General features: G+C 64.8%; 91 protein-coding genes and 1 pseudogene (1 of these 92 running past the window's edge). 66 read left to right on the top strand and 26 right to left on the bottom strand.

Going from position 1 to position 115343, the window contains the following annotated elements; all coding sequences use genetic code 11:
• Window positions 1-1412: the 3' portion of an NAD-dependent succinate-semialdehyde dehydrogenase gene (locus tag JQ635_RS16160; protein WP_211410829.1), read on the top strand. 22 nt of this gene lie to the left of the window's left edge; 1412 of the gene's 1434 nt are visible here — the last part of the coding sequence; the start codon falls outside the window, past its left edge; its stop codon occupies window positions 1410-1412.
• 225 nt (window positions 1413-1637) lie between these two features.
• On the opposite strand, the gene JQ635_RS16155 is transcribed toward JQ635_RS16160, so the two are convergent.
• The 6 genes from JQ635_RS16155 to JQ635_RS16130 are packed head-to-tail and all read right to left on the bottom strand — an operon-like array spanning window position 1638 to window position 7237.
• Complete coding sequence (locus JQ635_RS16155) at window positions 1638-2474, bottom strand: ABC transporter substrate-binding protein (RefSeq protein WP_211410828.1); 837 nt, start codon at window positions 2472-2474, stop codon at window positions 1638-1640.
• 13 nt (window positions 2475-2487) lie between these two features.
• Window positions 2488-3027, bottom strand: a complete 540-nt coding sequence (locus JQ635_RS16150) for a MaoC family dehydratase (RefSeq protein ID WP_211410827.1) — start codon at window positions 3025-3027, stop codon at window positions 2488-2490.
• A gap of 9 nt (window positions 3028-3036) precedes the next feature.
• Complete coding sequence (locus tag JQ635_RS16145; protein WP_211410826.1) at window positions 3037-4620, bottom strand: acyl CoA:acetate/3-ketoacid CoA transferase; 1584 nt, start codon at window positions 4618-4620, stop codon at window positions 3037-3039.
• Window positions 4621-4624: 4 nt separating this feature from the next.
• Window positions 4625-5767, bottom strand: a complete 1143-nt coding sequence (locus JQ635_RS16140; protein ID WP_211410825.1) for an acyl-CoA dehydrogenase family protein — start codon at window positions 5765-5767, stop codon at window positions 4625-4627.
• A gap of 12 nt (window positions 5768-5779) precedes the next feature.
• Complete coding sequence (locus tag JQ635_RS16135; protein WP_211410824.1) at window positions 5780-6148, bottom strand: tautomerase family protein; 369 nt, start codon at window positions 6146-6148, stop codon at window positions 5780-5782.
• A gap of 3 nt (window positions 6149-6151) precedes the next feature.
• Entirely contained in the window at window positions 6152-7237 is a 1086-nt protein-coding gene (locus tag JQ635_RS16130) for a LacI family DNA-binding transcriptional regulator (RefSeq protein WP_211410823.1), read from the bottom strand.
• Window positions 7238-7421: 184 nt separating this feature from the next.
• Between JQ635_RS16130 and dapA the strand changes: the two genes are divergently transcribed.
• The 11 genes from dapA to JQ635_RS16075 are packed head-to-tail and all read left to right on the top strand — an operon-like array spanning window position 7422 to window position 16265.
• A complete protein-coding gene (dapA, locus tag JQ635_RS16125) occupies window positions 7422-8330 on the top strand; it encodes a 4-hydroxy-tetrahydrodipicolinate synthase (RefSeq protein ID WP_211410968.1) in 909 nt (302 codons plus the stop codon).
• 14 nt (window positions 8331-8344) lie between these two features.
• Entirely contained in the window at window positions 8345-9535 is a 1191-nt protein-coding gene (locus JQ635_RS16120) for a CaiB/BaiF CoA transferase family protein (protein ID WP_211410822.1), read from the top strand.
• The gene (locus JQ635_RS16115) at window positions 9532-10695 is read left to right on the top strand and encodes an acyl-CoA dehydrogenase family protein (protein WP_211410821.1); all 1164 of its coding nucleotides are present in this window, start codon (window positions 9532-9534) and stop codon (window positions 10693-10695) included. The genes JQ635_RS16120 and JQ635_RS16115 overlap by 4 nt, the downstream gene beginning before the upstream one ends.
• Before the next feature lie 11 nt (window positions 10696-10706).
• A complete protein-coding gene (locus tag JQ635_RS16110; protein WP_211410820.1) occupies window positions 10707-11114 on the top strand; it encodes a MaoC/PaaZ C-terminal domain-containing protein in 408 nt (135 codons plus the stop codon).
• Between the two features lie 3 nt (window positions 11115-11117).
• Window positions 11118-11549, top strand: a complete 432-nt coding sequence (locus JQ635_RS16105) for a MaoC family dehydratase (protein ID WP_211410819.1) — start codon at window positions 11118-11120, stop codon at window positions 11547-11549.
• Complete coding sequence (locus tag JQ635_RS16100; protein WP_211410818.1) at window positions 11546-12496, top strand: dihydrodipicolinate synthase family protein; 951 nt, start codon at window positions 11546-11548, stop codon at window positions 12494-12496. Before JQ635_RS16105 ends, JQ635_RS16100 begins: the two co-directional genes overlap by 4 nt.
• Before the next feature lie 16 nt (window positions 12497-12512).
• Entirely contained in the window at window positions 12513-12815 is a 303-nt protein-coding gene (locus JQ635_RS16095; RefSeq protein WP_246583572.1) for a DUF4286 family protein, read from the top strand.
• Between the two features lie 14 nt (window positions 12816-12829).
• Window positions 12830-13774, top strand: a complete 945-nt coding sequence (locus JQ635_RS16090) for an ABC transporter substrate-binding protein (protein WP_246583571.1) — start codon at window positions 12830-12832, stop codon at window positions 13772-13774.
• A gap of 17 nt (window positions 13775-13791) precedes the next feature.
• Window positions 13792-14523 (top strand): amino acid ABC transporter permease, encoded by a 732-nt coding sequence (locus JQ635_RS16085; protein WP_027526588.1) that lies wholly within the window; start codon window positions 13792-13794, stop codon window positions 14521-14523.
• Window positions 14520-15320: an amino acid ABC transporter ATP-binding protein gene (locus tag JQ635_RS16080; protein ID WP_283826889.1), complete on the top strand. Its 801-nt coding sequence runs from the start codon at window positions 14520-14522 to the stop codon at window positions 15318-15320. The genes JQ635_RS16085 and JQ635_RS16080 overlap by 4 nt, the downstream gene beginning before the upstream one ends.
• A 15-nt stretch (window positions 15321-15335) precedes the next feature.
• Window positions 15336-16265 carry a dihydrodipicolinate synthase family protein gene (locus JQ635_RS16075; protein ID WP_246583570.1) on the top strand — a complete coding sequence of 310 codons (930 nt, stop codon included), beginning with the start codon at window positions 15336-15338 and terminating at the stop codon, window positions 16263-16265.
• Here the strand turns inward: JQ635_RS16075 and JQ635_RS16070 are convergent.
• Genes JQ635_RS16070 through JQ635_RS16045 form a run of 6 tightly spaced genes read right to left on the bottom strand, consistent with a single transcriptional unit; the run spans window position 16262 to window position 21799 of the window.
• Window positions 16262-17566: an LLM class flavin-dependent oxidoreductase gene (locus tag JQ635_RS16070; RefSeq protein WP_211410815.1), complete on the bottom strand. Its 1305-nt coding sequence runs from the start codon at window positions 17564-17566 to the stop codon at window positions 16262-16264. The genes JQ635_RS16075 and JQ635_RS16070 overlap by 4 nt on opposite strands.
• Before the next feature lie 4 nt (window positions 17567-17570).
• On the bottom strand, window positions 17571-18329 hold the full coding sequence (locus tag JQ635_RS16065; protein ID WP_211410814.1) for an ABC transporter permease: 759 nt from the start codon (window positions 18327-18329) through the stop codon (window positions 17571-17573).
• A complete protein-coding gene (locus tag JQ635_RS16060) occupies window positions 18326-19141 on the bottom strand; it encodes an ABC transporter permease (protein WP_211410813.1) in 816 nt (271 codons plus the stop codon). Before JQ635_RS16060 ends, JQ635_RS16065 begins: the two co-directional genes overlap by 4 nt.
• Window positions 19138-20154: an ABC transporter substrate-binding protein gene (locus JQ635_RS16055; protein WP_211410812.1), complete on the bottom strand. Its 1017-nt coding sequence runs from the start codon at window positions 20152-20154 to the stop codon at window positions 19138-19140. The genes JQ635_RS16060 and JQ635_RS16055 overlap by 4 nt, the downstream gene beginning before the upstream one ends.
• Window positions 20155-20177: 23 nt before the next feature.
• Window positions 20178-20939, bottom strand: a complete 762-nt coding sequence (locus JQ635_RS16050; protein ID WP_211410811.1) for a class II aldolase/adducin family protein — start codon at window positions 20937-20939, stop codon at window positions 20178-20180.
• A complete protein-coding gene (locus JQ635_RS16045; RefSeq protein ID WP_211410810.1) occupies window positions 20936-21799 on the bottom strand; it encodes an ABC transporter ATP-binding protein in 864 nt (287 codons plus the stop codon). Before JQ635_RS16045 ends, JQ635_RS16050 begins: the two co-directional genes overlap by 4 nt.
• A gap of 227 nt (window positions 21800-22026) precedes the next feature.
• Between JQ635_RS16045 and JQ635_RS16040 the strand changes: the two genes are divergently transcribed.
• The 13 genes from JQ635_RS16040 (at window position 22027) to JQ635_RS15980 (ending at window position 37765) form a co-directional block, all read left to right on the top strand.
• Window positions 22027-22740: a GntR family transcriptional regulator gene (locus tag JQ635_RS16040; protein WP_246583568.1), complete on the top strand. Its 714-nt coding sequence runs from the start codon at window positions 22027-22029 to the stop codon at window positions 22738-22740.
• Between the two features lie 67 nt (window positions 22741-22807).
• Complete coding sequence (locus JQ635_RS16035; RefSeq protein ID WP_211410808.1) at window positions 22808-23587, top strand: SDR family oxidoreductase; 780 nt, start codon at window positions 22808-22810, stop codon at window positions 23585-23587.
• Between the two features lie 7 nt (window positions 23588-23594).
• Window positions 23595-24740: a pyridoxal phosphate-dependent aminotransferase gene (locus tag JQ635_RS16030; RefSeq protein WP_211410807.1), complete on the top strand. Its 1146-nt coding sequence runs from the start codon at window positions 23595-23597 to the stop codon at window positions 24738-24740.
• A gap of 11 nt (window positions 24741-24751) precedes the next feature.
• Window positions 24752-25633, top strand: a complete 882-nt coding sequence (locus JQ635_RS16025; RefSeq protein ID WP_211410806.1) for an alpha/beta fold hydrolase — start codon at window positions 24752-24754, stop codon at window positions 25631-25633.
• Window positions 25634-25636: 3 nt separating this feature from the next.
• Entirely contained in the window at window positions 25637-26890 is a 1254-nt protein-coding gene (locus tag JQ635_RS16020) for a Zn-dependent hydrolase (RefSeq protein WP_211410805.1), read from the top strand.
• 8 nt (window positions 26891-26898) lie between these two features.
• Window positions 26899-27429, top strand: a complete 531-nt coding sequence (locus JQ635_RS16015) for a flavin reductase (RefSeq protein ID WP_211410804.1) — start codon at window positions 26899-26901, stop codon at window positions 27427-27429.
• A 46-nt stretch (window positions 27430-27475) separates the two neighbouring features.
• On the top strand, window positions 27476-29026 hold the full coding sequence (locus tag JQ635_RS16010; protein ID WP_246583567.1) for a PLP-dependent aminotransferase family protein: 1551 nt from the start codon (window positions 27476-27478) through the stop codon (window positions 29024-29026).
• A gap of 426 nt (window positions 29027-29452) precedes the next feature.
• Window positions 29453-31462: a hydantoinase/oxoprolinase family protein gene (locus tag JQ635_RS16005; protein WP_211410803.1), complete on the top strand. Its 2010-nt coding sequence runs from the start codon at window positions 29453-29455 to the stop codon at window positions 31460-31462.
• The gene (locus tag JQ635_RS16000; protein WP_211410802.1) at window positions 31459-33039 is read left to right on the top strand and encodes a hydantoinase B/oxoprolinase family protein; all 1581 of its coding nucleotides are present in this window, start codon (window positions 31459-31461) and stop codon (window positions 33037-33039) included. The genes JQ635_RS16005 and JQ635_RS16000 overlap by 4 nt, the downstream gene beginning before the upstream one ends.
• 11 nt (window positions 33040-33050) lie before the next feature.
• On the top strand, window positions 33051-34346 hold the full coding sequence (locus JQ635_RS15995; RefSeq protein ID WP_211410801.1) for an aspartate aminotransferase family protein: 1296 nt from the start codon (window positions 33051-33053) through the stop codon (window positions 34344-34346).
• Complete coding sequence (locus JQ635_RS15990) at window positions 34343-36040, top strand: long-chain-fatty-acid--CoA ligase (RefSeq protein ID WP_211410800.1); 1698 nt, start codon at window positions 34343-34345, stop codon at window positions 36038-36040. Before JQ635_RS15995 ends, JQ635_RS15990 begins: the two co-directional genes overlap by 4 nt.
• Window positions 36041-36167: 127 nt before the next feature.
• Entirely contained in the window at window positions 36168-37100 is a 933-nt protein-coding gene (locus JQ635_RS15985; RefSeq protein WP_211410799.1) for an N-carbamoyl-D-amino-acid hydrolase, read from the top strand.
• Window positions 37101-37105: 5 nt separating this feature from the next.
• Complete coding sequence (locus JQ635_RS15980; protein WP_211410798.1) at window positions 37106-37765, top strand: flavin reductase family protein; 660 nt, start codon at window positions 37106-37108, stop codon at window positions 37763-37765.
• On the opposite strand, the gene JQ635_RS15975 is transcribed toward JQ635_RS15980, so the two are convergent.
• Window positions 37762-38424 (bottom strand): aspartate/glutamate racemase family protein, encoded by a 663-nt coding sequence (locus tag JQ635_RS15975; protein ID WP_211410797.1) that lies wholly within the window; start codon window positions 38422-38424, stop codon window positions 37762-37764. The two genes, JQ635_RS15980 and JQ635_RS15975, sit on opposite strands and share 4 nt — an antisense overlap.
• 56 nt (window positions 38425-38480) lie before the next feature.
• Here JQ635_RS15975 and hydA point away from each other — a divergent pair, with 56 nt between their 5' ends.
• The 13 genes from hydA to JQ635_RS15910 all read left to right on the top strand — a co-directional run bounded on the left by hydA (window position 38481) and on the right by JQ635_RS15910 (window position 54066).
• Complete coding sequence (gene hydA, locus JQ635_RS15970; protein WP_211410796.1) at window positions 38481-39950, top strand: dihydropyrimidinase; 1470 nt, start codon at window positions 38481-38483, stop codon at window positions 39948-39950.
• A 16-nt stretch (window positions 39951-39966) separates the two neighbouring features.
• Window positions 39967-40941, top strand: coding sequence for an NAD-dependent epimerase/dehydratase family protein (locus tag JQ635_RS15965; protein ID WP_211410795.1), 975 nt, complete (start codon window positions 39967-39969; stop codon window positions 40939-40941).
• Window position 40942: 1 nt separating this feature from the next.
• Entirely contained in the window at window positions 40943-41692 is a 750-nt protein-coding gene (locus JQ635_RS15960; protein WP_211410794.1) for an SDR family oxidoreductase, read from the top strand.
• Window positions 41689-43125, top strand: a complete 1437-nt coding sequence (locus JQ635_RS15955; RefSeq protein ID WP_211410793.1) for an NAD(P)-binding domain-containing protein — start codon at window positions 41689-41691, stop codon at window positions 43123-43125. The genes JQ635_RS15960 and JQ635_RS15955 overlap by 4 nt, the downstream gene beginning before the upstream one ends.
• Window positions 43126-43244: 119 nt before the next feature.
• A complete protein-coding gene (locus tag JQ635_RS15950; protein ID WP_211410792.1) occupies window positions 43245-44864 on the top strand; it encodes an ABC transporter substrate-binding protein in 1620 nt (539 codons plus the stop codon).
• A gap of 28 nt (window positions 44865-44892) precedes the next feature.
• On the top strand, window positions 44893-45927 hold the full coding sequence (locus JQ635_RS15945) for an ABC transporter permease (protein ID WP_211410791.1): 1035 nt from the start codon (window positions 44893-44895) through the stop codon (window positions 45925-45927).
• Window positions 45924-46772, top strand: coding sequence for an ABC transporter permease (locus tag JQ635_RS15940; protein ID WP_211410790.1), 849 nt, complete (start codon window positions 45924-45926; stop codon window positions 46770-46772). Before JQ635_RS15945 ends, JQ635_RS15940 begins: the two co-directional genes overlap by 4 nt.
• The gene (gene nikE / locus JQ635_RS15935; protein WP_211410789.1) at window positions 46769-48439 is read left to right on the top strand and encodes a nickel ABC transporter ATP-binding protein NikE; all 1671 of its coding nucleotides are present in this window, start codon (window positions 46769-46771) and stop codon (window positions 48437-48439) included. Before JQ635_RS15940 ends, nikE begins: the two co-directional genes overlap by 4 nt.
• 155 nt (window positions 48440-48594) lie before the next feature.
• Window positions 48595-50199: an ABC transporter substrate-binding protein gene (locus JQ635_RS15930; protein ID WP_211410788.1), complete on the top strand. Its 1605-nt coding sequence runs from the start codon at window positions 48595-48597 to the stop codon at window positions 50197-50199.
• Between the two features lie 17 nt (window positions 50200-50216).
• Entirely contained in the window at window positions 50217-51158 is a 942-nt protein-coding gene (locus tag JQ635_RS15925; RefSeq protein ID WP_211400951.1) for an ABC transporter permease, read from the top strand.
• A complete protein-coding gene (locus JQ635_RS15920; RefSeq protein ID WP_211410787.1) occupies window positions 51155-52078 on the top strand; it encodes an ABC transporter permease in 924 nt (307 codons plus the stop codon). Before JQ635_RS15925 ends, JQ635_RS15920 begins: the two co-directional genes overlap by 4 nt.
• A gap of 18 nt (window positions 52079-52096) precedes the next feature.
• Window positions 52097-53086, top strand: coding sequence for an ABC transporter ATP-binding protein (locus JQ635_RS15915; RefSeq protein ID WP_026312732.1), 990 nt, complete (start codon window positions 52097-52099; stop codon window positions 53084-53086).
• Entirely contained in the window at window positions 53083-54066 is a 984-nt protein-coding gene (locus JQ635_RS15910; protein ID WP_211410786.1) for an ABC transporter ATP-binding protein, read from the top strand. Before JQ635_RS15915 ends, JQ635_RS15910 begins: the two co-directional genes overlap by 4 nt.
• A gap of 9 nt (window positions 54067-54075) precedes the next feature.
• Here JQ635_RS15910 and JQ635_RS15905 read toward each other — a convergent pair whose 3' ends face one another.
• Window positions 54076-55422: an aspartate aminotransferase family protein gene (locus JQ635_RS15905; RefSeq protein WP_211410785.1), complete on the bottom strand. Its 1347-nt coding sequence runs from the start codon at window positions 55420-55422 to the stop codon at window positions 54076-54078.
• A gap of 18 nt (window positions 55423-55440) precedes the next feature.
• Entirely contained in the window at window positions 55441-56355 is a 915-nt protein-coding gene (locus JQ635_RS15900; protein WP_349631865.1) for a GntR family transcriptional regulator, read from the bottom strand.
• A gap of 100 nt (window positions 56356-56455) precedes the next feature.
• Here JQ635_RS15900 and JQ635_RS15895 point away from each other — a divergent pair, with 100 nt between their 5' ends.
• The 8 genes and pseudogenes from JQ635_RS15895 (at window position 56456) to JQ635_RS15860 (ending at window position 65714) form a co-directional block, all read left to right on the top strand.
• On the top strand, window positions 56456-57613 hold the full coding sequence (locus tag JQ635_RS15895) for a C45 family autoproteolytic acyltransferase/hydolase (RefSeq protein WP_211410783.1): 1158 nt from the start codon (window positions 56456-56458) through the stop codon (window positions 57611-57613).
• Window positions 57613-59178 carry an ABC transporter substrate-binding protein gene (locus JQ635_RS15890; RefSeq protein ID WP_246583566.1) on the top strand — a complete coding sequence of 522 codons (1566 nt, stop codon included), beginning with the start codon at window positions 57613-57615 and terminating at the stop codon, window positions 59176-59178. The genes JQ635_RS15895 and JQ635_RS15890 overlap by 1 nt, the downstream gene beginning before the upstream one ends.
• A gap of 9 nt (window positions 59179-59187) precedes the next feature.
• Window positions 59188-60132 (top strand): ABC transporter permease, encoded by a 945-nt coding sequence (locus JQ635_RS15885; protein WP_211410782.1) that lies wholly within the window; start codon window positions 59188-59190, stop codon window positions 60130-60132.
• Window positions 60129-60941 carry an ABC transporter permease gene (locus JQ635_RS15880; RefSeq protein WP_211410781.1) on the top strand — a complete coding sequence of 271 codons (813 nt, stop codon included), beginning with the start codon at window positions 60129-60131 and terminating at the stop codon, window positions 60939-60941. The genes JQ635_RS15885 and JQ635_RS15880 overlap by 4 nt, the downstream gene beginning before the upstream one ends.
• Window positions 60938-62549, top strand: a pseudogene (locus JQ635_RS15875) (ABC transporter ATP-binding protein). The gene JQ635_RS15880 and the pseudogene JQ635_RS15875 overlap by 4 nt, the downstream one beginning before the upstream one ends.
• A 14-nt stretch (window positions 62550-62563) precedes the next feature.
• Window positions 62564-64105 (top strand): ABC transporter substrate-binding protein, encoded by a 1542-nt coding sequence (locus JQ635_RS15870; RefSeq protein ID WP_211410780.1) that lies wholly within the window; start codon window positions 62564-62566, stop codon window positions 64103-64105.
• Entirely contained in the window at window positions 64102-64947 is an 846-nt protein-coding gene (locus tag JQ635_RS15865; RefSeq protein WP_211410779.1) for a polysaccharide deacetylase family protein, read from the top strand. The genes JQ635_RS15870 and JQ635_RS15865 overlap by 4 nt, the downstream gene beginning before the upstream one ends.
• On the top strand, window positions 64944-65714 hold the full coding sequence (locus JQ635_RS15860) for a polysaccharide deacetylase family protein (protein WP_211410778.1): 771 nt from the start codon (window positions 64944-64946) through the stop codon (window positions 65712-65714). The genes JQ635_RS15865 and JQ635_RS15860 overlap by 4 nt, the downstream gene beginning before the upstream one ends.
• Before the next feature lie 2 nt (window positions 65715-65716).
• Here the strand turns inward: JQ635_RS15860 and JQ635_RS15855 are convergent, their stop codons facing one another.
• The 3 genes from JQ635_RS15855 to JQ635_RS15845 form a co-directional block, all read right to left on the bottom strand.
• Window positions 65717-66664 carry an acetamidase/formamidase family protein gene (locus tag JQ635_RS15855; RefSeq protein WP_211410777.1) on the bottom strand — a complete coding sequence of 316 codons (948 nt, stop codon included), beginning with the start codon at window positions 66662-66664 and terminating at the stop codon, window positions 65717-65719.
• 4 nt (window positions 66665-66668) lie between these two features.
• Window positions 66669-68087: a cytosine permease gene (locus JQ635_RS15850; RefSeq protein WP_211410776.1), complete on the bottom strand. Its 1419-nt coding sequence runs from the start codon at window positions 68085-68087 to the stop codon at window positions 66669-66671.
• 267 nt (window positions 68088-68354) lie between these two features.
• The gene (locus tag JQ635_RS15845; RefSeq protein ID WP_211410775.1) at window positions 68355-68849 is read right to left on the bottom strand and encodes a MarR family winged helix-turn-helix transcriptional regulator; all 495 of its coding nucleotides are present in this window, start codon (window positions 68847-68849) and stop codon (window positions 68355-68357) included.
• A 184-nt stretch (window positions 68850-69033) separates the two neighbouring features.
• Between JQ635_RS15845 and JQ635_RS15840 the strand changes: the two genes are divergently transcribed.
• From JQ635_RS15840 to JQ635_RS15795, 10 genes are all read left to right on the top strand, one after another.
• Entirely contained in the window at window positions 69034-70311 is a 1278-nt protein-coding gene (locus JQ635_RS15840) for an amidohydrolase/deacetylase family metallohydrolase (RefSeq protein WP_211410774.1), read from the top strand.
• 9 nt (window positions 70312-70320) lie between these two features.
• On the top strand, window positions 70321-72714 hold the full coding sequence (locus JQ635_RS15835) for a xanthine dehydrogenase family protein molybdopterin-binding subunit (RefSeq protein WP_211410773.1): 2394 nt from the start codon (window positions 70321-70323) through the stop codon (window positions 72712-72714).
• A complete protein-coding gene (locus tag JQ635_RS15830; protein ID WP_211410772.1) occupies window positions 72711-73547 on the top strand; it encodes an FAD binding domain-containing protein in 837 nt (278 codons plus the stop codon). Before JQ635_RS15835 ends, JQ635_RS15830 begins: the two co-directional genes overlap by 4 nt.
• A complete protein-coding gene (locus JQ635_RS15825; RefSeq protein ID WP_211410771.1) occupies window positions 73544-74731 on the top strand; it encodes a xanthine dehydrogenase family Fe-S subunit in 1188 nt (395 codons plus the stop codon). Before JQ635_RS15830 ends, JQ635_RS15825 begins: the two co-directional genes overlap by 4 nt.
• A gap of 78 nt (window positions 74732-74809) precedes the next feature.
• On the top strand, window positions 74810-75964 hold the full coding sequence (locus JQ635_RS15820; protein ID WP_211410770.1) for an ABC transporter substrate-binding protein: 1155 nt from the start codon (window positions 74810-74812) through the stop codon (window positions 75962-75964).
• Window positions 75965-76024: 60 nt separating this feature from the next.
• A complete protein-coding gene (locus JQ635_RS15815) occupies window positions 76025-76897 on the top strand; it encodes a branched-chain amino acid ABC transporter permease (RefSeq protein ID WP_211410769.1) in 873 nt (290 codons plus the stop codon).
• On the top strand, window positions 76894-77940 hold the full coding sequence (locus tag JQ635_RS15810) for a branched-chain amino acid ABC transporter permease (protein WP_211410768.1): 1047 nt from the start codon (window positions 76894-76896) through the stop codon (window positions 77938-77940). The genes JQ635_RS15815 and JQ635_RS15810 overlap by 4 nt, the downstream gene beginning before the upstream one ends.
• Window positions 77940-78722, top strand: coding sequence for an ABC transporter ATP-binding protein (locus JQ635_RS15805; RefSeq protein WP_211410767.1), 783 nt, complete (start codon window positions 77940-77942; stop codon window positions 78720-78722). Before JQ635_RS15810 ends, JQ635_RS15805 begins: the two co-directional genes overlap by 1 nt.
• Window positions 78715-79419 carry an ABC transporter ATP-binding protein gene (locus JQ635_RS15800; protein WP_211410766.1) on the top strand — a complete coding sequence of 235 codons (705 nt, stop codon included), beginning with the start codon at window positions 78715-78717 and terminating at the stop codon, window positions 79417-79419. Before JQ635_RS15805 ends, JQ635_RS15800 begins: the two co-directional genes overlap by 8 nt.
• Complete coding sequence (locus JQ635_RS15795; RefSeq protein ID WP_433996566.1) at window positions 79412-79744, top strand: Rieske (2Fe-2S) protein; 333 nt, start codon at window positions 79412-79414, stop codon at window positions 79742-79744. Before JQ635_RS15800 ends, JQ635_RS15795 begins: the two co-directional genes overlap by 8 nt.
• Before the next feature lie 103 nt (window positions 79745-79847).
• Here the strand turns inward: JQ635_RS15795 and JQ635_RS15790 are convergent, their stop codons facing one another.
• From JQ635_RS15790 to JQ635_RS15780, 3 genes are all read right to left on the bottom strand, one after another.
• Window positions 79848-80708, bottom strand: a complete 861-nt coding sequence (locus JQ635_RS15790) for an alpha/beta hydrolase (RefSeq protein WP_211410764.1) — start codon at window positions 80706-80708, stop codon at window positions 79848-79850.
• Between the two features lie 123 nt (window positions 80709-80831).
• Window positions 80832-82367, bottom strand: a complete 1536-nt coding sequence (locus JQ635_RS15785; RefSeq protein ID WP_211410763.1) for a glucosamine inositolphosphorylceramide transferase family protein — start codon at window positions 82365-82367, stop codon at window positions 80832-80834.
• Between the two features lie 29 nt (window positions 82368-82396).
• Complete coding sequence (locus tag JQ635_RS15780; protein WP_211410762.1) at window positions 82397-83587, bottom strand: glycosyltransferase family 4 protein; 1191 nt, start codon at window positions 83585-83587, stop codon at window positions 82397-82399.
• Window positions 83588-83866: 279 nt separating this feature from the next.
• Here JQ635_RS15780 and JQ635_RS15775 point away from each other — a divergent pair, with 279 nt between their 5' ends.
• Window positions 83867-85963, top strand: coding sequence for a GumC family protein (locus tag JQ635_RS15775; protein WP_211410761.1), 2097 nt, complete (start codon window positions 83867-83869; stop codon window positions 85961-85963).
• A gap of 7 nt (window positions 85964-85970) precedes the next feature.
• Here the strand turns inward: JQ635_RS15775 and JQ635_RS15770 are convergent, their stop codons facing one another.
• Entirely contained in the window at window positions 85971-87317 is a 1347-nt protein-coding gene (locus JQ635_RS15770) for a lipopolysaccharide biosynthesis protein (RefSeq protein ID WP_211410760.1), read from the bottom strand.
• 435 nt (window positions 87318-87752) lie between these two features.
• On the opposite strand from JQ635_RS15770, the gene JQ635_RS15765 reads away from it, so the two are divergent.
• Window positions 87753-88976, top strand: coding sequence for an FAD-dependent oxidoreductase (locus JQ635_RS15765; RefSeq protein ID WP_211410963.1), 1224 nt, complete (start codon window positions 87753-87755; stop codon window positions 88974-88976).
• Between the two features lie 20 nt (window positions 88977-88996).
• Here the strand turns inward: JQ635_RS15765 and JQ635_RS15760 are convergent, their stop codons facing one another.
• Window positions 88997-90133, bottom strand: coding sequence for a GNAT family N-acetyltransferase (locus tag JQ635_RS15760; RefSeq protein ID WP_211410759.1), 1137 nt, complete (start codon window positions 90131-90133; stop codon window positions 88997-88999).
• Between the two features lie 229 nt (window positions 90134-90362).
• Between JQ635_RS15760 and JQ635_RS15755 the strand changes: the two genes are divergently transcribed.
• Together JQ635_RS15755 and JQ635_RS15750 are read left to right on the top strand one after the other, a co-directional pair.
• Window positions 90363-91649 carry an O-antigen ligase family protein gene (locus tag JQ635_RS15755; protein WP_211410758.1) on the top strand — a complete coding sequence of 429 codons (1287 nt, stop codon included), beginning with the start codon at window positions 90363-90365 and terminating at the stop codon, window positions 91647-91649.
• 18 nt (window positions 91650-91667) lie between these two features.
• Window positions 91668-92693, top strand: coding sequence for a glycoside hydrolase family 5 protein (locus tag JQ635_RS15750; protein ID WP_211410757.1), 1026 nt, complete (start codon window positions 91668-91670; stop codon window positions 92691-92693).
• A 44-nt stretch (window positions 92694-92737) separates the two neighbouring features.
• Here the strand turns inward: JQ635_RS15750 and JQ635_RS15745 are convergent, their stop codons facing one another.
• Window positions 92738-93358 (bottom strand): hypothetical protein, encoded by a 621-nt coding sequence (locus JQ635_RS15745; RefSeq protein WP_211410756.1) that lies wholly within the window; start codon window positions 93356-93358, stop codon window positions 92738-92740.
• A 156-nt stretch (window positions 93359-93514) separates the two neighbouring features.
• Window positions 93515-94036: a ParB N-terminal domain-containing protein gene (locus JQ635_RS15740; protein WP_211410755.1), complete on the bottom strand. Its 522-nt coding sequence runs from the start codon at window positions 94034-94036 to the stop codon at window positions 93515-93517.
• Between the two features lie 895 nt (window positions 94037-94931).
• Here JQ635_RS15740 and JQ635_RS15735 point away from each other — a divergent pair.
• From JQ635_RS15735 to JQ635_RS15725, 3 genes are read left to right on the top strand one after another with little or no spacing between them, the layout of a single operon-like run.
• Window positions 94932-110894, top strand: coding sequence for an Ig-like domain-containing protein (locus JQ635_RS15735; RefSeq protein ID WP_211410754.1), 15963 nt, complete (start codon window positions 94932-94934; stop codon window positions 110892-110894).
• 30 nt (window positions 110895-110924) lie between these two features.
• The gene (locus tag JQ635_RS15730; RefSeq protein WP_211410753.1) at window positions 110925-111200 is read left to right on the top strand and encodes a hypothetical protein; all 276 of its coding nucleotides are present in this window, start codon (window positions 110925-110927) and stop codon (window positions 111198-111200) included.
• A 50-nt stretch (window positions 111201-111250) separates the two neighbouring features.
• Window positions 111251-111469, top strand: coding sequence for a hypothetical protein (locus JQ635_RS15725; RefSeq protein ID WP_211410752.1), 219 nt, complete (start codon window positions 111251-111253; stop codon window positions 111467-111469).
• A gap of 26 nt (window positions 111470-111495) precedes the next feature.
• On the opposite strand, the gene JQ635_RS15720 is transcribed toward JQ635_RS15725, so the two are convergent.
• Complete coding sequence (locus JQ635_RS15720) at window positions 111496-111942, bottom strand: hypothetical protein (protein WP_211410751.1); 447 nt, start codon at window positions 111940-111942, stop codon at window positions 111496-111498.
• Between the two features lie 231 nt (window positions 111943-112173).
• On the opposite strand from JQ635_RS15720, the gene JQ635_RS15715 reads away from it, so the two are divergent.
• From JQ635_RS15715 to JQ635_RS15705, 3 genes are all read left to right on the top strand, one after another.
• Window positions 112174-112626, top strand: a complete 453-nt coding sequence (locus tag JQ635_RS15715; RefSeq protein WP_211410750.1) for a hypothetical protein — start codon at window positions 112174-112176, stop codon at window positions 112624-112626.
• A 59-nt stretch (window positions 112627-112685) separates the two neighbouring features.
• Entirely contained in the window at window positions 112686-113048 is a 363-nt protein-coding gene (locus tag JQ635_RS15710; RefSeq protein WP_211410749.1) for a hypothetical protein, read from the top strand.
• A gap of 331 nt (window positions 113049-113379) precedes the next feature.
• On the top strand, window positions 113380-115343 hold a 1964-nt coding region (locus JQ635_RS15705), incomplete at its 3' end, for a DUF7507 domain-containing protein (protein ID WP_211410748.1).

The following is a 115343-nucleotide window of genomic DNA, read 5'->3' as shown; positions in this document are numbered from 1 at the left end:
TCATCGCCGGCGAGTGGACCGACGGTACGTCCGGCAAGTCGGAGGACATCCTCAATCCCGCCACCGGTCAGCCGATCGGCAAAGCCCCGCACGCCTCGAAGGCGGATCTCGACCGCGCGCTGGAAGCCGCCAAGGCCGGGTTCGAAGTCTGGCGCAAGACGTCGCCGTACGACCGCTACAAGCTGATGCGCAAGGCTGCCGACATCATCCGCTCCCGCGCCGCCGAGATCGCGCCCGTGATGACCATGGAGCAGGGCAAGCCGGTGGTGGAAGCGCAGGGCGAGACCATGCTGGCCGGCGATCTCATCGACTGGTTCTCGGAGGAAGCCCGCCGCGCCTATGGCCGCATCGTGCCGCCGCGGATGGGCAACGTCTCCCAGCTCGTGACCAAGGAGCCGGTCGGCCCGGTCGCCGCGTTCACGCCGTGGAATTTCCCGATCAACCAGGCTGTGCGCAAGATCTCGGCCGCGCTCGCCGCCGGCTGCTCGATCATCGTCAAGGGTCCGGAAGAGACGCCGGCAAGCTGCATGGAGCTGGTGCGCGCCTATGCCGATGCCGGCATTCCCCCCGGCGTCGTCCAGCTGGTGTTCGGCGTGCCTGCCGAAGTGTCGGAATATCTCATTCCGCATCCGATCATCCGCAAGATTAGTTTTACGGGCTCGACCGCAGTCGGCAAGCATCTGGCCGCACTCGCCGGTCTGCACATGAAGCGCGTCACTATGGAGCTCGGCGGTCATGCGCCGGCGATCGTGTTCGCGGATGCCGACCTCGACAACGCCGCAAAAATTCTCTCGGCGAACAAGTTCCGCAATGCCGGCCAGGTCTGCGTCTCGCCGACGCGCTTCCTGGTGCATGAAAGTGTCTACCAGCCCTTCGTGGACAAGTTCGTTGCGGCGGCCAAGAGCCTCAAGGTTGGCAATGGCCTGGACAAGGAGACCCGCATGGGTCCGCTGGCGAACCCGCGCCGCGTCGACGCGATGGAAGGTCTGGTCTCCGACGCCGTGCAGCGCGGCGCCAAGGTGCAGGCCGGCGGCAAGCGCATCGGCAATGAAGGCTTCTTCTTCGAGCCGACCGTCATCACCGACGTGCCGCGCGATGCCCGCATCATGAACGAGGAGCCGTTCGGGCCGCTTGCTCCGATTACCTCGTTCCGCAGCTATGATGAGGTGGTGGCCGAGGCCAACCGTCTGCCTTACGGCCTGGCGGCCTATGCCTACACCACCTCGACCAAGACGATGCAGGCGATCGGTGCCGACGTCGAGAGCGGCATGGTCTCGATCAACCACCACGGCCTCGCGCTGCCCGAAGTGCCGTTCGGCGGCATCAAGGATTCCGGCTGTGGCTCGGAGGGTGGTCTCGAGGCGATCGAGGGGTACCTCAACACGAAGTTCGTGACCCAGGCGAGCGCGTAAGGTCCACTGCGTAGGGTGGGTTACGTTTGCGCGAACCTACTCTGCGGCACTCGTGCCCCGGACGCAGCGCAGCGCTCTTAGCGGTGCGCTGCAGAGCCGGGGCCCATCTCACCTCAAGTCCCTTGGTTGCCATCTGGGTCCCGGCTCTGCGCAGCAACGCCAACGCGTTGCTGCGCGTCCGGGACACGAGAGTGCGTGCTTCTCGAAACTAAGCGCGCACCACTCTCAATTCGTCGGTCCATCACCCCTGATCGCAAACGTCGTGGCCTTCAGCTTGGTCATGCCGAACTTGTCGAACAGCTTGTCATAGGTGCCATCAGTGCGGATCGCGGTGAGGGCATCGGCGACGGCCTGGGCGAGCAGCTTGTCGCGGAATGCGAACGTGATATCGGTGCCGGCGATGTCGCGGACCCAGATTTTTGCGATGCCCTTCTGCTCCAGCGAGTTGGCGGTCTCGTTGATGTTCAGCGCCGCCTCGAGCTGGCCGGCGCGCAGCGCCGCCGAGGTGGCGGTGACGGTGGTGAAGGTGCGCAGCTCGATCGGCTTGAGGCCCTTGGCCTCCATCGCGGTGCTGAACTCGCGCGCCTTGCGCTCGGTGTAGGTCGCCGATTCCACGCCCACCACGCGGCCGGCGAGATCCTCGAATTTTTCGAGCTTCAGGCTGGAGGAGGGGTCGGTGTAGATGCTGATCGCCTGCTGCGCGTAGGGCACGAGGTAGAGCATCTTCGAGCGCTCCTCGGTCCAGAACAGGCCGGTGTTGATGGCATCGAAGCGGCCGGAGCGCAGCGCCGGGATCATCGGCGGGAAGTCCATGCGCAGGAACACCGGCTCGACGCAGATCCGCTTGGCGATCTCGCGGGCGAGCTCGACATTGAGGCCCTGCAGCTCGCCCTTATCGTCGACGAATTGCTGCGGCGGCAGCGTCGGATTGATCGACATCTGCCATTTCGGCGCCTCGATCAGGCTCGAGGCCGGTACTTTCGGCGTGCAGGTCTGGGCGCCGGCGGCCTGCGTCAGGCCGACCAGAAGGACGAGGGCGGAGATGGTTTTTGGAAATCGCATCTGAATACTCCGATCAAATCGTGGGTGGCAGAGGAGCCGTTCTCCGGTCCGCGTCTTCTTCATTGTCTCGGCATGTGGCCGCCGCAGCATCGGCTTGCCGTGTCAGGATCAGCGAGATGTGACGGGCGGCGGTCACCACCTCGTCGCGCTGGTTGAGGAGGTCGAGCGTTTCGACGACGATGCCGCGCGCGGGGTTCTTGGTCGGCCGCTTCTCGACGAAGCGGAAGCGGACGCGCAAGCTGTCACCGGCAACGATGGGGCCCTTGAATTTCACCTCGTCCCAGCCGAGCGAGGCGACAGAGGTCTCCTCGTACAGCTTCAGCTCCGACTTCAGCCCTTCCATCAGCGACAGGCCATACAGACCGTGGCCGATCACGGCGGGAAAGCCGCGCGAGCGCGCATAGGCGCCGTCGATATGGAGCGGGTGGTGATCGCGCGTGACATCGGCGAAGACTGCAATATCAGCCTCGGTCACGGTGTGCACCGCGGTCTCGAACTCCGCGCCGAGCGCGATGTCTTCGTAACGCAGATTGATCGGGGCGCTGACGTTCATGCTGATCCCTCAGGCAACCTTCCGTGGCCGCGCCGGCAGCGCCTTGAAGCTCTGCGCGATCCCCATCGGCCCGGAGCGGAAGATGCGCGGGTCCATATCCCTAAGCTGCGGGCTGATGCGTGGGCGAAAGCCCATATGGGCGAGGATGTCCTCCTCGAGGCGCACGCCAGGCGCGATCTCGGTCAGGGTCACGTGGCCGTTCTCGAGCTCGAACACGGCGCGCTCGGTGACGTAGCTGACATGCTGGCCGCGCTGGGCGGCGAGCGAGGCGCTGAAGCTGATCTGGCCGACTTGTGGGACGAACTTGCGGAAGGCGCCGTCGCGCCGGATCGCGAGGCGGCCGTTCTCGACGCCGATGTCGAACTTGCCGCCGGTCATGGTGCCGCTGAAGATCAGCCGCTTGGCGTTCTGGGTGATGTCGATGAAGCCGCCGGAGCCGTCGCGGCGCTCGCCGAAACGGGTGACGTTGACGTTACCGGCTTCATCAACTTCCGCGAAGGAGAGGAAGGCGCAGGAGAGGCCACCGCCATCGTAGAAGTCGAACTGATAGGCCTGGTCGAGAATGACGCGCGGATTGATGGCGGTGCCGAACTCGCGGGCGTGGCCCGGCACGCCGCCGACCACGCCGGACTCCACCGTCAGGGTGATCAGGTCGGAGATGCCTTCCTCGGCCGCGACATTGGGGATCATCGCGGAGATGCCGACGCCGAGATTGACGACGTCGCGCGGACGCAGCTCGAAGGCGGCGCGGCGAGCGATGACCCGGCGTTCGGTGAGCGGATCGGGCGTGATCATCGCCACCGGCACGCGCGTCTCGCCGCAGCGCGCGGGATCGTAGGCGGTGCCGTAGGTCTGCATCTGATCGGGCTCGAGCACGACATGGTCGATCAGGAAGCCCGGGATCTTCACCATCTGCGGATGGATCGAGCCGCGCTTGACGATGCGCTTGACCTGGCAGATCACCGTGCCGCCGGCATTGTGCACGGCCTGCGCGATCGAGAGATCCTCGCGCGTGGTGCCCTCGTGCTCCATGCTGATATAGCCGTCCTCGTCGGCCGAGGTGCCGCGAATGATGGCGACGTCGGGCGGGGCGGGGACGCGGTAGAGCAGGTACGATTGGCCATGCAGCTCGAGCAGGTCCACCAGCGGCGCGGTGGTGCGCTTGTTCATGCGGCCGCCGTCCTGGCGCGGGTCCATATAGGTGTTGAGGCCGACATGGGTGAGCACGCCGGGATGCTTCGCAGCCATGGCGCGGCAGAGCTGGCTCATCACGCCTTGAGGGAAATTATAGGCGTCGATCAGCTCGTCGCGGACGAGGCGCATGAACGGCACTTGCAGGCCGAAATTGCCGCCGATCACGCGCGCGATCAGGCCTTCATGGGCGAGATGGCAGAGGCCCTTCTCGGTGACGGCGCCGACGCCGGTGATGTTGATCAGCGTCAGATTGTGCGGGCCCTGGCCGCCGAGGAAGCGCTGCTCCAGCGCATCGAGGATGGCTTCGGCCGCGCCCGTGCCGCCATTGCCGCCGACGATCAGCGTGTCAGTGTCGCGTATCAGGCCTGCGGCTTCTTTCGCGGTGATGATGCTCAGCATGCCCTCACGCGGCCTCCTTCTCGACCTGGCGGGCGATGATCATCCGCTGGATCTGGTTGGTGCCCTCGTAGATCTGGGCGAGGCGGACGTCGCGGAAGATCCGCTCGATGCGGTACTCGCGCGAATAGCCGTTGCCGCCGTGGATCTGCAGCGCGTTGGAGACGTGCTTCATCGCCATGTCGGTGGTGAACAGCTTTGCCTGCGCCGCCTCCTTGGCGATCGGCTCGCCGGCATCGTGCAGGCGCGCGGCGTGGTGGATGAGGAGGCGCGCAGCGGCGATGTCGGTCGACATGTCCGCGAGCATGAACTGCACCGCCTGGAAGCCGATGATGGCCTGGCCGAACTGCTTGCGGTCCTTGGCATAGGCGGTCGCGTCCTCAAACGCGGCCTGCGCCATGCCGAGCGCCATCGAAGCCATCATCAGCCGGCTGAAGTTGAAATTGCTCATCGCCATCTTGAAGGCCTGGTTCTCCGGCCCCATCACGCTGTCCGCGGGCAGGCGCACGTCGGAGAAGGTGATCTGGCAGTCGTCGAGGCCGTGCATGCCGAGCAGTTCCTCGTTCTTGCCGCGGGCAATGCCGGGCAGGGCGCCGTCGACCAGCAGGCACGAGATGGAACGGTGGCCTGCCTCGCTGCCGGTGCGCGCGAACACCATGATGCGGTCGGCAACGCCGCCGAGCGTCACCCAGGCCTTGGTGCCGTTGAGCCGCCAGCCATTGCCCTCGCGCACCGCGTTGGTGCGGATGCTAGCTACGTCGGAGCCGTGGTCGGGCTCGGAGACGGCGGTGGCGGGAATGATGTCGCCGCTCAATATCTTCGGGATCAGCGCCTTGTGCGCGTCGGTGCCGTGATGGTCGAAGAACAGCACTGCTTCAACGGGGATCGCGAAAGCATTGGCGACCGCGCCGGAGCAACGCGCGAGCTCTTCCATCGCGATGCAGGCTGCGACCGCGTCGAGGCCGGCGCCGCCGGCGCCTTCGCGCAGGCAGATGCCGAACAGGCCGAGATCGGCCATGCCCTTGTAGAGCGCGCGGTCGAAACGGTCCTCGCGATCGATGGCGGCGGCGCGCGGCAGGATCTCGGCTTCCGCGAAGCGGCGGGCGGTGTCGCGGAGAGCTTTCTGGTCCTCGGTGTAAAAGCGATCCATCGTGTGCTCCCGTCAGTCGCTGGCGAGCTTGGAATCGTGGGAGACTTCGCTGCGGTCGCGATCGCAGAAATAGACCGCGACGTCGTCGCCGGGCACGCCATAGGCGCTGCATACGGCGCGGGTCAGCGCGATGGCGGCGGCGCGGCGCTCGGCCTCGCTGCGGCGGAAGGCGTGGACCTTGAGCAGGATGCGTTGGCCGGTGGCGGGAGCGCCGAACGTGCCGGCATGGGCGTAGTCATCGGGTGCAATGTTCAGGAAATAGAGCGTGACCGTGTCGGCGGTGACGCCGAACGCCGACATCAGGCCGTCGGTCACGGACCGGGCCAGTGCGGCCTTGCGCTGGTTTGGGACTTGCGGGGCGAGCACTTCGACATAGGGCATCGATCAGACCTTCGCGGATTTGGCCGCAGATGATTTGGATAAAGACGATTTGGACTTGCCGGATCTCGCAGGGGCGGGGGCATCGAACTGGCGACAGGAGTCGCGCTGGATCAGCTTGGCGCCGACGCGATATTCGCGAACGCCGTCATTGCCATTGCCCTTGGCGTCCATGCGATGCAGCAGCCGGTCGACGGCGAGATTGGCAAGATCGCGCGCGCCGTTGTCGACGATGCTGATGGCCGGACGATGCCATTCGAACCACGGCATGTCCTCGTAGCAGAGCAGCGAGAGATCGTCGGGAATGACGATGTTCCGTTCCGCCGTCACGCGCAGCACGCCGAGCGTTGCCTCGTGATTGGCGACGAAGATCGCGCTGGGCGGGCGGGGGAGATCGAGCAGCTTGCGGGCGCAGGTCGCGCCGGTCTCGGGCTCGAAATGGCCGGCATGAATCAATGTGTCGTCCCTGGCGATGCCGGCTTCTCGCAGTGCGCGGACATAGCCGGACAACCGTTCGCGACCGGACGTGGTGTCCTGGCGGCCAACGATCAGCCCGATGCGCTTGTGCCCGAGCTCGATCAAATGACGCGTGCCCAGATAAGCGCCTTGCGGATCGTCGGCCAGCACGGTCTCGAGATCGGTCGCGTCATCGCGTCGCACCAGGCAGACGATGGGCACGTCCTTCGAGAGCGCCTTGAGCTGCGGACCGTTCTTGCCGGTGGGCACCACGATCAGCCCGTCGATGCGGTGGTCGACCAGCGTGGTGAGGGTGTCGCTCTCCTGCTGCGGATCGTCGCCGCCGATGCACAGAAGCATTTGATAACCCAGCGCCTTCAGGCGCGCCTGCACCACTTCGGCCATCACCTGGAACGAGGCGTTGGTGAGATTGTGGACGAGAAGCGCCACGAGCCGCGACTGCCCGGTCTTGAGGCCCCTCGCGATCGGGTTCGGCCGATAGCCGAGCTCGCGCGCGATGCGCACCAGGCGCTGCTGCGTGCGCTCGCTGGTCAGGCCGGTTCCCGTCAGAGCTCGGGAAGCAGTGCTGACCGAAACGCGGGCCGCCTGTGCCACATCTTTGAGCGTGACGCTCATCAAACCTGCCGATAGACTGCAAACGATTGCAGAAACGCTATGAGCTTATTCCACGCGGATCAAGCTCAAAAAATGGATGGTGTTGCCCAATGCAGAGCCATTTATGCAAACGATTGCATAAGGCGTGCGGATATTCCGCAGGCGGCATCCGTCACCTGAATCCACCCGAGCACCCGGCAGTTCCCTGATGAAGACGTTTCGCGGCACCTACACCGTCATGATCACCCCGTTCACGGCAGCGGGCGAGGTCGATGTCGCGGCCTTGCGCGCCTTCGTCGACTGGCAGATCGCGCAGGGCATTCACGGGCTGATCCCGCTTGGCTCGACCGGCGAGTTCCTCTCCATGGACGACGACGAGAAGGCGCTGGTTGCCGAGGTCGTCATTCGCCAGGCCGCGGGCCGCGTCCCCGTGCTGATCGGCACCGGTGCGGAAGATACGCGCGAGGTGGTGCGCCTCAGTCGCCGTGCCGAAAAACTGGGCGCCGATGGCGTGATGATCATCCCGCCATTCTATTCGACCCCGACCGACGACGAGCTCGTGCATCATTACAAGACGGTGGCGGATGCGATCTCGCTGCCGATCATGGTCTACAACAATCCGGCAACCGCCAATGTCGATCTCAAGCCACAGCTGGTGGCGCGCATCGCCGAGATCGACAACTGCCTCTACATCAAGGAGTCGACGCTGGAGGTGACGCGCGTGCGCGACATCATCCGCCTCTGCGGCGACAAAATGACTGTGTTCGGCGGCATCCTCGGCTTCGAATCCTTCGTCGAGGGTGCCCAGGGCTGGGTAGCCGTGGCTTCCAACGTGGTCCCGGCGGAGATGGCCCGCATCTTCAGCCTCGTCGCCGACCACGGCGCGATCAAGGAGGCGCGCGAGCTCTATCTCAAACACCTGCCGGTGATCGAATTCGTCGGCGGCCAGGCCTATGTCGCCGGCACCAAGGCGCTGCTCAGTCATATGGGTTTTGCAGCCGGCCATCCGCGCCCACCGCGGCTGCCATTGCCGGCCGCGCAGGATGCGGCCGCGCGTGCCCTGGTCGAGACGTTCGATCTCGCTTGGCGCGGTGCGCCGGTTGCGGCTGCTTGAACTGAGGTGAACGGATGAACCTGCTCGACGGCGTCAAGATCCTCAGCTTCAACCACTATCTCGCTGGGCCCCTGGCGGCGCAGACGCTGGCCGATCTCGGCGCCGACGTCATCGCGGTCGAGCCGATCGAGGGGGCGTTTCAACGCAACTGGGCGGTCGCCAATCATTTCGTGGCAGGCGACAGCGTCAATCATCTGGCCACGGGGCGCAACAAGCGCAGCATCGCCGTCGATCTCAAGCATCCCGACGGCATTGCCGCGGTGAAGAAGCTGGTCGCGACCGCCGATGTCGTGATGGAGAACTTTCGGCCGGGCACCATGGCCAAGCTCGGCCTCGGCTACGACACGTTGAAGGCAATCAACCCGGGCCTGATCTATGCGGTCGCGACCGGCTTCGGATCGGACGGGCCGTACAAGGATCGTCCCGGCCAGGATCTTCTGCTCCAGGCGATGTCGGGCCTTGCAATGCGGACGGGACGCGCCGATGGCGAGCCGACGGCGGTCGGTGCTGTTATCGTCGATCAGCATGCCGCCTCGCTCTATGCCATGAGCATTCTCGCGGCGCTGTTCGCGCGGACCAAGACCGGGAAGGGCCAGCTCGTCGAGGTCAACCTCTATCAGGCCGCGCTCGATCTCCAGGTCGAGCCGCTGACCGCCTGGCTCAACGGCGCGCCGTCGCCGACGTCGCGCGGTCCAGCCGGCATCGCAGCGTGGTTCAGCCCCGGGCCTTACGGCGTTCACGCCACCGCGGATGGGCATATGGCGATCTCCATGTCCACGCCCAGGGCGCTCGCAGTCGCGCTCGGCAGCGAAGAGCTGAAGCAATTCGCCGACACCGACAGTTTCTCGAAGCGCGAGGAGATCACGCGGATCGTTGCTATCAGGTTGAAGCAGAAGCCGACGGCGGAATGGTTGCCCGCGCTGGAAGCCGCGAAGATCTGGCACGCGCCAGTGCAGGACTATAACGACCTTGTCTCCGATCCCCAGCTCAAGCATCTCGGCGTATTCAAGAGTGCCGAGAGTGCAGGCGCTGCGCCGATCTGGATGGTCGCGCATCCCGCGCGCTATGACGGCCGGACGCCCGAGGTGCGGCTGGTGCCGCAGCGGCTGGGGGCGCAGACGCGCGAGGTGCTCGGCGAGATCGGCTACGGTGCCGCTGAGATCGACGCCATGGTCGCCGGCAAGGCGGTGGGAGTGGCGCGATGATCGATTTTTCGGTCCCTGAGGAGACCCGCCTCCTGGTCGACACCGTCCGCCGCTTCGTCGAGACGGAAGTGCAGCCGCTCGAAGACGTCGTGGAGCAGACGGCCAGGGTGCCGGCCGACGCGCTCGCGGTCACCAAGGCCAAGGCGCAGAAGCTCGGCCTTTACGCCATGAACATGCCGGCCGATGTCGGCGGCGGCGGGCTCACCTGCGTCGAGCATTGCCTGGTCGAGGAGGAATTCGGCAAGACCTCGGACGCGTTGATCCGCCGCGTGTTCGGCCAGGTCTATCCGATGCTGATGGCCTGCAAGGGCGATCAGGTCGAGCGCTACCTGCTGCCGACGGTGAAGGGCGACAAGATCTGCGCCATGGCGATCACCGAGCCGGGCGCCGGCTCCGATGCTGCGTCGATCAGCACCACGGCGCATCTTGACGGTGATGCGTGGGTGCTCAACGGCACCAAGCATTTCATCAGCGACGGCGACATCGCCGACTACGTGATCCTGATGGCGCTGACCGACAAGGAGAAACGTGCCCGCGGCGGCATCACCCTGTTCCTGGTCGATCGGGCTACGGCCGGCTTCAAGGTCGCCCGCACCCAGCCGATGATGGGCCATCGCGGCTACGGCCATGCCGAGCTGAGTTTTGAAGATTGCCGCATTCCCAAGGCGGCCGTGCTCGGCGAGGTCGGCGGCGGCTTCAAGCTGATCATGCAGAGCGTGCTCCAGATCCGTCTCGCCCATATCGGCGCGCGCGCCGTGGGCATGGCGCAGCGCGCGCTGGAGATGATGCGCAAGCATGCCGGCGAGCGGCGCCAGTTCGGCCAGCTGATCGGCGACTTCCAGATGGTGCAGAAGCTGATCGCCGATTCCGCCACCGAGATCTTTGGCGTCAAGATGATGGTGATGAACGCCGCCTGGGACATCGATCAGGGCAAGGATGCGCGCGACAAGGTCTCGATGATCAAGGTCGCGGCCTCCGAGATGCAGGGCCGCGTCGTCGATCGCGCCATCCAGGTGTTCGGCGGCATGGGGTTCAGCAAGGACCTGCCGTTGGAGCGCATGTATCGCGACGCCCGCGTCACCCGCATCTATGACGGCACCTCCGAGATTCACCGCATGCTGGTCGCGCGCAGCACCATCAAGAACGGCCTGCAGCTCTAGGGAAACGCCTCATGTCCCACGCACCTCTCAAGCCCGGCGCCACCTTTGCCTTCCGCAAGACCATGACGGTCGCCGAGCAGGCGATGTTCACCGGCATCAGCGGCAATCTCGGCGGTCTCTATGTCGACGCCGTCCGCGCCAAAAAGGCGGGCGCCTCCAACATGGTTGCCTTCGAGCTCGCCGTCGGCGGTCTTGCCACCACCTGCCTTAGCCAGCTCGGTGGACCAACGCGGCGGATCGGCAGCATCGCGCTGAATTTTGCCGCGCCCGTGATCGTTGGCGAGTCCGTCGAGGCCAGGGCCGAGATCGTTTCGGTTACGGGGGAGGAGGCGACTTGCCGCGTTACCTGCACGCTGTCGCCCTCAGGCGCGACCGTGGTGGACGGCACCGCGACGCTGGTTCCCTTCGCGAAGGGCTGAGCCATGTACGAGCCAAAATCCTTCGACGATCTCAAGGTGAATGACAGGGTCAGCCTGAGCAAGACCATCACCGAGGCGGATGGGGCGCTCTACATCGCCGCGACTGGCGATTTTGGTCCCGTTCATGTCGACGAGGTCTATGCCGGCGCGACGCGCTTTGGCCGGAGACTCGCGCCGGGGATCATGGTCGCGGGTCTCTGCACCAGCATCCTCACCTCTGAGCTGGTCGGCACCATCGGCGTCTCGGTGGAGGACCGGTTCTGGTTCACCGGTCCCGTGTTCTACGGCGACACGCTCACCTTCGACGTCTGGATTGCCGAGCAGCACGACGAAACCCGCACCATCATCTGGGAGGCGAGCGCGCGCAACGAGGGCGGCCTCGAAGTGCTGAAGGTGCGCGCCAGCCTGAAATTTCCGCGGCGGAAACCGTCATGAGCAAGCCGATGAAGAAACCCGATTTGCGCGGCGTCACGGTCGCGACCGTGCTGCCCTTTAGGGACGACAGCTCGATTGACTGGGACGGCTATGCCCGCGTGCTCGAACATTGCGCGTGCCCGGACGGCATCGCGGCGGTGTTCGTGAATGGCCACGCCGGCGAGGGCGGGTCGCTCTCGGACGACGAGCGTCAGGCCGTGATCGAGCGGACGCGCCGGCAGATCGGCAGCAAGCCGCTATTGGCCGGCATCATCGCGCATTCCACCGCGGAAGCGATCCACCAGGCCCAGCTCGCGGAAGCCGCCGGCGCCGATTGCGCCGTGCTGTTTCCGCCCGCGCCGCTCGGCGGCGGCGCCTCGGCGACCTCGCGCGCGCCGGTGGCCTTCGTGCAGGCGGTCAGCTCCGCGATCAAAGTTCCGGTCTCGGTCTTCCAGTATCCGCTGACGTCCGGCTTCGGCTACTCGCCGGAGACGCTGGCGAAGATCGCAGCGCTCGACAGCGTCATCGCCATCAAGGAAGGCAGCGATACCATGCTGGCCTATGACGAGAACCGGCGGGCGGTGAAGCAGGCCGACGCTTCCGTCGCGATCCTACCGTCGAACTTCAACTGGTTCCTGCCGCAGCTCGCCGTCGGCGGCGACGGCATCCTCTCCGGCCTCGTCAGCCTCGCGCCGCATCTGTTCGCAGCGCTCTGGCAGGCTTCGCTTGCCGAGGACCTCAAGGCGATGCGCGCCGTCAACGAGCGGCTCTATCCGATCGTCCGCGCCATCTACGGGCCCGCGCCGATCATGGACATGCACACGCGCATGAAGGTCGGGCTGAAGGCGCTCGGCCTGATCCGCAACGCCGATCCGCGGCCGCCGCTGCTGCCGGTTCTGCCTGCGCTGTGCGATGCCATTGCAACGACGGTCGGCGCGGCGCGCGCGGCCGGCGACATCCGCACTTAGCATGAGGGGCGAGCCGATGGCGGACGAAGCCTTCATCCATATCGTGCGGGTCGACATCGATCCCGAGCATGAGGCCGCGTTCAACGCCTGGTACGAGCAGAAGCATTTCCCCGATTTGCTCGCCTGTCCCGGCTGGCTCTCGGCGAAGCGCTTCGTCTCGGTCGGCGACGGGCCGAAATACGCCGCGATGTACGAAGTCGCAGGGCGATGGGCATTCGAGACGCCCGAGTTTTTGAAGGTGAAGGGTTTTGGCCCGTTTGAATCCCTGGTGAAGAATTTTATGCGCATTCAACTCAGGCCGATGTCGGGACCGGCTTGAGTGGATCAAGGACGATGCTGCCTGCCATCTCGCGAAATCTGGCCGGCCGCATCCAAGAAACGTCAAAGGGGAATCCCGGACGAGGGACTGCATCGGTCATTGGCGTCTTACTGGAGGTATCCATGGTCTCGACACTGCTTCGCTTGAGTGCGGCCGCCGCGCTCGTTCTCGCATCTACGGCGGTGCATGCCGCCTGCACCCCCGCAATCACCGATGACAATCTGATTGCGCCCGGCAAGTTGCAGCTCTCCATCAACCCGACCAATCCGCCGCAGCAATTCGTCGACAAGGACGGTCAGTTGCAGGGCCTCAACGTGGAACTCGCCGCCGAGCTCGGCAAACGGTTGTGTCTTCCCGTCGAACTCGTCCGGATGGATTTTCCGGCCATGATTCCTGCCTTGGGCGCAGCGCGCATCGACGGCGTCAATACCGGCATGTTCTGGACCGAGGAACGCTCGAAGCTGATGTACATGGTGCCGTACGCCATTCAGGCGATCTCGGTCGTGGTTGCGCCCGATAGCGGCACAAAATTTGCTACCGAGAACGATCTGATCGGAAAGTCATCCGCGGTCGAGGTCAGCAGCTACCAGATGAACTGGCTCAAGAAACTCAGCGATGCGAGCGTGGCAAAGGGCGGCGCAGCCGTAGAGATGCGCACGTTCCCGACCGCGACGAACGTTGTGAGTGCGCTGCTTGCGGGGCAGGTGGATAACGCGCTGCTGGTCGACAGCGTGGCGCGCGATCTCGTCGGCCGTGGTCGCGTGAAGGAAGTTATGAGCGGGCTCGGCACGGCCAGGACGACGCTCGGTTTCCGCAACAAGACGGTCGCCGATACCGTCGTCAAGGCGCTCAACGCGATGCGGGCTGACGGCTTTTATCAGACGCTGTTCGACAAGTTCGGCCTGACCGCCATGCCGGCCGATCAGCCGCTTGCGATCGCCGGCCCCGGTCCGGCCTGAGATACGGAGACGAGCCGATGAGCCATTTCAGTCCGACGGCCGCCGTCAGCTACTTCTTCAACTACTTCCTGATGAAGGGAGTGCTCGTCACCATCGGCTTGACGGTGGCGGCGGTTGTCGGCGGATTGATTCTCGGCATGGGCATCGCGTTGTTGCGCATGTCGTCCAATCCGGTGCTCGCGGGCGCCGCGCGCTTCTATATCTGGTTCTTCCGGGGAACGCCGCTGCTGATCCAGCTCGTGGTGATCTACAGCGGCCTGCCGCAGCTCGGGATCAAGTTCAGCGTGATCACTTGCGCGCTCGTCGGCCTGATCCTCAACGAAGCCGCCTATCTCGCCGAGATCGTGCGCAGCGGCTTCATGGCGGTGTCGGCGGGGCAGCGCGAAGCGGCCTGGGCGCTCAGCCTGTCGCCCTGGGTGACGTTCCGCCGCGTGACCCTGCCGCAGGCGTTCCGGCTGATGATCCCGCCGCTCGGCAACTCCATCAATTCGCTCCTGAAGGCGACCTCGCTCGCCTCCGTGATCTCGGTCGAGGAGCTGATGCGCCGCAGTGACATGCTGATGCAGGAGCATTTCCAGATCCTTGAAGTCTATGCGGCTGCAACGGCGTATTACCTGATCCTCACATCGGTCTGGGATGCGGTGCAGCGCCGGCTCGAGAAGCATTTCGGTCGATCGAGTGTTGCGAAATCCAGGAAGGTTGCGACGAGGGCGCCGGTTGCGCAAGCGAGCGTGGAGGCCCGGGCATGAGCGAGATGTCGATGAATATTGCGAGTGGTGTCGAAGGCGCAACGGCGCAACCACAATTGGGCGAGATCCCCGCGGTTCGCATGGAGGCGGTCTACAAGCACTATGGCGACTTCACCGCACTGGATCAGATCGATCTCAAGGTCGCCAAGGGCGAGAAGATCGTGGTCTGCGGGCCCTCCGGCTCGGGCAAGTCGACGCTCATTCGCTGCATCAACCACATCGAGAAGCACGACGAGGGCCTGATCTACGTCAACGGCGTCGAGCTCGACCATCAGCGCAAGAACATCGATGCGGTCCGGCGGGACACCGGCATGGTGTTCCAGAGCTTCAATCTGTTTCCGCACATGACGGTGCTGGAGAACTGCACCCTGGCGCCGATGACCGCGAACGGCATGAGCGAGGCGGAGGCCAAGGACCTCGCGATGCATTTCCTGACAAAAGTCCGGATTCCGGATCAGGCCGAGAAATTCCCCGGGCAGCTCTCGGGCGGCCAGCAGCAGCGCGTCGCGATCGCGCGGGCGCTGTGCATGCGGCCGAAGATCATGCTGTTCGACGAGCCGACCTCGGCGCTCGACCCCGAGATGGTCAAGGAAGTGCTGGAGACCATGAAGAAGCTCGCGGAGGAGGGCATGACCATGCTGTGCGTGACCCACGAGATGGGCTTTGCCCGCGAGGTCGCCGACCGCATCGTGTTCATGAACGAGGGCAAGGTGGTCGAGCAGGCCGCGCCCGAAGAATTCTTCAAGAATCCGAAGTCCGAGCGGGCGCGGACGTTCCTCGATCAGATCATTCACTAGCCGATGTCGGCGGAGATGCGGACATTCAGCGACCGCCTGCGCGGCATCCACGCCGCCACGATCGTGCCAATGACGGCCGATTATGGGGTCGATGAGGCGCAGTTGGCGGCGCACCTCGCCTCGGTCGCGTCCACGCCGGGCATCAACGGACTATTGGTCAACGGTCACGCCGGCGAGAACTTTGTGCTGTCGCTGGCCGAGAAGCGGCGCGTGGTGGAACTGGCGCGCGAGCACGCTCCGAAGGGGTGCCTGATCGTCTCAGGGGTCAATCACGAATCGAGCCTGGAGGCCGCGCGCGAAGCGGCCACACTGGAGCAGGCGGGTGCGGACGGGCTCCTGGTGTTTCCGCCCAACAGCTGGGCGCTCGGCCATGCCGATGAGTGCGTGATCGAGCATCACCGCCACATCCGCGATGCCACCACCTCGCCGCTGATGCTTTACGCCGCGCCGGTCGGTGCAGGCGCCATGGCTTATGCACAGACGTTGCTGGAGCGGCTCGTTGCCGATCCGCGCTTCGTTGCGGTCAAGGAGGGAAGCTGGGAGGTCGCGACCTATGAGCAGAATCTGCGACTGATCCGCAAGCTGCGACCGGAGTTCGTCGTGCTTGGCTCGGGCGACGAGCATCTGCTGACGAGCTATCTCATCGGCGCCGCCGGTAGTCAGGTCAGCCTTGCCTGCGTCGTTCCGGAGCTGGTTGTAAGCCTCTGGACTGCGGCGGAAGCCGGCGATTGGGAGCGGGCGCGCGCCGCGCATGAGAAGCTCTATCCGCTCGCGGTTGCGATCTATCGCGATGCGCCGGGAGGGCGTGCGACGGTGCGGCTCAAGGCGTGCCTGAAATTGCTCGGCCGCCTGTCATGCGACGCGGCGCGACCGCCGCAGCCGCCGGCGACGCCGGCTGAGCTAAAGGCGCTCGAACAGGCTCTCCGGATCGCCGGCGCGCTCTAGGGTGCGAAGAACGGATTGGCCGGCCGCGCAAGGTCGAGATGATCGCGCAATGTCGTACCCTCATAATCCGCACGGAACAGCCCTCGCTCCTGCAGGATAGGCACGACGAGCTCGACAAAGTCCTCGAAGCCCTCATGGAAATAGGGCGGCATCACGTTGAAGCCGTCGGCGGCATGCTCCTCGAACCAGAGCTGAAGCGTATCGGCGATGCGTTCGGCCGAGCCGCACAGCACCCAATGGCCGCGGGCGGCGGCGGTGAGGTTGTAAAGATCGCGCAGCGTCATGTTCTCGCGGCGGCCCTTGGCGAGCATGACGCTGGCAAAACTGTGATAGCTGTCGGATGGCGCGATGTCCGGGATCGGCCCGTCGAGATCGTAGGCCGACATGTCCCGCCCGAACCGATCGGACAGGATGGCGAGTGCATTGCTGCCGCTGACAAAGCTCTGCAGCATGTTGAGCTTCTCGAATGCCTCCTTGTCGGTGCGGCCGACCACAGGCATCACGCCCGGCAGCACGGTGACGTCCTCTGGCCTACGGCCGAACGAAGGCAGCCGCGTCTTCAGCGAGGCGTAGCCGGCCTTGGCTTCGTCGATGTCCTGCACCACCGAGAACACGATGTCGGCGGTGCGCGCGGCGAGCGCCTGGCCGGCCTCGGAGCCGCCGGCCTGGAGCACGACGGGCTGGCCTTGTGGGCTGCGACCGATGTTGAGCGGACCCTTCACCTTGAAGAAGGTGCCGTCGTGGTCAATTGGGCGCAGCCTCGCCGGATCGATATAGAGGCCACTGGCCCGGTCGGCAACGATGGCATCATCCGCCCAGCCATCCCAGAGGCCCTTGACCACGTCGAGGAACTCGCCGGCCATCTCGTAGCGGCGGGCGTGGTCGGGGTGCGTCGTGCCGAAATTCGCCGCGGTCGCCGGATTGGCCGTCGTCACGGCGTTCCACGCCGCACGGCCTTTTGAGATGTGATCGAGCGAAGCGAATACGCGCGCGACCGAGAACGGATCGCTATAGGTGGTCGAGACGGTGGCGCCGAGACCGATATGGCTGGTCGAGGTCGCAAGCGCCGCCAGCATGGTCAGCGGCTCCAGCCGCAGCGTGTAGGACGGATGGGCCGCCGCGTCGGCATAGAGATTGTCACCCATGAAGATCAGGTCGAACTTGCCGCGCTCGGCGGTGCGGCCGATCTCCTGGATCGCCGCAAAGTCCTGAAAGCTGTCGACCGCGCCGGGATAGCGCCATCCCGCGACATGGCTGCCGGTGCCGAGGATGAACAATCCGAGATGCATCTGTCGTTTCATGGCGTCATCTCCAGAACAGGATCTTTCGCTCGAGGAAGCCGATCAGGCCGAAGAAGGCGAGGCTCGCGGCGGAGGCGACGAAGATCGCCGACCAGACCTGGACAAAGTCGATCTGGAGCACGGCCTGATAGATCACCCAGCCGAGCCCGCCATGGGCCCCTAACATTTCGGTGACGATCGCCACGATCACGCTACGCACCGTCGAGACGCGCATGCCCGCGAGCAGCAGCGGCAGGGCGGTCGGCAGCCGCAGGCGCCACAGCACGCCAAAGCGGCTGGCGCCAAAACTCTTCATGAGGTCGACGGCGCGGCGGTCGACACGGTCGAGCCCGGCCAGCATCGACAGCAGGATGGTGAAGCTCACCGCCATCGCCACCATCACGATCTTCGAGCTGATTCCGATGCCGAACCAGAGCAGGATCAGCGGGGAATAGCCGACCACGGGTACCGAATTGATTGCGGTTGCGAGTGGCAGGATCGCGCTGCGCAGCGCCGGTATCAATGCGATGGCGACGGCGAGGCCGACGCCGATCAGGCAGCCGAGGCCGTAGCCCGCCAGCGCTTCGAGCAGCGTGTAGCCAGCAGCGTCGATGAGTATTGCGCGCTTGGCCCAGAGGCCGACGAGGATGTCGCTGACGGCGGGGAGAACGTAGGCCGGCAGATGCAGTCCGCGCGCCACGCCCTCCCAGCACACGATGAGGAGGACGGCGCCGAGAATGCCGCGCTGGACGGCGAGCGAGGGGGAGGCGAGCGCGCGGCTCATTGCTCGGCGCTCCAGAACACCAGCCGCCGCTCCACCGCGGCGACCACCGCGTAGAAGCCGGTGCCGAGCAGGGCTGCAGCGAGGAGGGCGCCCCAGATCGCGACGACGTTCTCGGTGAACATGGCCTGGAGCAGCAGCACGCCGAGCCCGGTGGTGTCGCCGAACCATTCGCCGACGATCGCGCCGACAAGGCTCAGCGAGGCTGCGAGCCGCAGCGCCACGAAGATCTGCGGCAGCGCGGTCGGAAGCTGCAGGCGCAGCAGGAGCTGGCTGTTGGAGGCGCCGAAGCTGCGCATCAATGCGACCTGCTTGGGATCGACGGTCTCGAGGCCCAGCAGCGTGTTCACCGTCACCGGAAAGAAGGTCAGGTAGAACGCGATGATCGCCTTGGCGAGCAGGGTGTTGCCGAACCAGAGCACCACCAGCGCGCCGAAGGCGATGACCGGAATGGTCTGCGACACCACGAAGATTGGAAAGATCATCTCGCGGAGCGCGCGGACACGGAAGAACAGGATGCCCATGAGCACGCCGAACGCGCCGCCTGACGCAAAGCCGATCAGCGTCTCGGCCAGCGTGCGCAGGAAGCCGTCGACATAGGCGCGCGGCGTCGTCGCCATCGCCATCAGGATCGTGCTGAGGCGCGGCAGATAGTAGGGACGGATGCCGAACAGCAGCACCGCGCCTTCCCAGATCACCGCCGCAATGGCGAGGCCGAGCAGGAGCCGGATCAGCTTGCGCAGCGAATCCGGCATGGTGATCGACCGCGCAGCCGCACGGCCGTCACCGAGCGATGTCGCCGCGGGGCTGCTCACGGTAGCCGGTCCGCCGCCGGGATGCTCTGGATGAAGCTGGCGTCATAGGCCGCAGCAAGGTCGACCGGCTTGGAGATCACGCCGTACTTCAGGAAGAAGTCGTGGGCGGTCCTGACTGCATCGGCATCGATCCAGAACAGGCCGTTCTTGGCCGCCGCGCCCGCGGTCATCAGGCGCTTCACCTCGGTGAGCATGAACTCCTGCTGCGCGCGATCGAGCGTGGGCGCGACAGCCATCACGGTATCGACGGCGCCCTTCGGATCGGAGAAGGCGTCCTTCCAGCCCTTCAGCGAAGCGCGCAGGAAGGCCTTGACCAGCTCCGGCTTCTCCTTGGCGGTCGCTTCGGCCACGATCAGCGTGTCGCGCGGGAAGGTGATGCCGTAATCCTCGGCGACGAAGGTCTTCAGGCTGTCCTTCGGCATGCGGGACTGGATGGTGTAGAACTCGTTGTAATAGGTCGCCGTGATCACATCGACGTTGCCGTCGACGAACGGCGTCACCGACACCTGCTGCGGCTGGATCTTCAGCTCATCCGGCTTGATGCCTTCCTTGGCCAACATGCCGTTGAGTACGTGGTTGGCGCCGGTGAACCAGGTGGTGACGGTCTTGCCCTTGAAGTCCTGGATCGTCTTCACCGGTCCGTCCTTGCGGGTGACGAAGATGAAAGGCGTGATCTGGTGCGAGACGCCGATGCAGACGATCGGCAGTCCCTTGTCGCGGGCGGCGAACACGCTGTCGGTGCCGCCGGAGAGGCCGAATGTATCAGCGCCGGTCGCGACCAGGTTTTCGGTCAGCAGATTGGGGCCGCCGGGATTGATGGTGAGGTCGATGCCCTCGGCCTTGTAGTAGCCCTTGGCTGCTGCGACGTAGAAGCCTGCAAACTGCGCCTGCGGCAGCCATTTCAGGCGCAGGCTCGCCTTCTGCAATTCGGCCGCGGGCGCGGCCGTGACGAGCGAGCCGGTCGCCAATGCGATGGCGGAGAGGACGGAGAAGGCGTGACGACGGCTCAACATGGTCATACTCCAGACGGTGAAAATCAATTGCGGTAAGACGGATCGGTGCGATCGAGCTGGCGCATCAAGGCCGGCCATTCGCGTTCGCCGGGCACGAGGATGTCGCCCTGCAATTCCCAGAACTGGCGCGCGGCCTTCTCGCAGATCTCGTGCGGTGGCATCACCAGCGTGGCGCCGGCGGCGGCCGCCGCCTGCATCTGGAGCTGGATCCGCGCGGCGCGCTCGAAATAGTAGAGCAGCATGAAGGCTTCGCCCGGCGTCCGGCCGACGGTAAGGATGCCGTGATTGCGCATCAGCATCACCTTGTGCGGGCCGAGGTCGCGTACGAGGCGCGTCTGCTCATCGAGATCGATGGCGACGCCTTCGTAATCGTGGGAGGCCTGGCGCTCATAGAAGCGCATCGCGAACTGGCTCAGCGGCAGCAGGCCCTTCTCCTGCCCGGACACCGCGACGCTTGCGTCGGAATGGGTGTGCAGCACGCAGGCCGCATCATGGTTCGAGGTGTGGATCGCTGCATGGATGACGAAGGCCGCGACGTTGACGGCCTGCGGCGTGTCGTCGAGCTTGTTACCCGCAGTGTCGATCTTGACGAGGCTCGACGCGGTGATCTCGTCGAACAGCAGGCCATAGGGATTGATCAGGAACTGATCGTCGTGGCCGGGAACGCGCATGGAGATGTGATTGTAGATCAAATCGTCCATACCGAGCTTGGCAACCATCCGATAGCAGGCGGCGAGCTTGACGCGGGCGTCCCACTCGGCCGGATCGATCCCGTGCGCGTTCATTGCGACTGCCCCTGCGCGATGGAGGATTGGAACGATTTCATGCTTTCCTCCTCGATCGCATCGAGCAGCGTGCGCTTGAGGCGCACGAATTCGGGGGAGGTGACGATCTCGGGCTTACGCGGTCGCGGCAGGTCGACGACCTGTTCGAGCTTCACCGAGCCGGGGCGGGCGGTCATGACCAGCACGCGGTCGCCGAGGAAGATCGCCTCGTCGACGTCATGGGTGATGAAGAGAATGGTGCGGCGATATTTCTGCCAGACGTCGAGCAGCCAGCGCTGCATCATCGCCCGCGTCAGCGCATCGAGCGCGCCGAACGGCTCGTCCAGCAGCATCAGGTCGCGCTCGAAAAGGAAGGTGCGCATCAGGGCGACGCGCTGGCGCATGCCGCCGGACAATTGATTGGGATACTGCTTCTCGAAGCCGGCGAGGCCGAACTCGGGCAGCATCTTCAGCGCCTTGGCGCGCGCCTGATCGCGCGGCATGCCCTCGACCTCGAGGGCGAGGATGGCGTTGTCCACCACGTTGCGCCAGGGAAACAGCAAATCGCGCTGCGGCATGAAGGAGACGCGGCCGAGCAGGTCGGCGGCATGGCAGCTCTTGCCCTCGAAGCGCAGGATGCCGCCGGCGTCGGGTTCTTCCAGGCCGGCGACAATATTGAAGAGGGTGCTCTTGCCGCAGCCGCTGGGGCCGACGACGGTGACGAACTCGCCGGGCGCGATGCTCGCCTGAAGTCCTGATAGCGCCGCAACGGAGCCGAAGGTCTTGTTGATCGCGCGCAGCTCAAGCAGCGGCTCAGGCTTCGGGTGAGCCTGCTGGGCTTCGACGGTCGGTCCGGGATCGGGGAGGCGAGCGGCCTGCACCAGCATGTCCTTGTATAATGGCGGCGGCCATTCGCATACGGAAGCGGGCCGCGTTAAAATCTCTTAGCAACTCGTGTGCCAGTGCCATTTCCCGGCAAATCAGGCATAAGACTTGCGAGACCAGCGGCGAAAAGCTCGGAGAGAGGCGCATCTCCGGGCGAGAGCGGGTCATTTCGCTGGGATATGAGGGCCGATATGTATACTTATATTGGTATCGGAGAAACATGATGGCGGATATTGGTGCACATAGCGCAGGCAAGCGCGTCAAAAATGGGCACGAGACCCTCGCCGTCAGCCCCGGCATGACCCTCGCCGAGAGCCTGCGCCAGAAGCTGGAGGGCGCGATCGCGGCGGGCCATCTCGAGCCCGGCAGCCGGCTCGACGAGCAGGAGATCGCGCAGCGTTTCGGCGTCTCGCGCACGCCGGTGCGGGAGGCTTTCCGCCTGATGGCGGCGAACAACCTGGTCGAGCTCCGCGGCCGGCAGGGCGCCACTGTCCGCAGCATCAAGGCGCAGGCGCTGATCGAGATGTTTCAGGTCATGGCGGAGCTCGAAGGGCTCTGCGCGCGGCTGGCCGCAAGGCGCGTGTCCCAGGCCTGGGGTGCTGAAATTGGCGATATTCATCAGAGGCTTGTCGCCGCAGGTGAAACCGGCGATATCGATGTCTTCTACGACATCAACCAGGAATTCCACGAAGCGATCTACGAGGCCTCGCGCAATAGCTTCCTCGCCGATCAAACCCGCAAGCTGCGCAATCAGGTGGCGGCCTATCGCAGCCGGGTGACGCGGATGCCGAACCGGATCGCCGATACTGTCCGCGAGCACGAGGCGATCATGCAGGCGATCCTGGCGCATGATCCCGAGCGGGCGCACAGCGCCATGCGCGACCACGTCAACCTGCTCGGCGACAACCTCCTGGACTTCCTCGCCGCCTTCGAATGACCTTCCGGTCTCTTGGTATGCAAATTGCTAGACCTTGTATATCTAGCTTGCATCCTGGAGACCCGGAGTGGACCTGAAGCTGACGAACAAGACCGCCCTGATCACCGGCGCGTCGAAAGGAATTGGACTTGCGGTGGCCGAGCTCTTCGCCGCCGAGGGGTGTCATCTGCATCTCGCCGCCCGCAATGGCGAGGCGATGCTCGAAGCCAAGAAGCAGCTCGAAGCTCGCCATGGCGTGAAGATCACGATCCATGCGCTCGACCTGTCGAGCACAGCCGCGATGGAGAAGCTGGCGGTCGAAGTCGGCGACATCGACATCCTCATCAACAATGCCGGCGACATCCCGGCCGGTTCGCTCGAAATCCTCGACGACGCCGCCTGGCGCCGCGGCTTCGATCTCAAGGTGTTCGGCTACATCACGCTGTCGCGTCTTTATTATCCGCGCATGAGGGGCAAGGACGGCGTCATCATCAACATCATCGGCAATTCCGGCGAGAACTGGGATGCGAGCTACATCGCGGGCTCGACCGGCAACGCCGCGCTGATGTCCTTCACCAAGGCGCTCGGCGGCCGCAGCCTCGACCACGGCGTGCGCGTCGTCGCGGTCAATCCGGGGCCGGTGGCCACCGACCGCATGCTCAAGATCATGAAGCGCAAGGCGATCGACATGCTCGGCGACGAGAGCCGCTGGGAGGAGCTGTTCGACAAATATCCGGGCAAGCGCCCGGCGACGTCGGAAGAGGTCGCCGATCTCGTCGCCTTCCTGTCCTCGCCGCGGTCCGGCTACATCACGGGCACCGTGGTGACGATCGACGGTGGCATCGCCGCGCGCGGCTCGGTGATCTGAGGCATTGATGTCGGGACCTCAATCCGCGGCGCTGATCCGCAATCGTTATTTCGACGAGCTCTCGGCGACGCCGGGGCTCTACTGGCTTGGCCAGAACACCAACCATATCGAGAGCCATCCCGCCGTGCGCGAGGCGATGCTGCGCTCGATCGAGGCGGGCGAGTTCAATGCCTATGCCCCGCCGCTCGGCTTCGAGGCGCTGCGCGCGGCGATCGTCGCCGATCTCGGCACGCCCGGCGCAGAGGCGCTGGTGACCGAGGGCGGCGTCAACGCGCTGGCGATGATCTGCCGCGCGCGCTGCAAGCCCGGCACCACGCTGGTTACCACCGATCCGACCTGGAAATGGCCGTGCCTGTTCGCGCGCCAGCAGGGCGCCGAGGTGATCGAGATCCCGATCTACGATCCCGCCTGCAACTACCGCCTGACGCCCGAGGCGTTGAAGGCGAATGTCGATGAGCGCACCGCGATCATCTATCTCGTCGACCCCAACAATCCGCTCGGCATCCGCTACACCCGCGAGGAGATCGAAAGCTTTGCCGCGATCGCGCGCGATTGCGGCGCGTTGCTGGTGCACGACTGCACCTATCGCGATTTCGCCGATGGCCACACGCCGGCGCTTCATGTGGCCCCGAAAGGCTCGGTGGTCTCGACCAGCTTCTCGAAATGGCTCGGGCTCGCCGGCCTGCGCATCGGCGCGCTCGTCGCGGCACCCGATCTGTTCGAGGAGCTGGCGCAGACCTCCACCAGCGTGCTCGGCGCCAGCGTCATCGCGCAGCGCGCGGCGCAGGCGGGGCTGTCGGTCAAGGCCGAATGGATGAAGAAGGTCCGCAGCACCGATCGCGCGAACAAGGCGATGATCCAGCAGGCGGCGGCCGCAATCGACGGATTGGCACTGCCGATCATGCCCTCGCATGGCAACTTCCTGGTGCTGGAAACCATCGCGGCGGGCATCCGCCCGGAGGCGCTGGTCGAATGCTATCGCCGCCAGGGCATCATGATCCGCCAGGGCACCTATCACACCCAGCGCTTCGGCGACCGCTTCGTCAAGATCAGCACCTCCGTGCCGCAAGGCTGGGTCGAAAAACTCTGCACGCTGTTGCCGGAGATGGTGGCGCAGGCGCGCACGCTCAACGATCTGCCGCCGCAATTCTAGGGACGATGCCGATGACAATGATCACGACCAAGGACGGCGTGAAGCTGCATGTGGAAGAGGCCGGCGAGGGCACGCCGATCCTCTTCATCCATGAGTTCGGCGGCAATCACGCAAGCTGGGAGCCGCAGTTGCGCTATTTCAGCCGGCGCCACCGCTGCATCACCTATGCTGCGCGCGGCTATCCGCCGTCGGATGTGCCAGACAGCGTGGAGGCCTATTCGCAGGCGATCGCCGCGGACGATGCGGTCGCTGTGCTCGATGCGCTCGGAATCGAGAAGGCGCATATCGTCGGCCTCTCCATGGGCGGGTTCTGCACGGTACATTTCGGCCTGCGCACGCCGGAGCGCGCGCTGTCGCTCACCGTGGCCGGCGCAGGCTATGGCTGCGAGAAGGAGTTCGAGGAATATTTCCGCGGCGTCTCGCTCGAGGTCGCCGACAATTTCGAGAAGCAGGGCGCCAAGGAATTCTCAAAGGTCTATGCGCTCGGCGCGAGCCGGGTGCAATTCCAGAATAAGGATCCGCGCGGCTGGCGGGAATTCGCCGATCGCCTCGCCACCCATTCCGATCGCGGCGCTGCCAACACCATGCGCGGCGTGCAGGCGCGGCGGCCGTCGTTCTACGACCTCGAAGACGGTTTGAAAAAGATGATGGTGCCGACGCTGGTTATTGTCGGCGACGAGGACGACCACTGTCTCCAGCCCGGCATCTTCCTGAAGAAGACCATTCCCGCCTGCGGTCTCTCGGTCTTTCCCAAGACAGGCCACACGCTCAATCTCGAAGAGCCTGCGGCGTTCAATGCGCTGCTCGCCGAGTTCATCGCCCAGGTCGAGGCGGGATGCTGGCTGCCGCGCGATCCGCGCGCGCTGCCGGGCCAGATCATGCGCACGAAATAGTCGATGACGAGCCAGCCTCTGATCAACGCCGACCGGCTCTGGACCCGCTTGATGTCGCTCGCCGAGATCGGCGCGACGCCGGCCGGCGGGGTCAACCGTCAGGCGCTGAGCGACGGTGAGATCGCCGCCTGGCGTCGCGTCATCGACTGGGCGCGCGAAGCGGGATTGACGCCGTCGACGGACGCTGCGGGAAACCTGTTTCTGACACTGGCCGGCCGTGACCGCGCCGCGCCGCCGCTGCTGCTCGGCAGTCATCTCGACAGCCAGCCGACCGGCGGCAAGTTCGACGGCGCCGCCGGCGTGATGGCGGCGTTGGAGGCGGTCGTCTCACTGGTGGAGCAAGGCGACAAGCCCGCACGCGACCTCATCGTGGTCGCCTGGATGAACGAGGAGGGCTCGCGCTTCGCCCCGGGCATGATGGGCTCGGAGGCCTTTACCGGCGAGCGGAGCATGGATGCGATCCGCGCCGCGCGCGATGCAGACGGCATCAGTGTCGGCGAGGCGCTCGACCGCCTCCACCAAGCTTTCCCCGATATGCCGCACAGGCTGCTCGGCTTTGCGGTCGGAGCCTATCTCGAACTGCACATCGAGCAGGGACCGCTGCTGGAGGCGGCCGGCTGCGCGATCGGTGTCGTCACCGGGATCCAGGGCAAGAAGACTTTTCAGGTCGTCGTCGAGGGCGCCGAGGGCCATGCCGGTACGCTGGCGCAGTCGGAGCGACGGGATGCGCTCGCGGCTTTTGCCCGGATGGCGACGGCGCTCCATGCCGAGATCGGCGCCATCGATGCCGACATCAAGTTCACCATCGGCCGGGTCACCGTCGTGCCGAACGCGCCGTCGGTGGTGCCGTCGCGCGTCAGCTTCAGCATCGATCTGCGTCACCCTGACAATGCGGTGCTCGATGCCGCGGGCGCGCGCATCAAAACTCTTTGCCGCGAGCACGCTCCACCGTGCACGGTCACGGTGACGCCGCTCGTCGATGCGCCCTCGAACGCCTTCGATCCGCGCCTGCGCGCGAGCATCGCCGAGGCCGCGCGTGAGCAGGGGCATTCGGTCATGGCCATCCTCTCGGCGGCCGGTCATGATGCCCGTCATCTCGCAAAAATCTGTCCGGCCGCGATGATCTTCATCCCGTGCCGCGACGGGGCGAGCCATGTCGAGCACGAATGGGCCGAGCCCGATCATGTTGCCGCCGGCGCCGCCGTGCTGGCACAGGTGTTGCGCGAGCTCGCGTTCGCACCTGCCATCGAGGGGTGAGGACGTCGATGCAGGATGTGGCCCCTCGGGACTACCGCGACGCGATGGCCTGTCTTGGTGCCGCCGTCGGCATCGTTACGACCGACGGGAGCGCCGGCCGCGCCGGATTTACGGCCTCCGCGATCTGCAGCGTCACTGACGACCCGCCGACGCTTCTGGTCTGCATCAACCGCGGCTCCTCCGCCTATGCCAGCGTGACCGGCAACAAGGTGGTGTGCGTCAACGTGCTCTCGGCGCGGCACGAGCAACTGTCTCGCCTGTTCGGTGGCAAGGTGCCCGCCGAGGAACGCTTTGCCGCCGCGGATTGGTCGACACTCGCAACGGGCGCGCCGGTGCTGGCCGACTGTGCTGCCGCGTTCGACTGCCGGATTGCTGATGTCGTCAATGTCGGCACCCATGATGTGCTGTTCTGCCGCGTGGTCGCGCTGCAGAGATCCGGCTGCACCGACAGTCTGATTTATTTCGGCCGCGCCTATCACGCGGTCGGGATGACCGATACCGCCAAGGCTGGACCCGAATCCGCTTCTGGCCCATCCTGAGGGGATGCTGGCGGCCATCGCCGGCCGCTCCAGCAACCGCCTCCAAATGATGGACAAGAGCCGCCAACCACACCAGCGCGTCTCCCTTGCGGGAATGCATATCGACCGCACGTCGGCCGTGCCGCTGCATTTGCAGATCGCGGCTCACATCCGGGATTGCATTCTGCGCGGCGTCTTTTCGGCGGGAACGCAATTCCTGGGCTCGCGCGAGATCGCGCGGGAACTGGGCTGCTCGCGCACGGTGGTGCTGACCGCGTGGGATCTGCTTTACGCCGAGGGCTACCTTGAATCGACGCCACGCGGCAGCGTCATGGTGGCGTCCGTCGCAACGTCGCACGCGGAGCCGCCGCCGGTTGCGCCGCCCGGGGCTGCGCCCGCCCACACGTCGAAGCGCTGGCAATCACTGCTCGGCTTGGATTACGAGACCAATTGGCCGTCCGTGTTCGCACCCGGCGCGCCCGACATCTCGACGTTTCCCTTCAAGGAATGGTCGCGCCTGCTGCGTCAGACCTGGCAGAATCCGAGGGAGCAGGAGTGCCTCGATCTTCCACCCGAAGGCCATCCGCGGCTGCGCAGCGAGATCGCGAATTTCCTCGGCTCTGTGCGCGGGCTGGTCTGCTCGCCCGAGGAGGTTGTCGTCACGTCAGGCACATCGGGCGCGCTGGATTTCTGCAGCCGGATGATCCTCGATCCCGGCGATGAGGTCTGGGTCGAGGAGCCCGGATTCGTCGAGGCGCGCTGGGCGCTGACGGCGGCGGGCGCGAAGCTCGTTCCCATTCCCGTCGACGACAAGGGCCTCGTCGTCTCCGAAGGTATCCGGCGCGCGCCGGGCGCACGGCTGATCGTGGTCACGCCGTCGCATCAATACCCGCTCGGCGTCAGCATGCACCTGGAGCGGCGCCTCGAGCTGCTCGACTGGGCCAACAGAAACGACGTCTGGGTGATCGAGGACGATTACAATTCGGAGTTCAGGCACCAGGACAGCATGATCGCCTCCTTGCGGTCGCTCGATCGCGAGGGGCGGGTGATCTATTTCGGCACCTTCTCCAAGATCATGATGCCGAACCTTCGGCTCGGCTACATCGTTGCCAACAGGCATTTCATCGCAGGATTTTCCAAGGGCCGCGCGCGGATCGACGTCCACACCTCCGGCATCGGACAGCTCGCTTTGGCCGAGTTCATGCGGGAAGGGCACCTGCTGCGACATCTGCGCGCGATGCGGCGGGTCTATGCGAGCAGGCGAAAGGCGCTGATCGAGGCGATTGCAGCGCGGATGCCGAATGACCTGGTCGTCTCCGCGGCGGTGACGGGATTGCATCTGGTGGCGGAGTTCACCGAGGCGATGCGGGCGCGGATGAACGACCGCGAGGCGGCTGCAAGCCTGAAGCAGGCCGGCATCCATGTGCAGCCATTGTCGCAGAATTTTCTGGAGCAGCCGACCCGACAGGGCCTGGTGTTCGGCTATGGGCGGCTACGCATCGAGGATGCCTCGCCACTGCTTGCGAGAATCGCGGCCTGCATCGGCAGCAGCTCCCGCAACGCGCCATCCGAGGCGGCGATATCCTCTCGTACTGTTCGTACAATAAAGAGAGGCTGAGCCGACCGCCATGCATAGCTCATAGGCAGCCGGACATCCGGCGGTGCCGATCGATCGCCTGCAAATTAGACACGCGATTTGAAGCGGTCGGATTGCAGTGCAGCGGACATTGCGTTTTGCGCGGAGAAATCCGTGGTGCACTGCACTTTTCCCGCGTGGAGCGCTCCGCGCTCGCGTGCCCTCAGCGCGAGCAGCGCTGCACCAAAACGTGCAGCAGATGGCGCGGCGCGCGGCTGAGGACGCGCACTGGTCTAGCGGTTTGCGACAACTCTGGCCCTAGCCCGCGCCCATCGCTCTGTCGCACGCTCGCTCATGGTGGCATGACAGGGGATGCATGATGAGCGCTCTCGGTTTGGCATTCGACGTTGCGATGGACAGGAACGACCCGGCGTCCGGTTCGGGCGTCACCCGTAGCTGACTGTGCAGATGAGCTCCTCCGACAATCACTGGGAGGTCGGCACCGATATCGGTGGCACCTTCACCGACATCATCGCGATCCGGCGCGGCTCCGCCGAGGCGCGGATCGCGAAGGTACCCTCGCGCCCCGACGCTCCCGTCCAGGCGATGCTGGAGGCCATCGAGGCCGTGGGCCTGCGCAAGAGCGAGGTCAAGCGCTTCGTCCACGGCACCACGCGCGTGACCAATGCCATCGTCGAGAACAGGCTGCCGAAGGTGGCGCTGGTCGCGACCGAAGGCTTTGCCGATGTGCTGGAGATCGCGCGCTATCGCCGCAGGGATCTCTACCGTCTCGACATTCCCCCGAAATCGCCGCCCCTGGTGCCGCCCGAACGATGCTTTGGACTCGCCGAGCGGCTCGATCACGAGGGGCGGGTGCTGAAGGCGCTGGACGAAGCGGAGATCGAGCGTCTGGTGACCTGGCTGAAACAGACCGGCGTGCAGAGCGTCGCGGTTGCTCTTCTGCACGCCTATGCCAATCCGGTGCATGAAAAGATGCTGGGCGAGCGTCTGAGGGACGTCGTCGCCCATGTCTCGCTCTCGCACGAGGTCAATCCCGAGGCGCGCGAATATGAGCGGACCTCGGCCACGGTGTTCAACGCGGCGGCGATGCCGATCGCCGTGGAATATCTGAGCGAGCTGGAGCAGCGGCTGCCGATCGGCCCCGGCCTGCAGGTGTTTCATTCGGCCGGCGCCATGATCCCGATCTCGGCGGTGAAGCGGCGGCCACTGGTGATGGCGATGTCGGGTCCGGCGGCCGGCGTCTCCGCGTCCGTCAGCATCGCGCGCCAGCTCGGCGCCTCGCGCATGCTGACCTTCGACATGGGCGGCACCACGACGGATGTCTGCCTGATCGTCGACGGCCAGGCCGAGATGACCGACGGCCGCATGCTCGGCGACAAGCCGTTGCGCCAGCCGATGCTCGCGGTGCATTCGATCGGCGCGGGCGGCGGATCGATCGTGCGCAACGGTCCCGGCGGCCTGACGGTCGGCCCCGAGAGTGCCGGCTCCGAGCCGGGGCCGGCCTGTTACGGCCACGGCGGCACGGAGCCGACGATTACCGATGCCAATGCCGTGCTCGGTTATCTCAATCCCGAAACGAAACTTGGTGATCGTATCGGCATCGACATCGAATCCGCCAAGCGCGTCATTGCGCCGATCGCGCATGCCCTGGGTCTCAGTCTGACCGAGACGGCACTCGGCATCATCAAGGTCGCCAACGCGACCATGGCCCGTGCGTTGCGCCGGGTCACGGTCGAGCGCGGCATCGACGGACGCGACTGCACGCTGCTTGCCTTCGGCGGCGGCGGCCCGATGCATGCCGCGGGTCTCGCCGATCTCTACGGGATTGCGCAGGTGGTCGTCCCGAGCGCGTCGAGTGCGTTCTCGGCGCTGGGCTGCCTCACTGCCGATTTCAGCTTCCTCCAACAGCAGACTCTTCGCGCCGCGCTCGACGGCATCGATCTTGCGCGCGTGTCGGAGCGGGTCGGAACGTTGATTGACGATGCCTCCGCGCCGCTGATCGCCAATGGCGTTGCGAAGGCGGAGATCCAGGTCGAGCTGGTGGCCTTGATGCGCTACGCCGCGCAGAATGACGCCATCCCGGTGCCCTTTACGCTGCCGCTCGATGTCATACAGCTGAAGAAAGACTTCCTGACGCGCCACCATGAGCTGTTCGGTTATGCGACCGGCGAGCCCTGCGTCATCGAATCCGTGCGAGTGCAGGCGCGCCGTCCTTCCACGACTGTCGTGAGCCGGCCGGCGACAGCGGTAAGAGCGGTGTCCTCTGGCAAGCGGACCTGCTCGTTCGACGGCTTCCACGATATCGCGACAGCGATCATCGACCGCGCCTCGCTCACGGAGACTGTCAGCGGTCCGGCCATCATAGAAGACGCCTGGTCAACGGTGGTCGTGCCGCCGGGCTGGCAGGCCAAACCTGACACCGCCGGCAATCTCTTTCTGGTGCGGAGGGGCGGATGAAGCTCGATGCGTTCGTCGTCGAAGTCATCAGGCATGGGCTTTCCGCCGCGGCCGAGGAGATGAGCCTGGTGATGACGCGTTCGGCGCGCTCGCCGCTCTTGCGCGAGGCCGGCGACCTCTCGTCCGCGATCACCGATGGCCATGGCGGTCTGGTCGGGCAGGGCCGCGACATCCCGATCCATCTCGGCGCGATGGCCTATACGATCCCCGAACTGCTGAAGGTGATACCGCGCGACAGCTTGAATGACGGCGACGTGGTGATCTACAATGTCGGCGCGCTCGGCGGCAACCATCTCAACGACGTCAAGGTCGTGCGTCCCGTCTTCGTCAAGGGCGAGATCGTCGCCTTCGCGGTGAGCCTTGCGCACTGGCCCGACATCGGCGGCACCTGGCCCGGCAGCTATTTTGCCAAGGCGATCGACACCTTCCAGGAGGCGATGCGGATTCCGCCGGTGCTGATCGCAACCTCAGCCGGCGTGAACACGCCGATCGTGCAGCTGCTCAAGGCTAACGTCCGGGATCCAGAGTCCTGCGAGGGCGATCTTCTCGCCCAGATCGCGGCGACCAAGGCTGGCGAGAAGCGCATCGTCGAGCTCTGCCGCGAGCACGGCAAGGCGGTCTTCATGGCGACCCAGTCGCGCCTGCACGATCTCTCGGAAATCGAGATGCGGGAAGCGCTGCGCGCGCTGCCGGACGGCGTCTACGAGGGCGAGGACTATCTCGACGACGGTAGCGCGAACAACGCGCCCGCGCGCATCCACGTCAAGATCACCATTCGCGGCGACGAGGCGACCTTCGATCTCTCCGGAAGCTGCGACCGTGTCTCGAATTTCTGCAACACGACGCCGTTCATGGCGCGCTCGGCTGTAGCCTATGCCGCGCGCATCATGAGCGGACGCGACATGAACCAGAACGCGGGCGCGCTGCGGCCGCTGACCATCATCACGCGCCCGGGCTCGATCCTGGAGCCGGGCTGGACCGCCTCCGTTGCCGCCGGCAACCACGAGACCTCGATGCGTATCGTCGATGCGATTTTTCGCGCGATGCAGGGTACCATTCCCGAGCGGCTGTCGGCGGGCGGCGCGACCACTGCCGGCGTGCTGTTCTTCGCCGAGCCGCGGCCGAACGGTTCGTGGAAGATGCTCTACGAGGTCCATGGCGGCGGCGAGGGCGCGCGGCATGACCGGGCCGGCACCTCGGCCACCCGGGTGCATCTGTCCAACACCTCGAACACGCCGGTCGAGGTGATCGAGGCGAATTACGCGATCCGGCTCGAGCAGCAGGCCATTCGCCGAAATTCCGGCGGCGCGGGGGCGCATCGCGGCGGTGACGGCTCCGTCCGCACCTATCGCATCCTCGCGCCTTCGATGCACCTGACCACCTGCATCGAGCGTATGGTGATGGCGCCCTGGGGCATGCAGGGCGGCGAGTCCGGCAAGGCCTGCCGCATCTCGCTGGTCCGGCAAGGCGCGAGCGTCGCCATCGACGGCAAATCGAACCTGGTATTGCAGCAAGGCGATCTCGTCACGATCGAGATGTGCGGCGGCGGCGGCTACGGCGCCGCGGCGGCGAAGTGAGGGGACCCGCGATGAGCAGATTGTTGCGAACCGGTTTGAATGCGGGCGAGGCCGCGCCGATGGCCGTGGTCGGCGGCGAGGGCGTCTACTTCCACCTGTCCGATGGCCGCAAGCTGATCGACGGCAGCAACACCGGCGGCGGCCTCGGCCATCGCCACCCTGCGATGGTGGAGGCGATCCGCCGCGCGGCGGATACGCCCGTCGTCAACGAAGGCTGGACCTGGGTCGGCCGCGAGCAGGCCGCGGACGATCTGATGGCGACGGCCTTTAAGGGCGAGGAGAATTGGGTCGGCGCGGTGCGCTTCTGCATCAGCGGCAGCGAGGCCAACGACATGGCGCTGTCGCTGTGCCAGGCGCTGACGCAGCGTTCCGCGCTGGCGACGCGCGAGCGCGCCTATCACGGCATCACCGGTCTGTCGCGTAGCATGACGGTGCAGCCGCAATGGCACGGCGGCCTCGCGGTGCACGCGGGCGGCTCAAAACTGCCGGCGCCGATGGCGCCGGTGCGGATTCTGCCGGCGCCCGATGGCGCGATCTACGGCGGGCCGGCCAACAACAACCCGCCCAGCGAATATCTCGCGGATGCCCCGCGCCTGCTCTCGGACACAGCGGCAACGATCATCGACTACACCCAGGGCGGCATCTATTACGACGGCGCCTATCAGGACGAGGTGGCTCGCTATGCGCGGCAGGCGGGTTCGTACTGGATTGCAGACGAGGTCGTCACCGGCGCAGGCCGCGCGGGCCGCTGGTTCGCCTTCCAGGGCGCGCAAAGCCGCCCCGACATCGTGACCCTCGGCAAGTCGCTCGGCGGCGGCGCGGCGGCGGTGGCTGCGGTCGTGGTGTCGAAGGATATCGTCGAGCGGCTCAAGGGGTCGAGCTGGCAGAACTACGGCACGCTGCGCGGTCATCCCATCAGCATGGCTGCCGTCAGCGCCTATCTGAAGGTCGTCACCGACGAGAAGATTCTGGAGCACGTGCAAAATCTGGAGAAGCTGTTCACCCGCCGCTTGCTCTCGATCGCGCAAAAGCATCCGAGCGTGCAGCGCGTGGCCGGGCAGGGGCTGCACTGGACGGTGGAGCTCTACGGTCCGGATTGGCGCACCTGGCATGCCGACACGACCGAGGTGCCGATCGCCTCGCGCGTCGCGGAGCGCGCGCTGGAGGCCGGCGCGGTGATCGGCACCAGCGGTGAGCAGACCTCGCTGTTCCTGGCACCGCCGCTGATGATCTCCGAGCACGAGGCGACGCTGCTGCTCGATGCGCTCGACCATGGTCTCGACATCGCCGACAAGGAGCACGGGTGACCGCCGGCCACGCAGCACCTCGTCGCTCGCCGGCCTGGCCGGCGGATGAGCCCTGGCATCTCGCGATGCCGGAGGGGACGCTCTACGACGCGCTGGTGCGCGCGGCGAATGATCGTCCCTCGCATCCGGCGACGGTGTTTTATGGCGCGAGCCTGGGCTATGCCGAGCTGCGCGACCGGGTCGATGCCATGGCCGGCTTCCTGCAAGGCGTTTGCGGCGTGAAGCGCGGCGACCGCGTGATGATCGCGCTCCAGAACTCGCCGCAATATGTCATCGCCTATTACGCGGTGATGCGGGCGGACGCCGTGATCGTGCCGGTCAATCCCATGAACAAGATGGCGGAGATCGCGTATCTCGCCTCCGACAGCGGCGCCAGGGTCGCGATCATCGGCAGTGAGCTGAGCGATGTGTTTGCTCCGCTGGTGGGTGAGGCCATCACGCATGCTGTCGTTGCGCAGTACCACGACGAGGTTCCAGCCGCGACGCCCTACACGTTGCCGTCATGCGTGACCGAGGCGCCATCGGAGGTGCCGTCGTTGCCGGGCTGGCACTCCTGGTCGCTCGCGATCGCGGAGGGCGCGATCGCGGAGGGCTTGCAGCCGGGTGCGATGGCGGCCGGGCCGGGCGATCTCATGATCCTGCCCTATACATCGGGAACGACAGGAAAACCGAAGGCTTGCATGCACAGCCATCGCAGTGCGCTGTTCACGGCTGTATTGCAGGCGCGCTGGTACGGGCTCGATGGCAGCGACGTGATGACCGGCTTCATGCCACTGTTCCATGTCGCGGGCATGCAGGGTTCGATGAACGCGGCCATCGTCACCGGCGCCACGCTGCTGCTGATGGCGCGCTGGGACAAGGATCTGCTGCCGGACCTGTTCGAGACCCATGGCGCGACGTTCTGGAACGCCGCGCCGACCATGATCGTCGACGTGCTCGCAAGCGCCAGCTTCCGCGACAGCTGCTTTGCGAAACTGAAGGTGCTGACCGGCGGCGGCGCGGCGATGCCGACCGCGGTGGCTGAACGGCTGAAGGTAAGGTTCGGCCTCGATTTCGTCGAGGGCTACGGCATGACCGAGACCATGTCGCCGACCCATCTCAACCCGATGGCCGCGCCGAAGCGGCAATGCCTCGGCATCGCCGTGCAGGAGACCGATGCGCGGGTGGTTGATCCCGAAAGCCTGATCGAGCTCGGCGACAACGTCACCGGCGAGATCGTCGTGCACGGGCCGCAGGTGCTGCAGGGTTACTGGAACAGGCCGGAAGCGAATGCGGAAGCCTTCATCGACCTCGACGGCAAGCGGTTCCTGCGCACGGGCGATCTCGGCTATCGCGATGCCGAAGGCTATTTCTTCGCCGTCGACCGCCTGAAGCGGATGATCAATGTCAGCGGCTTCAAGGTGTGGCCGGCCGAGGTCGAGGCGGTGATGTACCAGAACCGCGCCATCAGGGAGTGCTGCATCGTCTCGGCACCGGACGACTATCGCGGCGAGACCGTCAAGGCGCTGGTCGTGCTCGATGACGCCGCCCGCGCGACGATTTCGGCGGACGACATCGTCGGCTGGGCACGCGGCGCGATGGCGAGCTACAAGGCGCCGCGCGCCGTGGTCTTCGTCGAGTCCCTGCCGCGCACCGCCAGCAACAAGATCAACTGGCGGCTCTTGCAGGACGCCGAATGGGGGCGGACGGCATGAAAACTGCTAGGCTGGAAAATCGGCGCGAGGCTGCGATATGCTGCGTGCGCCGACACGCCCCTGAAGCTGCGATCCCCAGCCTCGCCAAGACATTTGCCAAAAAACTCAAGAAATCAGGAATTCGCTGATGCGCATCGTCAATGTCGCCGCCGCCCAGATGGGCCCGATCCAGAAAGCCGACAGCCGCGAGGCCGTGGTCAAACGCATGATCGCGCTGATGGACGAGGCCAAGAGCAAGGGCGCCGACCTGATCGTCTATCCCGAGCTGGCACTGACGACGTTCTTCCCGCGCTGGTACGTGGAGGACCGCGCCGAGTTCGACATCTGGTTCGAGCGCGAGATGCCGAATGCCGCGACGAAACCGCTGTTCGAGCGCGCGGCGCAGCACCAGATGGCCATGAATTTCGGCTATGCGGAGCTGACGCCGGACGGTCATCATTTCAACACAGCGATCCTGACCGACAAGTCCGGCAAGATCGTCGGCAAATACCGCAAGGTCCATCTGCCCGGCCATGTCGACTACGACACCAAGCGCTCGCACCAGCACCTGGAGAAGCGTTATTTCGAGCCGGGCGATCTCGGCTTCAAGGTCTGGCGCGAGCTCGGCGGCATCATCGGCATGGCCATCTGCAACGATCGCCGCTGGCCCGAGACCTATCGCGTCATGGGCCTGCAGGGCGTCGAGATGGTGCTGATCGGCTACAACACGCCGTCGGTGAATGCGGAGAAGAGCGAGGAGGGCATCGAAAAGCGCCTGTTCCACAATCGCCTCTCGGTGCAGGCCGGCGCCTATCAGAACGCGACCTGGGTGGTCGCCGTCGGCAAGGCGGGCAATGAAGACGGCCACCCGCTGTTCGGCGGCAGCCTGATCGTCGATCCCAATGGCGAGATCGTCGCCGAGGCCAAGACCGAGGACGACGAGGTTCTGGTTCACGCCTGCGACCTCGACGCCACGACCTTCGGCAAGACCACGATCTTCGATTTTGCCCGGCATCGCCGCATCGAGCATTACGGCCTGATCACCAGCCAGACCGGCGCGGTGCCGCCGCCGGAGAAGTGACGCCGATGGCGGACAAGGGCATATCACTGCGTGAACTCGATCCGCGCGATCGCTACAAGCTGCTCTGCGGCGTGGTGGTGCCGCGGCCGATCGCGCTGGTGACGACGCTGGACGAGAACGGCGCGGTCAATGCCGCGCCCTTCAGCTTCTTCAACGTGTTCTCCGAGAGTCCCGCGCTGATCGTGCTCGGGCTCCAGCACAAGCCGGATCACTCGCCGAAGGACACGACCCGCAACATCCATCGCGACGGCGAGTTCGTGGTGCATATGGTGGACGAGGCGCTGTCGGTGGCGATGAACGACTGCGCGGTCGACTTTCCCTCCGGGGACAGCGAGGTCGCCGCGACCGGTCTTGCGACGCTTCCCTCGGTTGACGTTAAAGTGCCGCGCCTTGCTGCTGCGCCCTTCGCACTGGAATGCCGGCGCCACGTCGTGCTGAACTTCTCGCCGGATCGCGAGCTTCTGGTCGGCGAGGTCTTCCGGGTTCACGCCCGCGAGGGCCTCGTCGATGAAGCCAACATGTATGTCGACCTCGACGCGTACCGGCCGATCGGCCGCATGTTCGGTAATCTCTACACCACGCAGCGGGATAGGTTTGCTCTGACGCGCGAGAGCCATGCGCAGTGGCTCGCGCGCCAGGACACCAAAGAGCTGAAGGACGCCTAGTGAGCCGAGAACTGCACCGTACCCAGCGCCATGGTGACGGCCGCCTGTGTCGGGTCGATCACGGGAATGCGCAGCGCGTCTTCGAGCGAACGGCGGTGGCGCGCCATGCCGGCGCAGCCCATCACGATGGCGCGGGCACCGTCCTCGTCGCGCAACTCGCGGCCGATCTCGATCATTTTCGCCAGTGTGCCTTCGCCCGAGGCGGTTTCCGCAACGCTCATGTTCAGCGGCCTTTCGCCGGCGAGACGGTCAGTCAGTCCCATCTGTCTGAGATAGCGCATGTGACGCGGGATCGAGCGCTGGGCGATGGCGATGACGCCGAAGGTCTCGGCGCGCGACAGCGCCGTCAGCACGCCGCACTCGGCGATGCCGAACACCGGACGGTCAGTGCCTTCACGGCAGACCTGAAGCCCGGGATCGCTGTAGCAGGCGATCACGAAGGCGGCAAAACTGTTGTCGCTTTCGACCAGCTTTCGCAGCGGCATCGCAACGCTGTCGACATCCGCCTGACTTTCAATGCCGAAGGGACCTTCGGCCAGCGTCTGGCAGACCACCTCCGGCCCGCCCTCGAAAGCGAGCGGCTTCAGCGCATCCTCCAGCCCTTGCGTGACCTTTGGGTTGGAGTTCGGGTTGATGACGAGAATGCGCGGCCGGGACATGATGGTCTTCCTGCGAATTTACGAGTACGTGCCTTGAGCCTATCACGGAGTGCCTCATGACTGAACCCGCTTACGACCTGATCATCCGCGGCGGCCGCGTCGCCACCACCACCGACGTCTTCGAGGCCGACGTCGCCATCTCTGGCGAGACCATCGCAGCCATCGGCAAGGGCCTTCCGGCGGCCAAGCGCGAGATCGACGCGCGCGGCAAGTTGGTGCTGCCCGGCGGCGTCGACAGCCACGCCCATATCGAGCAGCTGTCGGCCGCCGGCATCATGAACGCCGACACTTTCGAGAGCGCGACCGTGTCGGCGGCCTTCGGCGGCACCACCACGGTGATCCCGTTCGCGGCCCAGCATGTCGGCATGAAGCTGCCGCAGGTCGTGGAGGACTATCACGCGCTGGCGAAGAACGGCGCGGTGATCGACTACGCCTTTCACATGATCATTGCGGATGCGACCAAGGAGACGGTCGAGGAGCACATCCCGGCGCTGGTGAAGCAGGGACACGCCTCGATCAAGATCTTCATGACCTACGACCGGCTCAAGGTCGACGATGAGCCGCTGCTCGACATCCTCCTTGCCGCCCGCCAGTCCGGCGCGATGCTGTGCGCCCATGCCGAGAACCACGGCATCATCGCCTGGATGGTGAAGCGCTTGCTCGCGCGCGGCTACACGCTGCCGAAGTACCACGCCGTCAGCCATGCCCGCGTGTCGGAGGCGGAGGCCTTCACACGACTGATCGGCATGGCGGCGCTGATCGACCAGCCGATCATGATCTTCCACGTCTCGACCGCGGAAGGCGCCAAGGTGATCCGCGACTCGCGCGGGCAGGGGCTGAAGGTGTTTGCGGAGACCTGTCCGCAATATCTGTTCCTCACCGCCAATGATCTCGACAAGCCCGGTGCCGAAGGTGCCAAGTGGATGTGCAGTCCGCCGCCGCGCACGCATTCGGATCAGGAGGCGCTGTGGCAGGCGCTGTCGCTCGGCGATCTCCAGACCATCTCCTCGGATCACGCGCCGTATCGCTACGACGAGACCGGCAAGCTGCGCGCCGGCCCCAACCCCAATTTCAAGCAGGTCGCCAACGGCCTGCCGGGGCTGGAGCTGCGGCTGCCGCTCTTGTTCGATGCGATGGTGTCGAAGGGGCGGCTGGGCCTGGAAAAATTCGTCGAGCTGACCGCGACGGCGCCGGCAAAAATCTACAATCTGCATCCGCGCAAGGGCTCGATTGCCGTCGGCGCCGATGCCGACATCGCGATCTGGGATCCCAACCGCGAGACCGTGATCGCCGACGAGATGATGCATGACCTCACCGGCTACACGCCGTTCGCGGGCCGCAAGCTGAAGGGCTGGCCGGTGACCACGCTTTCGCGCGGCCGGGTGATCGTCGAGGGCAACAAATGCCTCGCGTCCGCCGGCAGCGGAAAATTCCTGGCGCGCAGCGGCGGCGAGGCGGCAAAGCCCACGGGCCGGCTGGTCGCTGACATGGATCCGGAGCGGAATTTCGGGGCAAAACTGCTGTGACACTGGATCGCGCGCGATGAAGATCGTCGTCTTCGGCGGCACCGGGTTTGTCGGCCTCAATCTCGCCGAGGTGCTGCTCGCGCGCGGGAACGAGGTGACGTTGTATGATCGTGCGCCGCTGCCGCCGGCTGCGCAGCGATCTCTTGCTGACCACGGCCCACGGCTTAAGGCGGTGCAGGGCGATATCACTGACGTCGAAGCCATCGACGCCCTTATCGCAAAAGGCTGCGATGTGATCGTGCTCGGTGCCGCGGTCACCGCGGGCGCTGACCTCGAACGGGCATCGCCCGCGCGCGTTCTCGAGATCAACGTGATGGCGCAGATCCCGATCCTGCAGGCGGCGATCCGCCATGGGGTTCGCCGGGTCGTCAATCTGTCGTCGGGATCGGCCTACGGCGCTGCGGGCCAGCGGGTCTCGGTGTTGGACGAGGAAACGCCCTGCGATCCCGTCTCGTTCTACGCCATCAGCAAATTCACCTCGGAACGATCGGTGGCTCGGCACGCCGAGCTTTTTGGCGGTGATCTCCTGAGCGTGCGCTTAAGCGCCGTGTTCGGTCCTTGGGAGCGGCCCGGCTCGGTGCGCGATACGCCGAGCCTCCAGTTCCAGATTCTCGCCGCCTTCGCGCGCGGCGAACCGGCGCTCCTCCCTGCGCCAGGCATGAAGGACTGGACCTATGCGCCGGATGCCGCCGAAGCGGTGGCGTTGCTGATCGAGGCCGAACGGCCGCGCCACCGGCTCTACAATATCTCCAGCGGTGCGGCCTGGTCTGCGCTGCAATGGGGCGAGGCCTTTGCGGCCCTGCATCCTGGGCTGGAGTGTCGGCTCGCGTCTCCGGGAGAGACGACCGTCATCAAGCTCCACGGCGGGGATCGGGCGCCGATGTCGGTCGCGCGGATGGCCGACGAGTTCGGCTGGCGCGCCCGGTTTGGCTGCGCGGAGTCGGCCGCTGCGATGAGCGCCTGGTGGATGCAGCACAAGGAAGGGATCTGACATGCGGCTGCAGGGGCGAACGGCCATCATCACCGGAGCAGGCTCCGGCATCGGCCGCGCCAGTGCCAAGTTGTTTGCAGACGAGGGCGCGCGCCTCGCCTTGGTCGATCGCGATGCCGCGGGGCTTGAGGAAACGCTGAGCCTGGTCGGCGAGGCAACGACGCATGTCGGCGACGTCGGCGATGCCGGCTTCGCCGAAGTCGTCGTTGGCGATGTCGTGGCGCGGCACGGCCGGCTCGACATCCTGATGACGGCGGCAGGCTTTTCCTGCGGCGGCACGGTGCTGACGACGAGCCCGGAGGACTGGGACGCCGTGTTTCGCACCAATGTCGGCGGCACCTGGCTGTGGGCGCGGGCCGCCGTGCCTCACATGCAGCGGCAGAACAGCGGCTCGATCATCACGCTGGCCTCGCAGCTTGCGATGGCGGGCGGCAAGGGCAACAGCGCCTATATCGCCGCCAAGGGCGCGATCGTCAGCCTGACGCGGACCATGGCGGTCGATTTCGCCACCGACGGCATTCGCGTCAACGCGATTGCGCCGGGCGCGATCGACACGCCGATGCTTCGCCGCAGCTTTGCCCGTCACGCCAATTCGGACGAGGTGCGCGAAGCCTCCCGCAACCGCCATGCCATGAAGCGGTTCGGGGCGGCGGAGGAGATCGCGCAGACCGCGCTGCATCTCGCCAGCGATGCGTCGTCCTTCACGACAGGCACCGTGATGGTGGTCGACGGAGGCTGGCTCGCGGCATGAGTGATGCGCTCACCCAGCTCGAAGCCGACGTACGCGCCGACCTCGCGATGATCGCGCATCCCGGCGCGGCATGGCTCGAGCCGAAGACGGGGCCTGATGGCAAGCCAGCGCTGGACGTGCTCATCATCGGCGCCGGCCAGTCCGGCATCGCCATCGGCTTCGGCCTGATGCGCTCGCGCGTCAGCAACATCCTGCTGCTCGACAAGGCCGCGGAAGGGAAGGAGGGCCCGTGGCTCACCTATGCCCGGATGCCGACGCTGCGCAGCCCGAAGGACTACACCGGCCCGGACCTCGACATCCCCAGCCTGACCTACCAGTCCTGGCACGAAGCCCGCTTTGGCAAGGACAGCTGGCAACAGCTCGGCCTGATCGAACGCGGCCATTGGGCGGAGTATCTGCTGTGGCTGCGGCGCACGATCGGCTTGCCGGTGCGCAATGCCTGCGAGCTGCTGGAGATCGCGCCGGCATCTGACGGCCTGCTCGCCGCGCGCGTGAAACGGGCAGGCGAGGTCGAGACCCTCTACGCCCGCAAGATCGTGCTGGCGACCGGGCAGGAGGGCATGGGCGACTGGATGATCCCGGAGCAGCTGGCGCATCTGCCGGCGAGCTTGGTCGCAACCGTTGCCGACGACATCGATTTCGAAGGCCTTCGCGGCAAGCGCGTCGCCGTGATCGGCGCCGGGGCATCCGCCTTCGACAATGCAGCGACCGCGCTGGAAGCAGGCGCCGCCGAAGTGCATTTGCTGTGCCGCCGTGCGCAGATCCAGGTGATCCAGCCCTATCGCTGGCTGACTTTCCGCGGCTTCCTGCGCCATCTCAGCGACCTCGACGATGCCTGGCGCTGGCGCTTCATGCGCAAGATCCTCGAAATGCGCGAGGGATTTCCGCAGCCGACCTACGATCGCTGCGCGCGTCACGCCAATTTCACATTGCACGAGGGCGCGCCGGTCGAAGCCGCGCGCGAGACCGGTGATGGCATCGAATTGCAGACGCCACGCGGCACGATCACGGCGGATTTCGTCATCTGCGGCACCGGCATCGACATGGACTTTGCCGGCCGTGGCGAGCTCAGCCGATTTGCCGGCAACATCGCGACCTGGGCCGACCGTTACCGGCCGCCCGAGGACGAACGCAACGAACGGCTCGGCCGCTTTCCCTTTCTCGCCGACGACTACGCCTTCACCGAGCGTGTGCCGGGACAGACGCCGTGGATCTCCGACATCCATCTGTTCGCCATCGCTTCCACCATGAGTTTTGGCCCGTCGGGATCGTCGATCAATGCGATGACGACGGCCGTTCCGAAGCTGGTCCACGGCCTGACGCGCGGGCTGTTTCGGGCCGATCTTGCGCGCCATTGGGCCTCGCTCAGCGCCTATGATGTGCCGCAGGCCGTGGTCGCACGGCCGGCGCGAAACATGGGGGAGACGCTGTGATCATCCATGCGCCGCCGCGACGATGCGTCCCCAAAAACGCCCGATGAGACTGGCGCGCAACTTGCTTCTTTCTTAACCTGCCTTGCTGGCGTTCTCGTTCGAAATTCAGGGAAAAACCAATGCGTTTTGTGTCTTTCAGGCCGGCGACCTGCATGCTCGCTACCACTGCGCTGTTGCTCATCGCCACCGCGCCGTCGCAGGCACAAACCAGGGCGGAGACGTTGCGCTACGTCACCGGCTCGGCGGTCAACACGCTCGATCCCAACATCCCCGGCTCGACGCGTGAATCCTTCGCGCTGAGCATGAGCACCTATGACCGGCTGGTGGCGTTCGGCCGCAAGCAGCTCAACGGCAAATGGGTGTTCGATCTCGATACGATCACGGGCGAGCTCGCCGAATCCTACGACGTCAGCCCCGACGGCTTGAAGCTCACCTTCCGCCTGCGCAAGGACGCAAAATTCCAGGACGGCTCGCCCGTCACGGCCGAGGACGTGAAATGGTCGCTCGATCGCTGCGTCACAGCGCCGATCCTCGGCAAGGCACAGCTGCTGACGGGGTCGCTGACGTCGGCCGACCAGTTCAAGGTGATCGATCCCCTCACCATCGAGGTGACGCTGCCGAAGCCTGACAAGCTGGCGCTGCCGAACCTTGCCACCGTCTACCCGATGATCATCAACTCGAAAGTGGCAAAGGAGCACGCGACCGCTGACGATCCCTGGGCGACCGCATGGTTGAAGGAGCACACCGCCGGCAGCGGCGCCTATGTGGTGGAGACCTTCAAGCCCGGTGAGCAGGTGATGCTCAAGCGCGACGAGGCCTGGAATCGCGGCTCCGCCAACAAGCCTGCCTTCTTCAAGCGTGTGATCATTCAGTCGGTGCCGGAGCCGGCGACGCGCGCCAACCTCGTCGAGCGCGGCGATGCCGACCTCGTCGTCGATCTGCAGGCCAGCGACGTGCAGTCGCTGGAAGCCAAGGGCAAGCTGAAGGTGGTCTCGACGCCGCAATACAATGCGATCACCTATGTCTCGATGAACAACCAGATGCCGCCGTTCGACAACGTCAATGTCCGCCGCGCCATCGCTTACGCGCTGCCCTATGACGACATGTTCAAGGCCGCTTTGTTCGGCCGCGGTTCGCCGCTGTTCGGCGCAACCTGGGCGGATGGCAAGCCGGCGAACGGCATCTATCCGTTCCAGCAGCCGGTGAAGCTCGATCTCGACAAGGCGAGGGAATATCTCAAGGCCGCCGGCCTCCCCGAGGGTTTTTCGACCACCTTCAGCTTCAACGTCGGTCAGGCCGCGACCGCGGAGCCAATGGCGGCGCTGGTGAAGGAATCGCTCGGCAAGATCGGGATCAAGGTCGATATCCAGAAACTGCCGGACGCGCAGATGTCGACGCAGATCAACGAGAAGAAGCTGCCGTTCTTCACCGAGGGCGTCGTCGCCTGGCTGCCGTCGACCGATTATTTCTACCGCAATTTCTACACCGGCAATCAGCGCTGGAACTACTCTTCGATCAGCAACCCGGACCTTGCCGCGATCGCGCAGGAAGCCCGCTTCGAGCCGGACAAAGCCAAGTACGAGGACGCCGGCCGCAAGCTCAATGCGATGCACTTCGATCTGATGCCGCAAATCATGCTGTGGCAGCCGAACCAGGACGCGGTCATGGCGTCGTCGGTCGAGGGTTACACCTACGAGTTCCATCGTCAGGTCGACTATCGCGACGTCAGCCGCAAGTGACGTCGGCAAACGAGAGGGGCTCTGAAAGGTGACGACTGGTCTTGGCGCAACGATGATGCGGGCGGGCAGGCGGCTTTTGTCGTCGCTGCCGGCGCTGTTCGGTGTGCTGGTCTTCACCTTTCTCTTGATGCGCGTCCTGCCCGGCGACCCCGCGGTGTTCTTCGCCTCGGGGCCCAATGCGGGCAAGGAAGAGATCGAGCTGATCCGCAAGCAGATGGGGCTCAACAAGTCGGTACCGGAGCAGCTCGTCTACTATCTCTCCGACATCGGCCACGGCAATCTCGGCCGCTCCATGATGACCGGGCAGCCGGTGCTGAAGGATTTGCGCGAGCGGTTGCCGGCCTCGCTGGAGCTGACGTTCACGGCGCTGCTGATCGCGCTGATCGCGGCGGTGCCGCTCGGCGTGATGGCGGCGCTGCGGCCGGGGTCGGTCGTCGATCACGGCGTGCGGCTGTTCTGCGCGCTCGGCGTCTGCGTGCCGACCTTCGTCTCGGGTCTGCTGCTGATCTACGTCTTCTACTATCTGCTCGGGCTTGCGCCTGATCCCACCGGGCGGATCGACGTCTTCACCTCGCTGCCGCCGCAGCGCACCGGCTTCCTGTCGATCGACTTCCTGCTGGCGGGCGACTTCGAGGGCTGGTGGGCGGCTTGCAAGCAGCTGATCCTGCCGGCGGTGAGCATGGCCCTGTTCGTGATCGCGCCGCTGGCACGGATCACGCGTGCCTCGATGCTGGTGTCGCTCGGCAGCGATTTCGTGCGCACCGCGCGCTCGGTCGGATTGTCCTGGCGCAAGGTGGTCGTCACTTACGCATTGAGGAACGCGATCCTGCCCGTCATCACCATCGCCGGCATCGTGTTCTCGACCATGCTGGGCGCCAATGTGCTGGTGGAGAAGGTGTTCTCCTGGCCGGGCGTTGCCTCCTACGCGCTCGATGCGTTGCTGTCGTCCGACTACGCGCCGGTGCAGGGCTTCGTGCTGCTGATGGCGAGCTTGTTCGTGCTGGTCAATCTCGTGGTCGATATCTGCTACGGCATCGCCGATCCCAGGGTGTCGATCGAATGACCAGCGCAACCCTTCGCCACTCGGTCTGGATCCTGCGCGGCAATCCGCTGACGGCGGTCGCCGCGGCCGGCGTGACGCTGTTCGTCCTGCTCGCGATCTTCGGGCCCTGGATCGTTCCTTACGATCCCGTAGTCTCCAATGTTTCGGAGGCCCTGCAGCCGCCGAGCGCCGCGCATCTCGCCGGCACCGACCAGCTCGGGCGCGACGTGTTCAGCCGTCTCATCATCGCCGCGCGGCTGGATCTTGCGATCGCAGTCTCAGCGGTCGGCATCTCCTTCGTGATCGGGGCCGTCGTCGGCGCGTTCTGCGGCTATGCCGGCGGCAAGCTCGATCGCGCGGTCGGCCGCTTCGTCGACGTGATGATGGCCTTTCCGCTGTTCGTGCTGGCGATGGCGATGGTCGCGGCCCTCGGCAACCGGATCGAGAACATCGTGATCGCGACGGCGATCATCAATCTTCCGTTCTACATCCGCTTCGCGCGCGCCGAGGTGAACGTCCGGCGCAATGTCGGCTGGGTCGAGGCCGCGCGCGCTTGCGGCGAGAGCCATTTCTCGGTGGTGCTGCGTTTCCTGCTGCCGAACATCCTGCCGGCGATGGCGGTGCAGATATCGCTCAATCTCGGCTGGGCCATTCTCAATGCCGCGGGCCTGTCCTTCATCGGCCTCGGCGTCAAGCCGCCGACGCCGGAATGGGGCATCATGGTCGCGGAGGGCGCGCGCTTCATCTCCACGGGGCGGTGGTGGCTGGTGGCCTTTCCGGGCCTCGCGCTGATGATGGCCGTGTTGTGCTTCAACCTGCTCGGGGACGGGATGCGGGATATTCTCGATCCCCGCATGCGCACATGAGCGAGGAGCTGCTCAGGATCGAGGACCTGCACGTCGCGTTCTCGACGCGACGTGGCATGGTCGAGGCCGTGCGCGGCGTTTCGCTCAACGTTGGGGCCGGCGAGATGCTCGGCCTCGTCGGCGAGAGCGGTTCGGGCAAGTCGGTGACCGGCTTTGCGACGACGCGGCTGCTCGATGCGGCCGGGCGCGTCACCGGCGGAAAAATCCTGTTTCGCGGGCAGGACGTGACGAAGCTCAGGGGTGATGACCTCCGTCATCTCCAGGGCGCCGCGATGTCGATGATCTTCCAGAATCCGCGGGCGGCGCTCAATCCGATCCGCGCGATCGGCCTCCAGATCGCCGATGCGATCCTCACGCATAAGAAAATATCCAAGGACGCCGCGCGCGCCGAGGCGCTGGAATTGTTGCGGGCCGTCCAGATCCGCGATCCCGAAGCGCGGATGAATGCCTATCCGCACGAGCTCTCCGGCGGCATGTGCCAGCGCGTCATGATCGCGATCGCGATCTCCTGCAATCCCGCACTCCTGATCGCGGATGAGCCGACCACCGGCCTCGACGTCACCACCCAGAAGGTGGTGATGGATCTGCTCGCGGACATTGCCGCCGCGCGCGGCATGGCCACGATCCTGATCACGCACGACCTCGGCCTTGCGGCCCGCTATTGCCGCCGCATCGCGGTGATGGAGCGCGGCCGCATCGTCGAGGAGGCGAGCCCGAGGACGCTCTTCAGCACACCGCAGCACGCCTATACGAAGCGCCTCGTTGCGGCGTCGCCCACCGCGACGTCCCGGATCGAGGATCTCGTGACCGAGGAGGAGCGGGAGCGTTACTCCGCTGTCGTCAGCAAACCGAGGCTGGAGCCAGCACACGGGACGCCGCCGTTGCTGGAGGTGCGCAAGCTCGTAAAACGTTTCGACCAGGGCTCTGCGGCGGTTGCCGACTTCTCCATGACGATGGCCGGTGGCGAGAGCGTCGGTCTGGTCGGCGAATCCGGTTCCGGCAAGAGCACGACCTCGCGCATGATCTGCCGCCTGATCGATCCCAGCGAAGGCGACATCGTGTTCGATGGCCAGTCGATCGGCCACGTGGCATCGCGCGATTTTCATCGCTCGCCGCTGCGCAAAAACATCCAGATGGTCTTTCAGGACCCGAACGAGAGCCTCAACCCGCGCTTCACCGCCTTCGACTGCATCGCCCATCCCTTGATGCGGCTCGATGGCATGCGCGCCGGCGATGCGCTGCGCAAGCGGGTGGAAGAATGCGCCGACCGGGTCGGGTTGCCGCTCGACCTGTTGCCGCGTTTCCCGCATCAGCTCTCCGGCGGCCAGAAGGCCCGCGTCGGCATTGCCCGCGCCATCGCCTGCCGGCCGCGGCTCCTCGTGCTGGACGAGCCCACGGCCGCGCTCGACGTCTCCGTGCAGGCGGTTGTGCTGCAGCTGCTCGATCGCCTCAGGCGCGAAAACGACATCGCGCTGCTGTTCGTCAGCCACGATCTCAACGTGGTGCGCATGCTGTGCGACCGCACCATCGTGCTGCGCAATGGCGGCATCGTGGAGCAGGGGGACAGCCGGGCGCTGTTCGACAATCCGAAGACCGACTACACCCGCAAGCTGGTCGAGGCGATCCCGCATATCGAGACCGGCGAGGTGCTCGCGGCTGCTCTGTGAGGCGTTGCAAGTCAACGTGGGCCAGCCAAAAAGTCGAAGAGATCCCGCTGGCGAAGGCCCATTTACTGGCATACCATTTGCTTGCCAATGGGCTTCGGTTTCACCTGCCTTTGGCCAATGATTGGCCGACATCACGGCATTACTGGGAGGACTTCATGGATCGCAGGACGGTATTGAAGGGATTGGCTGGCGCGGGCGGTCTGGCATTGACGGGCGGCCTGTCGGCCCCGGCAATCGCCCAGGGCGCCGCGGCCCGCACCCTGCGCTTCGTGCCGCAGGCCAATCTCGCCAATTTCGATCCGATCTGGGGCACGCAATATGTCGTGCGTAATGCGGCCGCGATGGTCTGGGACACGCTCTACGGCATCGACTCCTCGTTCCAGCCGCAGCGGCAGATGGTCGAGTCCGAGGAAGTGACGGACGACGGCACGACCTGGACCTTCAAGCTGCGGTCGGGCCTCAAATTCCACGACGGCGCGCCGGTGCTGAGCAAGGACGTCGTCGCGAGCCTCACCCGCTGGGCGGCGCGCGATCCGATGGGCCTGATGATCAAGGCGCTCCAGCAGGAGCTGACGGCCGTCGACGACCGCACCTTCAAATGGGTCCTGAAGCAGCCCTACCCGAAAATGCTCTACGCGCTGGGCAAGAACAATTCGCCATGCGCCTTCATCATGCCCGAGCGCATCGCGCAGACCGACCCGTTCAAGCAGATTTCTGAATATGTCGGCTCCGGTCCGCTGAAGTTCGCCAAGAGCGAATGGGTCCCCGGCGCCAAGGCCGTGTTCGAGAAATTCACCGACTACGTGCCGCGTCAGGAGAAGCCGTCCTGGCTCGCCGGCGGCAAGCAGGTGATGGTCGATCGCGTCGAGTGGGTGATCATGCCGGATCCGGCAACTGCGGCGGCCGCGTTGCAGAACGGCGAGATCGACTGGTGGGAGAATCCGATCGCGGATCTCGTTCCGGTTCTGAAGAAGAACAAGAACATCAGCGTCGATATCGGCGATCCTCTCGGCAATATCGGCTCCTTCCGCATGAACTTCCTCTATCCGCCCTTCAACGACGTCAAGGCGCGGCGTGCGGTGCTGATGGCGCTGAGCCAGGAAGACTACATGCGCGCGATCGTCGGCGACGACAATTCGCTGTGGAAGCCGCTGCCCGGCTACTTCACGCCGGATACGCCGCTCTACACTGAAGTGGGTGGCGAGATTCTGAAGGGCAAGCGCGATCTGGACGCCGCCAAGAAGCTGCTCGCCGAGAGCGGCTATTCCGGCCAGCCGGTGACGTGTCTCGTCGCGCAGGACCAGCCGATCACCAAGGCAATGGGCGACGTGACCGCCGACCTCCTCAAGAAGCTCGGCATGAATGTCGACTTCGTCGCGACCGACTGGGGCACGGTCGGCTCCCGCCGCGCGCAGAAGACGCCTCCGGGACAGGGCGGCTGGAACATGTTCCACACCTGGCACGCAGGCGCGGATTGCGTCAATCCGGCTCCCTACACCGCCATTCGCGCCAACGGCGACAAGGCGTGGTTCGGCTGGCCGACCAGCGCTGGCACCGAGAAGGAGGTCACGTCGTGGTTCGAGGCCAAGAACCTCGACGAGGAGAAGGCCGCCATCGGCCGTCTCAATAAGGCGGCGATCGATGACGTCGTCTACGCTCCGACCGGCTTCTTCCTGAGCTACACCGCGTGGCGCAAGAACGTCTCCGGCGTGACCAAGGGACCGTTGCCCTTGTTCTGGGGCGTGTCGAAGTCCGCTTGATCGTGCGTTGAGGCCAGATGCTCTCCTACATCCTCCGTCGCATCGTCGCGACCTTGCCGGTGATGGCAATCGTCGCGCTGTTCGTGTTCAGCCTGCTTTACATCGCTCCGGGTGATCCGGCGGTGGTGATCGCGGGCGATCAGGCAAGCCCGGAGGATGTGGAGCGCATCCGCCAGAGCCTGGGGCTGGACCGGCCGTTCCTGGTCCAGTTCGGAAGCTGGGTCTGGCGCATCCTGCACGGCGATCTCGGCACCTCGATCTTCACCAACCTGCCGGTCTCGGCGATGATCGGGCAGCGTCTCGGACCGACGCTGTCGCTGATGATCGTCACGCTGCTGCTCACGATCGTGGTGGCGGTGCCGCTCGGCGTGGTGGCGGCGTGGAAGGCCGGCAGCCTGATCGACCGCGTCATCATGGGCTTTGCGGTGTTCGGCTTCTCGCTGCCCGTCTTCGTGGTCGGCTACATGCTCGCCTACATCTTCGCGCTCGAGCTCGAATGGCTGCCGGTGCAAGGCTACACGCCGCTGACCCAGGGTTTCTGGCCGTGGCTGGAAAACCTGATCCTGCCGGCGATCGCGCTCGGCTGCGTCTACATCGCTCTGGTCGCGCGCATCACGCGCGCCGCCATGCTCGAGGTCTTGCAGCAGGACTATATCCGCACCGCCAAGGCCAAGGGCCTGGGGCAGGGCGGCATCCTGTTCATTCATGCGCTGAAGAACGCTGCGGTTCCGATCGTCACCGTGATCGGAATCGGCATTGCGCTGCTGATCGGCGGCGCGGTCGTCACTGAAAGCGTGTTCGCGATTCCCGGCCTCGGCCGGCTCACGATCGATGCGATCCTGCGCCGCGACTATCCGGTCATCCAGGGCATCGTGCTGCTGTTCAGCTTCGTCTACGTCCTCGTCAACCTGATGATCGACGTCACCTATACGCTCGTTGACCCGAGGATCCGCTATTGACCGACACCACCGTCAACCCGCAATCGCTTCCGGCCGGCCTCGTTCTCGCGCCGCAACTGCCGGAGATCCTCCGGCCGGTCAAGATCCGGCGCGGCTTCATCGGAATGCTGCGCGGCCATCCGACGGTCGCGATCGGCGGCGCGCTGCTGCTGACCCTCGTGCTGATCGCGATCTTCGCGCCCTATCTCGGGACGATCGATCCGACCGCGCTTGCGCCCGCCAAGCGGACGCGCGCGCCGTCGACCGATTTCTGGTTCGGCACCGACGTGCTCGGCCGTGACATCTATTCGCGCGTGCTCTTTGGTGCCCGGGTCTCGCTCACGGTCGGCCTGTCGGTCGCGATCTTCGCATCCGCGGCGGGTCTTGCGATCGGTATGATCTCGGGTTTCATCCGCTGGGCCGACGGCATCCTGATGCGCTTCATGGACGGCCTGATGTCGATCCCGCCGATCCTGCTCGCCATCGCGCTGATGGCGTTGACGCGCGGCAGCGTCGGCAACGTCATCCTGGCGATCACCATCGCCGAGATCCCGCGCGTCTCGCGCCTCGTCCGCAGCGTCGTGCTGTCGCTGCGCGAGCAGCCCTATGTGGACGCGGCGGTGGCCTGCGGCACGCGCACGCCGATGATCATCCTGCGCCACATCCTGCCCAACACGGTTGCGCCGATGCTGGTACAGGCGACCTATATCTGCGCCAGCGCCATGATCACGGAGGCGATCCTGTCCTTCATCGGCGCGGGCACGCCGCCCACCATTCCGTCCTGGGGTAACATCATGGCCGAAGGCCGCGCGCTCTGGCAGGTCAAGCCCTATATCGTGTTCTTCCCGGCGGCCTTCCTGTCCGTCACCGTGCTTGCCGTGAATCTGCTCGGCGACGGCCTTCGCGATGCGCTCGATCCGCGCATGGCCAAGAGCCTGTGAAGTCAAGAGGCTGATCACATGGCGTTGCTCGAAGTCGAGAACCTCCAGACCCATTTCCGCACCCCCGGCGGCATCAACCGCGCGGTCGACGGCGTGTCCTTCCATGTCAACGAGGGCGAGACGCTCGCCATCGTCGGCGAGTCCGGCTGCGGCAAGTCGGTGACCTCGATGTCGCTGATGCGGCTGGTCCCGGAGCCGCCGGGCCGGATCGCAGGCAGCATCCGCTTTGCCGGCAAGGATCTCCTGAAGCTGTCCGACCGCGAGATGCGCGCGATCCGCGGCAACGACATCTCGATGATCTTCCAGGAGCCGATGACCAGCCTCAATCCGGTGCTGACCGTCGGCCGCCAGATCCGCGAGACCTTGATGATCCATCAGGGCCTCGACAAGCAGGCCGCCGAGGCGCACGCGATCGAGATGCTGACGCTGGTCGGCATTCCCGAGCCGAAGCGGCGCGTGCGCGAATATCCGCACCAGCTCTCCGGCGGCATGCGCCAGCGCGTGATGATCGCGGTGGCGCTGGCCTGCAATCCAAAACTGCTGATCGCGGACGAGCCGACCACGGCGCTCGACGTGACCATCCAGGCGCAGATCCTCAAGCTGATGCTGGATCTCAAGCGCCGGGTCGGCGCGGCCATCATCCTGATCACCCACGATCTCGGCGTCGTCGCCGAGATCGCCGAGCGCGTCATGGTGATGTATGCCGGCCGCAAGGTCGAGGAGGCGCCGGTCGCGGAGCTGTTCCGTTCGCCGCGTCATCCCTATACGCAGGGCCTGCTCGGCGCGGTGCCGAAGCTCGGCTCCTCGCTCGCGGGCACGGCGACGCGGCTCGCCGAGATTCCCGGGCAGGTGCCGGATCTCCGCAAGCCGATCACCGGCTGCGTCTTTGCCGGGCGCTGTGCGCTCGCGACCGATCTCTGCCGCCAATATGCGCCGGGGCTGGAAGAGAAGGGCCCCCGTCACATCGCCGCCTGTCATTACGCGGCCAAGGGAGCGATCGCGGCATGAGTCCTCCGCTGCTCCAGGTCAACGACCTCAAGAAGCATTTCCCGATCAACAAAGGCCTCTTCGGGCGACAAACCGAATTCGTCTATGCGGTCGACGGCGTGTCGTTCGAGATCGCGCGCGGCGAGACCTTGTCGCTGGTCGGCGAGTCCGGCTGCGGCAAATCGACGGTCGGCCGCGCCATCCTGCGGCTGTTCGAGATCACCTCGGGCCAGGTCATTCTCGACGGCCAGCGCATCGACGACGCCCATCCGAGCACGATGCGCCAGATGCGCCGCCGCGTGCAGGTCGTGTTCCAGGACCCGTTCTCGAGCCTCAACCCGCGCATGCGCGTGCGCGACATCCTGGCCGAGCCGATCCGCAATTTCGGCCTCGCCAAATCCAAGGAAGATCTCGAGGTTCGCGTCACGGAGCTGATGGACACCGTGCGCCTGCCGCGCGAGGCCTTGAACCGCCGGCCGCACGAATTCTCCGGCGGCCAGCGCCAGCGCATCGGCATTGCGCGGGCGCTTGCAGCGGAGCCCGAGCTGATCGTGTGCGACGAAGCTGTCTCGGCGCTCGACGTCTCGGTCAAGGCGCAGGTCGTCAATCTGCTGCAGGACCTCCAGCAGAAGTTCGGCCTCGCGCTGCTGTTCATCAGCCATGACCTCGCCATCGTCGAGCACATGACCCACCGCGTCGCGGTGATGTATCTCGGCAAGATCGTCGAGGTGGCGCCGCGCCGGGAGATCTTTGCCGCGCCGAGGCATCCCTACACCAAGGCGCTGCTCTCGGCGGTGCCGCTGCCCGAGCCCGGTGCCCAGCGCAATCCGATCATCCTCGGCGGCGACGTGCCGAGCCCGATCAATCCGCCGAAGGGATGCCGCTTCCACACCCGCTGCCCGTTCGTGTTCGACCGCTGCCGCACCGAGGAGCCGACGCTCCGGGCGGCCGGAGACGAGCAGTGGGTGGCGTGCCACCTCGATGCATTGCCGGCGGGGTGAGTCCCGGCGTCAGCCGATCGCTGTCAGGGCGCGGCGGATGGCCGCAAAGATGTCGCCGATCTGTTCCTCGGTGATGATCAGGGGCGGCGAGATCAGCAGCGTGTCGCCGCTGCCGCGGATCAGGATGCCGTCCTCATAGCAGCGGTTGGCGCATTCGCTGCCGCGTGCGCCCGGCGTGCCCTCGCGCGGCTTTAGGTCTATCGCGGCGAGCAGCCCGATGTTGCGGATGTCGACAACATGGGGGAGATCGCGCAAGCCGTGCGCGTGGTTCTCCCACACCGGCGCGAGGCGCCGCGCCCGCTCGAACAGGCCGAGATCCTGATACACGTCGAGCGCGGCAAGACCCGCCGCGCAGGCCAGCGGATGGGCCGAATAGGTGTAGCCGTGGAACAGCTCGATCGCGTTGTCCGGCCCCTGCATCAGCGCGTCATGGACCTTGCCGCTGACGATGACGCCGCCCATCGGCACGGCGGCGTTGGTCATGCCCTTGGCGCAGGTGATGAGGTCGGGCGTCACGCCGAAAGCGTTGGCGCCGAACGGCGCGCCGAGGCGGCCGAAGCCGGTGATGACCTCGTCGAAGATCAGGAGAATGCCGTGCTGGTCGCAGATCTGGCGCAGCCGCTCGAGATAGCCGACCGGCGGCGGCAGCACGCCGCCGGAGCCGGTCACGGGCTCGACGATGACGGCGGCGATGGTCGAGGGATCGTGCACCTGCAGCAGCTTTGAAAGCTCGTCGGCGAGATGCGCGCCCCATTGCGGCTGGCCGCGCGAGAACGCGGCATGCTCGGGATCATGGGTGTGCGGGAGGTGGTCGACCTCCGGCAGCAGCGGGCCGAAATCCCTGCGGTGGCGGACGATGCCGCTCACTGACAGGCCGCCCCAGCCCATGCCGTGATAGGCCTTTGCGCGCGAGATGAAACGGATGCGGCTCGCGTCGCCGCGGGCGCGGTGATAGCCGCGCGCGATCTTCAGCGCGGTGTCGACCGATTCCGAGCCTGAATTGGTGAAGAAGACGTGGTCGAGGCCATCAGGCGCGATCTCGGTGATGCGGCGGGCGAGCTCGAAGGCCGCCGGATGGCTCATCTGGAACGAGGAGACGAAGTCGAGCTTCGCCGCCTGCGACTGGATCGCCTCGACGATGCGCCTTTGCGCATGTCCCGCGTTCACGCACCACAGCCCCGCCATGCCGTCGAGAATGCGCCTGTTGTCATCGGTGATGTAATGCATGCCTTCGGCGCCGACGAAGATGCGCGGCTTCGACTTGAACTGGCGGTTCGGCGTCATCGGCAGCCAGAACGGCTCCATGGCCTCGCGGGTGAGGGGGCTGTTGGAGGACGCGAAAGTATTCATGGTCATGGCAACTCTTGGAAAACGTCAGGAGGCTTTGGATGGCGTGTTGGAATTGGCCGGGCCGCGCTTGAGCTTTGCCGCGCCCTGGAGATGCCGGCGCAAGAGCGCAGCCGCGGCCTCGTTCTGGCCGGCTTCGAGCTGGTCGAGGATGGCGAGGTGCTCGCGGCAGTTCACGATCACGCGCTCATGGCCGAAGGTCCAGTCGTAATTGCCGAAGCGCCGCAGCCGGTTCTGCTGTTGAACCGCGACCAGCAGATAACGGTTGCCCGATGCCGCGGCGAGGCCTTCGTGGAAGGCCGCATTCATCTCGTAGAGCGCGATGCTGGCGGTGTCACTCCACGGCATCGCCAGCATCTCCTGGTGACGATGGCGCATCTCGGCGGCCCAGGCCGGATCGAGCTTGAATCCAGGTTCGAGCAGGGCGGCCGGCTCGATCAGCAGACGGTATCGGTAACTCTCGTCGCGCGCTTGCGTATCGGCGAGCGTCGGCTGGAAGCGCCAGCCATGGCCGGGCTTGCGCTGAACGGCGGCAACTTCCGCAAGCTTGGTCAGCACGCGCTGCACGATCGGCCGCGTCGCATCGTAGCGCTGCATCAGGTCGCGCTCGGAAACTTCCTCCGGCAATCGCCCGGCGCGGCGATCGCGCGCGATCGCGAGGAACAGCCGGTCGGTATCGTCGGGGCTCGGCTTTGGCGGTGCCTTGTGGGAGGCGGGGGCGGCCTCGGCGACGAAATAGCCGCGGCTGGCGCCGGCATGCACGAGCTTGCGCCGCGCCAAGAGCTTCAGCGCGGCGCGCACCGGCGTGCGGGACACTTGAAGGCGCTCGGCCAGCGCGACCTCGGCAAGACGGGTTCCCGGCGCGAGTCCTTCGCTCCGGATCAGGTCCATGATCCCGGCGGACAATTCGCGCTGGAGCCGGCTTGGAGGCGTTTTTTCCACGGCAGATTTCGCGGTCGAAGATTTTTGTTTCATGTCATCACAAAATACATTAGCTTTCCCGGGAAAGCAAAAGGAACTTCAAGAAGGAATTTGGCGTCCCATGGTTGAGCCCTTTCCCCTCATCGAAATCTCCGGTCCTCCGCGCGAGCGTGGCCGTCAGTACGGGCAGAAGGCGGCAGGCCGCATCAAGAAGGGGACGACGCACTACTTCGCGCAGCTGAAGGAGCTTTCGCTCGACGCCAAGGGAGTTGCCGAGCTGGTGCGGGAATATCTGCCTGTTATCGAGGGCTTCGATCCGACTTATATCGAAGAGATGCGCGGCATTGCGGAGGGCGCCGACGTTCCGTTCGAGGACGTCGTCCTGCTCAACGCCCGCACCGAGATCATCAAGCTCGCCAATCCGGTGATCCGCGCGCGCTTGAAAACGCCCGACGAGCCCGACGGCTGCACCGGCGTCGTCGTGATGCCGCAGGCGACCGCCAGCGGCCGCCTGATCCATGCCCAGAACTGGGATTGGAAGCGCGAATGCGCGGAGACCGCGGTGGTGCTGAGGGTGCGTCGCGATGACGGTCCTGATCTCATGACCTTCACCGAGGCCGGCGCGCTGGGTCGCTGTGGCTTCAACGCAGTCGGCATCGCGATCACCGCGAACTATCTCCAAAGTGACCGTGACTATCGCCAGGTCGGCGTGCCGCTGGCGCTGATCCGCCGCAAGGTGCTGGAGCAGGAGCATCTCGCGCTCGCCATGCGTGCCGTCTATTGCACCAGGAAATCCGCGGCCAACAACATGATCATCAGCCATCGCGAGGGCGTGGCGATCGATTTCGAATGTGCGCCGGATGAGACCTTTCAGGTGCATCCGCAGAACGGCCTGCTGGTGCACGCCAATCACTTCGTGAGCCCGGTTGCGCTCGGCAAGCTCAAGGACGCCGGCATCCAGGATACGCCTGACAGTCTCTACCGCGACATCCGAGTCCGCGATCTGCTTCAGCCGCACATCGGCAGCATCACCTTCGACAACGTCAAGAATGCGCTGTTCGACGAGTTCGCCTATCCCTGGTCGGTGTGCCGCCCGCCGCGCCGCAATCTCAGCAACAATCTCAGTGCCACCGTGGCGACGATCCTGATGGAACCGGCGAGCGGATTGATGCAGGCGGCGCCGCTGCCGGCGCTCAACCGCGAATTCACCGAGTACCGGCTCGAAATCGACGAAATCGGGCGGGCCGCGTACGAGCGGTCTGCCGCGGGGGCCGCGTGATGCGGCGGCGTCGGCCATCGCCGGCATGGGCGGTCGGTCTGGCCGCGCTCGTCCTGTGGGCCATGCTGGGCAAGGCCGGCGCCGAGACATTGCTGCGGACGCGGCTCAACGCCGATATCCGCTCGACCGATCCCGGCACCAATCGCGACGCCAACACCGACGGCGTGATCGCGCATGTGGTGGAAGGGCTGGTCGCCTTCCGCGACGACACGTCGATCGGCCCGATGCTGGCTGACAGCTGGACCGTCTCGAACGAAGGGAAGACCTACACATTCCGCCTGCGCCAGGGCGTCAAGTTCCACAATGGTGCCACCATGACCTCGGACGACGTGGTCTGGTCGCTCAAGCGCTGGCTCGACCCAGCAACCCAATGGCGCTGCCTCTCCGAATTCAGCGCCACCGGCATCGCGCGGGTCGAGAAGATCGAGGCGCCCGATCCGCAGACCGTCGCCATCACGCTCGATCAGCCGAGCGCCTTGTTCCTCCCGACTCTCGCGCGCCCCGATTGCGGCCAGACCGCAATCATCCATCGCGATTCCGTCGGGGCGGACGGCAAGTGGATCGCCCCTGTTGGCACCGGCCCGTTCAAGCTCGGCGAGTGGAAGCGCGGACAATATGTCGATGTCATCCGCTTCGACGGCTACGTCTCGCGCAGCGAACCGCGCACCGGTTACACGGGCGCCAAGGACGTCAAGGTCGATCGCGTTCGTTTCAACGTCATTCCGGACAGCTCTGCCGCAAAGGCGGGGCTGCTCAGCGGCTCGCTCGACGTCATCATGAGCCTGTCGATCCCCGATCTCGAAGAGCTCAAATCGCGTCCCGAGGTGCAGCTCAGCATCACGCCCGCGCTCGGCCTCACCGGCATCCTGTTCCAGACCAAGGACCCGCTGCTGAAGGACGTGCGGATCCGCCGCGCCATTGCGCTGTCGATCGACACCGCGCAGATCGTCGATGCCGTGATGATGGGCACCGCGCGCCCCAACAATTCCGCGCTGCCGCTCGGCAGCCCGTTCTACAGTGAGACGCAGTCGCACGGTTATGCACAGAACCTCGCGGAGGCCAAGAAGCTGCTGCTGGAGGCCGGCTACCGCGGCCAGCCGATCAAGATGATCACCAACAAGCGCTACAGCTACGTGTTCGATTCCTCCGTGCTGGTGCAGGCCATGGCCCAGACCGTCGGCATCAATATCGAGCTGGAGGTGATGGACTGGGCGGCACAGCTGGACCGCTACAACCGCGGCGACTACCAGTCGATGGCCTTTACCTATTCGGCGCGGCTCGATCCCTCCCTAAGCTTCGAGATGCTGACCGGGCCGAAGGCGACGCAGCCGCGCAAGGTCTGGGATAATCCGCAGGCGCAGGACATGCTGCGCCAGTCGATGATGATCGACGACACCGCAAAGCGGCAGGCGCTGTTCGACGAGATGCACAAGCGCTTCATCGCCGACGTGCCGATGATCGTGCTGTTCAACGGCGCCGAGCTGATGGCACTGCGCAAGGGCATCAAGGGCTATGCCGGCTGGCTTTATCCGCAGCCGCGGTTCTGGGGCGTCACGGTCGAGTAGGGCGGCGCCATGTTGGGTTACCTCGCACGACGATTGGCAATGACGATCCCGACGCTGCTGCTGGTCGCGATCGGGGTGTTCGCGCTGGTCCGGCTCATTCCCGGCGATCCCGTTCAGGTGATGCTCGGCGATGCCGCCGATCCCGCGCAGGCGGTGCAGCTTCGTGCCCAGCTGGGGCTCGACCAGCCGATCCCGATCCAGTTCATGCACTGGATCGCCAAGCTTGCGGCCGGGGATTTCGGTCACTCCATCACCAACAATCTGGCGGTGCTGCCGCTGATCCTCGACCGCTTCCAGGTCAGTGCCGTCATCGTGCTGGTGGCGGTCGCGGCGGCCGCATGCATCGCAGTCCCGGCCGGCCTCGTCGCGGCCTGGAAGCAGAACAGCCTGCTCGATCTCTCCGTGGTCGGCGGCGCCACGCTGCTGCTGTCGATCCCGAGCTTCTGGCTCGGTCTTCTGCTGCTACTGCTGTTCGGCCTCAAGCTGAAATGGCTGCCGGTGATCGGCTATGTGCCGTTCGCGGAGAATTTCTGGCAGGCGGCGACCTTCATCGTGCTGCCGATCGCGACGCTGACCATGGTGGAGATCGGCGTGCTCACGCGCATGGCACGCGCCGCCTCGATCGAGGTACTCAGGCTCGAATATGTCACCCATGCGCGCGCCAAGGGCGTGCCGGAATGGCGCGTCCTCGCCCGGCACGTGCTGCCCAACGCCTTCGCGCCGACCTGGACGCTGATCGGCCTCGTGCTCGGCCATCTCCTCGGCGGCATCGCCGTGATCGAGACCGTGTTCACGCTGCCCGGTCTCGGCCGGCTGCTGGTGGATTCGATCTTCGCGCGCGACTATCCCGTGGTGCAGGGCTGCCTGCTGTTCACGGCGGTGATCTACGTCGTGGTCAATCTGATCGTCGATCTCTGCTATCCCTTGTTCGATCCCAGGGTGACGGTGGCATGAGGATGCGCGCCAACACCGCGATCGGCGGCACCTTGATCGCGCTCCTGCTCGGCGCGGCGCTTACAGGCGCGTTCTGGACGCCGTTCGATCCGCTGCGGATCAATCTGCGCGCGCGGCTTCAGGCGCCGTCGTCGCTGCATTGGTTGGGCACGGATGAATTCGGCCGCGACGTGCTCAGCCGCATCATGGTCGGGGCCGGCGCGAGTGTGGTGATTGCCCTGATCACGGTGCTGCTGGCTGTTGCGGCCGGCATGGTGATCGGCTGCGCGGCCGGCTACATCCGCGGCTGGACCGATCGCATCATCATGGCGGTCAACGACGCGCTGCTCGCGTTCCCCGGTATCCTGCTGGCTTTGGCGGTGATGATTGTGGTCGGCGCCAACAAGGTCGGGCTGATCCTGGCGCTTGGCCTTGCCTACATCCCGTCGGTCGTCCGCGTGGTGCGCGGCACGGTGCTGTCGATCCGCGAGAAGGAATATGTCGAGGCTTCGCGGGTGATCGGCAATTCGGAAGTGTATTCGATGTTCCGCCACGTGATGCCGAACGCGATCGCGCCGGTTGCGGTGCTCGCGACCAGCATGTTCGGCTGGGTTCTGCTGGCCGAGAGCGCGCTGAGCTTTCTCGGCCTCGGCGTGCCGCCGCCGGCGCCGACCTGGGGCAACATGCTGGCGGCGAGCCGTCCGTTCATGGAGACGGCCGCCTGGCTCTCGATCGCGCCGGGCCTGTGCATCGCGCTGACGCTGCTCGGCATCAACCTGCTCGGCGATTCCTTACGCGATCGCCTCGACCCGAGGATGGCGCACGGATGACGCTGCTGTCGGTCGAAAATCTGCGGATCGAGGTCGCCGCCAGCAAGGCTGTGATCGTCGACGACATCTCCTTCGCCGTCGAGCGCGGCGAGTTTCTCGCCGTCGTCGGCGAATCCGGCAGCGGCAAGACCGCGGCGGCGCGCGCGGTACTTGGTTTGTTGCCGCCGGGGCTGCGCAAGGCCGGCGGCCGTATCGTGCTCGACGGTGTCGATCTCGCTGGTGTCTCGGCGCGCCAGATGCGGACGCTGCGCGGGCCGACCGTCGGCATGGTGTTCCAGGAGCCGATGGTCTCGCTCAATCCCGCCATCAGCGTCGGTGCGCAGATGGCGGAAGGGCTCGGCCTGCACGAGCGGCTCGGCAAGCGCGAGATCAAGCGCCGCTGTCTCGACATGCTCGCGCGCGTGCAGATCCGCGATCCTGAAAGAACCTTTGACGCCTATCCGCACGAATTCTCCGGCGGCATGCGCCAGCGCATCATGCTCGCGTCGGTGATGCTGCTGAAGCCGAAGCTGCTGATCGCAGACGAGCCGACCACGGCGCTGGATACCCTGACCCAGCGCGAGGTGCTCGACCTCATGGTCGGGCTCGCCCGCGACCACGGCACCTCGGTGATGCTGATCACCCACAATCTCGGCCTGGTGTCACGCTATGCGCAGCGCGCTCTGGTGCTGCGCCAGGGCAGGATGGTGGAGACCGGCACGACGCGGCAGATCCTGTTAGTTCTCGCCGCGGGAGGCTTATACCAAACGGCTGGTCGAGGCCCTGCCGCGCCGCGGCGCCACGACCAAGGCGCGACAGGGCGGCGAGCCGCTCGTCAGCGTGCGCGGGCTCAAGGTCGGCTTTGCCGGGCGGCAGCGGCTATTCCGCCGCGATACCGGCGTCTCCGCCGTCAACGGCGTCGATCTCGACATCGCTGCGGGAGAAACCGTCGCCGTGGTCGGCGGCAGCGGCTCCGGCAAGACCACGCTCGGCCGTGCCATGCTGCGGCTGATCCCGACCTCGGGCGGCGAGATCAGGTTTCGGGGCAGGGACGTGGCGACGAGCGTCGATCGCGACTTCCGTTTGGCCTCGCAGCTCGTGTTCCAGGATCCGTACTCTTCGCTCGATCCGCGCATGCGCGTTGGCGAGATCGTCGCCGAGCCGCTGCGTCACGTGCCGCAACTCACGACGGCCGAGCGCGATTGGCGCGTCGAGACGATGCTCGACGAGGTCGGCCTTGCCGGTCTCGGCAAGCGCTGGCCGCATGAATTGTCGGGCGGTCAGCGGCAGCGTATCGCGATTGCGCGCGCCATCGTGCGCGAGCCGGCCTTCGTGGTCGCGGACGAGCCGGTGTCGGCGCTCGACATGACCATCCAGGCGCAGGTGCTGAAACTGTTCGAGCGGCTGCAGGCGCAATACGGCTTCGCCTGCCTGTTCATCAGCCATGATCTCGCGGCGGTCGAGCAGGTCGCCGACCGCGTCGTGGTGATGCAGGGCGGCAAGATCGTCGAGCAGGGCTCGCGCGATGACGTCTTCGATCACCCCCGGCATGACTACACCAAGGCGCTGCTAGCAGCCGCGCCCGTGCTGGATTTCGCCGGTGCGGCGGCGGAGCGAGTCTCGGGCTGAACAGGATCTTGCGTATGAAACGGTTTGTCGTTGCGTTGTGCCTGATGCTTGCGCCGCTGCCGGTGGCCCGCGCCGAGAGCGTCCTGCGCAGCATGGTCACGACCGACATCCGCGGCCTGATGCCGGGCAATAGCCCTGACGACAACACCGGACTGGTGCTGCAGCAGATCTACGAAGGCCTCGTCGCCTGGCGAGGTGACGGCACCGTTGCGCCGATGCTGGCCAAAGCTATTGAGACGTCCGCCGATGGCCGCACCTACACCTTCACGCTGCGCGAGGGCGTGACCTTCCACAACGGCGCGCCGCTGACCTCACGCGAAGTGGCGTGGACCTGGGAGCGCTTCCTCGATCCGAAATCCGGCTGGCCGTGCCGAACCAATTTTGACGGCACGCGCAAGATCAAGATCGTCGAGATCACGGTGCCGTCGCCGGAGCAAGTTGTCTTCCGACTCGCCGAGCCGAGCGGCGCGTTCCTCAGCACGATGGCGCGGGCCGATTGCGACAGCACCGGCATCGCGCACCCGGACTCGGTCGGCGCCGACGGCGCCTGGCAGAAGGCGATCGGCACCGGCCCGTTCAAGCTGGCCGAATGGCGCCGCGGCCAGTTCATCGAGCTCGTGCGCAACGAGGCCTATGCAGCGCGCAGCGAGTCGGCCGACGGCCTCAGTGGGGCCAAGCCGCCCAAGGTCGATCGCGTCAGGCTGTCGATCGTGCCCGATCCGGCGGCGGCGAAGGCGGCGATCCAGTCTGGCAATCTCGATCTCTGGCCGTCAGCCGATCCCAAATTCGCGGGCGAGTTGAGGTCGGCAGGGCTCGTGATCGCATCGGCGCCGGTTGCCTCGTTGAATGCCATCGTGATGCAGACCAATGATCCGCTGCTGAAGGACAAGCGCATCCGCGAGGCGATCGCGGCCTCGCTCGACTATCCCGGCATGAGCGACAGCCTGACCGACGGCTACGCCAAGCCGAGCACGTCGCTGGTGCCGCTCTCGAGCCGCTATTACGGCGCAGTGGAGCAGGCCGGCCAAAACCTCGACATCGCGCGCGCGAAGAAGCTGCTGAGCGAGGCCGGCTACAAGGGCGAGCCGATCAAGATCACCACCAATTCGCGTTTTCCCGTCATGAACGACGTCGCCGTGATGGTGCAGGCAATGGCGCAGCAGGCGGGCCTCAATCTCACCGTCGAGGTCGTCGAGTTCGCGGCCCAGCTCAGCCGCTACAACAAGGGCGACTATCAGCTCATGGTCTGGAACTACACGCCTTATCTCGATCCCGCCTTCGGGCTGGACCGGTTCATCGGCGACAAGACCGCGCAGCCGGACAAGGTCTGGGGCAATCGTGATGCGATCGAGCTGCTTGGCAAGCTGATGGAGACGCCCGAACCTGTGGCGCGCCAGCCGCTGTTCGATGCGCTCCACGGACTGTTCGTCGACGATGCGCCGATGATCGTGTGGAGCTCCGGCGTCAACGTCTCCGCGGTCGCGCCTGCCGTGCGCGGTTATGCGCCATGGGCCGGACGCAAACCCCGCTTCTGGAATGTCGAGGTTGTCAGATGATCTCCCTTGCCCAGCGCAGGCAACATGCCTGGCCGGACGGCGCGCGCTGCGTCGTCGGGCTCACGCTCGATTTCGACGGTACCTCGCTGGAGCGCGGCCGCGGCCAGCTGCCGCTCGGGGCGCGCTCGCACGGCCGCTATTCCGCCAAATGCGGCATCCCGAGATTCGTCGATATGTTCACGCGGCACAACGTGCCCTGGACCTTCTATGTCTCCGGCTATGATGCCGAGGAGCACCCGGACCTCGTCCGCGACATCTCGCGCTCGGGCATCGAGATCGGCTCGCACGGCTATTTTCACGAGGGCGTCGATCCCGGCGATGCCGAGCCGGAGCTCTTGGAGCGGACGCACCGACTGCTCACGGAAATCACCGGCGTCGCGCCGCGCGGATGGCGCTCGCCATCCGGGCACAAGACCGCCCGCACGCTGCGCAAGCTCCGCGAGCTCGGCTATGTCTACGATTCCAGCGACAAGGATTTCGACCTGCCGTATCTCGCCCGCTACGACGGCGAGGAGCGCAGCGACTATGTCTGCCTGCCCAACAACACCTCGACCCTCGATGATTTCCCGTTCTACCGTGTCAGCTATACGCCGCCGTCGGAAGTGCTGACGCATTGGGAGCAGGAGTTCGACGCGATCTACGCCGAGGGCGGTTACTACAACCTGACCTTCCACCCGCGCGTCGGCTATGGCTCCGGCTCGCCCGCGCGCGTTGCCGCGGTCGAAGGGCTCATCAAATATGCCAAGCGCCACGACGGCGTGCGCTTCGTCGGCATGCTGGAGCTTGCCGAATGGTGCCTGAAGCGTCCGACCGATTGGCGGCGGGACTGGAGCGGACAATGACGAAGCCGATCATTCCAATTGTCGTGACCGTCAATCTTCAGGGCAAGACGGTGGAGCTGACCCAGCTTGGGGAAGACGCGCTGTTCGGCCGCGCTTCCTACGGAAAATACGCCTATGCGGTCGGCTGCGAGCGGCTGTTCGGCCTGCTTGATCGCCACGGCATCAAATCCACCGTGTTCGTGCCGGGTGCTGAAGCAGAAGCCAATCCCGCCTACATCGCCGCGCTCGCCGGCCGCGGTCATGAGATCGCCGCGCATGGCTGGGCGATGGAAGAGATGGACGCGGCCGGCATCGACGAGCGGGCGCTGCTGGAGCGCACGCATGCGTCGCTGTCGCGGATCGTCGGCCGTGCGCCGCGCGGTTTTCGCGCGCCGCATGGCCGGCTCACCGAGCGCACGCTCGGGCACCTCTCCGATCTCGGCTATCGCTACGATTCGAGCTTCCAGGACGACGATCATCCGTACCGGCTCGATGCCGACGGTGGCTGCGGCATGGTCGAGGTGCCGCATGCGGAGATCCTGATCGACGCGATTCTGTACGGCCAGCGTCAGACGCATGACCGCGTCATGAAGATGTGGCGCGAGGAGATCGAGGCCATGCACCGCGAGCGCTGCCTGATCACGCTGACGCTGCATCCGCGCAGCGACTACGGCAGCGCGCGGGCAAGCCGCGTTGCCGCGCTCGACGGCCTATTGAGCTGGCTGCGCGGGTTGGACGGAGTTGCGTTCCTGACCTGCGAAGAGCTCGCCGATCGATCGGGATCCTGATCCTAGACGTGCCGCGGCATCCGGGATTTCGCCAGCACGCAGTGGATGCCCTTGTTGCCGTCGACCAGCTGCGTGACGCGGAGGTCGGCGGCGATCGAGCAGAGCGTATAGGCATCCTGCGCGCTGAGGCCGCTCTTTTCTCGGATCAGCGCGATCATGTCGCGCAGCGTCGCCTTGGCGGCATCGTCGAGGTCCTCGTCGAACCCCATGGTGATCCAGTCGGACGCCGTCTCGGCGCGCGGCGAGGTGAGGCGGAGATCGCGGTGGACGTGGAATTCGAACGTGCCTGTCAGCGCTGCCTCGATCGCGGTGAGGCAGACTTCGCCGTCGCCCTGCAGCGCGTGGCCGTCGCCGGCCGAGAACAGCGCGCCCGGCACGAACACCGGAAAATACAGGGTGCTGCCGGCCCCGAGCTCCTTGTTGTCCATGTTGCCGCCGAACGCGCGCGGCTCCTTCGAGGACAGCCGGCCCCAGGCCGGCGGCGGCGCGACGCCGAAATTGCCGAAGAAGGGGGAGAGCGGCAGCTCCTGGCCCCAGGGAAGCTTTGCGACGTTACGCGCGCGGTCCAGCGGAATGTGGATGCGGCGGAACTCGGGAAAATCCTCCGGCAGGGTGCCGAGCGTCGGCACCTGCAAATTCCAGCCCCAATTGCAGCGCAGCTCGATATTCAAGACGCGCACTTCCAGCACGTCGCCGGGCTCGGCACCTTCGATGTGGATCGGTCCCGTGAGAAGGTGCGGGCCCGGACCGCGGAATGCGCTTGCCAGCACCTCCGCATGTCCGGGAACGGTGTCAAAGCCGAGCGACGGATCGGGCAGATCGTCCGGCTCGCCCGACAGGGTCTCGATGGTCACCCGGTCTCCGGATGCGATTCGGAGCACCGGCTTCAATCGTCCGTCCCAGAGTCCCCACTGGACGTTTCCGGGAGTGGAGCGCAGGACGTGGTCCATGCCGCTACCTGCCTGCGCTGCTCGCAACGATCGAGGAGGGCGAGGTCGCGAACTTGCCCAGCCCGAGATAGACGAGGCCCGCCACGCCAATGCCGAACAGCCAGCTCAGATCGGCGCCGCCCAGGAAGTTGGTCGAGATCGGCCCCTGCAGCGCGCCGACGAGGCCGTCTTCGACCAACCATCCGGCAACGAGACCCGCGAAGAACGCGATCATGCCGGCCCAGTTGATGTCGCCATAGGCGCTGGTCTCGGGCGATCGGTAGAGCTCGGCGACGTCGATCTCGCCCTTGCGCTTGATGAAGTAGTCCGCGAGCACGACGCCGGCCCACGGGCTCATCCACAAAAGCAGGCTGATCATCCAGTTGTCGAACGCCTTCGCGAAGGACGGCGCGAAGATGAAGTAGAGCGTGACCAGATAGCCGGCGACGCCAGTGATGACGGTGAGCCAGAAGCGCGAGAGCTTCAGCCCCGCGCTCAGTGCCGCCAGCGTCGCTGAATAGACGTTGAGGATGTTGGTGGCGATCGGGCCGTGCAGCACCATCAGCAGCACGAGGATGCTGACCGGTCCGCCGAACACCGCGCTGACCATCTTGGCGGGGTCGGTGTCCAGCGTCGTCGAGGCGATGGTCGCGCCGAGGATGCCGAGCCAGACCGTCGGCACGAACATGCCGACATAGCTGTACCAGAACACGGACTTCGAGGACGTGCTGCGCGGCACGAAGCGCGAATAGTCCGAGGCCCAGGTGACCCAGGAGATGCCCCAGCCGACGCCGATCGCGGTCATCAGCAGGGTCAGCATCGCCATGTGCGCGCCCGGCGGCAGCGAGGTGGTGAGGCCCCAGTTGACGACGCCGGGGCGCGTCCAGGCCAGCACGCTCATCAGCACCATGATGGCGATGGTCGGCGGCACCGTGTATTTCTCGAAGGTGCGGATCGCGTAGAAGCCGTAGATGCCGATCAGCACCTGCGCCGCCATCACCAGCGTGATGACGACGATCTCGATCAGCCAGGTGTCGGGCACGCCGAACTGGCCGAGGATGCCCATCGAGACCTTGACCGGGAAATAGGTGTTCACACCGATCCAGCCCAGCGTCATCAGGAACATCAGGATACTGGGCAAATAGGCGCCGCGGACGCCGAAGGCGGACCGGCTCAGCACCATCTGGTTGACGCCGGTCTTGTGTCCCATCACCGTGAAGGTCGCGAAGATCGCGCAGCCCACGATGTTGCCGAGCACGATGACCGCGATCGTCTCCATCAGGCCGAGCTTGAGGATGATGCCGAGCGCGCCGAGCGCCCAGTTCACCGGCGCGATGTTGGCGCCGGCCCAGATCCACATCTGCTGCGGGCCGGTGGAGTCCCGGTCCGCATCGGGAATTGGTTCGATGCTGTGAATATCAGCGCGAAGTTCGGAATCCGTCATGACATCCCCCAATACGAAGCACGCTTCGCATCATCGCAGCATAAATCGTGCCATTGGTTGCGACGCGGCCGGGCAGGGTGCGTGCCGCATGCCGGATGCAGCGTAGCTCGCGGCGGATGCACCTGCGTTTTCAAGCGCGCGCTATGCTCACGTGCCGGCTCGGCGTGGCATCTCCGACGTGCCGGCGAGAGGCGGTGGATGTTGCATGGCGAAGCAGCGGTACGATGATAAATTGAGCAGCCCAACTCAAAAGCGCAGCAACTGCGCCTAATCGAATAGGGCAGCGGAGCTGTCGCGACTTGGGTTGCCGGCCACGATGCGCTGCATCATCTCGATGAAGAGCGCCTGTTCCCGCTCGCTGAGATCGCCGAGCGTCGCGCGATGCGCACGCCGCGCCGCGCCCTCGATCTTGACCAGCAGCGCGGCGCCGGCCGGCGTCAATCGGCACAGGCGCGCGCGGCGATCGTCCTTGTTGACGGCGCGCTCGACCAGGTTCCGTGCGGCGAGCCGCTTCAGCGCGCCGGTCGTCGTGGTGCGATCCAGCGCAATATCGGCCGCCAAAGTGGTCTGATCGGCAGTTTCGCGCACCGCCAGCGCCGAAAGCAGGCTGTATTGCAGCGGCGTGACCTCGAACTCGCCGCAGGCGTCCTGAAACAGCGCGACGTGAATCTGGTGCAGCCGCCGGATCAGATAACCGGGGCGCTGCGACAATGGCCAAGGGCGATGCTTGGCCCCCGTGCGACCCTTCCTTGCTTGCCGCAATGCACACTCTCCCAACCCGAAACTCCGTCGCGCTTAGCTCGATTCGAGCGCGGCTGCCACCGCCTGATCATGGCATGATGCTTGCTTTTGTCAAAATACGAAGCATACTTCGTATTCAAATGCGAAGCATGCTTCGTAATCTGCGGGCGGGGTAACCGCCTGCGCAAGAGCCAAGGAGAGCGCCATGTCCGTCACTGCCAGCTTCGACTTTCTGCTGCGAGGCGGTCGCGTGATCTGTCCGGCCTCCGGTGTCGACGGCATCAAGGACGTCGCCATCCGCGGCGGCAAGATCGCGGCGGTTGCGGCGGACATCCTGCCGACCAGCGCGAAGGAAGTCGTCGACGTCGGCGGCAAGCTGGTGCTGCCCGGGCTGATCGACACCCATGCGCATGTCTATCAATATGTCTCGGGACGCTTCGGCATGAACCCCGACATGGTCGGTGTGCAGTCGGGCGTGACGACGCTGGTCGACCAGGGCGGTCCGTCCTGCATGACGCTGCCGGGCTTTCGCCATTTCATCGCGGAAGCCTCGGCCTCGCGCGTCTATGCTTTCCTGTCGGCCTATCTCGTCGGCGGACTTGAAGGACATTTCTATCCGCAGCTCTACAGCCCCGACGGCGTCGACATCGATGCGACGGTGAAGGCGGCGACGGCCAATCTCGATATCGTGCGCGGCATCAAGGCCCATGCCGAGATCGGCGGCTTCGCGCGCTGGGGCATTCGCGTCATCGAGATGGCGGCGGAAATCGGCAAGCGCGCCGATCTGCCGGTCTATGTGCATTTCGGCCAGCTCTGGGGCCTGCCCGAGAGCGGCGCCAACGGCGAGGACGCCGACACCATCCTCACGCGCGTGATCCCGCTGCTGCGCGAGGGCGACATTCTCGCTCATCCCTTCACGCGTCATCCCGGCGGCTTCGTCAACCGCGAGGGCGAGGTGCATCCGGTGATTCAGGCCGCGCTCGATCGCGGCCTCAAGGTCGACGTCGGCCACGGCAGCCATTTCTCCTACCGGCTCGCCAAGAAGGCGATCGCCGCCGGCATCATTCCGACCACGCTCGGCGCCGACATCCACGGTTACAACACCCATGTGCCCGCGCCGGCCGGAACGCCCGATCAGCACGAAGACGACGAGAACCATCCCTTCGCCGGCCAGGCCAAGTTCAGCCTCGTCCAGGCAATGAGCTCGATGATGGCGCTCGGCCTGTCGCTGGAGCAGGTGGTGCCGATGGTCACCTCCAATCCTGCAAAAATGCTCGGCCGCAGCGGGGAGATCGGCGCGCTCAAGGTCGGCATGGACGCCGACGTCTCCGTGCTCGCGGAGAAGAACGGCCGCTTCGTCCTGAAGGACAACGAGAGGAACGAGGTGATCGCCGAGCGTCTGTTGCAGCCGGCCTTCTGCCTGCGCGCCGGCACGCGCTTCGACGCGGTCGCGCCGATCCTGCCGCAAGCCGTCGCGGCGTAAGGCCCGGCGGTGAAGGAGGGCGCAGGGGTGCGCAACGAGCGGGAATTTCCGTCTAGCAGATCCGGGCAGGGCGTGGGCGCACGACTGCCGCGGAAGGAGGACGACCGCCTGATGCGCGGCCGCGGCCAGTATGTCGGCGACGTCAGGCTCGCCGGCCTTCAGGATGTTGCCTTCGTGCGCAGCCCGCTGGCGCATGCGCGGATCCGCGGTATCCACGTGCCCGAACGCCATCGCGGCAGCGTCTTCACCGCCGCGGACCTCGTCGGCATCAAGCCGATCCGAGCAGTGTCAGGGCTTCCCGGCTTCAAGATTTCAGAGCAGCCGGTGCTCGCGACCGGCAAGGTGCGCCAGGTCGGCGAGCTCCTCGCGATGTGCCTCGCGCCGACGCGCGCCGAGGCCGAGGACATCGCGGCTTCCGTGACGCTCGATCTGGAGGAGTTGCCCGCCATCACCGACATGCTGAAGGCGCGCGAGCCCGGCTCGGCGCTGGTGCATGAGCATTGGGGCGACAACGTCTTCCTGGAGACCAATTACGAGGTCGACATCTCCACCGCACTCGACGCGCCGATCAAGGTGACGCGCGAGATCTCGACCGCGCGGCAATGCATGTCGCCGCTGGAGGGCCGCGGCGTGGTTGCAACCTTCGATCCCCGGCTCGACCAGCTCACCCTGCATTCGGCGGCGCAGATGCCGCACGTCACCCGCAGCGGCCTTGCCGAATGCCTCGGCATGGAGGAGGGCCGGATTCGTGTGATCTCGCCCGATGTCGGCGGCGGTTTTGGCCACAAGGGCATTCTGCTGCCCGAAGAGGTCTGCCTGTCCTGGCTGACCATGCAACGCGGCCATCCGGTGCGCTGGCTCGAAGATCGCCGCGAGCATCTCGTCGCCAGCTCCAATTGCCGCGAGCACCATTACAGGATCACGGTCTATGCCGACCGAGAAGGCACGCTGCGCGGTATCGATTGCGAAGCAACCGTGGATTCCGGCGCCTACTCGTCCTATCCGTTCTCGGCCTGCCTGGAGGCCGCGCAGGTCGCCAGCATCCTGCCCGGCCCCTACAAGATGCCGGCCTACCGCTGCCGTACCTTCTCGGTCGCGACCAACAAATGCCCGATCCTGCCCTATCGCGGCGTGGCGCGCACCGGCGTCTGCTTCGCGCTGGAATTGATGCTCGACCTCGTGGCGGCCGAGGCCGGGCTCGAGCCCGGCGAGGTGCGGCTGCGCAATCTGGTGCGCCCCGAACAGATGCCGTTCGACAACATCACCAAGAAGCACTTTGACAGCGGCGATTATCCGGAAGCGATGCGCCGCGCGCTCGCCGCCATCGACATCGATGCCATCCGCACCAGGCAAAAGCAGGGCGGGGCGGACGGCCGCCGCATCGGCGTTGGCGTCTCCATCTATTGCGAGCAGGCCGCGCATGGCACCTCGGTCTATTCCGGCTGGGGCATCCCGATGGTGCCGGGTCACGAGCAGGCCTCGGCTCGGCTGACGCCGGACGGCGGCCTCGAACTGCGCGTCGGTGTGCACTCGCATGGGCAGGGCATGGAGACGACGCTCGCCCAGGTCGCGCATGAAATCCTCGGCGTCGATGTCGCGAAGATCCGCATCATCCTCGGCGACACCGCGATGACGCCCTATTCGACCGGCACCTGGGGCTCGCGCTCGATGGTGATGGCGGGCGGCGCGGTCGCGACCGCCTGCCGCGAGCTCGGCGAACGTGCCCGGCGCATCGGCGCCAAATTGTTGCAACACGACCCCGCGTCCGTGGTCTTGCAGAACGGCGAGGTGCGCGGCGTCAACGGCAGTGTCAGCCTGAAGGCGATCGCCCACACCTGGTATCGCCGTCCGCAAGACCTGCCGGCCGACGTCGATCCCGGCGGGCTCGAGGTGACGCAAGGCTACAAGCCCGTGCGCGACAGCGGCACCTTCAGCTATGCCGCGCATGCGGCCGTCGTCGCCGTTGATCCTGATCTCGGCGAGGTGGAAATTCTCGACTATGTGATTGTCGAGGACGGTGGCGTTCTGGTCAATCCGCTCGTCGTTGACGGTCAGATCTATGGCGGCCTCGCGCAGGGCATCGGCACCGCGCTCTACGAGGAAATGCAGTTCGATGCGTCAGGCCAGCCGCTGGCGACGACGCTTGCCGACTACCTGCTGCCCGGGCCGACCGAGGTCCCGGCCGCGCGTCTCGACCACATGGAGACGCCGTCGCCCTATACGCAGTTCGGCGTGAAGGGCATCGGCGAGGGCGGCGCGATCGCGCCGCCGGCCGCGATCGCCAACGCCGTGAACGACGCGCTGCGCCCGCTCGGCGTCGAGCTGATGCAGTCGCCGATCACGCCGCATCGCATCGTCGCGGCGGTGCTTGCCGCGCGCGCGACCGAGAGGAGCGCGGCATGAAACCGGCGCCCTTCGCATATGAACGCCCGCGTGATCTCAATGCCGCGCTGTCGATGCTGGCCGCAAGCAGCGGTTCTGCAAAGATCATCGCCGGCGGCCAGTCGCTCGGCCCGATGCTCAATCTGCGGCTGGTGCAGCCGGAGCTGGTCGTCGATATCTCCGGCCTTGCCGAGCTCAAACGAGCCGAGATTTCCGGCGGCGAGCTCGTGCTCGGCGCCCTGGTCACCCACGCCGATATCGAGGACGGCCGTACTGCGGATGTGACCCGCGGCGCGATGCGGGCTGTCGCCGCCAACATTGCCTATCGCGCGGTGCGCAACCGCGGCACCATCGGCGGCTCGCTCAGCCACGCCGATCCCGCGGCGGACTGGATCTCGGCGCTTGCGGCTCTCGGCGCGCGCGTGACGCTGCGCAGCCTTGCCGGTGCGCGATCGATGGCCGTCGAAGCATTTGTGGTTGGTGCCCTCGAATCCGCGCTGCATGCCGGCGAGATCGTCGAAGCGGTCCATGTGCCGGCGCGATCGGCGTCGTCCCATTGGGGTTATGCCAAGAGTTGCCGCAAGACCGGCGAGTTCGCGCACGCCATCGGTGCGGTGCTGATCGATCCCGCTGCGGCTTCGGCGCGCGTCGTGATCGGTGCGATCGATACGACGCCGATCGTCGTCACCGATGCCGCGGAGCTGTTCGGCGGACGGATCGCCGCCGACTACAAGCAGCGCTTCGATGCAGGCGTCGCCGACGCAGTTCTGGCCAGGGCCGGGATCGACGATGCCGCGCAGCGCCATATCCATGTCAGCGTGCTGAAGCGTGCCGTCCTGGAGGCTGCGGCATGACCACGATCGCGCTTCAGGTCAATCGCCGCGCGGTGGAAGTCTCGGCCGAGCCGCGCACCAGTCTGGCCGATTTCGTTCGCGACAAGCTCGATCTCACCGGCACGCATCTCGGCTGCGAGCACGGCGTCTGCGGCGCCTGCACCGTGCTGGTCGATGGCGTGCCGGCGCGCTCCTGTATCACCTATGCGGTGGCCTGCGAGGGCGCCGATGTCACCACGATCGAAGGCCTCGACGAGGACGAGATCACCACCGAGCTGCGCGCCGCCTTCACCCGCGAGCATGCGCTGCAATGCGGCTATTGCACCCCCGGCATGCTGGTCTCGGCGCGCGACCTCGTGCTGCGTCTGCCCGACGCCGACGAGCACCGCATTCGCGTCGGCCTCAGCGGCAATCTCTGTCGCTGCACCGGCTATGTCGGAATCGTGCGTGCGGTGCAGTCCGTGATCGAAGCGAGGCGCGCGCGCGACATCGCGCCGTTGGCCGATGGCGGCCGAAGTAGTCTCGGCCCCGCAGGATCGGGCCGAGCAGCATCCGGCCGAAGCGAACCGCGGCCGGCGCAGCAGGCGTTGGCTCTAGCATCGGAGAGTACCGCGCCCGGCAGCATCCCCGACTTCATCCCGGCGACCGTTCTCGACCAGCGTTTCACGCTGCCGCATCCGCCGGCAAAGGTGTTCGCGATGTTCGATGATATCGCAGGCATCGCGGCCTGCCTGCCCGGCGTATCGCTGAAATCGCCGCCAAGGCCGGAGCGCGTGGAGGGCTCGATCCGCGTCAGGCTCGGGCCGATTGCCGCGGCCTTCGAGGGCGCCGCCCGCGTCGAGCGCGATCCCGCGACGTTGTCGGGGCGCATCGTCGGCATCGGCACCGACCAGCGCAGCCATTCGGCGACGCAAGGTGAGATCCGTTATCGCCTGCTCCCGCACGAAGGCGGCGCAGCGACCGCCGTTGAACTCGCGATCGGCTACACGCTCACGGGAATGCTTGCCCAGGTCGGCCGGCCCGGCCTGGTGCGCGATCTCGCAAAACGCCTGGTTGCGGACTTCGCCGCCAATCTCGACCGCCACATGTCCGGCGCGCAGTCGGGGCAGGGGGCGCCGGCGGAGCTCAGCTTCTGGTCGATCGTCTCGGACGTTCTGCGCGCACGGATCGCCCGCGTTTTTGGCCGCCGGAACGGGGCGAGGTGATCGGCGTGCTCGCACCTTGGGAAGTGACGAAGCCTGGACTGCCATAACAATCAACAGCGTGGAATTTGGAGAGACAACATGACACGGACACTCGGACTGGTTCCAGCTATAGTGCTGGCGACGGCCTTGTTCGGCGGCGCAGCGGGCGCTCAGACCATCAAGATCGGCGTCAACGAGCCGCTCACCGGCGCGTTCGCTGCCTCCGGCACCTACGTCGTCAACGGCGCCAGGATTGCCGCCGACGAGATCAACGCCAAGGGCGGTATCCTCGGCAAGAAGATCGAGCTTGTCATCGAGGACAACAAGAGCAATCCGACGGAAGCCGCGGCCGTCGCCGAAAAACTCATCACCAGCGACAAGGTACCGGTGCTGATGGGCGCCTGGGGCTCGAGCCTGACGCTCGCGGTGATGCCGAAGCTGATGGAGTACGAGACCCCGATGGTGGTGGAGACCTCATCCTCCGGCAAGATCACCACGACGGGCAATCCCTTCATCTTCCGCATCTCGCCGCCCTCGGCGGTCGAGGCTGCCGCGTTCAAGGGCATCGTCGACAAGCTCGCGCTCAAGAAGGTCGATTTCCTCGTCATCAACAACGACTGGGGCCGCGGCACCGCCGAGGACTTCAGCAAGATGATGAAGGACAAGGGCATCACCATCGGCCTCGTCGAGACCATGGACCAGGGCGCGCAGGACATGAGCGCGCAGCTCTCCAAGATCAAGAGCTCGGATTCCGAGACGGTGATCGTCACGACAGCGGTCGACCAGCTTACGCTGATCTTCAAGCAGGCCGCCGCGCTGGGCCTGAAGAAGCGCATCATCACCACCGGCGGCTCGCAGAACCCGGACCAGATCATCGCCCAGGCGGGCGCAGCCGCCAACGGCACCATGCATCTGACCACCTTCCTGCCCTGGTTCCCGGACAAGACGCCGAACCCGGAAGCGACCAACTATTTCATCACGGAATGGAAGAAGCGTGGCTTCGAGTTCGCCGGCTGCACCGAGAGTTTTCGGGGCTATGACGGCATCCGCACGGCTGCTGCGGCGATCGAGAAGGCTGGCAAGGCCGAGCCCGCCGCGATCAAGGCCGCGCTCTGGAATATCAACATCAAGGGCCTGAACGGCGACATCGTGTTCCGCAAGTCCGGCCCTGAAGGCAAGGAGAGCGGGCAGAGCCAGCCGAACGTCTATCTCATCGAGATCAACGACGGCAAGGTCGAGATGAAGACGATCTAAATCACTGGGGGCGAGGGCGGTACATTGCCGCTCTCGCCGAATGCTTAATCGGAAACAGCCTTGAGCGAATTCCTCCAGCATCTGATCAACATGCTCGTGCTCGGCGGCACCTATGCGCTGCTGGGCATCGGGCTGACCTTGATCTTCGGCATCATGAACGTCGTGAACTTCACGCATGGTGTGCTCTACACGTTCGGCGCCTACATCATGTTCATCGTGGTGCAGCAGCTCGGGCTGAACTTCTTCCTCGCGCTTCCCGTGGCGGTGCTGGCCGGATGGCTGCTGGGTGCCGCCATCGAGCTGACCTTGCTGCGGCCGCTGCGCGGCTCCGACATCGACACCACCATGCTGGTCATGATCGGCGCCTGGATCGCGATGCAGTCGGGCACGCTGTGGATCTGGGGTGGCGTCGCCAAATCGGTGACGACGCCGTTTCCTGAGGCGCCGCTGGTGCTTGGGCCGGTGTCGGTGTCCTGGCTGCGGCTGTTCGTGCTCGCTGCGGCGGCCATGCTGATCCTGGTGACGTATCTCCTGATCAACAAGACCAGCCTCGGCCGCGCGATGCGGGCGACGTTCCAGGACCACGACACGGCCTCGCTGATGGGCGTCAATGTCGACATGATCTACACCTCGACCTTCGCGATCGGCTCCAGCCTGGCCGCCGCGGCCGGCGCACTGCTCGGGCCGGTCTATGTGATCTTCCCGCAGATGGGCGATCTTGCCGCGGTGAAGGCCTTCGCCATCGTCATCCTCGGCGGCCTCGGCAACATCACCGGCGCGGTGATCGGCGGCTTCATCCTGGCGCTCGCCGAGGAGCTCGGCGCCGGCTACGTCTCGTCGGGCTATCGCGACGCCATGGGCTTTCTGATCATCATCGCCGTCCTGATCTTCAAGCCGACCGGCCTGTTCGCGCGCGCGGAGCGCGTCGGATGAAGGCGATCATCACCATCCTCGCCGTCGCAGCGCTCGCCTCGGTGCCGCTCTGGCTGCGCGATCCCTATCTGCTCAACGCGCTGATCACGACCGGCATCTTCGTCATCGGCGCGATGAGCCTCAACCTGCTGCTCGGCTTTACCGGCCAGCTCAGCCTCGGCCATATCGCCTTCTTCGGCATCGGCGCCTATGTCAGCGCGCTGACATCGCTCGGCTTCGACATCGGGCTCCCCGGCGACATCCGCCTGGTTCACGCGCCCTGGCCGCCGATCGCTGGGTTCGTGCTGGCGATCCTGGTCGCCGGGTTGTGCGGCTATTTCGTGGGCCTTCTCTCATTCCGCGTCCGCGGCGCCTATTTCGTCATTGTCACGATCTCCTTTGCCGAGGTGGTCCGGCTGGTCGCGCTGAACTGGGTCGAGCTGACACAGGGACCGCTGGCGCTGACCAACATTCCCTCCATCGCGCTGCCATTGCCGGGCTTCGGTGAGCTGATGCTGCGCACGAAGATGCAGAATTACTATCTCGTTCTGGTCGTGGCGCTCACCGCCTATCTCCTGATCGCGCGCCTCGTTCATTCCCATTTCGGCCGCGCGATGCGCGGGCTGATGGAGAACGAGACGCTGGCCGTCTCCGTCGGCATCGACGTGACCAGGACGCTGACGATTGCGGCGGTGATCTCGGCCGCAATCGCGGGCGCGGCCGGCAGCCTCTATGCGCACTACATCCGGATCATCGACCCTGAAGTATTTGCCTTCATCAACACCGTCACCATGGTCATCATGGTGATCAGCGGCGGCAAGGGTTCGCTCGCAGGGCCCGTCGTCGGCGGCCTGATCTTCGGGCTGCTGCCGGTCGCGCTGCGTCCGGTGATGGCGCCGGAAGCGCAATGGATCGCCTATGGGGGCGTGCTGATGGCCATCTTGTTCGTCTTGCCGCGCGGCATCGTACCCTCGCTCGCACTGCGCTTCGCCAGACGGCGGAGCGGAAAGACGGCGCTGGCGCCCGTGGCGCTTCCTGAAACCGGCGTCAAGGAGCCGGCGTGATGACGGCGCGCAGCATTGCCATGACCATCGATCAGGTCGCGGTCCGCTTCGGCGGGCTGGTCGCGATCTCCGACATGAGTTTTACGGTCGGCGGGGGCGAGATCGTCAGCCTGATCGGGCCGAACGGCGCCGGCAAGACCACCGCCTTCAACGTCATGACCGGCTTCCTGACGCCGAGCGCGGGCCGCGTCACCTATCAGGGCACGACTCTCACCGGATTGAAGCCGCACGAGATCGCCGATCTCGGCCTGATCCGAACCTTCCAGCGCACCAGCGTATTCCCCAATGACACCGTCTACGACAACCTCCTGATCGGCCTGCATCGTCAGGGTCGGGTCCGGCTGCTCGACGCCATCCTCGGGCTGCCGGGCGCGCGTGCCTCGGAGCGCAGGCTGCGGCTACGGGCAAGCGAGCTGCTCGAATGGGTCGGTCTTGAACGCCGCGCGCACGATGCGGCCGGCTCGCTCTCCTATGGTGAGCAGCGCCTGGTCGGCGTCGCGCTGGCGCTGGCGGCGGAGCCGTCGATGCTGCTGCTCGACGAGCCGGTCTCCGGCATGAACGCCTCGGAGACGCACCGCTTCGTCGAATTGATCCGCAGCATTCGCGATCGCGGCATCACCATCCTCCTGGTCGAGCACGACATGCCCATGGTGATGACGGTCTCGGACCGCATCGTGGTGCTCAACTATGGCCGCATCATCGCGGAAGGCACGCCCGACGTGATCCGCAACGATCCCGCCGTCATCGAAGCCTATCTCGGACATGGAGCGGGACGTGCTTGAGATCCGCGACATGGTCTGCGGCTATGGCGGCGTCACCGCGCTGCGCGGCATCTCGCTGGACGTGAAGGCCGGGCAGCTGGTCGCCCTGATCGGCGCCAACGGTGCCGGCAAGAGCACGACGCTGCGCGCAATTTCCGGCCTGGTGCCGCCGCGCTCCGGGCAAATGAAGTTCGAGGGCATCGACATCACCGGGGCAAGCCCGCCGCGGGTGTTGGCCAGCGGCATCGCGCATTGTCCGGAAGGACGGCGCGTGTTTCCGCACATGAGCGTCGAAGAAAATCTCGACATGGGGGCTTACCTCCGTCGTGGGTCGGGCGAGATCGCGGCCGACCGCGACCGCATCTACACGGAATTTCCGAGGCTCGCCGAGCGGCGGCGGCAGGCCGCGGGTACGCTGTCCGGCGGCGAGCAGCAGATGCTGGCGATCGGGCGTGCGCTGATGTCGCGGCCGCGGCTGATCATGTTCGATGAGCCCTCGCTCGGCCTTGCGCCCAACATCGTCGAGCGCACCTTCGCGATCATCCGCGGCATCCGCGATGCCGGCACCACGGTGCTGCTGGTCGAGCAGAACGCGTTCGCCGCGCTCGAGATGTGCGATCACGCCTATCTGCTCGAGAACGGCCGCATCGTGCTGTCAGGCGCAGGCTCCGAGCTGATCGAGAACGAGCATGTGCGCAAGGCTTATCTCGGTGGATGACGAGGCCGGGTGGATTGCCGTCTGCGATCTCGACCGGCTGAAGCGCGAGGCGATCGTCCGCGTAGCCGGGCGCGACCTGCTCGTGATCTGGAACGAGGGCCACGTTGTTGCCTGCGAACGTGCGTGCCCGCACGAACAGGCCGATCTCGCTCTTGGGCACGTGACGGCGGGGCGGCTCCATTGCCCGCGTCATGCAGCTTCATTCGATTTGCGCGACGGAGCGATCACAGCGGGATGGCCGAGCCTGCCGTTGCGGCTCTACCCGGTGCGGATCACGGGCGGGCAGATCTGGATTGAGACGCCGCAGCAGCAAACGGGGCGATGATGGCATCATGCCCCTGTTTTGCCCGACGGGTCAAAGCCACGAGCGGCGCGAATTCACCTTTGAAAACGAGGGCGTCTGTGCATGGGGTTGTTTTCGAACTTTTTTAATCGAGCAGCCGGCGCGCGGCCTCCACCAGCACGCCGTCCGGCCGACGCAGCGCCTCGAGAATGGTGAAATGGTCGGCGCCTTCGACCGTAATGAGCTTGCCCGGCGCTCCGGCCGCCGCGCGCTTCTCATGAAAGTCGATTGAATCGCACACCAGCGCCGGCAGCTCGCTGCTGCCATAGGCGATGTCGAGGCGCTTTTGCGTCACCGGCAGGCGAAGCGGCGAAAGCATGGGGATCTCCGCGTCCGTCAGCTTGAGCGCGGCGTTGAGCCCGGTATCGCGGATCGGCGCGAGATCGTAGACCCCCGAGAGCGCGAGCCCGGCATGGACGCGCGGATGGCTTAGCGCCATGGCCACGAGATGGGCTCCGGCGGACCAGCCCGACAGGATGACCGGTCCGGCAACGCCATAGGATGCCCCGTGCGCGGCGAGCCAGTCGAGCGAACGCGGAATCTCGGCGACGATGTCGGTGAAGGATACCTCGGGCGCCAGCGAATAGCCGGGAATCGCAACCGACCAGCCATGCGCGGCGACGCCTTCGACCAGCATGGCGAACAGCTCGCGCGAATTGCGCTGCCAATAGCCGCCGTGCACGAACACCAGGCAAGGCGCATCGGGCTTTGCGGCCGGGTAGAGATCGATCTTGTTGTTCCTCCGCTCGCCGTAAGGCAAATCGAGGTGCGACTTCAGCGTACCGCGCAGCCGGGCCGAGGTCTCGTTGCGCTCGGCGATCAGGGCCGGGCTGTTCTTGACCGCCGCGTTGTTGTCATAGGCGGCGCTGCGTTCGGCCTGGGACAGTTCGGCCCATTTGCTGCGGGGATCGATCGGCCGATGCGTCGAGCTGGTGGTGTTGGCCATGGAGTCTCCGGGCGGCCCGTCGTGAATGTGACCGGCGTCGCTCTCTCCTGTCTGCCACGAATCCTGCCCGAATTGAACATCGCTCGCGCTCAGGCGAGGAATGCGCCCGTGACGGGACTCTGCTCAGCAGGCGGTCGATGGGCTTGTTCGCGTCGGCAGGACTGCCGATGGCAATTGCCGCGCGAAGACACGCGTCTTGGGCTGAACCCGCGATCCGTCGATCACCTCAAGCCGGCCGCAGCGGTTCAGCGTGTGCAGTTTCCGGCCGGGCCATAACGGTCCGGGCTTCAGCGAGTGGCGGACGACTTGCCTGAACGTCGTCGGCGACAGCTCGACAACTTCGGCCAGCGCCAGCCCTGCGCCATACCCGTCGGTGCAGTCCTGCACCGGGCGCCACAATTTGCCATCGATGGTGACGAAATTCCCCGCCGGCCGCGCGCTGGCGCGGTCGATCATAACAGGGTTGCTGGCATGCGGCAGCCACGGGCCGAGCAGATGCTCGGCGTAATAGATCGCAAGCGAATCCGAATAGCCGCCGGTGCCGTCGCGCCAGGCGCCGAACAGATAGTACAGGCCGTTGTGCCGCGTGATCGTCGCATCGGCAAGTTCAAGGCCTGCCAGCAACGTCGCGTGCCGCTCCCATTTGTCCGGAAACCGGACGCATTTGTAGAGGGCGACGTCGCCGGCGAGCGAGCTCTCCGGGATCATCCACAACTCGCCATCGTCCTCCATCAGGAACGGGTAGGAGAGGTGCCAGGGCTCTTCGAGCACCGGCACCACCTCACCGATCGGCCCGGTGTCACCGAACTCGATCGCCGAGATGATTCCCTTGCCGACACGGTGATCGAGATCCTCGAAGAAGACGAATGTCCGTCCGCGCCATGTGATGGGGAAGGGATCGGCGTAGAAATGATTTCCAGGGTCGCCGAGCACGTTCCAGCCTGGCCCTGAGAGATCTCCCGTCTGCCAGACGCCGGCATTGTCGTTGAAGCGCCACCCGATGTGCCAGTGCGGGGCGTAGCAGCAGAGACGATAGATTTCCTTGGCGATCGATACGGCGAGGCCGCGCGCAACGTAGCTGGCGGGGCCGCGCTGGCTTGTCGTCGTGGCGGGATGCGCAAGCTGCGGCACGATCCGCGGCCGCCCCGACACGATCGCCGCCACCATTGTCAGGGTGCGCGCCATGATGGTTTCGAGCGCGCCGCTGAGGCCGGCCGCAATCTCTCCGGACGGATGGCCGCGATCAAGGATTGCTCCGTCGACCTCGTTGACGATCTCGATGACGGGCAGGTCGCCGGCGAGAATGGCGGCAAGCGCGGCGTTCTCGCCGGCGGCTCCATTGAACAGCGGGCGGAGATACAGCCGGGCAGGGCAGTTCGGGTCTCGCGCAGCGCTGGTGAAATCGACGATCACATCGGCAGTGCTGGTGCGAGCCTGCGTCCGTTCCGGAATGACCTTCAGCTTGTCGGCGCCGCTGTGTTTGCCCTTGTGCAGCACCAGGCGTTCGAGCTCGAACAGCATGTCGAGACCTGCGGGCCGCGGCTCTGCCGTTGCCGTCCATGCGACTTGAACCGGCACATCGCGTCCGTCGATCGACAGCGTCTCGCGGTCCATCCACCGCCGCGCATGTTCAATTTCACAGCGAAACTCGATGATCATGTCGAGCCCATCTATTCAAACCTGTCAGGTCAAATGACTTGGCCGAGAATTCGAACGTATTCCTCCACCATGGCGTCTACCGAATAGCGCGACCTCAGGCCCTTGGCGTTTTGTCGCAGCTCGTCGCTCAGCGGTTTGTCGGTCAGGAGTTTCGATACGGCTGCCGACAGCTCCGCATGATCAGAGGCATCGACGAACAACGCGGTCGGTTTTCCCTCGAAGGACAACACCTCGCGCAGCACGGGGAGATCGGTGACGACGGAGGGAACACCGGCGCTCGCGGCCTCGACCGCTGCGAGACCGAAGGTCTCGGCCTGGGTCGGAAACACGAAGATGTCGAGACAGGCGAGGAAGTCAGCCATCCGGCGCGGCGTGATTTCGCCGAGCAGATGCAGCCGGTCCGATACCTTCAACTCATCCGCCAGCTGCCGCAGCCGGGCTTCATCGGCGCCCTGGCCGGCCAGCGCAAGGTGCCAGGACGGATGGTCCGGCAGCAGACGGATCGCCGCATCGAGCCGCTTGTGCGGGTGTAGCCTCGCGGCGCAGCCGAGCAGGGTGCAGTCCTGCGGCAGATTGAATTTCTGCCGTGCGGCGTCCTTGGAGAGGGTGAGGGCCTTGTCGTCGAAACCGTGCGGGACATGCACCATGCGCGAGCGGTAGGCCGCGGGGTAGCGCGAATATTCGCGCTGCATGTCCTGCGAGTTGAGGGTGATGCGGTCGAAGAAGCCGAGGCTGCCCATGACGATATCGGCGGTGCGGACCGGCCAGCTCATCGACAGCGCGGACGAGACCTGGTTGGCGATGACGGGAGCGCGGCTGACGAGGCGCGATGTGCCTGCGCCGATGACGTTGCCGAAATGCTGGAAGGTCAGAACCGCATCGGGCTTCGTGGTCCTGATATGACGGCCGAGCGTCCACAGCATCCGCAGCAAGGGCAGCGGATTGCCGGGCCGGTGCGATGCGCAATAGAGCGTATCCGGCGGCTCGTCGAAGGACTCCGACTTGCGGAAGAAGAACAGGTGGGTGACGCGATAACCGCGCGCGGAGAGGCCGGCGCCGAGCAGCCTGGTGATCTCTTGCGCGCCGGCATTCTCGGCCTGGGTCTGGACGAGAAGCACATGCGGCGTCGCTGCGCCGCTGTCTGGTCTTGCGAGTGCTGCTGCGGTGGACGGCAGCTTCGGTGCATCGTCCAGTTCTGCGCCTGGTTGGTAATGGAGCACGAATCCCGACCCGCTAATGAAACGTTCACCTTCTTAACCCCGTACCTACCATGCGAGCATCGCGCGGACACCGACTAGCAACAAACGGAGTTAATGCGCGCACCGCCGGAACGGCGCCGATCACGCGGGAATTCCGCTGGTTCGGATAGGGCGTGGCGCGAGCGCGTTAACCAATTGGTGACGGTCGCGCGAGGGGCGGGTAACCGCCGATTAACCATAGATATTTACGGTGGAGCAGGCCACTGAACAGTGTTCGCCAGTTGAATCCGAGTAAAGTCCATGACGTTCGGTCGCCGCGCAGACCCGACAAGTTCCGGATCGACCGGTGTCGCCGCGTCGTGGCAGAGCCGGACTGCATCGAACGGTGAGACGCGCGGGATCGGCGCCCGTTTTGGCGGCCTCCTCACCGCCGCAGGCGCTTTCACCTTTCTTCGCGACAATGCGCGCCGCATCCTGACGCTGGCACTGGCGATCTTCGCACTTGGCGTCATCGTTCTTCTGGTGATTCCCGTTCGATTTGCCGCGACCGCGCTGGTCGTCGTCGATCCCCGCGAGCAGCGCGTGACCACCGACCAGGACGTTCTGCCCGGCATCGGGCAGGATAGCGCCGCGCTGCAGAGTCTGGTCGAAGTGGCGAAGTCAGACGGCTTCCTCAAGCCGCTGATCGAGCAGCTCAAGGTTCGCGACGACGAGGACATTTCCGGGGGACACACCGACCCTGCGCGTCTGCTCGAGAGATTCCGCAACCGTCTCGATATTTCCCGGCGCGGGCTGACCTATGTCATCGCCATCCGCTTCACCTCGAACCGGTCGGAGCGGGCGGCCTATTATGCCAACGCGATCGCCGAGGCGTTCGTCGCGAGCCAGACCCGTATCCGTACCGAGGCGACTGATGAAGCCGCCGACTGGCTGAGTGGCCGGCTCAAGACATTGAACGACCGCTTGAAGGCATCGGAAGACGCCGTCGCCGCGTTCAAGCTCGAGCACAGGATCGTCAATGCCGGCAAGGATTCCACCACCCAACAATTGCGCGTGACCGAGCTGTCGCAGCAGGTTGCCGCCGCGCGTGCCAAGACCGAAGAAGCAAAAGCCCGCTACGAGCAGGCGCAGCGCGACGTGAAGGCGAATGTTGAGGCGCCCGCCAAGCAGGATCTGCTCAGCGCGCTGCGCGCGCAGCGATCGGCGCTCAACGACCAGATTGCGCAGAAGCGCGCGGTCCTCGGCGATCGCCATCCCGATCTCGTGATGTCGTACAGCCAGCTGAACGACCTCAACAGGCAGATCGAGGTCGAGCGGGCCAAGGGCATCGACACCGCAAAGTCGGAATACGAATCCCAGCGCGATCAGCAGAAGGCGCTCGAAAGCCAGATGAAGGCGGCTGAATCGCAGCTCCTTGTCGACGGTCAGGCGCTGGTGAAGCTCCAGGAGCTGCAGCGCGACGCCGAGGCCAACAGGAACATCTACGAACAGTTCCTCTCGCGCTCCAAGACGACCAATGAGCAGCGTCTCCTGCAGAGCTCCCAGACCAAGGTGGCTTCCTCCGCCATTCCGCCGCTGCGCTCGACCCTTCCGCCGCTGCCTTTGCTGCTCGCCGCTCTCGCGATCGGCTCGCTGCTGACATCGACGGCGGTCGTTGCCGCGACCGGGCGCGGATCCGACAAGGTCGCTGAAGAGATTCCCGCTCCAGATCCGGCGCCGCGCCAGCCCGCGGCTTGGCCGCGCCCGCCAGTGTGGGCCCGCATTCCCGACCTGTTGCCGGGCGATGCGCCAAGAAACATCTGGCAAGGTCCGGTGTCTGCGACGGCCGAGCTCGATCTCGGTCCGCATCTGCGTCCGGTGCTCGACAGGCTGGAGAAGCTGCCGGGAGCTCGGGGCAAGGTCGCGCTCGTGATGTCGGTCGGCAAGCGTGCCGGCGGCAACACTGTCGCGCGGTCGCTGAACCGGTGGGCGGTGAACGGGGGAAAGCTGAGCGTCCTGATCCGGGTCGAGCCTGATCTCGGCGGTGCCGGGGCCGGTCTTGCCAAGGGGCAGGCCGACGGTGTGAGCATCGCGAACTTCCGTAGCGTCAGTGCACTTCTGGGCGCGAGCAATCGGCCCGAGCCGTTGCCCGCGGACGATATCCGTTCGGAGTTCGATCTGATCGTCGTCCATGCAACCTCGCTGGCCCTGCAGCCGGAGGCCGCGGCGCTGGCCGCGCATGCCGATCTCGTCATTCTGGTCGCGCGCGAAGACGCGGTCGATTCAGCCGCCATGCGCCGGGCAATTGCCGCGCTCTCCCGCTTCGGTGGCGTGCCGACCGGGATCGTCGTGAACCATGTGCCGTCTGATCCGGCGTCGGCGCAGCGTCGCGGCGAGGTGCTGGGCCTCGCCGGTTGATCGGCGCCTACTCGGCAGAGTCGGCACCGCGGACCGCATAGGCGCCGCGTTTCCATGCCGAGAAGCGCAAGAGCACGAGAATGGAAGGATCCACTCCGGTTCGCCGTCGGCAGAGGATGTTGAGTGCGATAGTCGCGAGCGCCAGTGACAGGGTCGCGGAGATCGCCGCGCCAAGCACGCCGAGCCAGGGAATCAGGACGAGGAAGCCGACCAGCCGCAGTGCTACGTTCGCTGCGACGACGGGGACATAGATGCGCTCGTGGCCGGTCAGCTGCAGGATCGCCGCAGATGGACCGCCCGCCGCCTGGACAGCCGTTCCGATCGCGAGCACGATCAGGACCCAGTGCTGCGCGGCGAAATGAGGCCCGAACAGATTGAGAAGATGGGGGCCGCCAACCCAGATCAGCAGCAGTCCGCTGACCACGCAAAGCGCGGTCACTTCCGCCATGAGCCGCAACGTTCGCTCGAACTCCCGGTGATTCTTGCTGAAGTACAGCGAAGGAAGCCGGCGCGCGCCGAAACTGTACAGTGCAGCCGACAGCATGGCGAAGATGTTGGCAAGGCGCGAGGCGGCGAAATAGATTCCGGCGGTCGCCGGGTCGAGCATCCAGTAGACCAGGATGACGTCGAAATACTGGTTTGCCGCCTCCAGGATGGAGGCAACCCAGAAATGAAGTGCGCTCGATCTCCAGCGCGACGTCTCGGAATTTGCCGCCGTGCCGCGGAAATCCGGCAGCGCCTGCGCAATCGCAACGATCTGCGTCACCAGACCAATCGACATCGCAATCGTCATCACGGCGATCAGTTCGGCAGGATCGAGCTGCCGGTGGCTGAACAGGACGGCGAGCAGAAACAGGACGACGCCGACCCGCCAGAAGAATTCCCTGTTTCCTTCCCCCATGAGAATGCTGACCAGCGAACGTGCGACCTGGCTGCCGAGCATCACTCCTGCGCTCACGGCGGTGTAGGCGGACACAGCGACGATCAGCAGCAACCCATCGCCTCTCATGCCGGCCACGATCGCGGTTGCGCCGATCGCGATCAGCATCGCAACGGACGAGATCTTCAGGCTCGATAGCAGCACGCCCTTGGTCAGATCGGGCCGATTTTGTACCCGGTACTCGTTGAGGAAACGCACCAGAAGCGATTCCTGCCCGACCAGTCCCACGACGGCCGCGATCTGGGCAACCGAGAGCCAGGTCGCAAAGATGCCGAACCCATCCGGCGACATCGTTCGTGCCGCCAGCGAGAACAACGCAAACGCAAGCGCGCCGCTACCAACCTTGAGCAGGATGGTCCCGACGACACCGCGCGTTACGTCACGCCGCAGAAACTGAACAATGGATGCGATCATGGAAGATACGGGGCGTTCCCCGAAAGTGCCCGTTGTGAAAGTGATGACAGCCTAGCATGCCCCAAAATTGCGAGTGTTAATGCACGGCTTGCGGAATCCTCGCTTGCGCGGCCGGTGCCGGCCGCTGCTTCACCGTGAAACATCTGCGTCCCTCTTGTCCCAGATAGAGCAGAGACCGGCTGCAATCGAAAGCGACGTGATGCCGCGTCACCGCTCGACGGGCTGCTGATCTGACGGAAAACGGTCATGTGTCGAACCGTGACGGGATTGGAGGTCGGGTTTTGTGGATCATCCCGAGCAAGCGGCGTGCCGGGACGGATCATCTCGGTGATCCGTTAACCTCGATCTCCGGAAATGATCGCGTTCGGCCCTGCGATGCGACATCAGGCGGGATAATTGCACATGGAACCACCGTTAACCGTGGGAGCCTGGACCATGACGGCGGAGAGCACCGTGACCGATCCGATCGCAGCAGCGGGGACTTCGACGATCGCTGCGGACATCGCCATCGTCGGCGGCGGCCTTGCGGGATCGCTCGCGGCGTCCGTCCTCGCGCGGGCAGGGCATCGCGTCGCTCTGGTTGACAAGCGCGCGGTCCCCGCGGACGAGTTTCGGGTCGAGAAGATCGGCGGCCATCAGCTGGAGATGTTCCGCAGGCTCGGCTTCATCGATGCGCTCGCGAGCGCCGGCTGCCGCTATGACCGCGTGCTCAATGTCAGGGAAGGCAAGGTGGTCGATGTCACCGTCGGCCGGGCTTACGGGCTTCCCTATGCCGATCTCGTTGCCATGGCGCGCAGCCAGTTACCTGATCCCTCGAGTCTGATCGTCGATGAGGTTGCCGCGATCACCTCGAGCGACGGTGTCCAGCATCTCGCCCTCGCCTCGGGGCGGCGCATCGATGCGCGCCTTGTGGTTCTGGCCACTGGCATGGCGGGAGCACTTGGCTACAAGCTCGGCATCAAGCGGCGTGTGCTGGCGGAACGCCATTCGATCTCGTTCGGCTTCACCATCGCGCGCCGCGATGGCGCGCCGTTCGATTTCGAGGCGCTGACCTGTTACGGCGAGCGCACAGCGGACGGCGTCGATTATCTCAGCCTGTTTCCGGTGCGCGCGGGCATGCGGGCAAATCTCTTCATGTTCCGTGATCCGACCGATCCCGTCATGCGTGACCTGCGTCGGGATACGGAAGCGACGCTGTTGCGGCTGCTGCCGGGATTGCAGAACTTCCTCGGCGATTTCCGCGTGACGGACCGGGTGCAGAACTGGGTGATGGATCTGTCCGTGGTCGAAGGACATCTCCAGCCCGGAATTGTGCTCATCGGCGATGCGTTCCAGACCAACTGTCCGGCAGCCGGCACCGGCGTCGCCCGCCTGCTGGTCGACGTCGAGCGTCTGTGCACCGAATATGCGCCGCGCTGGCTCGCAACTGCGGGCATGGGCACGGAGAAGATATCGCAGTTCTATTCCGATCCCGACAAGATCGCAGCGGACCAGCAGTCGCTGAAGATGGCGCACTTCCGGCAGGCGCTGACATCCCGCAACGACCTCAGCTGGGACATGCGGCGGCGGCTGCACTTCCTGCGGCGCAGTATCACCCATCGGGTCGATCAGATGCGGCCCGGCTGGCTCGCGCAGGTGCGAAGCGCGCTGCGCGCCTGAGAGCCGGACCTGTCGGCGCCTCAGCGCGTCGGCGTCGAGGTACGGGTCGGCAGGAGCCTGAATTCCGACATGCGCTTGGCGGCCAGCTTGAGCCAGGGCGCCTGCTTCAGTGCGAACAGCGATATCGCGCCCACAGTGCTGCCGGCCTGGGTGACGGTCCACATTGGGGAAGGCTGCGCGCCGAACAGCTTCTTGTACGGCTCGTCGCCGATCGTGAAGTCGAGCATCTGATCCCCGCGCTCGATGCAATCCCTCGCCACCTGCTCGAACATCAGCGCACCCAGCGACTGGCTCTTGTATCCGTCAATGTCGAAAGCGCTCATGATGACGAGGAAGCTGTCGCTGTGGTGCAATCCAAGCACGGCGGCGATCACCTCGCCATCCATCTTCATGGCATAGAGCCGCACAAAGGAGCCGAGGCCGCGAACCGCCACGTCGGAATAGAAGTCATAATATTCGGGCCGCTGGAGCAGGTCTCCGTCGCCCTGCGACTGGAAGCGCGGGCCGCGAAATTTCCTCATCACGTCCAGAGCGTTCAGGACCGAGGCACTGTCATCGCAGCATGAGAAGCTCAGCGCGCCCTTCTTCTGGAGCTGACGATATTTCTTTGCGAGCTCCTTCTGGTAGGAGCGATCCATCGCGCTGGAGCGCCATTGCTCGAACGGCGCGACGAGAACCGTCGCATAGGCATTGCTGTCCATCGCGATCCGGCGGGGCGCGTCCAGGAGGTTCTCGATCGGCAGCCGCCCGTCCGGCAGCTTGGTCATCCTGAGCAGGTCGAAGGGGCGGACGCGATGCCGGATCTCCGCACATGCGTCTGCATCTCTGAGCAGTTCGGCAAACACCTGCGGGCTGCAAACGGGCGCCAGATAGTCGGAGACGCGCAAGTCGGCGAATTCGACGGTTCGTATCGGACCGCGCCGAACCCGCAGCAGAGGCAGCACCATCGCAAGGGCGCCGCTCGCGCGATGGCGAGCGACGACGACCAGTGGGGTTGCCCCGGCATGAGATGCAAGCCTGGTGTAGAGGCTGTGCAGCCAGAGCGGATGCTGGAAGGCGGTGGCGGCCGAACCGTCGAACAGCTCTGCGTATTCCGGAGAGAGAAAGTCGAATGCCGGCTCGACGGCGATATCGAACGTATTGCTAGACGTCGTCATGCGTAACCAGGGAAATCATGTCACTCGGGAATGGTCGATCGAGCCGGAACCGAGGTTTTATAGCAGGGGAGTGACGATCGAGATACCGACGCGGTACGATTTGCATTAACGCATCGAGCCTGGTTCGTATCGTTACCGAACTCTTAACGTCTCGCGGTCGCCGGCGCCCGGACAATGGCGATCAACCTGCGCTAGCGAACAATTAACCGTGTTGAAGGAAGGTCGGCTCATGGCCAGCCTACAGACCGATGCGGACTCCGGGTTACCCGAGAGCGCGATCTGGAAGACGCGCAGCGTTGGCATCGAGAAGATTGCCAGGGCCGCAATCCGCTGTTCGATCACCATCAATGTCGTTGCGTCGATGGGCACGCTCAACACCGGGCTGCTGCCGGCGGAGCTGACTTATCTGCAGCAGGCCGTCGCGATCCTGATGTGGGGTGTTTTGATTTATGCAAGCGCATTCGTGCGGCCGCGCCTGCGTTTGCAGTTCAACCCCGATCTGATTGTGCTGGTCGCGTTCTACGGCTTCGCCGTCATCTCCGTGTTCTGGTCCAGCCTGAATGTCGCAGCGCTGATGAAGAGTGCGGCGCTTGCGATGACGACCTTTGGTGCCTTCTGCCTCGTCACGCGCATCGACATCGACGAGATTGTAAGAGCTACGGCCCTTGGACTCTTCGTCCTGGTCGCCGCATCGGCCTTCTTTGCGGTCGCTGTTCCCGACATCGGGATCGACCACAGCTGGATGCACAGCGGTCAATGGCAGGGCATCTATGAATCGAAGCAGACGCTCGGCTTCGTCGGCGCCTATCTGATGTTCTTTGCCTGCTACCTGAAGATAAGGGGGCAGGGCTGGCCGGCGTTCCTCGCGACATTCCTTCTGGCGTCGACATGCGTGCTTGCCTCGGAGTCGCGCGGCGCGGGTGCGGTCGCCCTGGCTGCTTGCGCGCTGCTTGTGACCTCGATGTGGTCGGTCACCTGCATGAGGCTCTATGCGGTCCTGCCGATCGTCATGTGCGTATTGGCCGGTTTCCTGTTCCTCTACTTCTACACGACGGGATATGACGCCATCCATATCGGCGATGCCAGCATCGACTTTACCGAGCGGACCCTCATCTGGCACTATGCGATAAGCCATTTTGACGATGCCCCGCTGCTCGGCTTCGGGATCAACGGGTTCTGGACCATCCCGTCGATCTACGATTATTTCGAACAGAACCACACCTGGGTGCTGGACAATTATCACAGCGGCTACATCGCGATCCTGATCGAGACGGGATTTTTGGGGTATATGCTGTTCACGGGAAGCGTCCTTCTGTTCTCGAACAAGATGCTCCATCTCATTTCCGCGCAATCGATCGATCGGTCGCACTGCGCCCTCATCATCGGATTTGTCGTCCTGAGCTTCCAGACCAATTTCACGGAGACGACATTCCTTCGCTCGACGATGTTCACGTCGGTGCTGCTGGTCGGGTTTTTCCTTGCGACGTGCAGACCGGTACAACCGACAGATTTCTAGTCTCTGGAACGGAAGCAGATGACCGTCATCCGTGCTCGTTGGCCGAAGAGTCTCAATCTTGCGGCAGGTTTTTTCTTCCTCGCGGCGCTCTGCGCCCCATCCCTCGCCGCCGAGCAGGCTGCCTCCCAAGGCATGCCGAAACTGGGGCGCGGCATCAACATTCTCGGCTATGACGGAATCTGGGAAGGCGGTCAGAATGCGCCGTTCCGGCTGGACAATCTGACGGCCATCAAGAAGGCCGGCTTTGCGCACGTGAGGATCAATTTCTTCGGATTCAAGTTCATGGGGGCGGGGAATGTCCTGGACGAGATCGTCCTGAGGCGGCTCGATGCCGTCATCGAGGAAGTTCTCGCGCGCAACCTCATCCCCATCCTGGACGAGCACGATACCCATGTATGCCAGAGCGACGTGGCCGGATGCGCGGAAAAGCTGAAGGCGTTCTGGCGGCAGATCGCCGAGCGCTATACCGGGAAGTATCCGAAGCTTGTCTTCGAAGTCCTGAACGAGCCGGGCGGACAGATGACGTCGGCCGAGTGGAATTCGCTGCTGAGCGAATGCCTCGGCATCATCCGTCGCACCAACCCCGCGCGACCGGTCATTGCAGCCGTTCTCAACGTCGATGAGAATCCCGTCGACGATCTCGCTTTGCCGGCCGACGACAGGAACCTCATCGTCACGTTTCACTATTACGCGCCCTTGCGGTTCACGCATCAGGGGGCGCCGTGGTCCCCGACGTTTTCGCGGATCGGTCCGCTGGATTGGGGCTCTCAGGATGACGAAGCGCGGGCCGCGGCCGACTTCAACAAGATGAGGCTCTGGGCAGAGAGAGAGAAGCGTCCGGTTTACCTCGGCGAGTTCGGCGTGTACGAGCGCGCACCGTCCGATAGTCGCACAAGATACCTGTCGTATGTCGCCAGAAGCGCCGACAGGCTGGGCTGGTCATGGGCCTATTGGCAGTTCGACCATGATTTTGCGGCCTTCGACAGCGCGCGCCAGGCCTGGAAGCCGGACATCCTGCGAGCGCTGATCCCGCCCTCGCGTTAGAGAGACATGCTGGTGCGTGGCTAGTCGCGGCGAGGGTCGGGCGGTCAAACCTCGAAAGTCCCAAGTCGGAAGATCGTCGCGTTCGAGTAGGGCGACGGTTGTATGACCGTGAAGACCGCGTCCGGAAACGCCTTCCAGACGGCGAGATCACTTCGTGTAATTGCGACAAGACCGTAATGCGAGCGATGTTCACCCGGTTCGCTGGGTTCACCGACATCGGAAAACCGCAACCGCAAAATGCCGTCTTCGGGCAAGGAGAGTGGCGGCCGACGTATTGTCGGGAGAGGCAATGGTTCCTGGTCTACTACGGATCCCTCTGGTGCGAGGGCTCCTGAGGGCGGACCGGCGTCACTCTGTGTAGCATGAGCCTCGGGCGCCGGATCAATCGCGCCTGCCGCTGTGATGGCCGGTTCATCCGGCAAGGATGTTGGTTCAATGCCCGGCTGAGACTTCGGCTCAACGACGGGCAGCACGGTGTGCGCGAAGGTCCGGCCATCGCCAAATGCGCCGTTGCGCCCCCAAGAGGCATCGGCCGCGCCGGTCGCGGCAGCCGATACCGACTTCGTCCGCAACGCCGCCAGCGCGCCCCAGTCGAAATGCTCGGGATAGTCGGCTTGCACGTCTCTGATGATGGCAGGCCAAGAGGTGTTCTGGCTGTCGTTCATTGCATCCGTCGTGGTCGCACTCTACGCTCGCTCGATGATTTTAGATTGTCGCGCGCTGCCGTCGTCAGCTAAACGCGGCCCAAAGGGTATGGCCAATTGTTTGAATTTGCTAGTCCCCGGTAACACGCTGGAAATGGCGCCGCTCGGGCCGAAGGGTCAATAACGGCTACCGTCGCTTTTCTGTTGCGCGATCCATTGTGACAGGGTTTTCGGTCTGGATACCATTGCTGCTGCAGTTCGGCTGGCTCGCGTCGATGATGTGGCCGGCTTGGCCCCAGTGCTTCGTTCCGATTGCCGATTCAAGCCGGGTTTCGCCGGCGCAGCCGCGACTGCTGCGGCGGCCTCCCTCTCGAGTCGCAATTGCTTCAACCGCGCCATCTTGTTGCGCTCGGCTTCCAGTTCGGTGCTGTCGGACAGCAGCTTCCTATGCTGAGGACTCTCTGCCGCGACCGCGACAGCAATGACGGATATTTCACCAAGAGCCTTGCAGGCCTCAAGCCGATGCAGTCCGTCGACCAGAACGAACTGATCACCTTCAGGGCGAACGGAAATGGGAACTTGCTGCCCGATCTCCAGGATGCTTTCCGCGATCTTTTGAACGAGTTCGGGATCGAGCGTCTTTCTGCTCTTGGTCGGAACGCGAATTTGGTCGATCGACAGGCTTTCCGCTTTGGGCATAGCTTCTGCTCCGGCACTCTTGATCCCGTCGCCGCGCGGCGAGGCGAGGAGTGCAGCTATCCTAGGAGCGTGCGGGCGCGCGAGGCAAGCAGTTTCCATTCGCTTGTGCCTGGCACACGGGACTAGGAATAGTGCCTTAAGACAGGCGTGCCGACGATGGCTGAAATTTCTTGTCGGATGTGAGGTATGCTTCAGCGATCCGGAACCGGGAGTGCTCACCAATCCCCATCAAGAAGTCCTTAAACGTCGAAATTTTCACAGCAGGTCATTTTTGCGACGTGCAAGCGTCAAATCGATTTGAATCGGACACGCGATGATTTTCGTGGAGTGATTTCGGACCTGCGCTTTGCGCTCTTCCAGTGTCGACAAGAACGCGAGGGAGTTGAGCGTTGGGGCGCATGAATTTTGGTCCGCACGAATTACCCGCAAGCAGTCCCGCAAAGCCCGCGCGCGACTGGTCTGATCTTGACATCCTCCCGATGCAGAACGAGCAGGCGCACCTGTTGAGCGGCGGTCGATCGGAGGGGCGGATCCGTTTGGACATGAATTGCGGGCGGCCTTCCACACCCGTTCCGCGAGCGTGAGGTCGTGTTCGGAGAAACGAAAAGTCGGGTGCGGAAATTGAAATTCAGCAATATTTTCAACCGTATGGCGCGGATTTGCGTCAGGCTTTTTTGACGCCCGCGGTCCGAATTAATTACGGTGCTGAAAACTCGCGCAGGCGGTTCGTCGCCACTTTTCTCTGGAACTTCGTAATGGTACTTAAAAACGTTTTAATTCATTTTTAACGATTTACGGTGGCGTCTTGAACCACACCGACAGGTTTTTGCCGAACGGCGCGGGGCACCAATCCCTTCAATTCGAGAGCGACGCGTCGGCGGGAGCGCCGCCCGCTGTGGTTGCGATCCCGGACGCGCACCTTCTCTTCTCCGGCGACTTCGTTCGCGTCGGCACCGACCTGATCCTCTCGGATCAGCTCCATCGCGTCGTCGTGCCAAACTATTTCCGCGACCACGCGCGTCCGTTGCTCGTTTCCCCGGAGGGCGCGCGTCTCGATCCCGGCGTCATCGATGCTCTGACCGGACACACGCAATATGCGCAGGCCGGCGCACCCGCCGCCAGCGGCAAGGTGGTGGGCCATGTCGTCAAGATGACCGGCAGCGCGAGCATCGTCCGCAATGGCGTGACGATCGTCGTCAACGTCGGTGATGCGGTCAACCAGAACGACGTGGTGCAGACGGGCAGCGATTCGACCCTCGGTCTCGTGCTCGACGACGGCACGACGTTCAATCTGTCCGCCGGTGCGCGGTTCATGCTGAACGAACTGACCTATGATGCCAGCAGCACATCCAACAGCTCGCTGATGACGCTGGTGCAGGGCGCCGCCAGCTTTGTGGCGGGCCAAGTTGCGAAGACCGGCGATATGCGGGTGGCAACACCCAGCGCCACGATCGGAATTCGCGGCACGGCCGTGATCCTCGACGTCTCGGCGACCGACGGCAAGATTTCGGTTTCTGTCATCGATCAGCGCGACGGTCTGGTGCACGCGGTTCAGGTTTTCAATACGGCCGGCGTCCTGATAGGTACCGTCACGAGCAACGGATCGACGCTGACGCTGACGCCGACGGCGACTTTCGACGTGATTGCTCAACAGAGCAACAAGACGACGGATCAGGTCGCGCAGGAATTCGGTGCATTCCAGCAGGTGCTGAGCACCTATGATTCCGGCAAACAGCTGTTTCCAAATCTTCCCCAGCACACCGAGAACAAGGACCAGAATAACAACAATCCCAGTCCGAACAGCACGACGAAATTCGCCGGAAGCCCGCCGCTTCAACCGCCCGGCACGGAGTATCATTCCCCGACGGGGACAAGCGCCATTCCACCCTCGAGCGCGGCGCCCCCGATCGTCGTCGTCACGGTCAATCCGGCTTCCGACGCGGGCACGAACTCGCCTCCGAGCAACTCCGTCGTGGGGGAACCGATCATTGTCCCGGTCAAACTGTCGGCCGTTCCATTCGTCGTCACGCCACCGAACGTTGCGGCAATCACCTCCGGTCCGGGAGATCATATCGGCCCGGTCATGAGCGCCAATGGCGACGTCGTCTACGATCCCGACGGCGCGATCTATTTTTTCAGCCACGAGACGGGCGCGACCACCACTATCGCCTCTCCGGCGAACGGCTGGAGCTACGGTTCACCGACGATCAGCTCTGATGGTCGCTATATCGTCTATCAAGGCTCCGATGGTGGCGGGAGCTTCGTCTTCGTCTATGGCACCGATCCTTCCGATCCGGCGCGCTATCACCTGCAGACCGCGCTGGCGCCGGGAAGCGCCGCGGCCGTCAGTGGTGACGGCAGCACAATCGTCGTGCAGCAGGATGGCGGCAACGTCTCGATCTACAGTCTCGACGGCGTGCTCAAGGGAACAATCACGCCAGGGGCGGTGGGGAGCTCGGGTGCGCTCTGGAAGCCTGCCATCAGTGCCGACGGTCACCTGATTGCCTTCTGGAATTCGGATGTGGCTGCTCCAGGAGGCGGGGGCAGGCTTCTTGCCTTCGACCTGTCGACAGGTGAGCTCGCCAATATCGCCACCACCTCCGCCGGGGCGGGTACGGTCGCGCCGACCGTGAGCGCAGACGGCCGCATGATCGCCTATCAGAGCACTGATGGCACCGGTCATTCCGAGATCTATCTCTATGATCTGAGTGCAGGGGCCGTCGTATTTCACACGTCCAACGCTTCGGGCAGCAGCTATAGTCCGGTGCTGAGCCCGGACGGCCACTTCATTGTCTTCACGAGCGATGCAAGGCTGACCTCGTCCGATCAGAACGGGTTCGCCGACATCTACATCGTCGACGTCACGGATCCGGCGACCCCCTCTTATCGGCTGGTTTCAGACGGGGTGGGTACGGCGTCCAATGGCGGTGCCGCGATCAGCGCCGGCGGCCAGTACGTCGCCTTCGGCAACAGCAGCAACATCTTTTTTGCCGATCCGACCTCGGGACTTAGCGCGATCATTCTGGAGACGGCGAAGTCGTCCGACATCCTGACCGCCAAGGGATCGATTGGAGTCACGGGTGACTACACCGGCGTCGCGGTCAGCGTGACGGATCAATTTGGCGGCGCGACCCCATATTTCAGCGCCGGCTTTGACGCAAACGGGCATATCAACTGGAGCTTCGTTGAGGCGAAGAGCGACTTTGCGGGGCTGGCTTTCGGCGAAACCGCCACGCAAGAATTCATCATCAGGCTCTCTGCGGACAATGGCTTTCTAACCATCCCCGTCTTCGTGACGGTGCACGACGGCGTACAGCCTGCCATTCAGACGGCCGATGCGGCTCCGGTGGCGGCGCCTGTCACGCTGGCACAAGGACTGCAGGACAGCCCCTACGTCATCACGCCGACGACCTTGCTCATGGGCGTCGCCGACATCGACGGTCCCTCCCTGTCCATCACGTCGCTGACGATCCAGAGTGGAGGCGGCGGTCTGGTCCAGAACAGCGACCAGACGTGGACGTACACGCCGGATCCGGGATTCAGCGGCCACGTTGTCTTCGACTACACGGTCTCGGACTCGATCAAGTCCGCGGCTTCGACTGCAAGTCTCAACATCACGCTGCCGCTGGCCATTACGGCGATCAGTCCCGATAGCGGAGCCTCCGGCGATTTCATCACCAACGGCACCCAATTGTCGGTCTCCGGCAGCAATGGAGCGCTCTCGCCCGGCGAGAAGATCCAGGTCAGCAGCGACAATGGTCTCACGTGGAGTGACGTCGTTCAGGCGACAGGAACGACGTGGAGCCTGATCGATCCGAGCGTCCACAATGCGAGCTTTTCGTATCAGGTGCGCGTTGTCGATTCCGTCGGCAACACCGTCGGCTCCGCTGCACAGGCCGTCACGATCGACACGGCTCCGCCGGTGGTCACGATCGACAATTCGGACGCGCTGACCAACCAGGCCACCCAAAGAATCTCCGGGACGGTCGGCTTGGCCGATGCCGGAACCACCGTCGTCGTGTTCGACAATGCGCTGGCCGTAGGCGGTGCCGTTGTCCAGGCAGACGGCAGCTGGAGCGTGATCGTACAGCTTTCCGAGGGCGGCAATAGCTTCGTCGCCCAGGACGCGGACGTCGCCGGCAATTTGGGCCTGAGCAATACGGTCGTCCTGACGCTGGATTCGACGCCGCCGGCGGCAGTTGCATCCGTTGGGGCACTGAGCGACGACAGCGGCAACTCGGCGACCGACTTCAATACCAGCGTGACTTCGCAAACGGTCAGCGGCAGCTATACCGGTGCTTTGGCTCCGGGGGAGACGATCCAGGTCAGCGCCAACAATGGCACCACCTGGGTAACGGCGGCCGCATCGGGCGGCAACTGGTTAGCATCTGGGGTGTCGCTGTCGCCTGGCACCAACTTTCTCTCCGTTCGCACGATCGACCTCGCCGGTAACATCACGCCCGGAGCGGGACACAGCTACACTCTGGATACCGCAGCACCAACGGCAGTCGCGACGGTGACGCTGCTAAGTTCCGACAGCGGCAGTTCCTCGACCGATTTCGTCACCAACGTGCCGTCGCAAACCGTAAGCGGCACCTACACGGGCGTCCTGGCTTTCGGCGAAACAATTCAACTCAGCGCGGATGGCGGTGTGACCTGGGTCAGCGCAACCGCCAATGCAACCAACAGCACCTGGTCGGCATCCGGCGTGACGCTCTCGGCCGCCGGGAATACGCTGTCGGTCCGCACCATCGATCTTGCGGGCAATATCGCGGCCGGAAACGGCCACAGCTACACCTTCGATACCGTCGCGCCGTCCGCAGTTGCGACGGTGACGGCGCTGGGTTCGGACAGCGGCAGCTCCGCGAGTGATTTCGTCACCAATGTCGCATCGCAGACGGTCAGCGGCACCTATTCCGGCACCCTCAGTGCCGGCGAGTCCATCCAGGTCAGCGCTGACGGCGGCGCAACCTGGGTGACGGCAATCGCCAATGCGTCGAACGGCACCTGGGCAGCATCCGGAGTAACGCTGTCGGCTGCCGCGAGCACGCTGTCGGTCCGGACGATCGATCTGGCCGGCAACAGCCTTGCCGGCACCGGACATGCCTACACGCTGGATACCAGCACGCCGTCAGCGGTTGCGACGGTGATCGCACTGGGTTCGGACAGCGGCAGCTCGTCGAGCGATTTCGTCACCAATGTGGCGTCACAGTCCGTGACCGGAACGTACACGGGCACGCTGGGTTCCGACGAGTCGATTCAGCTCAGCGTCGACGGCACGAACTGGGTGACCGCAAACGCCGCAGGCGGCGTGTGGTCCGCATCGGGGGTGATCCTCTCCGGAGCAGGCAGTTTGCTGTCGGTTCGCACCATCGATTTGGCCGGCAATATTGCTGCGGGCACCGGCCACAGCTACGCGTTGGACCAGACCGTCCCGTCCGGCGGCACGCCGGATCTGATTGCGAGTTCGGATTCCGGCTCCTCCAGCAGCGACAACAATACCAATGTATCGGCCCCGACGCTGACGGTTGCGCTTGGTGCCGGTGTTGCCGTGGGCGACACGGTCGAGCTGCTGCTGAATGGGTCGTCATTTTCCCATCCTCTGGTACGAACGGTCACCTCCAGCGACATTGTGGCCCAAAGCGTCAGTTTCACGGTGAGCGCCGGTGATCTTGGACCTGACGGGCTCAAGCTGATCTCCGGTCGGTTTACCGATCTGGCGGGCAACAGCTCGACCAGCAGCCCCTTGACGATCACGCTCGACACAATCGCGCCCGTGCTTGCGATCACCAATTCGGGCGGCAACACCAACCAATCCGTGCAGACGATTGCCGGTACGGCGGATCCCGCCGATGCGGGTGCGATTGTAACTGTGCTGGATGATGGCGCTGTCGTTGGCGTCGCGACCATCCAGGTCAACGGCACTTGGAGTACCGACGTCACGCTGCACAGCGACGCCAACAGCTTGACCGCGCAAGCGACTGATGCCGCCGGCAACCAGGGCGTCAGCAACGCGGTGATCTTTGCCTTGAACACCAATGCCCCGACCGGCGGCACGCCGGACCTGGTGGCAGCCTCCGATTCCGGCAGTTCCAGCACTGACAACACGACGAACGTGACCGCGCCGACTTTCACGGTCGTGCTCGGTGCCAACATCGTGGCGGGTGATACGATCCAGCTGTTGCTCAATGGCTCGCCGTTCGCCCATCCCGTCACGCATACGATCAGTGCAGCCGATATCACCGCGCAGAGCGTGAGCTTGACCGTAACCGATGGTGATCTCGGCCCTGACGGCGCCAAGTCGATCTCGGCCAGGCTCAGCGACGGTTTCGGCAACAGTTCAACGACCGCCGCGCTGATCATTACGCTGGATACCGCTGCGCCGACGGTGAGCAGCGAGGCGATCGCCAGTGCGACGGGAGCGCAGAACAATACGCTCAATGCCGGGGACGTGGTCAGCGTCACCGTGACGTTCAACGAGAGCGTCACGGTAACAGGGACGCCGCAACTGGCACTGAACATCGGCGGCACGCCGGTGCAGGCCAATTATGCTTCCGGCAGCGGCGGCACCCAGCTGGTGTTCACCTACACGATCCAGGCAGGCCAAAACGATGCCAACGGCATCAGCCTCAACGCCAATGCCTTGAGCCTGAACGGCGGCACGATTACGGATGCGGCCGGCAACGCGGCCGCGCTGACCGCGGCCGCGGTGGCGGACAATGCCAGCTACAAGGTCGATACGGCCGCGCCGACGGTGAGCAGCGAGGCGATCACCAGCGCGACGGGCGCGCAGAACAGCACGCTCAACGCCGGCGATGTGGTCAGCGTGACGGTGTCGTTCAGCGAGAACGTCACGGTGACCGGGACGCCGCAACTGGCGCTGAACATCGGCGGGGCACCGGTGCAGGCCAATTATGCCTCCGGCAGTGGCAGCACCCAGCTGGTGTTCACCTACACGATCCTGGCCGGGCAGAACGATGCCAACGGCATCAGCCTCAACGCCAACGCGCTGAGCCTGAACGGCGGCACGATCACGGACGCCGCGGGCAATGCTGCCGTGCTGACCGCCGCTGCGGTGGCCGACAATGCCAGCTACAAGGTTGATACCGCTGCGCCGACGGTGAGCAGCGAGGCGATCACCAGCGCGACGGGCGCGCAGAACAGCACGCTCAACGCCGGTGACGTGGTCAGCGTCACCGTGACGTTCAACGAGAGCGTCACGGTGACGGGGACGCCGCAGCTGGCCTTGAACATCGGCGGCACGCCGGTGCAGGCCAGCTACACCTCGGGCAGCGGCGGTACCCAGCTGGTGTTCACCTACACGATCCAGGCAAGCCAAAACGATGCCAACGGCATCAGCCTCGACTCCAATGCGCTGAGCCTGAACGGCGGCACGATCACGGACGCCGCCGGCAACGTGGCGGTGCTGACTGCGGCCGCGGTGGCCGATAATGCGAGCTACAAGGTCGATACCGCCGCGCCGACGGTGAGCAGCGAGGCGATCACCAGCGCGACAGGGGTGCAGAACAACACGCTCAACGCGGGCGACGTGGTTAGCGTCACCGTGACGTTCAGCGAGAGCGTCACGGTGACGGGAACCCCGCAACTGGCCTTGAACATCGGCGGGACACCGGTGCAGGCGAGTTATGCCTCCGGAAGCGGCACCACCCAGCTGGTGTTCACCTACACGATCCAGGCCGGGCAGACCGATGCCAACGGTATCAGCATCGACGCCAATGCGCTGAGCCTCAATGGCGGCACGATCACGGATGCGGCCGGCAATGCCGCGGTGCTGACTGCGGCTGCGGTGGCCGACAATGCCAGCTACAAAGTCGATACCGCGGCGCCGACGGTGAGCAGCGAGGCGATCACCAGCGCGACGGGAGCGCAAAACAATACGCTCAACGCGGGCGACGTGGTCAGCGTGACCGTGGCATTCAGCGAGAGCGTCACGGTGACGGGAACGCCGCAGCTGGCCCTCAACATCGGTGGGACCCCGGTGCAGGCCAGCTACGCCGCGGGCGGCGGTAGCACCCAGCTGGTGTTCACCTACACGATCCAGGCCGGGCAGAACGATGCCAACGGCATCAGCATCAACGCCAATGCCTTGAGCCTGAACGGTGGCACGATCACGGATGCCGCCGGCAATGCGGCGGTGCTGACCGCGGCTGCGGTGGCCGACAATGCAAGCTACAAGGTTGATACCACCGCGCCGACGGTGAGCAGCGAGGCGATCACCAGCGCGACGGGAGCCCAGAACAGCACGCTCAATGCCGGCGACGTGGTCAGCGTCACGGTGTCGTTCAGCGAGAGCGTTACGGTGACCGGGACGCCACAGCTGGCCTTGAACATCGGCGGCACATCGGTGCAGGCGAGCTACGCCTCCGGCAGCGGCAGCAGCCAGTTGGTGTTCACCTACACGATCCAGACGGGCCAAAACGATGCCAACGGCATCAGTCTCAACGCCAATGCGCTGAGCCTGAACGGCGGCACGATCTCGGACGCCGCGGGTAATGCTGCCGTGCTGACCGCCGCTGCGGTGGCCGACAATGCCAGCTACAAGGTCGATACCGCCGCGCCGACGGTGAGCAGCGAAGCGATCACCAGCGCGACGGGGGCTCAGAACAATACGCTCAATGCCGGCGATGTGGTCAGCGTCACCGTGACGTTCAACGAGAGCGTCACGGTGACGGGGATGCCGCAGCTGGCCCTGAACATCGGCGGAACGCCGGTGCAGGCCAGCTACGCCTCCGGCAGCGGCAGCAACCAACTGGTGTTCACCTACACGATCCAGGCCGGGCAGACCGATGCCAACGGTATCAGCATCGACGCCAATGCGCTGAGCCTCAATGGCGGCACGATCACGGATGCGGCCGGCAATGCCGCGGTGCTGACTGCGGCTGCGGTGGCCGACAATGCCAGCTACAAAGTCGATACCGCGGCGCCGATGGTGAGCAGCGAGGCGATCACCAGCGCGACGGGGGCGCAGAACAATACGCTCAACGCGGGCGACGTGGTCAGCGTCACCGTGACGTTCAGCGAGAGCGTCACGGTGACGGGGACGCCGCAGCTGGCCTTGAACATCGGCGGCACGCCGGTGCAGGCGAGCTATGCCTCCGGCAGCGGCGGCACCCAGCTGGTCTTCACCTACACGATCCAGGCCGGGCAGACCGATGCCAACGGCATCAGCCTCGATGCCAACGCCTTGAGCCTGAACGGTGGCACGATCACGGATGCCGCCGGCAATGCCGCGGTGCTGACTGCGGCCGCGGTGGCCGATAATGCGAGCTACAAGGTCGATACCGCCGCGCCGACGGTGAGCAGCGAGGCGATCACCAGCGCGACGGGAGCGCAAAACAATACGCTCAATGCCGGCGACGTGGTCAGCGTGACCATGGCATTCAGCGAGAGCGTCACGGTGACGGGAACGCCGCAGCTGGCCCTCAACATCGGTGGGACCCCGGTGCAGGCCAGCTACGCCTCGGGCAGCGGCAGCAGCCAGCTGGTCTTCACCTACACGATCCAGGCCGGGCAGACCGATGCCAACGGCATCAGCATCGACGCCAACGCGCTGAGCCTCAACGGCGGCACGATCACGGACGCCGCCGGCAACGCCGCGGTGCTGACCGCGGCCGCGGTGGCGGACAATGCCAGCTACGTCGTCGACACCGGTTCGCCGACGGAATCCGTCGCGATTTCGTCCGTCGCCGGAAGCTCGTCTTCGACCAGCACCGCGATCATCGTGACGGGGACGAATGGCACGCTTGCGCTTGGCGATAAAGTCCAGATCAGCACGGACAACGTGATATGGACGGATGTTGTCCGGAACGGCTTGACCCGGTGGACCTTCACGGACAGCACGGTCCGAAGCGCGAATTTCACATATTTCACGCGTGTGGTCGATTCGGCGGGCAACGTTGGCGCGACGGCGGCGATACCGATACTGGTGGCCAGCGGCGGCGCCAGCGTCCCGATGGGCCCGGCAGGCGGTGTCGTCGAGTTCACCGGATCCGGCGGCACTTTGCAGATCGGTGCGGCTGTCACTGCAACGATCAATGCCATTTCGATCGCGAGCGGGCCGGTTGCGATCGGCGGAAGCGGCAACATCACGACCAGCGCGGGCGATGCGATCGACCTCTATGCGACCGGTGCAAGCGCGGGCAATCCCGCAAACCTGACCGTCAATCCCACGGGCCAGATCACCGGAGCTGAAAGCGGCATCTCCGTGATTCAGAATGCCGCCGGATCAATCACGGTCACGACGTCGGGGACGGTGGTCGGCCAGGCGGGCAGGGGCATCCTTGCTCAGCAGAACGCGACAGGCACGGGCAATATCCTGATCAACGGATCAGGCAATGTGACAGGGACGGGTGCCGCGTTCAGCGGGATCGTCGCCGTCAACCTCAATTCCGCGAACAACAACGATATCACCGTCAGCCAAAGCGGAAACGTCACGGGCGGTCACGACGGCATCCGTGTTCAGACCAATGGCAACGGCAATATCAGCGTAACCACGGCACCCAATCCGCTCGAGGCGACCGCGCAGATCATAGGTTTGACGCTCTACGGTATCGAGGCGCAATCCAAGGGGACCGGCAATATCCAGATCACGACGGGCACCGGCACGGTTGTCACGTCAGGTGGCGTCGGCATCAACGCGTACAACGAAGCGGTCTCGCTGCCCAAGGTCGGCGGCGTGATCGCAAGCTCGATTTCGGTCAATGCGAGCGGCGTGATCAACTCGGGTACGGTCCTGACCGGACAGGGCAGCCGTCCAGCCGGCATCCTCGCCGGCTACAAGGGCGGCACGACCAATACGGTCAATGCCAACGTGTTCGGCAACGTGTCCATCACCAACACCGGCACCATCAATGCGGCGGGTGGCGACGGCATCCGCGGCTATAATTTCGGGCCTGGCAACGTTTTGATCAGCAATTCCGGGACCATCATTGCCAGAGATGTCTATGGCATCGTCGGTTCAAGCAACAGCACCGGCAATGTTTCGGTCACGACGACTGCGAGCTCCAGCATCACCTCGGGGTCGCACGGTATCCTCGCGATCAATCAGGGCACTTCCATTTCGCAGAGCCTGGGCTCGACCGTCACCGTCACGGCCGCCGGCACGATCAACTCGGGTGTGCATCTGTCGGCCGGAGGTGCCCAGCCCGCGGGCATTTCCGCCGGCTACTATGGCAGCAACGGCACTTCAAACCCGAACATCAACGGCTCGGTCCTTGTCGACAATGCAGCCAATATTTCGGCGAGAGCGGGCTATGGCATCATTGGCTTCAATGTCGGCTACGGCAACATCACGATCATAAACAGGGCCGACAAGTCGGTGAGCGGAGCGCAATTCGGCATCTTCGCCGGCTCGTCCGTCAACGGCACCGCGTCGCCTTCCAATGTTTCGATCAGTGTCGAAGCCAATTCGACGCCTACGGCTGCCGCGGTAACTGCAAGCTCGCTCATGGGCCTTGCCGCCATCAACGCCAACAACACAAGCGGCGGCAATATCACAATCACGACCGGCGCCAATGACCAGTTCGTGTCCGGCGGCTATGGCATCAACGCCAATTCGGCGGCCGTCAGCGTCGCATCCGGAGCTCAGATATCGGTCACCACGTCGACGGGAACGATCAGTTCGGGCTTCAACTTCTTCTCGGGCGGCGGCACGCCTGCCGGCATCTCGGCCGGCTACTCGGTCCTCTCGCCGGCCAACATTCACGGTAACGTGGTTCTGGACAACGCGGCGGCTGTCACCGCGGCTTCGGGGTCGGGAATCAATCTCTACAACAACGGCAATGGCAGCATCAGCGCCACGCTGCGGCCGACGTCGTCTGTCATCGCGGCGCAGGGGGCCGGTGTCACGGCATTCTCCGCCGCGGGCGGCAGTATCACGATCAACAACCAGGGCACCATCAGCGCGGCGGCGATCGGCGTTTCGGTCAACAATGGGTCAAGTGCGTCGGTCAATGGGTTGATCTCCGTTTCCAATTCCGGAACGATCAGCGCGCCCGGTGTGCCGTTCATGCCCGTCGTGACGATCGGCAACGGCAACAGCACCCAAACCGCGACGGTTTCCAACGCCGCAGGCAAGTCGATCGTCTCCACTCTTTTTGGTCGCACGACCAACAACGTAGCCATTTCGTTCTTCACCGGCAATGGGTCGGTCACCAACAACGGCACGATCACCGGCAACATCAACTTCAACGCTAGTGGCAGCTTCAGCAACGCGCTCGGCGCAACCTGGAATACCAACGGCTGGAACTCCTTTGGCGGCGGCACGAATGTGATCAGCAATGCCGGCATCATCAGTATGCTCGGCCTTGCCACCTTCTTCAGCCCAAGCGCAATTCAGGTGTGGAATACCGGCTCCATCCAGATCGGGGCGAACAGCTCGGCGCAGATCTTTGCCAATGTGAGTAACGCTCCGGGCAATCCGGTCGGGCCCACCGGCACAATAACCCTGGGCGACCGCTCGGCGCTCGAGCTCGGTTCCTCGGTCGACGCCACACAGACGATCAGTCTGACCGGCCGCGGGCTGCTGACGCTGGACAATCCCGCTGCAGTCACCGCCCCGGTCAACTTCAATTCAGATCCCAACAATCCAGATCCCAATCAGAGGAGCAATATCGGCTCTGTCATCACGGTGCAGGGCGCCAATTTCGCTGGCCCAACGATGACTGTCAGCGCCGCCCAGAGTTATTTTAATGCGACGGGCACGGGATTGGGCAGCGGACCTTCACAAGATGTGTTCGACGTGCTCTCAGCGAACCGTCTGGTGCTGGTACCCCAGGTGGGCTTCGGCACGACAATGGTTCCGGCTGGCCCCACACTGCCGACCACCATCGCTCCAGTTGCACCGGTGAACGGCTACAGCGTCTATATCCTCGACGGCGTTCAAATCAGCGGCAACACGGGCTCTGGCTACAATCTCAATGCGACGGACAGCCTCAATCCGGCCCATAGCACTGCTGCCAACACTTACGCGCTCGTCGTTAATTCGAACTCGAGCGTCTCGGTGACTGGACCATCCACCAATTCCGGCCTGCGCGTTGGAACGGTAGGCGCCAGCGGCGCGATCATCAACGCGGCAACTGTGTCCGGAGGCGATTTCGGCATCAACGTCAATCTCACCAACGCGCCGAGCAGTGGCAGCGGAAATGCCGACGTCGTCGACTACGGTAGCGTCACTGGCGGACAGTCGGCCATCCAGGCCCTGACGTGGAACGGCAATGTCAATGTCGTGGTCGGGCCCGGCGCAACGCTGACCGGTACGCTCGCGTTCGGAATTGTCGCCAATGCCAATGGCGGCGGCGGCGTCAGCATTGTGACGTCGAATGCCGCGCCGTCCAATGTCACGACCATCAGTTCCGGAACTTCGGGCATTGTTGCGATCGCGCGGCAACAAACATTCACGTCTTCCGGTGTCCAGGTCTACAACGCCGCAAACATCACGAGCGGCAACAATGGCGCGGCCAACGTCGTGGGTGCCGGGGTGTCCGGTATCCGCGCGGGTATTCTCAACAACAACACGTCTCCTGCGCAGAACTCGCCGAACCTGCAGATCACGGGCGATGTCATCATCGAGTCTCGCGGCAGCATCACTGCGAAGTACGGTGATGGCCTTCACGCTTTCAACTACGGGTCCGGGAATGCCTCGGTGACGCTGGGGACAGGCCAGACGATCACGGCAACCGCTGCCGGGGTCACCAATGATGGTGTCAATCCTGCGACCAGTGACGCCCAATACGGTATCTTCGCCTACACTTATGGCGATGGTAGCACGCTGGTGAATACGGGCTACAACAGCACGATCACCTCGGGCAGCACCGGCATCAACGCCGGTAACCAGGCCATCTCCACGTCTCCAGGCAGTACCAGCACGGTGTCGGTCTATAGCCAGGGGTCAATTTCATCGGGCAGCAATCTCCACAATTCTGGCAGCGCGCCGTCTGCCATTCAGGCCGGCTACAATCCTGGACTGCAGGGCGTGTTCAATTCCGCCGTCAAGGGCGATGTCATTGTCAACGCTGCAGCGTCCGGCACGTCGACCATTTCCGCGGCAGCGGGCGCGGGCATCAGCGCCTACAACTATGCCGTCGGCGATATCACCGTCACGGTCGGCACGGGTGTTTCGATTCAGACGCAGACGCCCGCAACGTCGTCTTCGAGCGGTAATGCCCCTTATGGCATCGCAGCGACCAATCGTGGCCCGGGCAACATTCTTGTCGTCGTAAGCTCGTCATCGACGTCCCCGTCCTCGATCAATTCCGGCAGCAGCGGCATCAATGCCGTCAATGACGCAAATCCGACGGCGGGTTCAGATCTGGCCAATTTGTTCGCCGCCAATGTGGCTGCTGGTCAACCTGCTGTGGTCGCGGTGACGGCAGCCGGCACGATCACCGCCGGCGGATTGTCCACCAACAGTGGCGGCACGCCATCCGGTATCGCCGCCGGCTTCTTTGCCCCGGTGAGCGGAGCCGGGCATCCGAACCAATATGTCAGCGGCAACGTCTTCATCAACAACGCGGCGGTCGTCTCCGCCGCCGGCTTCGGCCTGCAGGGCTACAATTTCGGTTACGGCAATATAACGATCAACGACGCCACCGGCGCCAACATCACGGCGGGCTCAAATGGCATCTACGCCCACGCCGATGGCGGGTTCACCGATCCGGTAACGGCGAGCGCGCTGGCCCGTGACATTGCCGTCACCGTCTATGCCAACACGACCATCACCGCCGGCTCCGCAACGTTCAACAAGGCTTACGGTATCCTCGCCCTGAGCACTAACGCCGGCAGTATATCGGTGGTCACGTCGACGGGAGATACGATCGACTCCCACCAAGGCGGCGCCGGCATCAACGTCGTCAACGAGGCCACGAGCATTGCGCCGTCGTTCAACAGTTCGGTGATTGTGACGAACGCGGCCTCCATACACTCGGGCATCGGCACCACCGGATTCGGCAGCCAGCCGGCCGGTATCCTCGCGGGCTATATCGGCCAGACGACGGACCCCAGTCTGAACCTTCCGCCAAATCCTGCAAACTACAACGTCTATGGCGAGGTTGACGTTTACAACTCCGGCGATATCACCGCAGATGCGGGCGATGGCATCAGGGCCTACAACTACGGCGTCGGCGATGTCGATGTGAACAATTTTGGCGGAACCATCGTCGCCTTGGGCGGTGCCAGCCCGCCGAACGGAACGGGTGTCGGCATTCTCGCGCAGAATTTCGGGCCGGGCAGCATTCATGTGACGACCTCGGCCACGACCTCGATCACGTCCGGTAGCTCCGGCATTGCTGCGGTCAACAAGGCGACCACGGCAGATCCGCTCAATTCCAGCGTGGTCGTGCCGGCGACGTCTGAGGTCTTCGTGAATGCGTCCGGCACGATCCACTCGGGAACGACCCCGACGGGCACCGTCGCCGCCGATCCCGCCGCAGGTATTCTGGCCGGCTACAATCCCAACAATCAGAACACGGCGAACAATGCGGTCCACGGAAATGTCGTGGTCCACGACCACGCCACGATCATCGCGCCGACCGGAACCGACGGCATCCGCGCGGTGAACTATGGCGTCGGAGACATAGCTGTTACGGTCGAGTCGGATTCCCGCGTGTTCGCGGGCCGGTACGGTGTTGCGGCGTTCGGCTTCGATGGCGGCGATGTGAGCGTCACGATCGACGGCTCGGTGATGGGTGGCACGGCGGGGCTCGACGTCACCACGACCGGCACGGGCATGGTTACCATCGACAATGCCGGCGTCGTTGAGGGTATCGTCCTCGGCTACAACGCGACGTTCACGAACGAGGCGGGGGCGGACTGGCAGTTCAGCGGCGCCAGCGCGTTCACTGGCACCAGCACGCTCTCGAATGCCGGCACGATTGAAAGCGCCGGCACGTCGTCGATTATGGGGCTGGCGGGCTTCACCAATACCGGAACGATCGCGGTGGAATCCGGCAGCCTGACCATCGGCACCGCGGTAACTGGCGGCGGCGCGGCGGTCATCTATAGTTCTTCCCTTGTGTTCAGCGCGGCGTCGGACGCCAACGTTGCATTCGACACCGGCACGAGCACGCCCGGAACTCTGGTGCTTGCCGATGCCGCTCATTTCACCGGCACGGTCACCGGCTTTGCACTTGGAGACGCGATCGATCTCGTCGGGATCGCTCCTGCGAATGTCAGTGTGTCCAGTTCGGGTGGTCTGCACGTCGATTTCGGCGTCGGCTCGTTCGCTCTCACCGGCGGCTACGATCCGGCCGGCTTCCTCATCGCTTCTGACGGGCAGGGGGGTACGAATGTCAGCTGGAATCATCAGGGGCCTGTCATCGATACCAGCCAGCTGTCCGTCAACTTCAACAGTGGCACGTACACCGTGAGCGGGATTCAGGTGACCGACAGCGACCCGAGCGTTCCGACCGCCCCCGTCGTGACTTACACGCCCGGCGCTACGCCACCCGCGTACGAAAAGGTGGCGCTGACGATGTCGGACGTCGCCGGCGCCACTCAAACCGTGAATTTCATCTTCCAGAATGGCACCGGGTCGACCGTGCAGGGCACCTCCGGCAACGACGTCATCTTCGCCGCAAGCGGCCAGGACGTGCTCACCGGCGGCGGGGGACGGGACCAGTTCGTGTTTGCGTCTGCCGCTTCGACGCCCGTCCAGCACACGATCACCGATTTTGCGGAGGGTATCGACAAGCTCGACGTTCGTCAGTTCGCGAACGTAACCTGGGCTTCGGCGGCGGACAGCCCCAACGATACGGTGGTGACGCTGGATGCCAACGACTCCATTCTGCTCAAGAATATCGTGGCGTCAAACCTCAAGGCGACCGACTTCTTCCATGTGTAGTCGGCCCTAACAGGAGGTGGACTGAACTGAATGCGTGACGTAGAGGCCTTGTTGAATTCGCTCATCGATGTCGATCGCGGCACGATGATCTCGGTGTTGTCCATGGAGGTGCAGACGGCCACAAAGCTCGCAATGAGTGGGCACCAGCGCACTGCCTGGCAGCGCGCGAAGAGGCGAAGCGCCATCGAGCACGCTGCCCGTCTCACGCATATCCTGGCCTATTTCAAATCTGGGGAAACGCCGCCCGGTATGTCGGAGGAAGATCGCCGGCTTTGCAGCAGCCTCGTGGAGAAGCGCAGCCTGTAGGTTGGACGGGTGATCCTGTCTGGAAGACATTTTCTGAAGAGTTGGTCGCCATGAATGAAAACGACGCCCTCTTGCTGGATCTTGCGATCGGCAGCCGCTTCCGGGTGAGGTCCCTCGGCAAGCATAGCAAGCGTTTGGACGGGAAGACGGGACGAGTGGTCGGCTTTGCCCACACCAAGAACGCGCTGCGGGTCATTCTGGACGGACACAAGCATCCGCAAACGCTGCATCGCAGCTATCTTGAACCGCTGGTCGAGACCGCGTCCTGAGGCGGCCCGCCCGCGCCGGCACCGTTTCAGTTGGACTCGATCGGAGCGATCAGGTCGACGATGCGGAGCAGGCCCTGGCAGACACGCCAGATGCAGCCGGTGCCGAGAAACAGTTCGGTCGCTGCGTTCATGTCGCCAAACTGGAGGTGATATCCATTGGCGATCACGTTGATGGATATCCGGATGCCATTCGTGCCCACCAGCTGGGTGCGCGCCGTATGGACCGCTTCGACCAGCCGCCGCCCGAACTCCCTGGCATCGTCGAGATCCAGCGCTGCGAGCCGCGGTGGCGTGCGCGCCTGGTTGAACGGATACACGGCGTCGATGAGGATGGTGTGGCCGTCCGATTGCAACAGCAGCTGGCTGACCGACTTTCCGGCCGGAAACAGGAAGCATCGCTCGTCGAGGTCGATCTTGATCTCGTACTTCGGCCGCAACTCTGCAATGATCCGGGGGGCGGGATTGATACTCATCGTGCTGCAATGCGAATTGACCGTAACATGGCTTTATCCTAGGTCGCTCGTGTGGAAGCGGCAAGGCGGATGCGTCAAGGTTAATCCATCGCCCGATCTTCGGGCGACCGGTGGAGGTGTTATCCCAGGCCGCCCTGGGCGGTATAGTCGGCGCACAGTTGGGCAAGAGGGGCGAGCAGGGCCCCAACCATATTTCGGGGCATTGGGCCAATGGCGATCAGGATTGCGGCGGTGAGTTCCGCCACCATGTCGGACGACAAGAAGGAATTCATTGTCCAGACCACAGGCAAATATACCGGTGCACTGGAGCTGAGACTCGCCAATGACTGCGTCGATGATCTGATCGCGGCGCTGACAAAGGTGCGAGGCGGTGCGCAGCCGGCGGCGTCAAATGGTGGGGGACCGGCCTTCGCCGCCGAAGTAGCCGCCCCCAGTGCTGAAGCCGCGGCGCGGACCAAACCGGGCGCGACCGACAAGGCCAACGAGGTGAGGTTCGAAATCCCCAAGAACTGCACGATTTCCGCGGACACCAGCGGCCGCGGCCTTGTGCTCTTCATCCTCAATCACCGGCTGGAACGGCAGGCCGGTTACGCGTTCTCGCCGGACGCTGCGAAACAATTGGCCGGCGGGCTCACCAAGAGCGCCGATGCGTTGCTGGCGCAGCGGGCGGTGCCCAAGAACTAGATGTCCCCCGTGGGCGTTGGCGCCGCGCCGCTTAAAATCCGTTACGGCAAGAATTTACGATGATAAATATCGCCATCACCCTCAGCATTCGTCCGAAATGGCCCGAGATCGCCGATCACTTCGCGGTCTGGTCGCAGGGCCGCGAGATCGGCAGGATCCGCCACGCGCGCGATGCGAGCGGGCCCGATCGTTCGTGGGAGTGGTTCGTCCTGATCCCGATGGGCCTTCCGGCCTGGGCGCGGGGTGAAGCGCAGGACAGGGACATGGCGATCAGGGCCTTCAGCGCGGCCTGGGGCAGACTGCTGAAGGAAACGCAACCCGAGCGGATGCAGCGCGCGTGGGAGCTGCACGGCGCGGCGCAGTCGAGGGGGGCGTTCGATGGCCGTCCCCCCGGTCGTAGCAGAGAGCTGAAGGCAGGCTGATCCTTCGGCACATCCCGGCCCCGCCGAAGGTATTTACCAACCTTCGACATTGACCGTCTTGCCAAGATTTCCCGATCATAGCCCGATTGGTAAGCATTACTTTCCCTACAAAACATTGCATAAATGGTAAATAATTGCTTAAAGTTCCCTATTGGGCTCGTTCGGGCAGGGCTGTTTTGATTAGTTTTCGTATTCAGAAGTTTGCGTAGGCTGGCCACGCGTGTGCGCGTGAGCCGGCTTTTTTTGTTGCGCAACTGAAGATTGCGAACAGACCCCTCTGCCCGAGTAGCTTCGAAAAAGTTTTGCTGCAAGTTTTTTTGGAGGGCAGGGCATGGCAACGTTCAAATACGATCCGTCGACCGGCACGTACACCTACGTCGACGACTCTTCTCTCGCGAGCTTCGGCACTTCAGCGAACATTTCCGTAAGCACTGACCAGCCAGACTATGCGCCGTACTCGACGGCGACGTTCACCGCATCGAATGTCACGGTCGGTGGGACGGTTGAGTTCATGGTTGCTCATGACACTCCTGGTCCCGATGGCATCGTCGGTACGGCGGACGACGTAATAGCCCAGGATCTGACAGGCACCACGCAGCCCTGGTTTGTCGTCGATGGCGGTTCGGGCGATCTTGACGGTCTCGTAAACGGCACCGTCGTGACCTCGTGGTATGTCAATCCCGATGCAGCCAACCAGTCTTTTCTGCTTTCAGCAGTCGATCAAACCACGCAGGCCGTGGCGACGACGAGCTTCACAGATAAAGCAAGCGCGCAGCTGGACGATTGGAGCGATGGAAAGGCGCCCGATGCCATCGGAGGCAATGAAAATTGGGGCAACGGAGACCTGAATACGAACAATTCGCACTATTTTGAAGGCGATACGGTTCCGTTCCGCGCTACCTTTGCTGGCCTTGTTGCCGGCCAGACCTACACTATTACGCTCAGTTACGATACGACGAAGAGCGGCAAGCACGCGTTCGACTATTTGACCACCTATAACGCCACGCTGCCGGCGGGTCATACCGCGACCGAAGCCAATCCGGACCCGACGATCGGGACGGCATTCACGGAAAGCGGCGCGCACGACACCTTCGCCATCCCGACTGATGCCAAAGTAACTGCCGGAGCTAACGGGGTCATTGGCGGAGGCGATGACATCACGCAACAGCCCGGCGTCTTCACCATGTGGGGCGGCGATATGACCGCCACCTCCGGCTATACGTTGTCGGGCGCCTATAGCGGAGATAGCGACACCTCTGTCACCATCACATTCACAGCGAGTGCTACCACCGCCGTACTGGCCTGGGGCGCGCATATCGCGACCGAGGCTGACTGGGGCGTAGGTTCGGCAGCCTTCAACATCAGCGGATCGCCGTACCATATGGCCCTCCTGGCCACCGATACGGTCAGCGCCTCCAAAGCAGACCATCAAATGCAAGCGGCCGTGGTTCTCACTCCACCGCAGCCGTCGGATACGGTGACGAAGGAGGTGTTGAGCATCACCAGCACTGACGGTGTTGCGGGCACGACGGTTGTCGATCATGCCGGCGATATCATCAACTATGCGGTTACGGTCACGAACACCGGAAACCAGGCGCTGCACGTTACGTCGGTGACGGATTCCCTCCCAGGGGTAAACCTCACGCTGTTCAGCGGCGACACCGATAACGACAACCTGCTCGATACGTCGGAAGTTTGGGTTTACCACGGCAGCTACACCGTGACGCAGACCGACATGAACAATGGCGCCGTCGGCGGCGGCGCTCCCGGTTTCGTCCACAACGTCGCCACGGTGACCACCCAAGAGACCGGTCCGCTGAGCGGCGAGGCGAATACCCCGATCACACAGAGCCCGAACTTCACGATCGCCAAGGATGTGAGCTCGGTGACGGGAGGGACGGCGGACAACAAAGCCGACAGCGCCGGCGACGTGATCAACTACAACATCGTTCTGACCAACACCGGCAACGTATCCCTGACCGGAGTAACGCTGAGCGATCCGTTCGCCACCACGGTGAGCGGGACGCACACCGACACCGGTTCGGGCACTCATGGCGACAACGTGCTCGATGTCGGCGAGATCTGGACCTATACCGCCACCCATACGGTGACGCAGGCCGAGATGAATGCCGGGACCAACCTGGTCAACCTCGCGACGGCCGACACCGACCAGACCGGCGCCAAGAGCGACGACGCCTCCACGCCGGTGCAGCAGAACCCGTCGCTGACGATCGACAAGAACACGTCGGACTCGACGGTCGACCATGCCGGGCAGGTGATCCACTACACGATCGA

Source organism: Bradyrhizobium iriomotense (assembly GCF_018130765.1).
In the GTDB taxonomy this organism is placed as follows: Bacteria; Pseudomonadota; Alphaproteobacteria; order Rhizobiales; family Xanthobacteraceae; genus Bradyrhizobium; species Bradyrhizobium iriomotense_A.
The sequence above is the reverse complement of the archived record's forward strand: the minus strand, read 5'-3'. Positions and strand labels throughout refer to the sequence as shown.

Coding starts and splice junctions, on each gene's coding strand:
- JQ635_RS15775 (WP_211410761.1), top strand. CDS start 83,867: ATGACGTTCGGTCGCCGCGCAGACCCGACAAGTTCCGGATCGACCGGT.
- JQ635_RS15840 (WP_211410774.1), top strand. CDS start 69,034: ATGTCCGTCACTGCCAGCTTCGACTTTCTGCTGCGAGGCGGTCGCGTG.
- JQ635_RS16010 (WP_246583567.1), top strand. CDS start 27,476: ATGATGGACAAGAGCCGCCAACCACACCAGCGCGTCTCCCTTGCGGGA.
- JQ635_RS15710 (WP_211410749.1), top strand. CDS start 112,686: ATGATAAATATCGCCATCACCCTCAGCATTCGTCCGAAATGGCCCGAG.
- JQ635_RS15925 (WP_211400951.1), top strand. CDS start 50,217: ATGCTCTCCTACATCCTCCGTCGCATCGTCGCGACCTTGCCGGTGATG.
- JQ635_RS15730 (WP_211410753.1), top strand. CDS start 110,925: ATGCGTGACGTAGAGGCCTTGTTGAATTCGCTCATCGATGTCGATCGC.
- JQ635_RS15785 (WP_211410763.1), bottom strand. CDS start 82,367: ATGATCATCGAGTTTCGCTGTGAAATTGAACATGCGCGGCGGTGGATG.
- JQ635_RS15750 (WP_211410757.1), top strand. CDS start 91,668: ATGACCGTCATCCGTGCTCGTTGGCCGAAGAGTCTCAATCTTGCGGCA.
- JQ635_RS15760 (WP_211410759.1), bottom strand. CDS start 90,133: ATGACGACGTCTAGCAATACGTTCGATATCGCCGTCGAGCCGGCATTC.
- JQ635_RS15755 (WP_211410758.1), top strand. CDS start 90,363: ATGGCCAGCCTACAGACCGATGCGGACTCCGGGTTACCCGAGAGCGCG.
- JQ635_RS15880 (WP_211410781.1), top strand. CDS start 60,129: ATGAGGATGCGCGCCAACACCGCGATCGGCGGCACCTTGATCGCGCTC.
- JQ635_RS15725 (WP_211410752.1), top strand. CDS start 111,251: ATGAATGAAAACGACGCCCTCTTGCTGGATCTTGCGATCGGCAGCCGC.
- JQ635_RS16115 (WP_211410821.1), top strand. CDS start 9,532: ATGATCGATTTTTCGGTCCCTGAGGAGACCCGCCTCCTGGTCGACACC.
- JQ635_RS15885 (WP_211410782.1), top strand. CDS start 59,188: ATGTTGGGTTACCTCGCACGACGATTGGCAATGACGATCCCGACGCTG.
- JQ635_RS15790 (WP_211410764.1), bottom strand. CDS start 80,708: ATGGCCAACACCACCAGCTCGACGCATCGGCCGATCGATCCCCGCAGC.
- JQ635_RS15895 (WP_211410783.1), top strand. CDS start 56,456: ATGGTTGAGCCCTTTCCCCTCATCGAAATCTCCGGTCCTCCGCGCGAG.
- JQ635_RS15740 (WP_211410755.1), bottom strand. CDS start 94,036: ATGCCCAAAGCGGAAAGCCTGTCGATCGACCAAATTCGCGTTCCGACC.
- JQ635_RS15830 (WP_211410772.1), top strand. CDS start 72,711: ATGAAACCGGCGCCCTTCGCATATGAACGCCCGCGTGATCTCAATGCC.
- JQ635_RS16105 (WP_211410819.1), top strand. CDS start 11,118: ATGTACGAGCCAAAATCCTTCGACGATCTCAAGGTGAATGACAGGGTC.
- JQ635_RS15950 (WP_211410792.1), top strand. CDS start 43,245: ATGCGTTTTGTGTCTTTCAGGCCGGCGACCTGCATGCTCGCTACCACT.
- JQ635_RS15910 (WP_211410786.1), top strand. CDS start 53,083: ATGAGTCCTCCGCTGCTCCAGGTCAACGACCTCAAGAAGCATTTCCCG.
- JQ635_RS16120 (WP_211410822.1), top strand. CDS start 8,345: ATGAACCTGCTCGACGGCGTCAAGATCCTCAGCTTCAACCACTATCTC.
- JQ635_RS15745 (WP_211410756.1), bottom strand. CDS start 93,358: ATGAACGACAGCCAGAACACCTCTTGGCCTGCCATCATCAGAGACGTG.
- JQ635_RS16075 (WP_246583570.1), top strand. CDS start 15,336: ATGCGGACATTCAGCGACCGCCTGCGCGGCATCCACGCCGCCACGATC.
- JQ635_RS15985 (WP_211410799.1), top strand. CDS start 36,168: ATGCGCATCGTCAATGTCGCCGCCGCCCAGATGGGCCCGATCCAGAAA.
- JQ635_RS15905 (WP_211410785.1), bottom strand. CDS start 55,422: ATGACCATGAATACTTTCGCGTCCTCCAACAGCCCCCTCACCCGCGAG.
- JQ635_RS15965 (WP_211410795.1), top strand. CDS start 39,967: ATGAAGATCGTCGTCTTCGGCGGCACCGGGTTTGTCGGCCTCAATCTC.
- JQ635_RS15975 (WP_211410797.1), bottom strand. CDS start 38,424: ATGTCCCGGCCGCGCATTCTCGTCATCAACCCGAACTCCAACCCAAAG.
- JQ635_RS15820 (WP_211410770.1), top strand. CDS start 74,810: ATGACACGGACACTCGGACTGGTTCCAGCTATAGTGCTGGCGACGGCC.
- JQ635_RS15860 (WP_211410778.1), top strand. CDS start 64,944: ATGACGAAGCCGATCATTCCAATTGTCGTGACCGTCAATCTTCAGGGC.
- JQ635_RS16110 (WP_211410820.1), top strand. CDS start 10,707: ATGTCCCACGCACCTCTCAAGCCCGGCGCCACCTTTGCCTTCCGCAAG.
- JQ635_RS16005 (WP_211410803.1), top strand. CDS start 29,453: ATGAGCTCCTCCGACAATCACTGGGAGGTCGGCACCGATATCGGTGGC.
- JQ635_RS15930 (WP_211410788.1), top strand. CDS start 48,595: ATGGATCGCAGGACGGTATTGAAGGGATTGGCTGGCGCGGGCGGTCTG.
- JQ635_RS16140 (WP_211410825.1), bottom strand. CDS start 5,767: ATGGATCGCTTTTACACCGAGGACCAGAAAGCTCTCCGCGACACCGCC.
- JQ635_RS16040 (WP_246583568.1), top strand. CDS start 22,027: ATGGCGGATATTGGTGCACATAGCGCAGGCAAGCGCGTCAAAAATGGG.
- JQ635_RS16090 (WP_246583571.1), top strand. CDS start 12,830: ATGCTGCCTGCCATCTCGCGAAATCTGGCCGGCCGCATCCAAGAAACG.
- JQ635_RS16095 (WP_246583572.1), top strand. CDS start 12,513: ATGGCGGACGAAGCCTTCATCCATATCGTGCGGGTCGACATCGATCCC.
- JQ635_RS16080 (WP_283826889.1), top strand. CDS start 14,520: ATGAGCGAGATGTCGATGAATATTGCGAGTGGTGTCGAAGGCGCAACG.
- JQ635_RS15720 (WP_211410751.1), bottom strand. CDS start 111,942: ATGAGTATCAATCCCGCCCCCCGGATCATTGCAGAGTTGCGGCCGAAG.
- JQ635_RS15980 (WP_211410798.1), top strand. CDS start 37,106: ATGGCGGACAAGGGCATATCACTGCGTGAACTCGATCCGCGCGATCGC.
- JQ635_RS16145 (WP_211410826.1), bottom strand. CDS start 4,620: ATGCTGAGCATCATCACCGCGAAAGAAGCCGCAGGCCTGATACGCGAC.
- JQ635_RS16070 (WP_211410815.1), bottom strand. CDS start 17,566: ATGAAACGACAGATGCATCTCGGATTGTTCATCCTCGGCACCGGCAGC.
- JQ635_RS16100 (WP_211410818.1), top strand. CDS start 11,546: ATGAGCAAGCCGATGAAGAAACCCGATTTGCGCGGCGTCACGGTCGCG.
- JQ635_RS15940 (WP_211410790.1), top strand. CDS start 45,924: ATGACCAGCGCAACCCTTCGCCACTCGGTCTGGATCCTGCGCGGCAAT.
- JQ635_RS15915 (WP_026312732.1), top strand. CDS start 52,097: ATGGCGTTGCTCGAAGTCGAGAACCTCCAGACCCATTTCCGCACCCCC.
- hydA (WP_211410796.1), top strand. CDS start 38,481: ATGACTGAACCCGCTTACGACCTGATCATCCGCGGCGGCCGCGTCGCC.
- JQ635_RS15810 (WP_211410768.1), top strand. CDS start 76,894: ATGAAGGCGATCATCACCATCCTCGCCGTCGCAGCGCTCGCCTCGGTG.
- JQ635_RS15805 (WP_211410767.1), top strand. CDS start 77,940: ATGACGGCGCGCAGCATTGCCATGACCATCGATCAGGTCGCGGTCCGC.
- JQ635_RS16030 (WP_211410807.1), top strand. CDS start 23,595: ATGTCGGGACCTCAATCCGCGGCGCTGATCCGCAATCGTTATTTCGAC.
- JQ635_RS15765 (WP_211410963.1), top strand. CDS start 87,753: ATGACGGCGGAGAGCACCGTGACCGATCCGATCGCAGCAGCGGGGACT.
- JQ635_RS15870 (WP_211410780.1), top strand. CDS start 62,564: ATGAAACGGTTTGTCGTTGCGTTGTGCCTGATGCTTGCGCCGCTGCCG.
- JQ635_RS16020 (WP_211410805.1), top strand. CDS start 25,637: ATGACGAGCCAGCCTCTGATCAACGCCGACCGGCTCTGGACCCGCTTG.
- nikE (WP_211410789.1), top strand. CDS start 46,769: ATGAGCGAGGAGCTGCTCAGGATCGAGGACCTGCACGTCGCGTTCTCG.
- JQ635_RS16015 (WP_211410804.1), top strand. CDS start 26,899: ATGCAGGATGTGGCCCCTCGGGACTACCGCGACGCGATGGCCTGTCTT.
- JQ635_RS16025 (WP_211410806.1), top strand. CDS start 24,752: ATGACAATGATCACGACCAAGGACGGCGTGAAGCTGCATGTGGAAGAG.
- JQ635_RS16050 (WP_211410811.1), bottom strand. CDS start 20,939: ATGAACGCGCACGGGATCGATCCGGCCGAGTGGGACGCCCGCGTCAAG.
- JQ635_RS15850 (WP_211410776.1), bottom strand. CDS start 68,087: ATGACGGATTCCGAACTTCGCGCTGATATTCACAGCATCGAACCAATT.
- JQ635_RS16000 (WP_211410802.1), top strand. CDS start 31,459: ATGAAGCTCGATGCGTTCGTCGTCGAAGTCATCAGGCATGGGCTTTCC.
- JQ635_RS16085 (WP_027526588.1), top strand. CDS start 13,792: ATGAGCCATTTCAGTCCGACGGCCGCCGTCAGCTACTTCTTCAACTAC.
- JQ635_RS16055 (WP_211410812.1), bottom strand. CDS start 20,154: ATGTTGAGCCGTCGTCACGCCTTCTCCGTCCTCTCCGCCATCGCATTG.
- JQ635_RS15825 (WP_211410771.1), top strand. CDS start 73,544: ATGACCACGATCGCGCTTCAGGTCAATCGCCGCGCGGTGGAAGTCTCG.
- JQ635_RS15890 (WP_246583566.1), top strand. CDS start 57,613: ATGCGGCGGCGTCGGCCATCGCCGGCATGGGCGGTCGGTCTGGCCGCG.
- JQ635_RS15955 (WP_211410793.1), top strand. CDS start 41,689: ATGAGTGATGCGCTCACCCAGCTCGAAGCCGACGTACGCGCCGACCTC.
- JQ635_RS15960 (WP_211410794.1), top strand. CDS start 40,943: ATGCGGCTGCAGGGGCGAACGGCCATCATCACCGGAGCAGGCTCCGGC.
- JQ635_RS15995 (WP_211410801.1), top strand. CDS start 33,051: ATGAGCAGATTGTTGCGAACCGGTTTGAATGCGGGCGAGGCCGCGCCG.
- JQ635_RS15865 (WP_211410779.1), top strand. CDS start 64,102: ATGATCTCCCTTGCCCAGCGCAGGCAACATGCCTGGCCGGACGGCGCG.
- JQ635_RS16150 (WP_211410827.1), bottom strand. CDS start 3,027: ATGAACGTCAGCGCCCCGATCAATCTGCGTTACGAAGACATCGCGCTC.
- JQ635_RS16065 (WP_211410814.1), bottom strand. CDS start 18,329: ATGAGCCGCGCGCTCGCCTCCCCCTCGCTCGCCGTCCAGCGCGGCATT.
- JQ635_RS16130 (WP_211410823.1), bottom strand. CDS start 7,237: ATGAGCGTCACGCTCAAAGATGTGGCACAGGCGGCCCGCGTTTCGGTC.
- JQ635_RS15855 (WP_211410777.1), bottom strand. CDS start 66,664: ATGGACCACGTCCTGCGCTCCACTCCCGGAAACGTCCAGTGGGGACTC.
- JQ635_RS16155 (WP_211410828.1), bottom strand. CDS start 2,474: ATGCGATTTCCAAAAACCATCTCCGCCCTCGTCCTTCTGGTCGGCCTG.
- JQ635_RS15770 (WP_211410760.1), bottom strand. CDS start 87,317: ATGATCGCATCCATTGTTCAGTTTCTGCGGCGTGACGTAACGCGCGGT.
- JQ635_RS16135 (WP_211410824.1), bottom strand. CDS start 6,148: ATGCCCTATGTCGAAGTGCTCGCCCCGCAAGTCCCAAACCAGCGCAAG.